Raw genomic sequence first — 114,106 nt, forward strand, 5'->3', positions numbered from 1 at the left:
CGAGACGGTTACCGTCTACAGCCAGACCGCCGCCAGAGGCAGACCCACCCTCGCCCGCAGGGGTCAGGTCCACGGACCAAAGCGTTGCGCCGTTGGTGCCTGTCGCCGTCACGGTCGTCGCGGCATCCATCGTGTAAATCGCATCGCCTGCGACAACAGGATCAGCGGTGATCCGTGCGCGGCGGCTTTCGCCCTCACCGATGTTTGCCGCAAAGGCCAATGTCGGCGTCGCAGAGAGCGCCAGATGCGGCATGGAGTGCGCGGCGTTGCCGCCACGATGGGTCCAGTCGGCGTTAGAAACCTGCTGACCCAGAGAAATCTCACGGGCCTCATTCACTTCGGCCACAGGGGCAGAGGCAAGGCCATCACGGATATCCAAGCGTTCGCCCGGAAGACGGACATCCTTTGATCCACAACCAGCAAGCAATGCCACCAATGCAGCCGTGCCAAGGAAGGTAAATTTTGTCACTGCCCCGTCCTCCGACGTGTTTTCGTTCCTACGTTACTGAGACGCGTCACCACCCAGCGCCACAATCAAGCCTTCGACCCGATTGCGCAAGCCCTGCGTGACCGTCGCATCGCCGCTGATCTCGCGCAGTGTGGCCAGTGCTGCCTCTGCATCGCCTGCTTCCAATTGTGCGACAGCGATCTGTTCTTTGGCCAAAAGCGCGAAAGTCGCACCCGGTGCTGCTAGGTTTTGGAACCCTGCGATCCGTTCGTCCGTGGACAGGTGCTCCGCATTGGCCAAAAGCGCCTTGAACGCACCGAGGTCACGATAAACCTGACGTGCGCCGTCCAAATTCGCGAGCGCATTAAACGCGTCAGCCGCAGCGGCGGTGTCGCCTGCCTCTTGGGCCGCAGCACCTGTCATCAAAAGCGACATCACCGACGGCGGCAATTGCGCGAACGCTGCCTGACGGTCCGCCCATTCATTCTGTTCGAGCGCATCAAAAATCGCGTCACCCGCAGCCTGTTCAGCCGCACGGGTTTGAGCCGCCTGATATTCGGTCCAGGCCGTCGCACCCACTAGCCCCGTGACGGTCAAAGCAGCAATCCAGCCGTATTTACGGATGTAGGTAAAAAGCTGGTCGCGACGGACCTCTTCGTTGACTTCGTCGATGAAGCTTTCGTTATTGCTCATTGCGCGACCGGCCTTCTAGAACTGTTGGTGCCCCGTCTTAACTTGAACCTTCAGGAATTGCCAAGACCTTCGCAGATCACGGTTTTATTCAGTCAGTTTCGCTGCCTTGCAGAAAAAGGCAAAAATTACTAATCTGAACCAAATGGTTTAGCGTATACTGAACAAGATTCTTCCTTGCTCTGAACCTTTTCATGACTATTTCCGCGGTTAGTTGCGAACAGTGACCGTATTTCGAAAGGCCAAACCATGCGCGTAATGCCGCTTATTACAGCTGTCGTTGTAACTGCGTTTCTCTACTTCCTCGTTGCAGAACGCGACAGCCTGCTGGCGTTTGCTCAGGCTGACACCTCTGCTGAAGTCGAGGCCGAGGGGGCTGCAAACCCAGTTGACGAGTCATCGCTGATCAAAGTTGTCGTTCTGCGGAGCACTGAGCGCGATATCGAAAGCGCGGTCATCTTGCGCGGTCGCACCGAAGCGGCGCGTCGGGTGGATGTGCGGGCCGAAACCACGGGTCAGATCATCTCTGAGCCGCTGCGCAAAGGGTCCTATGTGAATACGGGCGATCTGCTCTGCGAGATCGACATAGGCAACCGCGCGGCAACGCTCGCTCAGGTCGAAGCGGCAAAGCGCGAGGCTGAACTGAACCTCACCGCTGCGGAACGTCTGATTGGGGACGGCTACGCCAGTGAAAGCCGCCTGCGCTCTGCCGAAGCTGCGCTCTCTGCTGCTGAGGCTGCGGTCAGCGCCGCACAGCGTGAAATCGAGAACACCAAAATCGTAGCGCCCTTCTCTGGCCTGTTGGAAACCGACACGGCGGAATTGGGCACCTACCTGTCGACGGGCGCTGCCTGTGCGACGATCATCCAGCTCGACCCGATCAAGCTCGTTGGTTTTGTGCCTGAGATCGAAGTGGGCAAGGTTCAGGTTGGTGCGCCCGCTGGTGCCCGCCTCGCTGCTGGTGGTGATGTGATGGGCCGCGTGACGTTCCTGTCCCGCTCTGCCGACGATACCACCCGCACCTTCCGCGTCGAGGTCGAAGTGCCGAACGCCGACATGGCGATCAGTGACGGTCAAACCGCAGAAATCATCATCGGCACCGACGGCCGCAAGGCGCACCTCGTCCCGCAATCGGCGCTGACGCTGAATGACAATGGCGATCTGGGTCTGCGCGTGATTGATGAAACGAACACCGTCCATTTTGCCAAGGTCGAAGTTGTCCGCGACACCATCGACGGCATCTGGGTCACGGGCCTTGAGACTGAGGCCAATATCATCACCGTTGGTCAAGAATACGTTGTCGAAGGCGTCACCGTCGCCCCGACCTTTCAGGAGGCTAAGGGATGACTGGAATGATTGACTGGGCGGCCAGCCGTGCGCGGATGGTCATCGCCTTTATTGTGCTGTCTATCATCGCGGGTGCGGTCGCTTATGTGAGCCTCCCCAAAGAAGGTGAGCCGGATATCGAAATTCCGGCTCTGTTCGTGTCTGTACCCTTCCCCGGCATTTCCGCGACCGACGCGGAACGCCTGCTGGTCGAACCGATGGAAACCGAACTGTCGGACATCGACGGCCTGAAAACCATGACCGCCACCGCTGCCGAAGGTTATGCAGGTGTCGCGCTCGAGTTCGAATTTGGCTGGGACAAGACCCGCACCATGGCCGACGTTCGTGATGCGATGAACGCGGTTGAGGGAAAATTCCCCGATGGCGCGGATCAATATTCGATCAACGAGATCAACTTCTCTGAATTCCCGATCATCATTGTGAACCTGACGGGCGATGTGCCCGAACGCACATTGATTAAGGTTGCCAAAGACTTGCAGGATGAACTCGAAGGGATCGAAGCGATCCTGTCGGCCAACCTTGCAGGTCAGCGCGACGAGATGGTTGAGGTAGTGATCGATCCTCTGCGGCTTGAGGCCTATAACGTCACTGCGGGCGAATTGATCAACGTTGTCACGATGAACAACCTGCTCATTGCTGCGGGTGAAGTGTCGACCGAACAGGGTAGCTTCTCGGTCAAAATTCCGTCCTCGTTCGACAGCCCCCAAGACATCTACAGCCTGCCCGTCAAAACCAACGGCGACCGCGTGATCACCTTGGGCGATCTGGCGACGATCCGTCTGACCTTTGAAGATCGCGAAAGCACCGCCCGTTTCAACGGCGTGAAAACTGTGGCGCTTCAGGTGGTGAAGGCACGTGGCTACAACCTCATCGACACCGCTGCATTAGTGCGTGAAACAGTTGAAAACGCGCGGGCGCAATGGCCTGCCGACCTTCAAGCAGCCGTCCACGTCGGCGCATCAAACGACCAAAGCCGCACGGTTGCGTCAATGGTGTCGCAGCTTGAGGGCTCTGTACTGACCGCGATTGCGCTGGTGATGATCGTGGTTCTGGCCTCGCTCGGCACCCGCTCTGCGCTGCTGGTTGGCTTCTCGATCCCGACGTCGTTCCTGCTCGCGTTCCTACTCTTAGGCATCATGGGCGTGACGATTTCAAACATCGTGATGTTCGGTCTGATCCTCGCCGTGGGGATGCTCGTCGACGGCGCGATTGTGGTTGTGGAATACGCGGACAAACGGATTTCCGAGGGCGCAGGCCCGATGTCCGCCTATACCGAAGCCGCAAAGCGCATGTTCTGGCCCGTGGTGTCATCGACCGCGACAACGCTCTGTGCGTTCTTGCCGATGTTGTTCTGGCCGGGTGTTCCGGGTCAGTTCATGGGGATGCTGCCTGTCACGCTGATCTTTGTTCTCTCGGCCTCGCTGATCGTGGCGCTGATCTACATGCCCGTTATGGGTGGCGTTCTGGGCCGCACCAGCCGTCTGTTTGGCCGCACCTCTGACGCGCTCAAGGCTCGCTTGCCGTGGGTCGTGCGTGCCCTGTTGGTCGTGCCTGCGGGTCTGATGGCATTTGTCGGTGCGATGATGACGCTGAACCCCGCCTATCTGTCGGGTGAAGCCGTTCAGACCTCTGGCCTCATGGCGTCGCTTCCGGGGATGATCCTCTTTATGCTCGGCGCGGTCGGCCTATCGATCACCATCGGCGCGGCCAAGATTGAGCGTAAGCAGACGAAAATCCGTGCGGGTTATCACCGCAGTCCGTTTGGCTGGGTGATTTGGGGCGTGGCGGGTAACCCTGTCATGCCGCTCGTGACCGTGGGCGCGATCCTCGCCATCGTTATGTCGACCTTCACCTATTTCGGGGCGAACAATAACGGCGTTGAGTTCTTTACCGCGACCGAACCAGAACAAGCGATCGTCTACGTTCAAGCCCGCGGCAACCTCAGCCTTTCGGAAAAAGACGTCCTCGTGCGTCAGGCCGAAGAGATCGCGCTGTCGGTACCCGGCATCCAAACCGTCTTTGCCTTTGCGGGCGCAGGTGGCTTGAACGCGAATACCGCAGGCGCAGAGAGCCCGCGTGATGCCATCGGTCAGTTGCAGATCGAATTGATCCCGTGGGATGATCGCCCCGCCTTTGCCCGTGCCAATGACATTCCGCTGGAACAGTTGAACGGCAAAACGGTCATGGCGAACCTTCAGGTGAAACTGGACCAAATCCCGGGTGTGCATACCGAAACGCTCGACCTTGCTATGGGCCCTGCGGCGACGAAACCTGTGCACCTGCGGCTCAAGGGCGACGACTGGGACCAACTGATCGCGACCACCGCAGAGGCACGTGCGTTCTTTGAAACTGTTCCGGGTCTGACCCAGATCGAAGACAGCCGCCCCCTGCCCGGTATCGATTGGGAAATCTCGGTCGATGTTGAAAAAGCAGGCCGTTACGGCGCTGACGTGGCGACCGTGGGTGGCATGGTGCAGCTCGTGACACGGGGGATCTTACTCGACACGATGCGGGTGGATAGCTCTGACGAAGAGATCGAAATCCGCGTCCGCCTCCCCGAAGAAGACCGCGTTCTGTCCACCCTTGATAACCTCAAGGTGCGCACCTCTGCCGGCCTCGTCCCGCTGTCCAACTTCATCACCCGCACCCCAGTTCCGAAACTGGCGCAGATCGACCGTATCGACCAGAAACGCTACTTTGACATTAAAGCAGGCGTGGCCGATGGACTGGTGAAACTGACCGCTGAGGATGGCACGTTCGTCATCGTGGCCGAGGACGCGATGACCGATGCGCAGCGCGACGCGGTTGCTGATGGCAGCCTCAAACGCGAGGTCGTGAACGGCAACGAACGGATCGCCTTTGTCGAAAGCTGGCTCAACGATGGCAATTTGCCTGCAGGGATCAGCTTTGAATGGGCGGGCGATATGGCGGACCAAGAGGAAAGCTCTGCCTTCTTGGGTCAGGCCTTCTCTGCCGCGCTGATGCTGATGTTCATTATCCTGCTGGCACAGTTCAACAGCTTCTATAACTCTGTTCTGGTGCTTCTCGCGGTGATCCTGTCGACCACGGGCGTTCTGATCGGGATGCTTGTGATGGATCAGTCCTTCTCGATCATTATGACAGGGACAGGGATCGTGGCGCTAGCGGGGATCGTGGTGAACAACAACATCGTTCTGATTGATACCTATCAGGAATATAACCAGTATATGCCGCGTCTAGAGGCGATCATTCGCACCGCCGAAGACCGCATCCGTCCGGTTCTTTTGACCACCATCACGACGATGGCGGGCCTTGCGCCGATGATGTTCGGCCTCAGCCTCGACTTCATCAACGGGGGCTATTCGATCGACAGCCCGACGGCGCTTTGGTGGAAACAACTTGCGACGGCGGTTGTCTTTGGCCTCGGCATCGCGACGGTTCTGACGCTGGTCTTTACCCCTGCGATGTTGGCCGCACGAGTTTGGTTCACGACCTACCTGCATTGGCTCGGTCGCCTCTTGGCCCGCCTGTCGATGGGTCGCGGTAGCCGCGCGGCACAAGACTGGGCACTGGCCCGCGAGGCCCGCAAGGTCAAAGCGCCAGAGATCATCTGGGAAGACCCCGAAGAACCCGCTGCCCCGTCCACACTACGGGCTGCAGAATAAACAAAACGGGCGCGATGAGAGATCACCGCGCCCGTTTTCTATTTCACCTCTGGTGGCTGTTAAGCCGCGTCCTCTGAGGCTTGTTTTTGCCAGAGCTGGGCATAGCGACCCGACTGAGCCAGCAGCGCATCATGACGCCCCTGTTCGACGATATGACCGTCCTCTAGCACCACAATGCGGTCCGCATCCGCGATGGTCGACAGACGGTGCGCGATGGTGATCACCGTGCGGCCCTGCCCCATCGCCCGAAGCTGGGTCTGGATGTCCCGCTCTGTTTCCGTATCGAGCGCCGATGTCGCCTCGTCCAGCAACAGGATCGGCGGGTTTTTCAGGATCGTGCGGGCAATCCCCACGCGTTGCTTTTCCCCGCCCGAGAGCTTTAGCCCGCGTTCACCGACCTGCGTGTCATAGCCCTTGGGCAAGGACAGGACAAAGTCGTGGATTTGCGCGGCTTTCGCGGCCTCAACGATCTCTGCCTCTGACGCCTCAGGGCGACCGTAGGCGATGTTATAGCGGATGGTGTCGTTGAACAGCACCGTGTCCTGCGGCACCACGCCAATCGCGGCATGAAGGCTGTCTTGGGTCACGTCCCGCACGTCTTGACCGTCGATGGTCAGCGAGCCGCCCGTCACGTCATAGAAACGGAACAACAGCCGCCCGATGGTCGATTTGCCCGACCCAGATGAGCCGACGATAGCCACGGTTTCGCCCGCGGCCACGTCAATCGACACGCCTTTGAGGATCGGGCGCTCTGCGTCATAGGCGAACTCTACCGCGTTCAGCGATACCGCCCCGCCGTTCACCACCAGCTCTGTCGCATTCGGTTTATCCGTGACCTCGGACGGCTGGTCCAAGAGGTCAAACATATCGCCCATATCAATCAGCGCCTGACGGATTTCGCGATAGACCGACCCGAGGAAGTTCAACGGCATGGTGATCTGGATCATGTAGGCGTTCACCATGACGAAATCGCCAACGGTCAGGACGCCGCTCTGGACCTCCATCGCGGCCATGACCATCACAGCAACAAGACCACTGGTAATCAGAACAGACTGACCAAAGTTCAAAAAAGCCAGCGAATACGAGGTCTTAATCGCCGCTTTTTCATACTGCGCCATGGCGCCATCGTAGCGGTCAGCCTCCCATTTTTCGGCGCCGAAGTATTTCACTGTCTCAAAGTTCAACAGGCTGTCGATGGCCTTTTGGTTCGCATCCGTGTCCTGTTCGTTCATCTTTTTGCGGATTTTCACCCGCCATTCAGTGACGCGGAAGGTGAACGCGATATAGAGCCCGATGGTCAGCACAACGACCGCCACATAGCGGATGTCAAAGAGGAACATCAGAACGCCCGCGATCATCAAAAGCTGGAGCATCAGCGGCCCCATATTGAACACGAGGAACCGCAAGAGGAATTCGACGCCCTTCACGCCGCGCTCCATAATGCGGCTTAGGCCCCCTGTTTTGCGGGTGATATGATATCGCATCGACAGGCGGTGAATGTGAGTAAACGTCTCAATCGCGAGCCGCCGTAGGGCACGTTGGCCGACCTTAGCAAAGATCGCATCGCGGAGCTGGTTGAACCCCACCTCCATCAAGCGGGCCATCCCGTAGGCCAGCGTCAGACCCACAGCACCCAACGCAAGGAAGGTCGCAGGGCTACCGTCAGTCGACAGGGCGTCCACGGCCTGTTTGTAGAAAATCGGGGTCACAACGGCGATCAGCTTTGCCGCCAAAAGCACCGTCAGCGCGATCACCACCCGCCGTTTGACCCAAGCCTGACCGTCAGGCCAAAGATAAGGCACCGCGCGGCGCAGCACCCGCATGCCTTGCACGCGGTCGTTGTTAAGGTTCGCATCTGTTTTGGAAAGGCGGCGCATGGAGGCTCCGTTCTGGCTGTACCAGTGGAACCTATGCGCCGCCGAAGTAGATTGCCAGTAGGGTTACTCGCTAATCTCGGGTAGGACGAAAACCTGTCCGGGGTAGATGAGGTCAGGATCGCGGATCAGATCGCGGTTGGCCTCGTAGACGTAGACATATTTAATGCCGTCCCCATAGGTGTCCGACGCAATCGCCCAAAGGGTATTGCCCGGCTGAACCGTGCGGACCGCAGCGCGGGTTTCCTCGGTCACTTGATCCGCCATAGTCGCTGCCACTTCGGTCGCGACTTCACGTTTGAACGGGGTTTCCATACGGCTGACAACTTCGCCCTGAGGAGACACTTCGTCCAGTCGCAGGGTGTAAACGCCGGGTTCAACGCCGACGAGGTCAATCTGCCAAGACCGGTCCGCTTGGATCGTTGCGGTGCCGACAGACGCGCCATTCAGATAGGCCTGAACAAAGCCCTCGCCTGTGGCACGGCCCGCCAGCTTCACCTCACCATTGTCGTCATAGGTGATCGTGTCGAGCGTCAGCGCCTCAAGTGCGGCCCCATCCGCCAAGACACGCACACCCTCTGCATCCGCGACGAGGAGTTGCGGAGCTTCGGCAGGTGCGGGTTCTGCGACCGGTTCAGCAGCGGGTGCAGCTTCGACAGGTTCAGCTTCGGCAGTGGGTTCGCTTGCGGGTTCTCCGGCTGTTGTCGGCTCTGCCGCGGTTGCAACCTGAACCTCTTCTTGGGCAGCTGGCTCAGCGGCAGTTTCCTCTGTTGCGGCTTCTACAGCTGCAACGACGGGCTCTGCGTCTTGAACAGGTTCTGTGGTATCTGGCGCTTCAGCAACCTCTGTGTTGGCCTCAGCGACCGCGACTTCCGCAGTTTCCTCGGCGGCTACCTCTTCAGCAGCAACCTCTTCAGTCGGCGCTTCTTCAACCACAACCTCAGCCACCTCAGGCTCTGCCATACCGAACGGTGCGATGATCACAGTCTCGGCCGCCTCAATCGCATCCCCATCGGGATCACCGACCAGCGACAGGACGCGCGGTTGATCTGAGGGCGCAATCGTCAGGAACGCGGCAAAGGCACCGTCAGCGCCCGCTTCAATCCGTTCAATTACCTCACCGTCAAGGCGCAGTTCCACCGCGCCACCACCGTCAAATTGCCCTGCGATCACGGCTGTGCCGTCCGCTTCGACCCGAACAGTGTCAAAGATCGGCGCAGCGCGGGTCATTTCGACAACAGGTGATGGCTCTGCTGCGGATGCTGGTTCAGGCGCTGCTTCTGTGGCAACCGCGGGCACCTCGGCCAGATTAGCAGGTGTTGCAGTTTCCGCCCCGTCAGAGCCTTGCCCAATGAAATAAGCCCCAAGCGCAATTGCAGCTACTACAACCACACCCCCGAGGACCATTGTCCCCTGACTAGATTTTGTCGTCACTCGTGTTCCTTCCCCAGCAGCAAATTGCCGCCCCTTTTTGATCAAGGGTTGTTGGACCATATCAACCGCCCTATTCAGGGTCAAAGCTATCTAATGGCTATTTTGGGGGCCACGATGAAATCAGTCTGCGTTTACTGTGGGTCACGGTCGGGCAACCGCCCGTCATATGAGCAATCCGCCGCTGATACGGGCACGATGCTGGCCGCGAACGGCTGGCGTTTGGTCTACGGCGCGGGCGATGTGGGCCTGATGGGCACTGTCGCACGAGCGACCCAGTCAGCGGGCGGTATGACCTTTGGCGTCATCCCCGAACACCTCGTCAAATGGGAAGTCGGCAAACGTGACCTCGACAGTTATGTCGTCACCGAAACCATGCACGAGCGCAAAAAGATCCTCTTTATGAACGCCGATGCGATTGTCGTTCTGCCAGGTGGCGGCGGGTCGCTCGATGAGTTCTTTGAGGTTCTGACATGGCGGCAACTGGGTCTGCACTGCAAACCCATCTACCTCGTCAATGTTGAGGGCTACTGGCAAAAGCTCGTCGACCTGCTCGACCATATCGTTGCCGAAGGTTTCGCAGGCGAAACGCTGCGGTCCTACGTCACCGTGGTCGAGGATACGACAGCGCTGGAAACAGCTCTGCGGGACGCCCTGTCCTGACGGATGGCCGCGACCGAATAAAGGACGAGCGCAACCCAGATCATAGGGAATGCTATGCCGTGCCAAAGGGTGAACGGCTCTAGAAACACGGTTGTCGCCACGACGAACTGCAGCGTCGGGTTCACGTATTGCAAGATACCAACCGTAGAGAGCCGCACCCGCCGCGTGCCGTAAGCGAAAAAGATCAGCGGTGATGCCGTCAGCGGGCCAGACAGCGCGAGCAAGATTTGCGTGCCCCAGTCCTTATCTGGTGTGCCAAAGAGGAACAGATAGGTGAGCGCAAAGGGCGCGAGCGTCAGCACCTCTGCGGTCACGGACAAAACAGGACCAAGGTCGAGCTGTTTCTTCACCAACCCATAGCCGCCAAAGGTGAACGCCAAACCCAGTGCGATCCACGGCGGAACCCCGAGCCCCACGGCCAAGATCAACACCGCAAAGGCCGCGAGAGCCACAGCGCCCCATTGCCAATTAGACAGGCTTTCCCCCAGCACAAAGCGGCCGAGCATCACCACGACGAGCGGGAAGATATAGTAGCCCATAGAGGCCTCAACCGCGTAGCCGAATTTGATCGCAAAGATGAAGCCGAACCAATTGGCCCCGATCAGCGAGGCTGCCAAGAAGATCACTCCGAATTTGCGAGGCGTACCCAATGCACCGCGCAACTGGCCCAAACGCCCCTGAAACGTCAGGATGACGGCAAAGAACAAGAGCGACCAGAGCGACCGATAGCAGAGCACTTCGAGAGGCGGCAAATGGCGAAGCTGTGCGTAATAGAGGGACGACAACCCCCAAACAATCGCCGCAACAACGAGCGCGACGATCCCTTTGACTGCTTCGGTCATGTTGGCTGCCTTTGGTGAACGTTGCCCCGTTTAGGTCACAGCCATTCGCCAAAGACAAGAGCCCGTTCTAGGGGCGCAGTTAGGCTTGGGTAAATTCCCGTGCCAACGCCTGCATTTCGTCGTCCAGACGCCCCGTCGCCGCGCTGACTTCATTGAGCGACCGCGACTGCTGGCGGCTCATCTCTGTGATCGTGTCGATCAGGCCAGCGATCTCTGTCGCGCCATAGGCAATCTCGGCCAAGGTGACGCCACTGGATTCCACGATAGCGGCACCGTTGCGGACCTCGCAGGCGGATTGTTCGATCAGTTCAGAGACATCGCTCGCTGCGCGGGCAGAGCGTGCTGCAAGCTGCTGAACCTCGGTTGCGACCACCGCAAAACCACGACCCACATGACCCGCACGTGCGGCCTCTACCCGTGCGTTCAGCGCGAGGAGGTTCGTTTGGAATGCTATTTCATCAATGATCTTAATGATCGACGTGATTTTGTCCGAGGCCGCACGGATACGTTCCATCGCCGCAATCGCGTTCTGAACGACGGTGTTGCCCTCGTTCGCGCTCAACTGCATCTCATTGGCGAATGTGTTCGCCATCTCAGTTGTCTTGAGCGACGACGACACGGAATTCGCAAGCTCTTCAACGGTTTGCGCCGTGTTTTCAAGGTCGTTTGAAATCCGTTCGGACCGCGCCTTGGACTGCTCTGTGCGGGCGACCAATTCGTCCAAACGTTGTTTTTCTTGCTGCGCGCGAACGGCGTCGGCATCGCGGGTATCGCGGATCGTGTCGCGGAAAATTTCAACCGATTTGATCAGCGTGGAAATGCCGTTGTTGCCGACCTTCGGGAAAGTCACGTCCAGATTGCCATCAATCATCTGCAAAGCATTTCCAACGACCTCACCCAAGACCTCCTGAACGGTGCGTGCCATCATGTAGATCAGGTGGGCCACAAAGGCGATCAGCAGGACCGAGATTGCGGTCACAAGAAATAGGTTCTTTGTCGCTTCTGCTTTGGACTCTACGATAACGACATCCAAAAGATCCCATGTTTCTTGGATATGATGTTCCATCATTGCCAAGCTTGCATCGTAAGCTGCACTCACGTCTGAGACGGAAATCGAAAAATCCCCGTGAACAGCCTGTTTCTCAATTTCGGTAACAGCCTGATACTCTGGCGAGGCCAAAAGCGAGCGACCGTGCTCCGCAAATGCGGGGAACGGCGATAGCGTCAAATGGTTCAGACCGATATCCACCATCGTCCGCAATTCGATCAGGCGACGCAGATCATCCCCGACCATCGCCCGCTTCGAAAAAACCCGCAGCGCCGCTGCCTTTTCATCGTTGGCTGCTTCTTGGGCGCGCAGAAAATTATTCAAAGACTCGAGAATAAGCGATGTCTCACCACTGCTCAACGCGCCAGAGGCGTGATCGGCAATATTGATCAGGTTCTTGTTGATACCCGAGTATTGTTCGATCACGGCTTCCGTCGTGACGTTGCGCTGCTCGACACCATCTCTAAGCTCATGAAATAGTTTGATTTCTTCCGAGAGAGCAAGCAGCATTCGCGACAGTTCAATATCTGACCACATGCTGCCTGCATCAGCAAAGTCCTGAAGGCCAGCATCGACGAGAGCGCGTTGTGCCATCAGCTCCTGTTTGCCGATGGAGCCTTCCCCCTCAAGGTACTGAACGCTTAACCACCGTTCTTTCTGCAGCTCAAGAACCAGATTGCTGGTTTGCTCTACGGTCTCAACAACAACTTCAAGACGATCAACGTCGCGCACCTCATTCAGGCGCTGGATGCCGAGGATACCCGAAAAGACCACGGCCAAAAACAATGGCGCGCCACCGACCAACATGTAGATGCTGATCGTCTGCCAGCTGAGGAACCACTTGCGGAGAGTTTTTTTCATAATGCCGTTCTTTGTCACAGGTCTTTGCGTCACAAACGGCGTAGTCTTCTGTTCTGTTAGCGCACCGCGCGCTTAAAAAAGGAAAAGGCGCGAAAGTATCCTTTCGCGCCCAAACCAATCGTAGTGAGTGCCTGAAATCAGAGGCGCGAAGCCACGTTTTCCCAGTTCACGAGGTTGTCGAGGAAGTTGGTCAGGTAGGCCGGACGCTTGTTGCGGAAGTCGATGTAGTAGGAGTGTTCCCACACGTCGCAACCCAACAGAGCGGTCTGACCAAAGCACAGCGGGTTCACGCCGTTTTCAGTTTTGGTCACTTTGAGGCCGCCATCGGTGTCTTTCACCAGCCAGCACCAGCCAGAGCCGAATTGACCTGCGCCTGCAGCAGAGAACTGCGACTTGAATTCGTCAACCGAACCGAAGGATTCAACGAGAGCTTTTTCCAGCTCGGACGGCATTGCCGACGAACCAGGTCCCATCATTTCCCAGAACTGGTTGTGGTTCCAGAGCTGCGAGATGTTGTTGAAGATACCGTTCTGGGCAACTGCAGTTTTATTGTAGGTGCCTACGATGATCTCTTCGAGGGTTTTACCCTCCCACTCGGTGCCTGCGATCGCTGCGTTACCGTTGGTGACGTATGCGTTGTGGTGCAGGTCGTGGTGATATTCCAGCGTTTCGGCGGACATGCCTTTGGCGGCAAGAGCGTCATGTGCGTAGGGAAGATCGGGAAGTTGAAATGCCATCAGAGAAATCCTCTTGGTCTGGTTACTGTTCGCTGCCCTGTAACAAAGCGCAAGCGCGCCTGAGGTCAAGCCCAATCCGCGCCCTTAGGCCCCCTCTTGCCGACGGACGGCCTGCAAAAAGGCAAAATAGCTGCGGGCAGTATCAGGATCGGGTTCATGGGACGATCCTGCAAGCTGAAGTTGCCAATAGAGATCAACAGTCTCTGCCTCGGTCATCACCTGCGCGAACCGCTCTTGATGCCACGCAACGGCCTTTTGGTGCAGATCGCGTAAGGCGTCGGTTTCAATCTCTGCCCGCATCGCACGGGTGGCGGGCGCGTGGTGGCTGATCGCCCAATCCTCGACCGTGTTCCAATTGCGGGACACCCAGTATTTCAGGCCTAGGTCGAGGTGCATCTTATTGGGCAACCCCCGCCGCGTTTTCAGGACGTATTCCGCAACGGACCGCACCGAATAATGGTTCAACTGAACCAAGGGCTTCGCTGGGACATGACCAAAGCTGTTGATGCGGTTTGGCATCTGCGCAATCGCGTCGGGCAACGCCCCTCCCGCTGCATCGGCCCAGCGCGCGGTGCCATTGGCGAGCGATTTGGGACGATGCACGCCCATCTCACCAAAAACCGAACGGCGATAGATCGTCTTAAAGAAATGTCCTAGGGGCACAGGAATGGTCCGGGTCGCCGCCGTCGTGAACCGTTCGGTCACGGGCGCATCCGTAAAGCTGCTCTGCCCCCCATTGCCGAACAATCGCCACGGCAGGATCATTGCGTCCATGTCCCGATCCAGCAGCGCACTCAGATCAGGCACCGTGGGGTCGAGCGCGATGAATTCGTCCACGTCAAAGAACAGCACCCATTCCGCAGCCGAATAATCGGGATGCCCATAGGCTGTCCGCAGCGCCTGCCATTGGATCGTCTTTTTGCCCTGCTGTCTGTGGCGCACATGGGTCACCCACCCTGCCCGCGCCAGTTGGTCGAGCATCACATCGGTCCCGTCCTCACAATCATTCGAGAACACGAGGAAATGGTCGACGCCCAGCGCACGGTGATGCGACAGCCACTCTAGCAAATAGGGGGCTTCGTTCTTTACGCAGGTGACGGCGAGGATGGACATGCGTTTGACGTCTCCCGCCTAGAAGGTGTCACTAAACGAAGCAGGCAGTTCAAACCAAGAATTAATGAAAAAGCGATTTGGGAAAACCCGCCCTTTCCATTCCTCTTCGTGACGTTCGGTTCCCTGCCGAAATTGTTCGAGACCATCGTAGAAATCGATCAGAGGCTGTTTCTCTCTTTTCCGTAAAAGGGAGACCAGCGTTTCATTGGTCCACCCGTTCCCTCGCGGGGTTCGGGTTTTACCATCTGCGCCAACTTCACGAATGTCTTTACGGGATGACAGGACTTTATCGAACACGCTGAGGTTCGCGAATTTTAAATGAAAGAGAATGAGGTCTTTCTCATTGTAATAAGGTTGCCCCCAGACAAAGTGAGCACCGCGGCCAACCTTACACGGCGAATTCACAATCGCGCACTTTGTATAACGCCAATTCCAATGACCTGATCGGCGCTGGGACAAAACGGGCAGATCGTCTTTAAGTGGGTCATCACTCTCCCGCTCGACGATTTCAACTCCGGTCACAAAAACGACAGGCTTATCTTTGTTCTGCTTAATGACCGTCATGAAGTCTTTGCCGGACCTAGGATCGACGGCAACGAGTTCATCCACATCCCCGACTACGACAGCGTCATAGGATTTAAGCAGCACATTAAGGATGTCATTTATAAACTGCCAACGGAGGACGTCAAAATCCCCTGACTGTTCTCTGACAATTCCAATTACATTGGACTCTCTGCAGATGGTACGGATCTCTTTTTCATCCCCATGAGAGATAACGAACAGGTTCTCCGGACCGCATATTCCGCCATAGTGTTTTAACCACTGGTTTAGAAACCAATGGTCTCTGTAGACCATCGTTAGGGCGGCTACTTTCATAGGATCAGTTCCAACAACATTCGGCAATCGGTCATGCGATGCCCCTCTGTAACGTATCATCGATCCGTTGTTTTACCATCTCACGCATCTGCAGAATGTCGTCGATGTCATCCAATTCCCTTTTCCCTCCGAACTCAAAGTCAAAAGGAACCTCAGCAAGTGTTGGATTTTGGATCATAAGAAAATCAAACACGGCATGTCCGTTCTTTCGGTACTCTTTGGGGAGCTTCATCGCCTCAGCGATCAACTCTCGGCTATTGAACGGCGACATATAGAAATTATGATGCAATGCGGGGAAGGTCACCCCAATGGTTGAGGCGTAATAAATCTCCAAGAACATGAGATCGATTGAATGAGGTTCGTTCACAGCCGGCAAACTCTCATACCATTCTTCGTACTGCGGTAAGAACTTCAGGAATATCTCATCGGTAAACTTCTTGAATGGCACAATCAGAAGCCGTTTTACCTGCCATCGAAAGTTCGTACGTGCTTTGTCCTGTATTCGATCCAGAAAAACCGCCCGCATGATATCCGTCTGGTGCCCACGTAGAATAACATGGTCCTCAGGCAAGCTCTTGGTCAGGCCATATTGCGTTTCCCGAGGGAGAGGCGCCGAAAACCCGGTCGTAATAGCGACGATCTTTCGCTGCTCTTCGACCCATGCCTCATCCAGTTCGATATTCCGTTTATCGTAGGTCACGAACGGGAGCTGAAGCCGTTTACAGATGTTTCCCGCGATCGTCGCATCGATACGGCTGGCGTAATTGAAAATATGGGTGAAGAACTGCTTCACTTTACCAACCGAGGACCCAGCCATCGCGATCATAAGTCGACTATCCATGCCCCCTGATACGGGCACTAAACAGTCGTGTTGATCCACTATCCCTGCAACAGATGCATTGGCTCGTTCATAAATCCCCTCAAGGATCGGCCGAATGTCTCCTTGCGAGCAGGGCTCAATGGGAACCAGAGGCCAAAACCGTGTCTCGGTGAATTTATCAAGGTCGAGATAGCAGTTTGGATTGCATCTTCTGACCCGAACATCGCTCGTCTCAAACAGCGTAATCTTACTCACACCACTCAATACGTCGTCTTTGTTATAGTGGTCATTCCATTGAAGCTCGTCCGTGACACAGACCAGAGGGCTCGAACCGACAATCTGATCCGCCCTGTTATAGACAAGCCCATTCATACCAACTGGATCGGTATAGACGAGGACTTTTCCCTGAATCGTCACGAAAACAGTGTAACGACCCCCAAGTGCTACGACCCACTGTGAAAACGCCTCAACTTGTCCCTGCCCGCTCCCACCTAGAAAATCCAAGGTCACACTGTCAGCGTGCACGTGATCAGAAAAACAAATCCCTGCAACGACACCGACAACTTTGCCCGACTTATCTTTGATATTGACCAAGGGCAGGCCAGAACCAAAGTAGATCTTCCATCCGCCCAACGGGAACGGAGGAGACATGAAACCATCTAGGTTCTGCTTTGAGGCAGCAAACTGGTATCGAAACACATGGTTGAAATCGATCCCGTCTCGTTCACATAAATTCTGCGCCTCGAGCTTCACTGATTTCGTCTCCTGTTTCGTAGTGCGTTGCGAAGAAACCATTGGGTTTTCTATTTGAACAGGCTTGCCGCATTATTGAGGATGACTTCACGGCAGGACATAACGAAATCCTTGTCGACAGAGTGTTCACGGCAAATCTCTGCAACAGATGCATCCCCCTTCAGGGCCTGCAAACCAATCTTAGCGCGCAGTTCTGCATCAGCAGAGACCGTTTCTACGGCCTCCTGTTTCGGCGCGGGAACCTTACGGATGATCGGGGCCTTTTCAGGGTCGATCCCGTGTTTGATCAGCAGCTTACCCAAGAGGCTCTTGGGGTGCGGTGCGCCGCCTTCTTTCTCAACCAAACGCGCCCGCATACGGCGCCCGTAGAGGTGCACCGAAAACGTGTTTTCCGTGATATAGCCCGTGGTATCAAAGTTACGGCGCAGCATCAGACGGCGGTCTTTGAACGTGAACGGATAAAGCCCCTCTTGCGGTAGGGCATATTTCACTTCGCCTGTTTCATGCAGGAAATGCGTGACCGCATGAGGACCCCAAACGCCCCAAGGCTGTTCGCTGGCGTGAACAGGGTTCCCCTCAGCGCGTTTCTGTTCCAATGCGGCAACATACTCCGCGCTGTAATAGGTCGGGATCGCGAATTCGTCAGAGGTGAAATCCAACAGCGCGTTGAGCGTATCGCTGTCATGAGGAAGCCCCAGAACACCGCCGTTCACGTGGGTTTTCGATTCCCACCCGTAGAAGTGGCCGTTCGGGGTTTCGAACTTCTTCATGCAATAGGCGTCAGTATCCGCCCAAATCATATTCCGCTGCGTTTTCAGCATCTTATATCGGAACAGATCGGAATGCAGCGCGGGGCTGCCTGTGCGTTCGTGGGTCAGGAAATTGTCGCGAGACATAATGTCGTTCGCATCCGCCAACTCGATCCCCTCGGGGACGTTTTGCAGCGGGCCGTAGTGGTAGAGCACCACGCGATGTCCCACATCAACAAAGGACTTCAAACAAAGTTGCTCCAGAAAACTCAGGGCGCCTTCCATCCAAAGTGCGCCAATCGTGTAGTTCGTGCTCATTGTTTACCCTCTGCCCCCGATCCTTACTAAACCTAATGATTATGCAGGTTTAGGAAATAAAACATTCTACGTGTAAAAACCATTAAATTTAACAGACTAGTGCTGCGTCTCTCCCGCTTCGACGGTGAAAAAGAACTCTTCCTCGGGATCGCGGAACGCCACCTCGTCCGGCACACAGGTCGGCCCCGTGAGGAAAACGTTCGCGCCAAAATGCCCGTGGAGCCGTGCCAGACGGCGCATACGTTCGCTTTTCAGCTCTTCAAAGAAGTTCGAATAGTTCTCTGTTGCCCGTAGCTCGTCGATCTTTTCGCGGTGCTTGCGGACAGAATACTCATGCGCGGCTTTGATATCGGGATCAGCCAACATGCGCGCCATCTCCGCCTCAACGCGCGGGATCATCCGTTGGATCGACGTCTCTTCGACCGCGTTGTTGTTCATGCGGAACCAATAAGCGAGGCCCTGATCGCGGTCGACGTGGTTCACCCGCCCACGGTCCCGTTTTACAAGGAAACTTTCAGCCGAACGCACAGCGTAGTGGTTCAACTGCACGAGGTCATAGCCATAGGTCGCCGTCGTCGACCGCCAAGCGTTGCGATACATGTTCTCGGGTAGGTTTTTGCCCGACCCGTTCACCCAATTCACGTGATCAACCAATTGGGAATTCAGCCCCTTGGGTCTGTGCACGCCGAGTTTCTTAAAAATACCCGTGTTCTGGAACAGGGTCTTGAACCCCCAGGCTTGGTGCGGTTTCGGCGAAAACTCTGGCGCGCAACGGGTGAAATTCCGAATGATCAGATCGTCGGTGAAATCCGCGACATCGGCATTCCCAAACAGACGCCATGTCATCGAAATCAGGTTCGCATCAGGCACCGCCGCAAAAAGCGCGTCGAGCGTGCCGTCGCCCACCTTAATATCCACGAACTCATCCACGTCGATACAAACGGCCCAAGTCGCCTCTGTGATGATCGGCTCATTGCCCGCAGCGGCAAGCGCCGCGTGCTGCGGCTTTAGCCCGCTTTCCCGAAATGGGTTATCGCGGTGCTGCACATAGCCTTTTTCCTGCAATAGATCGAAAAACGTCTCTGTCCCATCGGAACAGTCGTTCGTGTAAACCAGAAAGCTGTCGAACCCGATCACGCGGTGATAGGCGAGCCATTCCAGAATAAACGGACCTTCATTTTTCATCGTGGTGACGATGGCACGGCGGCCCTTTTGCGGCTCTTGCGATTTATGCGATTTTTCGGGGACGCGGACGGGTTTGTGGTCGAACTCTGTCTCTGCCAGAGCCAACAGGCGGTCGTCCTCAACCAGAGAGCTTTTGGGGATGATCAGGGACACCGCATCGGCACGGTGGCGCAGGTTCATGAAACGGTAAAACGTTGCCGCCTCAGCGTCTTGCATCGCGACGTTGCCAATGCGGTTCATCCGCCAAACGGCATTCGATGCGGCCTTTGCAGGGGCAATGCACCAACGGCGGCGCGGGGCTTCTGCGTCGAACTGAACGCAGATATGATCGGCAAAGCGGATCGGCTCGTCATTGCGCACGCGCCACGGATAGGCCTGCGTGCCAAGCATCGGGATCGCCCCCGTTTCAGACGCGACAGCACGGTCGAAAATCGTGCCCTCGCCCGTGTCGGTGATCAGGTCGAACACATCGATATTTGCCACTGCCCGCGCAGAGCCGAGGAACCGTTCGCGAATGATTTCATAGGCATGCATCGCGCCCAAAGGCGATTTCCACGGGTCGGCGGCTGGGATCTCCATCCGATCCTTACCGGGGGCACCGGGGGCGCAGAACGGGTGGCTCTCATCGGGGAGGTCGAGCTTGCCCAAGGGCGTGGGCGAACGCAGGATCAAGACCTCAACATCGGCCTCCATCGCGGCAAGCCCTGCCTGAAACGCCTCATCAAACTCTAGGCTATCGCCCAGACGATCCCGATCAAGGATCACCGCCGTCTCAACGCCCTGATGTTCGACGTTGAACTCTAGCCAACGCAGCACCGTCGCTGCCGTTTCCCCGTTGCGGGTCGCAGCGAGCGCATTCGTCCCCGCAAAGATCGTCAGTTCTGGATCAGCAGGCGTGATATCAGCCACAGCACCGCCAAAGCCGATGCGCAGTTGGACCCCATCGGGTAGACGCAGTTTGACGATCGGGCAGCCGCCGATGGTGACCTGAGACAGCACTTCGGTGCCGCGCGGCAACCCGATACGATCCATCGGCGCATCCGCGCGGAAATACAACGTGACGAGGTTTTCCGAATTTTCCGACGGCACGCGCACCGCATCGATTAAAGCGATGCCATTTGCAATCATGCCGTGTAGATTACGGTAATGAACCTTGCCTGCCATTTGTTCCGCCTGCCCCGCGCGCCGTTAAATCACAGGCACCTGCGTTCGATGCCTTTTCGTTTTCTATTACGGCAACTCTAGTCAAAGCTGTATCCCCTTTCCAGCGTTTGCCCGAACTGACCCCGATTTTGACGGGCGATGTGACCAAAAATAGCTGAATTGTGGCACAAAATGCCCAGATTTCTTCTGGTTATGGCCTTAAACCAAGCCTAGTGTCCGCCCAAAGGCCCCGTCACCAGCGGGGGATAGTATGTTTGAGACGTTTGAATAAAGGTGGGTCTGTCGTGCACCGCAATAACCAGAAACTGCGTGATCCTCTAACTGGATTGGACTTTGCCGCATGGCGCGCGAAGGTCGAAGAGATCAGCAATGACATTGGCCAGTTTCAGGCAATCGGCGACAAACATTTCAGCACCTTTGTTGAGGCGGGATCGACGCTCTTTGTCACCTTTGAAAGCGCGGAAACCGCGATGGAAGGTTTAACCGACGGGCGTCCTCTGGGCTGGGACTATGTGATTGAAAACGGTTGGTCGCACCTCGGCCTGTTTTCCGTCGGCGACACGTGGTTCCGCCATGACGATGTCTATGCCTTCTTTGACGAACTCCTCGACGACTACTTCTTTGACGACTTCGATCAGGTGATCTTTTTCGGCGCTGGCCCCGGTGGTTATGCCGCCTGCGCCTATTCGGTCTGCGCCCCTGGTTCAAAGGTGCTCGCCCTTAACCCACAAGCAACGCTGTCGCCCGATGTGACCCGCTGGGACGACCGTTTCCCGCAGGCGAAGAAGCTCGATTTCATCGAACGCTACGGCTACGCGCCTTATATGGTTGAGGCGGCTGAGGATGTGACGATCCTCTATGACACCGGTTCGGAACTCGACGCATTGCATGCTGGGATGTTCTCGGGTCCGAACGTCCGACACATAGCGGTTCAAATGATGGGCGTCGAACTTCGGTCAGCCTTAATGTCGGCTGACATTCTGCCGTCTTGGATCAATGGAATCGTTGCGGGCGAAATTGACACCAAAACGATGCAAGAATTCTATCGCCATCGCAAAGACCACGGAGCCTATCAGCGGGCGCTGTTGACCTATCTAGATGTCGAAGGACGGACGGAATTGGCAAAACGCGTGTGCCGCTATGCGATTTCAAAACGCAATGCACCGCGGTTTGCAAACTACCTCGCACGCTTGGAGGCAAAGAACGAGGAAGAGGAATAAACCCCTTCCTCGTTTAATTCTTAGTAAACGCCAACTGGGCCAGCTTTGGCCGAAGTTGCGATCAGGCCGAACACGTATTCAGCAACAGAGCGGAAGCACACGACGCGGAAGCTGCCGTCGTCGAGTTTCCAATAGGCTGCTGCCACCTGCCCCACGCGGGAGCGGCGCACCATACCTGCAACGAACTGCGATGCTTCGAAATCGACGGGCGCGTTTTTGCCCAGAACTTCGGTCGCGAACTCGCCCGACACGCTAAAAATCGCGCGCGCATCAGACACATTCGCCACGAGGTAATGCGATCCCGCCAGCGCGTCGTTCATCGCCGCAACAAAGGCATTCACCTCTGCATAGGGCAGAACAACGAGCAGTTCGTCGGGCGACATCCAGAGGACGGTTTTCACGCCATCGGTCTGGAATTGACGTACGTCGGGGAGTTGCAGACCCGTGAGCTGCGTTACCGCAGCCGCAAAGCCTTCGTCCTCGAAATCGCCGCGCAGGGTGACCATACCGGTCAAGCCCAGCTCTTGGACCGTTACAGGGCCGTTCGCAGTTTTGCCGTTCAAGGCGCTGACAGCATTAGACATTCTGCTTCTCCCCGTCTTTGTCGTAGAACACCGGATCGACAATCTTTGCCTTAACCATGGTGCCATCTTCGCGGTTGAACTCGATCACTTCGCCCATGCGATCTGGACCGTGTTTGACAAGACCCATCGCGATGCCACGCTTGAGCGTTGGCGAGTAGTAGGTCGAGGTGACACGCCCCTGAACGTTGCGCTGACCGTTCGGGTTATACCCCGGTGCGGGCACGTATGAGCCGTCAGGAATGACCGACCCGTCGAGTGTTTCCAGACCAACCAGTTTCCAGCGATCAGGCGACGCCATGAACGACCGCTCTTGTGCGCGTTTGCCCAGATAGTCCTCTTTCTTCTTGGAAATCGCCCACTGAAGGTTGAGGTCTTGCGGGATAATCGTGCCGTCGGTTTCGTCGCCGATCATGATAAAGCCCTTCTCGGCACGAAGGATGTGCATCGCTTCGGTGCCATAAGGCATCACGCCGAGGTCCTTGCCCGCCTCTTGCAGCGCCGCCCAGAGGGCCGCACCTTGGGATGCAGGAACCGAGACTTCGTAGGACAATTCGCCCGAGAACGAGATACGGAAGATCCGCGCATCGAACTCGCCCAACTTGCCCTCGACGTAGGTCATGAACGGGAAGCCCTCTTTGGAGAGGTCCATGTTGCCGCCCAGTTTTTCCAAGAGCTGGCGTGCTTTGGGACCAGCAACCGCGATCTGCGCGAATTGTTCGGTCACGTTCGCGGTGTAGACTTTCCAGTCCCACCATTCGCACTGAAGCCAGTCTTCCATCCAACCGTGGATACGATCTGCACCGCCCGTGGTGGTGTGGCAGAGCCATGTATCTTCGGCCAGACGCACAACAACGCCGTCGTCCGAAAGGAAGCCGTTTTCGTTACACATCAGACCGTAGCGGCATTTGCCAACGCCCAGAGTGCTCATCATGTTGGTGTAGAGCATATCGAGGAATTTGCCCGCATCCGGACCCTTCACGATGATCTTACCGAGGGTCGACGCATCCAGCGTGCCCACGTTTTCACGAACGTTCAGGATCTCGCGGTTGACCGCATCATGCACCGTTTCGCCGTTGCGCACGTAAGCGTAGGTCCGGCGCCAATGGCCCACAGGTTCCCAATCCGCACCATTGGCGTCATGCCAATCGAACATCGGGGTTTTGTGGATGGGCTGGAACAACTCGTCACGTGCCGCACCCGTGATCGCGCCCATCGAGATCGGCGTGTAGGGCGGACGGAAGGTCGTGGTGCCCACATTTGGGATCGACGCGTCGAGCGATTTGGACAAGATAGCCAGGCCGTTGATGTTCGACAGTTTGCCCTGATCGGTCGCCATACCCAGCGTGGTGTAACGCTTTGTATGTTCAACAGATTCATAACCTTCGCGTGCAGCGAGCTGAACGTCAGAGACCTTAACGTCGTTCTGATAGTCGAGCCATGCTTTCATGCGCAGTTTTTGACCAGCGCCCTGCGGCATCAGCCAAACAGGTTCGAGCGGAGCCGCTGCAACCTCGTTTGTTGTGACCTCAAGACCTGCGTCTTTGAGGACATCAGCGGTGCTAAGATAGCCAGAGGCCGACCCAACGGTGCTGACGAATGCCTTACCGTCGGCACCTGTCGGGGCGCGGGACGGATCGGGGCGGAACATCGCGAGGTCTTCGTCCCAGTTCAGTTTGCCACCACAGTGCGACCAGAGGTGCACAACAGGCGACCAGCCGCCCGACATCGCGACGCAATCACATGCGATCTCTTCGATGACCGAACCTTCGCCCGCTTGCAGACAGACCTTCACGCCAGTGACGCGGGTTTTGCCTTTGACCTTGGCGATAGCTTTGCCTTTGAGCACGCGAATGCCGAGCTTTTCAGCTTCAGCCGCGATCGGGCCAGCGCCAGAAGCGCGAGCGTCAATGATCGCAGGAACAGCGAGGCCAGCGTTTTTCAGAACGATTGCAGTGCGGTATGCGTCGTCGTTGTTGGTGACAACAACGGTGCGATCACCTACCGACACGCCCCAGTTCACAACGTAGTCACGCACCGCAGCGGCCAAGAGGACGCCCGGAATATCGTTGCCAGCAAAGGACAGCGGACGTTCAATCGCGCCCGTTGCGGTGATGATGTGACCTGCACGGATGCGCCACAGGCGGTGACGCGGACCCGATTTGTCGGACAGGTGGTCCGTCAGACGCTCATAGCCCAGAACATAGCCGTGGTCGTAAACGCCCGACGCCATGTTGCGGTTACGCACTGTGACGTTCGGCATCGCGTTCAGCGCTGCGAGAGTGTCCTGCACCCAAGCCTCTGCCGACTTGCCGTCGATTTCGACGCCATCGACAACAGCACGACCACCAAAGTCAGCGGTTTGTTCAAGAAGCAGAACCTTCTTGCCGGCTTGACCTTCTTTCAGTGCAGCCGCCAGACCAGCGATACCGCCGCCGACAACCAGCACGTCACAGAAGTAGTAGAAGTGTTCGTAGGTATCCGCGTCTTTTTCCTGCGGCACCTGACCCAGACCAGCCGATTGGCGGATGAAGGGTTCATAGACGTGCTTCCAGAACGGACGCGGGTGGATGAACATTTTGTAGTAGAAGCCAGCAGGCAGCCAACGGGCGAACAACTGGTTCACGGCCCCGATGTCGAACTCAAGGCTCGGCCAGTGGTTCTGCGAACGGATCGTCAGACCGTCAAAGACTTCTTGCGTGGTGGCGCGTTGGTTCGGCTCGAAACGACCGCCCTCGCCCATGTTAAACAGCGCGTTCGGCTCTTCCGCGCCAGAAGCCACAACACCACGCGGACGGTGGTATTTGAACGAACGGCCAACCATCATCTGGTCGTTTGCGAACAAAGCAGACGCGAGCGTGTCGCCCTCGTAGCCTTTGAAGCGCTTACCGTTGAACTTGAATTCGACAGGTTTCGAACGGTCGATCAGACGACCGGAATTTGCCAGACGGGTGCTCATGCGGTTTCCTTCCACGACCAGTCGGGATATTTTGCACGGATGTTTTCAGTCACATCCGCAGGCGGTTCGGTGGTCTGGGCCGGATAGGTCCCGAACACCTCGAGCGTGGCGGTATCCCGCGCTGCAAGGAACCACTTCCCGCAGCCATAGGCATGACGCCAGCGTTCCAGATGAACGCCTTTTTTGTTTTCACGCATAAAGAGGTAGCCTTCAAAGGCCTCGTCGCTGTCACCAACGGTCGCGCGCTTCAGGTGCGCTTCGCCGCCAGCGGCCAGTTCAGTCTCTTCGGCATTCACGCCGCAATAGGGACACTGCAATAAAAGCATCGTCTTCCCTCCTTAGTGCGCCACGCCAGCGGCGACAGATTCATCGATGAATTTGCCTTCGCGGAAGCGGAACATATCAAATTCTTGCGTCAGCGGGCTGTGACCTTTGGCCATCAGTTCCGCCATCGCCCAACCAGAGCCCGGGATCGCCTTAAAGCCGCCGGTGCCCCAACCGCAGTTGACAAAGATGCCATCCACAGGGGTTTTCGACAGGATCGGCGAACGGTCACCAGTCATATCCACGATACCACCCCATTGGCGCAGCATCTTCAGACGGCTGACCATCGGGAAGGTTTCGACGAGCGCGCGAACGGTTTCCTCGATGTGGTGGAACGATCCGCGCTGGGTGTAGTTGTTGAAACTGTCAGTGCCGCCACCGATCACCATCTCGCCCTTGTCCGACTGGGACATGTAGCCGTGAACAGTGTTCGCCATAACGACCACGTCCATGCAGGGTTTGATCGGCTCGGAGACGAGAGCCTGCAGCGCAACCGATTCAATCGGCAGACGGAAGCCAGCCATTTCAGCCAGAACCGAGGTGTGACCCGCAACGACCATGCCCAGCTTATCGCAGTCGATGTCACCTTTGGTGGTCGAAACGCCAACAACCTTGCCGCCTTCGGTGCGGACACCTTTGACTTCGCACTGCTGGATCACGTCCATACCCATGTCGGAACAGGCACGCGCATAGCCCCAAGCCACCGCATCGTGACGGGCTGTGCCGCCGCGTTTCTGGTAGAGGCCACCCATGACAGGGTAGCGCGGGCCATGGATGTTGATGATCGGGACCAGCTTTTTCAGCTGCTCTGGGGTCACCCACTCGGTCGCAACGCCCTGCAGTTGGTTCGCCATAACGGTCCGCTGATAGCCGCGCACCTCGTGGTGGGTCTGCGCGAGCATGATCAGGCCGCGGGGCGAGAACATGACGTTGTAGTTCAGATCTTGGGACAGGTTCTCATACAGCTTGAGTGCCTTGTCGTAGATCGCCGCAGAGGGGTCCTGCAGATAGTTCGAACGGATGATCGTGGTGTTACGACCTGTGTTACCACCGCCGAGCCAGCCTTTTTCGATGATTGCGACATTGGTGATGCCGTAATTCTTACCGAGGTAATAGGCGGTCGCGAGGCCGTGGCCACCCGCACCAACGATAATCACATCGTATTTCTTCTTCGGCTGGGGCGAACGCCAAGCACGCTCCCATCCTGTGTGATAGCGTAGACCCTCGCGGGCGACGGCAAATACTGAATAGCGTCTCATAGGCTGCGAATCCCCCTATTCTGGTCGCGGGCATCCTTTGGTCCTAACTGGACAAAAACTGCGAAGCAAAGACGATTGGACACGCCTGATTTTTGCAGTTTTGCGACATGCGACAAAGAAGCGTTACGAATGAGACCTGATCACAAACGGGTCATCGGGCCGCAGGGGCTTTTCTCAGGGGGTTGGGAAGGTTAGGTAAGGCGAAACGTTTAAACGGGAGGCCCCATGACGTTCTGGATCATTGCGACCGCATTGGCAGTTATTGCCGCAGGTCTTCTTGTGCTGCCGCTTTTGCGCTCCGGAACCGACACGGACGTCGATCCTCGCAACGACATCGCGATCTACAAGGACCAATTGGCCGAAGTGGACCGCGACCTCGCCCGTGGTGTTCTCGATCAGGCAGAGGCCGAACGGACCCGTACCGAAATTGCCCGCCGTTTGCTGGCCGCTGATAAGGCCGAAACCGACGCATCGACCGACGCGCCCAAAACCTTGGGTCGGGTTGTGATGATTGCTGCGGCAGCGGCGACAGTGGTGGGGGCGCTCGCGCTCTATTACCGTGTGGGTGCGCCTGGTTATCCCGACATGCCCCGCGCCGTGCGTCTGGCAGAGGCCAAAGACGCCTACGACAACCGCCCCACTCAGGCCGAAGCCGAAGCCGCCCAGCCGATCCAAGAGCCAGTCACCCTGCCCGACGATCTACAGGCGACAGTGGACCGCGTGCGCCAAACCGCAGAGGCCAACCCTGACAACCTGATCGCGCAACGTGATCTGGTTCGGCTAGAGACGGCTCTGGGCAATGTGGACCGCGCCGCCCATGCGCAGGTAAAGGTCGTGGCGATCCTTGGCGATGATGCAGAACAGGCCGATCTGGAGGTTCTTCTGGAGCTCCTCGTCGCGGCGGCAGGTGGTGATGTCACTCCCGAAGCGGAACGCGTTCTCAAAGCCATCCTCGACAAAGATCCTGAAAGCATTTCAGGGCTTTACTGGGCGGGCGTGATGTTCAACACCTATGGCCGTCCAGACCGTGCCTTCCCCTATTGGCGCAAGCTGCTAGAGGTCGCGCCTGAGGGTGCCGAATGGTTCGATCAGGTCGCCCAAGCCACCATTGAACTGTCGTGGTTCGCTGGCGTCGATGACTACACCCCGCCGATGCAAAACGGTGGTCTGCGTGGCCTGAATGCCGCTGCCATGGCCGCAGCAGGCGACATGAACGAAGAAGACCGCTCTGCCATGATCGAAGGCATGGTTGGCAACCTCATGGATCGCCTCGCGACCGAGGGTGGCACACCGCAGGAATGGGCACAGTTGATCCGCGCGCTTGGCGTGCTGGGCGATACGGACCGCGCCGCAGCGATCTGGGGTGAGGCTCAGCAAACCTTTGCCAGCGATGCAAACGCGATGTCGATCATCCGTGAGGCCGCTGTCAGTGCAGGTGTCGCGGAATGATCTGCAACGACGCCGAAACCTTTGCCGCCGCCCTGCCCCCGTACCGCGCGATTTGCGGGCTGGATTTGGGCACCGTGACGATTGGCGTCGCCGTCTCTGACGGTCTGCGTCAGGTGGCGACCCCGCTCGAGACGATCAAACGCAAGAAATTCACGCTCGACGTGGAACGCCTGCTCGAGATCGTGAAGAAACGCGACATCGCTGGGATCGTTCTGGGCCTGCCCCTGAACATGGACGGATCAGAGGGGCCGCGCGTGCAATCGACCCGTGCTTTTGCCCGCAACCTCGAAAAACTGACCGACCTCCCGATTGCGTTCTGGGACGAACGGCTGTCGACCGTTGCAGCCGAACGGGTGCTGTTAGAGGCGGATACGTCCCGAAAACGTCGCGATGAGGTCATCGATCACGTCGCTGCGGGGTATATCCTGCAAGGCATGCTAGACCGCCTGCGCCACCTCGGAGCCTGATGTGACCGAACAACTGAACACGGATGCCATTTGGCAAAGGGCCGAAATCGAAAGCCCCTGCGTCAAACTCTGCTCGATCCATCCCGAGACGAAAACCTGCATCGGCTGTCACCGCACCCTGCAAGAAATCGGGATGTGGAGCCGCATGACCCCAGAGGATCGCCGCGCCATCATGGCTGATTTGCCGAACCGTTCTGGCGCGCTGAAAACCCGCCGTGGCGGACGGGCGGCGCGGCTCAAGGCCTAATCCCTGAGCCAATCCCGCATGTTGTCAAACTGCGGTCTGAAAAACGCGAGCCTGCGTCCAGCAGCGGGCACCTTATCCTTGCCCTCTGGCGCGGTGCCGTGGATCACCATCCGATCCAAAAGAACCGACTGCCCCACTTTCATCGGTAGTTCCACACGTTCGCAGCACTCGAACACCTCGTTGCGGGCGTCCGTGTAAATCTCGGTCACGTCGATATCCGACCACATGGACGGCGGCATCCCCGCAAAGGCCACGGTAAAGGCCTCGCGCATAATCTCTTCGCTACCGGGCCAAACGACCAAGGGTGCTGCGGTACAATCGTTCAGAGCCACAGCGAGGATGTAGGCATGTGGTTCGCGCAGGAACCGCCGTTTTTGCGGCCCCTCGCCCATCAGCCCATCCAGATGTGCTGCATCCTTGGCCTTGCGATAACGGTGCGCCTTATCCGTCTCATCCGCGTCCTTTTGCGGGTAGCCCGAATAAATCACCGACAGTTGCCCCTGATGCAGCGGCATCTCGGGCACCATTACATCCCACGGACCGCGCAAGGGAACGCCATCAATCGCCCCCGTGTCATCGTTGGGCAAAACATCCACGCCCACAAACCACGTCTTACCATGCCGCAACCATTTCGCCTGCATCGCTGGATCAGACAAAACCGCATCCGCCGCCACATTCGCGGCTTTTGCCCAAGCCGTGACTTCTGGCGTAGCGTCGAACTGGATGAAACCGCCTTCGATCATGACATGATCGCCTTACGCAGCATGTTCAGCGCGATCAGGATCAGGAACATGCCAAAGAACTTCTTTAGCTTTCCTGCGTCCGTCTTATGCGCAATTGCAGCACCAATGGGGGCGGTAAACGTCGTCATCGCAATCACCACGAGGAAGGCCGCAATATTGACCGCACCGATGCTAAACGGCGGGGCGACGCCTTCTGGCAGCGAGGTCATCAGGAACCCAGCCACCGATGGCACCGCGATGATGAACCCAAAGCCCGCCGCCGTCGCCACAGCGCGGTGCACAGGCACGCCAAACATGGTCAACAAAGGCACACCGAACGACCCACCACCGATCCCCATGAGGACCGAGAGGAACCCCACAAAGGGCGAAAACACGCGGCCTTTCAAACCTTTAGGCAGTTCATTCGCGACGCGGAAATCCTTATTGCCAAAGGTCATGTAGAGGCCGATGAACACCAGCAATCCACCAAAGATATACTGCAACACGGTCGTGTTCAGCGCCGAGACTGTCATCTTGCCTGCGATTGCGCCCAGCACGATCCCCGGTGCCCAGATTTTCAGGATACCCCACTCTACCGCACCCTTTTTGTTGTGCGACATGACCGAACGGGCCGAGGTGACGATAATCGTGGCGAGCGAGGTCGCCAGACAGATTTGCATCAGCTGCGGGGTTTCATACCCCAGCGACGAAAACGCGTAGTAAAAACCGGGGACAAGGACGACACCGCCGCCGACTCCCAACAAACCTGCCAAAACACCTGCAAGCGCACCAATCACCAGCAAAATAGCTGCCATTTCAATCAACAGAACGCTATCCATCAGGGCCTCCCAAATGATGTTGCCCTGATCAGTATCAGCCGCCCGTCACGTAGGAAAGCGCCTCTATCACCGTCTTGGGCCCAGCGCCGTCGAGATGCGCGTTTTCCGACAGATACCGCCGCCAACCCCGCGCCCCCGCCTTGCCCGCAAAGAGGCCGAGCATATGGCGGGTGATTTGGTTCAAACGTCCACCCGCAGCGATGTGATTTTCGATATAGGGCAGCATGTCATGGACGACCTGCACAGGGTCAGGCCCCGCCTCTTTGCCGTAAATCCGCTGATCTGCCATTTGCAAAATATCGGTCGGTTGATGATAGGCCGCCCGCCCGATCATCACGCCATCCAACCCAAGATCCAGTTGCGCCACGGCATCGTCCAAGGTCGCGATGCCACCGTTGATCGAAATATGCAGATGCGGATAAGCGGCTTTAATCTCGTGGACCAAAGCATAATCGAGCGGCGGAATATCGCGGTTTTCCTTGGGCGATAGCCCCTGCAGCCACGCCATCCGCGCATGGATGGTAAAGCGGGTCACGCCCGCCGCACTGACCTTTTCGATGAACTCTGGCAGGATGTCGCGGGGCACCTGTTCGTCGACACCAATGCGGCACTTGACCGTGACCTCAACAGGCGATGTCGCGATCATCGCCGCCACGCAGTCCGCCACCAGATCGGGCGATTTCATCAGTACCGCGCCGAAGGCCCCCGACTGCACACGGTCCGACGGACAGCCGCAGTTCAGGTTCACTTCGTCATAGCCGTAATCCCCGCAAATCGCGGTCGCCTCGGCCAGTTGCACAGGATCGGACCCACCGAGCTGCACCGCAACAGGATGTTCGGCCTCATGGTAGCCTAATAGCTTTTCCCGATCCCCGTTGATCACCGCAGGCGCGGTCACCATCTCGGTATAGAGCAAGGTCTCACGGCTCAGCAGACGGTGCAGATAGCGACACTCTCGCGTCGTCCACTCCATCATCGGGGCCACAGACAGGCGGGCCGCTGATTTTGCTGTGTTCTCCACCATGGGGTTCGCCATTGCTTGCTAGATCGGGTCAGTATCGGGGTCGCATAGCGGATGCCGCAGGGAATTTCCACCAATCGCTAGAGGATTTCTGCCCCGCCGATGTCATTCACCGCGAAATCAATCAGCGCACGGATTTTGCGCAAGCCTGGCTGCGATGGCATTCGTCAGCTGTTGTACATAGCTATCATGAAAGGCCATCTCGTATGTATTAGCCGCGGTTTGGATCCTGACTGGCCTAAACTCTCCCCCAAAACGATTGACCGTACTCAAAAACTCTGAGGATCCATCGACCAATTCTACCCTGACAAATGAATTTAGCCACTCATAAGATATGACCCGCATGGTCGCATCGACATTGGTCGCGTCATCAAACATTGGCCCAACAACAAAAACACTGTCTTTGAACTCTCCGCCGCTGCCGTCAGAAAGAAATATTCTCATTTGTGTGCCTATGTAATCGACTTTCATGAACCTCTGCAGGAGCTCGAGTTCAAATCCTCCCTGAGGAAGCTGTCGCGCCTCCCAGTAAAAATAGAGGATGTTGGACAGCTTTTCGAATTTTCCTCGTCGGAAGAAGGCAATTTCGAATCCGCCGCCCCAACCTTGCCCCAACCCGCCTCCGAGAAACGCTTCCATCCCCCAGAACGAATTGCAGAGCATCGCGGCGCGGCCAACTGCCTGTGACAAAGGGTGGGCTTCGTCGCTAAATGCGGCCTCTTCCATCGAGGGAAACTGCCGCACGAATTCTTCGGTCCCACTACCTCCCAGCTGGACATCAACGGTATGCCCAAGCTCGAAATGAGGTAAATTGCGGTTTCTCCTAGAAAACCTCTTTTTATCATGATCATAGAGGTAGGTGAGAACCTCAAGGTCGCTCATGTCCTCAACTGGATATGCATCGAGGATCTCATTGTAGCGCTCCTCATTGATGATCTGACCTTGAGTTTCCTCTCGAAGATACCTCATGAGCGCACGCGCCTGAATGTAGCTGCCAGTCCATGCGACACAGAAACTGTCGCTAATGAGATTTACTTTTTGTCTGAGACCGGCAACCGAGATTTTGTGATTGTCAGCCAATTTCGGATTGATGTCCAGAACGGCTGGAACCTGTATATCTACCGCATGGTTTGCCGATCTTCGCGAAAGCAGTAGGTCGCCAATAACGATTGGGCACCCATGCAAAACAAACGAAGCGATCAATGTCATATGAGAAAAATTCTAGGTTAATATGAAGCCCGACTGTGGTGTATTTCGCCGAGATGAAATAATAAATAGAACGTCTAAAAGATAGTCTATCGCGCAATTAATTATTCAATAACTACCTTTTTTCAGCAAACTTTTCCACTCCATCATCGGGGCCACGGACAGGCGGGCCGCTGATTTTGCTGTGTTCTCCACCATGGGGTTCGCCATTGCTTGCTAGATCGGGTCAGTATCGCGGTCGCATAGCGGATGCCGCAGGGAATTTCCACCAATCGCTAGAGGATTTCTGCCCCGCCGATATCATTCACCGCAAAATCAATCAGCGCACGGATTTTGCGCGGCAGTTGCCGTCCCTCTAGGTAAACCGCGCTCAGTGGCCCCGTTTCGCAATCATACCCCTGCATCACAGGCACCAACCGCCCAGCGGCCAGCGCATCCCGCACGGCAAAGCGCGGCGCATAGGCGATCCCGAGGTTCGATGCGGCAAGTTCAGTCGCGGCACGGGCGGAGTTGACGTGAAACCGCCCTTGGACACTGGCGATAACATCGCGGCCATCCTCAAAGAACCGCCAGCGTTTGGGCTGATGACGGTTGGTGTCGACGATACAGGCGTGGGCATGCAGGTCGGCGGGATGATTGGGTGCTCCATGCTCTGCGATATAGGCGGGACTGGCGACAAGGACCGACCGAAAGTCCCCCAGCTTGCGAGTTTTCAGCGATAGCATCTGCGATTGCCCTAGGCGGAACGCCAGATCGATCCCATCGCTCGCCAGATCGGCAAAGTCGTCCGTCAGCCGCAGATCAAACGTCAGCGCCGGATTGGCCTGCGCGAACCGCCCGAGCATTGCGCCCACATAGACCTCACCAAAGGTGACAGGGGCAGAGATGCGGATCACACCCGTCAGCCCCTTGGACCCATCGGCCACCTGACCCAAGAGGTCATCGAGGTCATCCAAAACCGCAGGCGCGCGGGCCAAGAGGTCCTCGCCCGCGGGCGTCAGTCCCACCCTGCGCGTGGTGCGTTGGAACAGACGGACACCCAGCCGCGCCTCAAGTTCGGCCACGTATTTCGACGTAAGACGGTTCGACACGCCCAGCGCCTCGGCCGCCGCCGTGAATGATCCCGTTTGCGCGGTCGCCACAAAGGCACGGAGTTCGTCGGTAATATCCATCATCGGCTCATTTGGAATAAAACGGTAACAGTCAATCCACAAAGTCGCCATTTCATTGATTATAATCAAGCCCTATCTCACTCCTAGACAGAGGCGGCGCCCGACGCAGGCGCCGCAGATGAAAAGGATGCGCGAATGACGACGATTACATCTCTCCAATCCCTCCGCGATCGGCTCGACCCATCTGACCGTATGCCCGTGGTATTCCTCGGTCATGGAAGCCCAATGAACGCGATTGAGGATACCGAATACAGCCGTTCGTGGACGGAATTAGGCCGCAACCTGCCGCGCCCTCGGGCGATCCTCGTAGTATCCGCGCATTGGATGACCAAAGGCACGACGCTGGTCGATGTCTCGGCTCTGCCCAAAACGATCTACGATTTCTACGGCTTCCCCGATGCGCTCTATGCCGAAAAATACCCTGCGCAGGGTGATCCCGCCCTCGCCCGTGAGGTCGTATCGCTCTTGGCCAGCCACCACGCCGAAGAGGACGACACATGGGGCCTCGACCACGGCGCATGGACCGTGCTGAAATTCCTCTACCCAGAGGCCGATGTGCCCGTGTTCCAAGTCTCAATCGATATGAGCAAAGGGTTGGACTACCAGCTTGAGATCGGCAAAACCCTGTCCGACTTGCGAGATCGCGGTGTGTTGATCCTCGGTTCTGGGAACGTGGTGCATAACCTGCGTGCCCTGCGGTTCGACGGCCATGTGCATGACTTTGCAACGGAATTCGACAGCCTGTTCGAGGCCAAGCTGACCGACCGTGACTTTGGCGGGTTGGCCGATGCCAATAAACTCGGGTCGCTTCTGCGGATGGCGCACCCTTCGGTCGATCATTACCTGCCTGCTCTGACCATCGCGGGCGCCTCTGATGCGGGCGATGATCTGACCTTTATGACAGGTGCCATTGACCTTGGCGCTGTGTCGATGCGTTCGTTTGTGTTCCACCCTCGTTAACGAGTAACGGGGATCGCTGTTACAAAACCTTCACTTTGCGGGAGGGCATATTTCATATATTCATGAAATATGAAAACAGCGATTCCCGACCTATTATCGACCCTTGGCCACCCGCAACGCTTGTCGGTGTTCCAATTACTCATGCGCCGTTACCCCGACCATGTGCCTGCGGGGGAAATCTCGGACGCGCTGGGGATCAAAGGCAGCACGCTGTCGAACTACCTCTCTGCCCTGCAAACCGCTGGTCTGATTGACCAAGAGCGGTCAGGCACCTCCCTGCGCTACTGCATCAATATGACAACCGTTCAACAGATGTTTGACGGTCTGCTGGTCGACTGCTGCCGTGGTCGGCCTGATCTCTGCCTTACCCCGAAGCCCAAGCCACAGAGCCGCCCCTATAACGTGCTCTTTATCTGCACGGGCAACTCTGCTCGTTCGATCTTTGCCGAAACGATCCTGCGGGATTTGGGTGGGGATCGGTTCAATGTCTATTCCGCAGGGACCAAACCCTATTCCGACCTGAACCCCACTGCGATCGCCACGCTGCGGGCCAAAGGGCATGACACCAGCGCCCTTCGGTCCAAACATAAGTCCGAATTCACGGGCCCTAATGCGCCCGCATTTGATTTCGTGTTTACCGTCTGTAATCAGGCCGCGAACGAGGAATGCCCCGCATGGGACGGCCAGCCGATCAGCGGCCACTGGGGGATGCCTGATCCTGTCAAAGCTACAGGTACCGACGCCGAAAAAAGCCTCGCGTTTCAGCAGGCTTACGGGGCACTTCGTAACCGCATCGAACAATTCATCGCGCTCCCGATCACAACGCTTGATCGGATTGCGCTGCAAAAGGCCGTGGACACCATTGGCCGCCAGACCTCTGAGGATCACCTATGACCACATACGCACTCAACGGCCTTGGCCGCATCGGGAAACTCGCTCTGAAACCTCTGCTGGAGAGCGGCGCAAAGATCGCGTGGATCAACGATGCTGTTGGCGACACAGAGATGCATGCGCACCTGCTAGAGTTTGACACCGTGCATGGGCGCTGGAACGCGGCGTTTTCCTACGACGATGACAGCGTCACCATCGACGGCACCCGCCTGCCCTTTATCGGGACCAAGGACCTGAGCGCACTGCCTCTCGACGGTGTAGACGTCGTGATCGACTGCACGGGCGTGTTCAAATCCGAAGCCGCCCTTGCCCCCTATTTCGCCGCTGGCGTGAAAAAGGTCGTCGTCTCGGCCCCCGTGAAAGACGGCCCAACAGCGAACATCGTTTATGGCGTGAACAACGACACCTATGATGCGGCAACCCATCAGATTGTCACGGCGGCGTCCTGTACGACGAACTGTCTAGCGCCTGTGGTGAAGGTGATCCATGAAAACCTCGGCATCAAACACGGGTCGATCACCACGATCCATGATGTCACGAACACACAAACCATCGTGGACCGCCCCGCAAAGGATCTGCGCCGCGCCCGCTCTGCGCTCAATTCGCTAATACCGACGACCACAGGGTCAGCGACTGCGATCACGCTAATCTATCCCGAACTCAAAGGCCGCCTGAACGGTCACGCCGTCCGCGTGCCACTGTTGAACGCCTCGCTCACTGACTGCGTGTTCGAGGTCGAGCGCGAAACCACCGCAGAAGAGGTCAACTCCCTGTTCAAAGCAGCCTCCGAGGGCGCGCTGAACGGCATCCTCGGCTATGAGGAACGCCCGCTTGTGTCCACCGATTACACGAACGACGTTCGATCCTCGATCATTGATGCGCCGTCGACGATGGTGATCAACGGCACGCAGGTCAAAATCTACGCGTGGTATGACAACGAAATGGGCTATGCGCATCGTCTGGTCGACGTGGCCCGTATGGTCGGGGCATCGCTGTGAGCCAGAAACCAGAGGGTTTATCGGCCTATATCTCGGTCACTGCCGCCTATTGGGCCTTTATGCTGACGGACGGTGCCTTGCGGATGTTGGTGCTCTTGCACTTCCACACGCTCGGCTTTTCGCCCGTGCAGTTGGCCTATCTGTTCATCCTCTATGAGGTCGCAGGGATGGTGACGAACCTCTCTGCGGGCTGGATCGCGGCGCGGTTTGGCCTGACGACATCCCTCTACGCAGGGCTGAGCCTTCAGGTCGTAGCCCTCCTCGCGCTGGCCCAATTGGACTCGAGCTGGTCGATCCCCGCCTCTGTCGCCTTTGTCATGTGCGTCCAAGGCGCATCGGGCGTGGCCAAAGACTTGGCCAAGATGTCGTCAAAGTCCGCGGTCAAACTCCTCGCGCCTTCGGGCGATGGTGGGTTGTTCCGCTGGGTCGCGATCCTCACAGGGTCCAAGAACGCGGTCAAAGGTGTCGGCTTCCTCATGGGCGCCGCCCTCCTCGCTGCGTTCGGGTTTGTGGCGTCGATCTGGGCGATGGCGATTGTCCTTGGCGTCATCCTCATCGCAGTTGCGCTGTTTATGCCGTCGGGCCTACCCAAGGGCCGCAAAGGGGCAAAGTTCTCTGAGGTCTTTTCCAAATCGCACAACGTGAACTGGCTCTCTGCGGCACGGGTGACATTGTTCGGCGCACGGGACGTATGGTTCGTCGTAGGCATCCCGATCTATTTCTACGCGGTGCTCTCGGACGGGTCCGAGGCAGGCAACCGCGCGGCGTTCTTTACCATCGGCGTGTTCATGGCCGCGTGGATCATCCTCTACGGCATGGTTCAAGCCGCCACCCCGCGCATCCTCCGCGCGGCCACCCGCCCAGAGGCAGAGATCATCGGCGCGGCCCGCACGTGGGCATGGGCGCTGTTCATCGTGCCTGCTGTGCTCACGGTCGCGGTGGCCCTCTCGCCTGCCCCACAACTGTGGCTGACGATCACCTTGGTCATCGGGCTCTTGGCCTTTGGCGGGATATTCGCGGTGAACTCCTCGCTCCATTCCTACCTGATCCTCGCTTTCACGAAATCAGAGCGGGTCACGATGGACGTGGGGTTTTACTACATGGCCAATTCGCTGGGGCGTCTGATCGGGACGCTCTTGTCTGGACTAACCTATCAGATCGGCGGGTTGCCGATGGTGCTGGGCACCGCTGCGGTGATGGTTGCACTCTCGGCTCTGACCACCGCGAAACTGCGAACGGTCTAAACCCGCCCCACATCTTAACAGATCAGAGCGCAACCGAACGGTCGGTTTGCGCTCTTTTCATATGGCTGCGGCAAACTGTTTGGGACACGGGCCAAAGAATCGCTTGGCTTTTATATTAGCATGTCTATATATGTCGCAAATTAAATGTTTAACCAGAGAGGCCCCTATGCGCGCGCTCCTACTCACGGCCTGCATCGCTGCGACCGGATTCACCGCTGCGGCGGACACGATCACCCTCCGCCCTGAGCCTGTTCAGGAATGGAAGCCCGTCTACGGCACCGTCGAAACCCGCGACCGCGTGCCGGCTCGGGCTCGTATTCCGGGCACCATCACAGAGCTGCTGGTGAGCGAAGGCGATCAGGTCACCTCTGGTCAGGCCATCGCCCGCATCGAAGACGACAAACTTCTGTTGCAGGTCGAGGCGTTAGACGCCCGTCTTGAGGCTCTTGCCTCGCGTCTCGCAACTGCGCAGGCCGACCTCGAACGTGGTCAGCAACTGTCGGAAAACGGCGTTATCACGGGGCAGCGCCTTGAAGGGCTGCAGACGGCGGTGGACGTTCTGAACGGCGAAATCGCTGGGACTGAGGCGGAAAAGCTGGTCGTCAAACGCCAGATCGAAGAAGGCAGCGTACTCGCGCCTGAAACGGGTATCGTCCTTGATGTTCCTGTCTCTCTGGGTTCCGTGATCAACCCAGGTGAACCTGTGGCGGTCATCGGCGGTGGCGGCGTGTTCCTGCGTCTGTCGATCCCCGAACGCCACGCCCTGTCACTGACCCAAGGCGATCCAATTTCCATCGACGGTTCCGACGGTGAAATCGAAGGCCGCCTGGCCAAGATCTACCCGCAAATCTCTGGCGGTCGCGTTGAGGCCGATGTTGAGGTCGACGGCCTCTCTGACACCTTCGTGGGCCTGCGTGTGCCCGTGCGCCTGACCGTTGGCACCCATGATGCGCTGATCGTTCCTGCCACTGCCGTGACCCAAATCGGCGGCATTGATTTCGTTGCGGTCGAACATGACGGCCACACCATCGAAAAAGCCGTCGTTCCGGGTGGCACGATGCTGCGTGACGGCGTCGAGTGGGTTGAAATATTGACTGGCCTGAATGCTGGCGACGTAGTGGTGACTGACCATGAGTAATCCGAACCAAACAGGCAGCCTCGGCATTGCGGGTCACCTGACCCGGATGTTCTTGCTGTCGCCGCTGACACCGCTTCTGCTGATGGCGTCGCTCGCCGTTGGACTGATTGCCCTTGGCGCTCTGCCCCGCGAAGAAGAGCCGCAAATCTCTGTGCCGCTCGTCGACATTTTCGTCGAAGCCCAAGGCCTGCGGGCCGAAGACGCGGTGAAACTCATCACCGAACCGCTTGAGACGATCATCAAAGGCATCGACAACGTCGAACACGTCTACTCTGACACCCGCGACGACCACGTGATGGTCACCGCGCGGTTCGAGGTCGGCATCCCCTCTGACACCGCGATCCTGCGCGTGCGGGATAAAATCATGGCGAACCTCGACCGTATCCCTGTGGGCATCCCGCAGCCGATGGTCGTGGGCCGTGGCATCAATGACGTGCCGATCCTCTCTGTCACCTTTAGCGCCGCTGAGGGCCATGAGGACATCACCGCCGCTGACCTGACCCGCATTGCCCGCGAGGTCGAAGTTGAAGCCGCAACGATTGAAAACGTGGGCCTGACCTATCTGATCGGTGCAACCGATGAGGCGATCCGCGTTGCCCCGAACCCCGAAAAACTGGCGCTCTACGGTGTGACGCTCCAGCAGCTTGCGGGCAAAGTGCAGAGCGCGAACAGCGCGGTTCCTGCGGGCACGCTCCGCGATGGGGGCGAACAGATCGGGCTAGTCGTTGGTCGCACGCTGACCACCCCTGCGGATATCGGCAACCTTGAACTCACCACCCGCGACGGTCGCACGGTCTATGTCCGTGACGTGGCCGATGTGGCGCTGGTTAATGACATCGACGAACGCCATGTCGCGACCCTCACCCGCGATGAAAATGGTGAGGTCACCCGCCGTCCCGCTGTGACCCTCGCTCTGGCGAAACGGGCTGGATCGAACGCTGTGATCGTGGCCGAGGAAATCCTGCATCGCATTGAGGGCATGCACGGCAAACTCATCCCTGAATCCGTCGATATCGAAATCACCCGCGACTACGGTGAAACCGCCGACGAAAAAGCGAACGAACTTTTGTTCCACCTCGCTTTGGCGACCATCTCTATCGTGATCCTCGTCTGGCTCGCCATCGGTTGGCGCGAAGCCATCGTGGTCGCCATCGTGATCCCTGTGACGATCCTCCTGACGCTCTTTGCGGCTTACATCATGGGCTATACGCTCAACCGTGTGTCGCTCTTTGCGCTGATCTTCTCGATCGGGATCTTGGTGGATGACGCGATTGTGGTCATCGAAAACATCGCCCGACACTGGGGGATGAAACGACCAGGGCAGAGCCGCTTTGGCGCGACCATCGCGGCTGTGGCTGAGGTCGGCAACCCGACCATCGTTGCGACCCTGACCGTTGTGGTTGCCCTTCTGCCGATGCTCTTTGTGTCGGGTCTGATGGGCCCCTACATGAGCCCGATCCCAGCAAACGCTTCTGCCGCGATGATCTTTTCGTTCTTTGTGGCGGTGATCCTGACCCCGTGGCTGATGCTGAAAATCGCGGGCCGCGCTGACCTGCACCACGATGATGGGCATGGCTTCCCCGGTGGCAAACTCGGTCGCATGTATGACCGCATCGCGCGTCCGCTGTTGTCGGGTAAGAAATCGTCGCTGATCTTCCTCTTGGTCGTGGTTGTCCTGTCCTTCGGGTCGCTCGGCCTCCTCTATACCAAGGACGTGACGGTTAAGCTTCTACCGTTCGACAACAAATCGGAACTGGCGATCATGATCGACCTACCCGAAGGGTCGAGCGTTGAGGCCACCGATGCCGTTGCCCAAGCCGCTGCACGTATCGCGATGGATATGCCCGAGGTGATTTCGGCCCAGACCCACGCGGGCACTGCGGCACCGTTCAACTTTAACGGCCTCGTGCGTCACTACTACCTCCGTCAAAACCCAGAGATGGGCGAGGTGCAGCTGAACCTTCTGCCGAAAACAGAACGTGACCGCACCAGCCACGAGATCGCACTGGACCTGCGCGCACGCCTTGCCACGCTGAACCTGCCCGAAGGCACGGTCGTCAAAGCGGTCGAACCCCCTCCGGGTCCGCCAGTGATCGCGACCCTCTTGGCAGAGGTCTACGGCCCTGATGCTGACACCCGTCGCGAAGTTGCTGAAAAGGTTCGCGCCGCGTTTGAGGACATCGACTTTGTCGTGGACGTAGACAACAACTACGGCGTCCAGCCGCGTCGTCTGCGGGCAGAACTGATGACCTCTGACCTCGATTTCTACAACGTGCTGGAAAGCGACGTCACACAAACGCTGCAACTCCTGAACGGATCGTCGATTGTGGGCTATTCCCACCGTGGCGAAGGCCGCCGTCCGCTGCCGATCGTGATGACACGTGACCACGGCGACAACACTCTGGACGCGATGGCGCTCTCTACTCCGGTTCCGGCAAATGCCCTGCCCGGTGGTCGTGGCGTGGTCGAACTGGGTGACGTTGTGCAGATCACCGAAGAACGCGCGTCGTTCCCGATCTTCCGCCACAACGGTCGTGACACCATCATGGTCATGGCAGAAATGGCGGGCGATTATGAGGCACCTCTGTATGGTATGCTCGCCGTGCAGGAACGTCTGGACGCGATGGACTGGCCCGAAGGCATGAAGCCCGAGATCAGCCTGAACGGTCAGCCGTCCGAAACTGACACCCCCGTCATCCTTTGGGATGGTGAATGGGAAGTGACATGGGTCACCTTCCGCGACATGGGCGCTGCTTTTGGTGTGGCTCTCTTGGGGATTTATATCCTCGTCGTGGCTCAGTTCGGCAGCTTCCGTCTGCCGCTGGTGATCCTGACCCCAGTGCCGCTGACGTTCCTTGGCATTATGGGTGGTCACTGGCTGTTCGGCGCGCCCTTCTCGGCGACCTCGATGATTGGTTTCATCGCGCTTGCGGGGATTATCGTGCGGAACTCTATCCTACTGGTGGACTTTATCCGCAACGCCAATGACGACGGCGAAGTGACCGTGGACATTCTGATCGAAGCAGGCGCGACCCGTTTCAAACCGATCCTTCTGACCGCGCTTGCGGCGATGATCGGCGCGGCGGTGATCCTCGTTGACCCGATCTTCCAAGGTCTCGCGATCTCGCTCTTGTTCGGGTTGTTGTCCTCAACCGCCCTGACGGTTCTGGTGATCCCAGCGATCTACCGGATCTTCAAAACCTAAACGCAACTTGCGCCCGCCCTCAACAGCGGGCGCAAGACTTTTAGAGGTCAGTCAAACACGACAACCTGACGGATCGCGGCCCCTTCGGCCAAACGATCAAAGCCCTCGTTGATGTCCTCAAGCTTGATCTGGTGGGTCATCAGCTTTTCAATCGGCAACTGCCCCCGCATCATCATAGACGCAAAGCGCGGAATATCCCGCAGCGGCACGCATGATCCCACATAAGACCCCTTGAGCGTTTGTTCGTTTGCGGTCAGCGACACGGCAGGAATTTTCAGCTCGTGCTGCGGGTTCGGCAGGCCAGCGGTGACAGTCGTCCCACCACGGCGCGTCACGTCATAGGCGTATTTCAACGCAGGCACCGCACCCGCCACCTCGACCGCGAGATCGACACCACCGTCTGTCATATCGCGCAGTTTTTGAACTGCGCCTTCCTCGGACGGGTCAATTGCGGCAGTCGCGCCCAGTTCCATTGCAAAGGCGCGTTTGTCGGCGGCTAGGTCAACCGCAATGACTTCACGCGCCCCACCCGCAATCGCGCCCAAGAGCGCGGCAAGGCCAACGCCGCCCAAGCCCACCACCGCGCAGGTCTGCCCTGCCCGCAGGTTGCCAGAGTTCAGCACAGCGCCAACGCCCGTCAACACCGCACAGCCCAAGAGCGCTGCACGATCCAGCGGGATGTCTTTGTCGATTTTCACACAAGACGCCTCGGACACCACGGCGTAGTCTGAAAACGCTGAGACGCCGACATGGTGGTTCACAGTGTGACCTTCGTGGCTGATCCGTTTGTCACCCCCGATCAGGCTGCCCTTGCCCGCCGCTGCCGCCGCAGGAATGCAGAGCGCAGGACGGCCTTCGGCGCAGGGCACGCAGTGACCACAGGAGGGCGCAAAGACCAGAACCACGTGATCGCCCTTGGCAAAGCGGGTGACGTTCGGGCCGACAGCTTCAACCACACCAGAGGCCTCATGCCCCAGCGCCACAGGCATATCGCGCGGACGGTCGCCGTTGATGACGGAAAGGTCAGAGTGGCACAGCCCCGCCGCCGCCATTTTGATCAGGAGTTCCCCACTGCCAGGTTCAGACAGCTCTGCCTCAACGATTTCAATGGGTTTTGTCTCTGCATAGGGGCGTGCATTCCCCATCTGCCGCAGCAAAGCGATCCGCGTTTTCATCAGGTCCTCCGTCTCTGTTTGCACCACTTTCGGGCGAGAGCGGAGTTGAGGCAAGAGAAATTGAAGGGTTGTTCAATTCTTATCGAATGAGGACACCCAGATCGGCGACGTTGGTCCCTGTGCCGCCTGTCATCAACAAATCCCCCGCAAGGCCCAGTGCCGCGTAGCTGTCGTTATTGTCCAAGAGCGCCGCCAGATCACTGCCCGCCGCCGCGATCCGCGCAAGCGTGCCCTCATCGACCAGACCACCCGCAGCGTCAGTCGGACCATCGCGCCCGTCCGATCCACCTTGAAGGCAGGTCCAGTTGGTCCAACCCCGTGCCTGTGCCTCTAGCGCGATGCGCAGGGCAAGCTCTTGGTTACGGCCACCGCGCCCTGTGCCCTTGAGCGTCACGGTCGTTTCCCCGCCCCAAATGGTGATGCCCTCTCCTGCCGCGTCACAGATTTCGCGGGCGGCATCGGCAACGTCCCCTTCGATGGCGGTGGGAATGACATACGCCACGCCAGCCTCTGCGGCCATTGCGGCGACCGATTGGGCGTTTGATCCGATCAGGATGTTCCGCGCCTCTGCAATCGGCTGGTCAGCGTCAGAACGGGTGAGCCAATCGCGCACCGACTGCGCCACACGGTCCCAGATGTTCAGGCGTTCCAATACGGCAATCGCATCGGCGCGTGTGCCCAAAGGCGCAACGGTTGGCCCGCTGGCAATCGTAGAGAGGTCATCACCCACCACATCCGACAGGATCAGCGCCCGCAGGTCGCGCCCCGCACAAAGCCGCGCCAATCCGCCCCCTTTGATCAGGGATAGTTGCTGACGAAGCAGATTCATCGTCCGAATATCCGCCCCCGACGCCAAGAGGAGCCTGCTGACCTCGGCCTTATCGTCGAGCGTGATGTTCCCCGCAGGCGCAGGCAGCAGCGCCGACCCACCGCCAGAGACGAGCACCAGAACGGGACCCGTGGTGGATTGGATTGCCTCGATAAAGGCGCGCGCGCCAGCGGCACCGCCCTCGTCTGGGACGGGGTGGCCTGCGGTGATCACGGTCGCGCCGTCTAGCGGAGACGCGTTTTCAGCGTTGGTCACCACGATGGTTGGCACGCCCGCGAAACGGTCCAACGCCGCCTCTGCCATACGGCGGGCGGCCTTACCGACGGACAGGATCAGCGCGGGGGCTGTGTCGGGCAATGCGCCTTGGACGCCAATAAAGGGATCAGCGGCAGCGACGCCTGCGTTGAAAATTCGGGTAGCCGTTTGGCGCATATCTTGGGTCATGGGCGGATCGTTACCTAGCCGTTTTCCAAGGGCAAGGCATTTTCAGATCTTTGCCCCTCTGCCCATCAGGATATTTGACGGAAGGTGGCGACTCGATGTAGAACAAAAAGAGAACAAAGAGTCTGCCATGTCCCGTCCAACGCCCAAAGATGCCACCCTGTCAGAGGTGTTTAGCCCCCGCGCTATTGATGCAGCAGCGGTGGGTTTTGTGCTGGCCCATCTGGACACGGCCAAACCCGTTCTGTGGATTCAAGATCGCCTGTCGCGCAAGGAAACAGGCCGTCCACATCTGCGCGGATTGCCCCGCCCGATTGAGATCATCCATGTGGACGCCAACCGCCCCGTCGATGTCCTCTGGGCGATGGAGGAAGGGTTGCGTTGCCCTGCCTTTGGCGCCGTGTTGGGCGAGGTCTGGGGTGATCCTGCCGTCCTCGATTTTACGGCCACGAAACGGCTGGCCTTGCGGTCAGAGGCGCATCGTATTCCCGCGTGGCTCATTCGGCGGGCGGCTACTGCGGGGTTGAGTGCGGCGCGCAATCGCTGGCGCGTGGCCTCTCTGCAATCGCTCAAACATCCGTGGGATAGCCGCGCCCCCGGTGCGCCCGTCTGGGAGGCCGATTTATTCCGATCCCGCTGGGGCAAAACGGGGCGCTGGGTGGCGCAGTATGATGGCACCCGACTAACCTTTGACCACGGCGTTGAGGCGGACGCTTATGACGACCAGCGGAGGGAGGCTGAAGGGTGAGCCGCCTGTCATCACGGGACATGGACCTCGCTGCCGCCCTGCAACAGTTGGAAACGGGGCTACAGACCCCTGCGCCAGACTGGGCCAAACCGAAACCATCGGGGCGGCGCATTCTGTCCCTCCACCTGCCCCGCTTTGCGATGGACCGTTGGCAGATCATGGCGGATCGGCGCGGCGATAGCCCGCCTGCGGATATGCCCTGCGCCTTGGCCGTGGATAGCGCACGGGGCGCGATGATCCATGCCACCAACCACGCAGCCGAAGCCGCGGGCGTCTATATCGGTGCCCGCGTTGTCGATATGCGGGCGATCTGCCCTGCGCTGCACCTCGACCATGCGGATGTGGACAGCGATGCCCGTGCGCTGGAACGGCTGATGCTCTGGTCACGACGGTGGGCACCTTGGACCGCGCGGGATGGGGCCGATGGGATCGTCATGGACATCACGGGCTGCGCTCACCTCTTTGGTGGAGAGGACGCGATGCTCTTGCAGATCGAGGACCGTCTGGCGGGCCTCGGTCTCAACTCTGCGAGCGCGATTGCCCCGACCCACGGCGCGGCATGGGGGTTGGCCCGCTTTGGCGCGGTGCGAGCGGTTTGCCCGCCTGATCAGCTAGAGACACAGATCAGCGTCCTGCCCGTGCGGGCCTTGCGGATCACGGATGACACGACGCTGTTGCTCAATCGGCTGGGGCTAAAGACCATCGGTGATCTGATTGCGGTGCCGCGTGTGCCTCTCGCCCGTCGGTTTGCCCGTGCGCCGCTGGCGGAAAACCCTCTGATGCGGCTCGACCAGATGGTGGGAAAATTGGCAGAGCCGCTGGATGCGCCAGATGATCCACCTCGGTTCATCACTCACGCCCGACTGCCCGAACCCGTCCAAGATCCGACGGAATGGATTCCCCAACTGGCCCAAGACCTCTGCGCCGATCTAGAGGCCGCAGGGTTTGGCGCGCGGCGGATCACGCTGACCGTGTATCGCACCGATGGGGATGTGTCCTCTGTCACGGTCGCGACCAGCCAGCCCAGCCGCGATGCCGCCCATCTGGCCAAACTCTTTGACGGAAAGCTGGACCGCATCGACCCTGGCTATGGGTTTGACCTGATCACCCTCGCCGCGCCCTTTGTCGAACAGATGGGCAAACTCCAGCACCGTCTGGATCGCCGCGCTACGGATGGCAGCGAACTCGCGCAGACTATCGACCGTCTCACCGCGCGGTTTGGGCCGCGTGGGGTGCTGCGTCCTGCCCCGTTAGAACGGCATATACCCGAACGTTCGGAACAGTGGCGGCCTGCGATGGCGGGCACCCCTGACCCTGCCGCCACCCATCCACGGCGGCCCATTCGCCTGCTCGAACACCCCGAGGAAATCCGCGTCCTCTATGCTGTGCCCGAAGGTCCGCCCGCCCAGTTTGTCTGGCGGCGGCAGGTGCACCGCGTGGGTCGCTTTGACGGGCCAGAGCGGATTGCCCCCGAATGGTGGGCCGACAAACCCGGCACGCGACTGCGCGATTACTACAAGGTCGAGGATCAGCATGGCCTGCGCCTGTGGATTTACCGCGAGGGTGTGCTGGGCGATCTGCGTGGGGCAGAGCCGCGCTGGTTCCTGCATGGGCTCTTTGCCTGATGCCCGACATTACGCCCCATCACCCGAAACGGAGCCTGCCTGACGACAGCGACTTCACCCCCAATCCACGCAGCGCCTATGTGGAACTGGGCCTCACGAGCTGCTTTTCTTTTTTGCGTGGCGCGTCAGAGGCCTGCGATCTGGTGCAGACCGCGTGGGAGGCCGGCTATGATGCGCTTGGCGTGGCGGATCACAACACGCTTGCAGGGGTCGTGCGGTTCTATGTGGAGGCGGAAAAGGCGCATATCCGCCCACTGATCGGCTGTCGGATTGTGCTGACCGAGGGCGATATGATCCTCGCCTATCCCACGGATCGGGCCAGCTATGGTCGCCTGTCTACGCTCTTGTCCAAGGGCAAACGCCACACGCCCGATGGCACGTGGCAGGATAAAGGGGCCTGTGACATTCCGCTGGCCGACCTGCGCGCTGCGGCAGAGGGACTGCGGCTGATTGTGATCCCGCCCGACGACCTGACCACATGGGAACCACGGCTCAAGCACCTCAAACGCAGCGTGCCGCAGATCACCCATATCGCTGCGGCCTACCTCTATCGCGGGGCAGATCGCGCACGGATCAACCATCTAGACGCGCTGGCCGATCGCAACGGGCTGTCGATCCTTGCGACCAATGACGTGCTCTATCACGCGCCCGACCGTAGGCCCTTGCAGGATGTGATGACCTGCATCCGTGAAAAACGACGGCTGAGCGATGCGGGCTACCTGCTAGAGCCGAACGCTGAACGGCACCTGAAAACACCCGCAGAGATGTGCCGCCTGTTTGCCGAATGGCCCCACGCGATCCGCGCCACCCGCGAGGTGGCCGATAGCATCCGTTTTGACCTGCGCGAACTGTCCTATGAATACCCCAAAGAGGTCGTGCCAGAGGGGCAAAGCCCGCAGGCCTACCTAGAGCAATTGACGTGGAAAGGGGCCGCTGATCGCTATCCCGACGGGATACCCGATGAGACGGTCAAAGTTATACAAAAAGAACTTCGTATGATCGAAAAGCTCGATATTGCGCGGTATTTTTTAACTATTCACGACATCATCCGTTTCGCCCGTGATCAAAGCAGCCCGCCGATCCTGTGTCAGGGGCGCGGATCGGCGGCGAATTCGGCGGTGTGTTATGTGCTCGGTATTACGGCGGTGGACCCCGCGCAGCACCAGCTTTTGTTCGAACGTTTCATCTCTGAGGAACGCAAGGAACCGCCCGATATCGACGTCGATTTCGAACACGAACGGCGCGAGGAAGTGATCCAGCATATCTACGCCAAATACGGGCGGGATCGGGCGGGGTTATGTGGGACGGTGATCCACTATCGCCCCCGCTCTGCCATCCGCGAGGTGGGCAAGGTCATGGGCCTGTCCGAGGATGTCACCAGCGCCATCGCCAAAACCGTTTGGGGATCGTGGGGCACCGACGTCGAGGAAAAGCGCGTCACAGAAGCGGGATTGGACTTGAGCGACCCGCTGTTGCGTCGCACGCTGACCGTCGCCCGTCAGATGATCGGGATGCCACGTCACCTCTCGCAGCATGTGGGTGGGTTTATCCTGACCGAACGGCCCCTGACCGAAACCGTTCCCATCGGCAACGGCGCGATGGCGGATCGCAGTTTCATCGAATGGGATAAGGACGACATTGATGCGCTGGGGATCCTCAAGGTGGATATCCTCGCGCTTGGTATGTTGACCTGCATCCGCAAGTGTTTCGATTTAATCTCAGCGCATTATGGAAAACACCTCACCCTCGCCACCACGCCCAGAGAGGACCCGAGGGTCTACGATATGCTCTGCCGTGGGGACAGCATCGGGGTGTTTCAGGTGGAAAGCCGTGCGCAGATCAACATGCTGCCGCGACTGCGGCCGCGTGAATTTTACGACCTCGTGGTGCAGGTCGCGATTGTGCGGCCGGGGCCTATTCAGGGCGACATGGTGCATCCCTATTTGCGACGGCGGAGCGGTGAGGAACCCGTGATCTATCCGTCCCCCGCGCCGCCCCATCACCCCGAAGAACTGCGCCAAATCCTTGGGCGGACGTTCGGTGTGCCGATCTTTCAGGAACAGGCGATGAAGATCGCGATTGAAGCGGCAGAGTTTTCGCCCGCCGAGGCCAATGAACTGCGCAAGGCGATGGCGACCTTCCGCAGCCGTGGCACCATTGGGCGGCTTGAAGAAAAGATGGTCGGGCGGATGGTGACGCGCGGCTATGACGAGGAATTCGCCCGCCGTTGTTTCGATCAGATCAAGGGCTTTGGCGAGTACGGGTTTCCCGAAAGCCACGCGGCGAGCTTTGCCCAGTTGGTCTATGTGTCGAGTTGGCTGAAATGCCATTACCCCGCAGCCTTTTGCGCGGCCTTGCTGAATGCGCAGCCGATGGGGTTTTATGCCCCTGCGCAGCTGGTGCGTGATGCCCGCGAGCACGGCGTGATCGTGCGCCCGCCCGATGTGAATTACTCGGACTGGGACACCACATTGGAACCCGTCAGCGGGGGCTTTGCGCTGCGGTTGGGGTTCCGTCAGATCAGCGGGTTTCCACAGGCGGCGGCCTTGCGGCTGATAGCAGCGCGTGACAGACCGTTTCGGGATGTGAAATCGCTCCAAGAGGTTGGGATAAGCGCGGCCCACATCCGCAAACTGGCCGAGGCGGACGCGATGCGGTCGCTGTTTATCGACCGCAGGCAGGCCCTCTGGGAGGCAAAATCGCTCCGCGACGCGCCCGATCTGCCACTGTTTGCCGAGACGCGCGATGAAGGCGCCGAACCCGCTGTCGCCCTGCCCCAGATGCCCAATTGCGAACAGGTCGTGGCGGATTATCAGACGCTGCATCTGTCGCTCAAGGCGCATCCGATGGGGTTCTTACGCGCAGGGATGAAGAAAAAGGGCTATGGCGCGACCCGCGATCTGATGCAGTCCCGCCCATGGCAAAAGGTCAAACTGGCGGGGTTAGTGCTGATCCGTCAAAGACCTGGATCGGCCAAGGGCGTGTGCTTTATCACCATTGAGGATGAAACTGGCGTTGCCAATATCGTCGTTTGGCCCAAGATGATGGAGGCCTATCGCAAGGTGGTGATGCAGTCTCGGCTCTTGTCCGTCGAAGGGTATATCCAGCGCGAGGGCGACATCATCCACGTTGTGGCGCAGCACCTAGAGGATCGGTCGGATGCGCTTTTGCGATTGGCGCCCGAGGCGATGGCACCCCCGATGGCCCGCGCGGATGAGGTCACAAAACCCATTCCCGCAGGCGCCGCCCGTCACCCGCGCAACGTCCGCGTCATCCCCAAAAGCCGCGATTTCCACTAGAGCGTGGTGAGCTGCCCCTTGAGCCACGGATAGGCGGTAACCGCAGGACCGACGATCAAATCGTCGATCAACGGGCGCAACCTGTTTGCCACTTGGGTCGGTGTGTCCGACAATGCCCCGCGCCGTGCGGTCAGGGCAATCTGGCGCGACAGTGGCGCGAAGGGCAGCGGGATCAGGTCGAGCTGATCATGCACCCGTTCTGCCCGAAGCCACGCCATCGGCGTCAGGATCGACCATCCCGCCCCGCCCGCAACCATCGCAAGGATCGCGTGGTAACTGTCCAACTCGAACCGATGGGCCAGCGGGAAATTCTCGCGTGCCAAATGCGCGGCAATCACCTGCCCCATGAAATGGCGTGTGGTGTATTGGATCATCGGCAAACGGCGCAGATCAGACAGCGGCGCGGCCAGATCCATGGCCCCTTTGGGCGCTGCGATGACAAAGGGTTCTTGCATGAGCGCGTGACGCTCCAGCCCTTCGGTCATCGTCGGCAAGTCCGCCGCCACGATCATATCGAGCGCCCGCGCGTCCAGTAGGTCATGCAACTGATGCGATGGACCCGTCTCTAGCAGGAACTGGCAGGATTTCAGAACATCGGCAATCTCACCCAAGAGACGCGGCGTCACGTCGGTCTCAAAATCCTCGATCATCCCGAGGCGGAGCCGCGTCAGCCCTGAATTGTCACCAGACAGTTCCAACCGCGCCTGATCGGCCTCGTTCAGAATGGCATTGGCGCGGCGGAGGAATTTCTCGCCCGCAGAAGTCAGCGTGATAGGCCGTTCGTTGCGGTTCAACAGGACCGCGCCAATGCTGGTTTCCAAATTGGTCAACTGCTGGCTCACCGTCGCGGCGGACGATCCCAACCGCCGTGCCGCCGCCGAGATGGAGGCCTCTTGCGCGGTGGCGACAAAGACCTCAACGCCCCAGAGGGTAATTCGACCTGATGATGGTGCCATGAACCGGCCTCCTGTTCGCTGCGGCTACGCTAGGGGGTCAACCGCGATGCCGCAACGGCGAATGATTAGCCTTCGACGGATCGACCAAAGATCGCGATGCCCGCACCCAAAACCGCCAGCGCCCAATAGATCGGTCGCCCACGCTGTGCGGCGATGGCAGCTTGGACGGCGTAATAGGCGGCAAAGGCGCGGCTGGCGTAGGCGATGATGGCAAATACATCCGCGCCCCATGTCAGCGCCAATCCCACGGCGACCAGCAGCGCATAGGATTGCCCCGTACCGAGCCGCCCTTTGGTCAGTTCCGTCACCAATCCGCCCGATCCGCCCGTATCCGCCACAGCCGCGCTGAACTGGGCCGACAGGGCCGCGACGATCAGAAGCGGTGGCAAAACGGGCGCAACGATGGCCATCATGTCGATCACTGCCGTTTCGGACAAAGGCACATGGCCTGCGGGGAAGAGATACACCAGAAGGCATATGTAAATCATATAGATAGCGGCGGAAATCAGCTGCGCCCACCGCATCGATCGCACCCGCATATCGGCGGAATACGTATCACCGAGGTAGCGCGAGGTTTCGAAACCTTGGACCGTAACGATCAGGCCAAAGGCCAAAGTAACAGCGCCCCAGCCTGAGACGGTCACGGGGTTTATGACCAAACCGCCCGCAATCGCTTGGTCCGTGAAATGCACCGCCAAACCTGCGAGCAAGCCTGCGATGATCGCGAGTTTGAGGGTGACGGAGGCTTGCTCCATCCGTTCCATCGCGTGAAATCCATAGACCCAGCCGACTATGAGGATGACCGCATAGGTGACGGTCGTGATGATCCGTGCGGGCATGGCGCCGCTCCACGGGGTCAGGGTCGCGGCGAAGGCGCCAAAGAGGTTCAGGTAGTAGGCGACCGAGATGAAATAGGCACCCGCGAGCAGCCAAGAAGCCACGGTTTCGAGCCGCGCAATGCCACGGCCGCGGTCAGGGTTTGCGTCGATGTCGTGGATGTTCGCGCGGATCGCACCGCCAAAGGCATAGGCCACAGCGCAGAGGCCAAGCATCACAACGGGGGCAAAGGCGCCGAAACTGTCGTCGAGAACAGGACCGAGGACCAGAAACCCGCTACCGATGATAGAAGCCAACGGCGTGACCGTGGCCCGCCACCCGGTTGCGCGTCTGAGCCTTGGGTAAAACAAAACCGCCCCCGCGAGGACCGTCACAATTAAAATCGTGAGATCGGTCAGCACAGAGGCGGCTTTCGTAGATTACTTACCAATTTTGGACAGTTTGTCCTGAAGCTCGGCAAGTTGTTTTTTGATCGTATCGAGGTCGTCGCCGCCTTTGGGCTCTTCTTCTTTTTCGGGGCCAGATGATCCGACCAGACCACCTGTCATCGCCTTAAAGAATGCGGCTTGCTGCGCCTGCATCGCCTCTAGCCCCGGAATAGCGGGCATCGAGGGCTGCGATTTGGTCATCTTTTCCATCATCGACGACTGGCTCTGACGGAGCATTTCGAACGACGCAGCGAGGAACTGTGGCACCACAGAAGTCGCTTGGGTCGTGTAGCTGCGCACCAGATCGGTGAGCACATCCACCGGAAGCACGCTTTCCCCGCGGCTTTCATGTTCTGCAATGATCTGAAGGAGATACTGACGAGTCAGATCATCCCCAGACTTCAGATCTACAATCTGAACTTCACGGCCTTCACGAATGAACAGCGCGATATCCTCAAGCGTCACGTAGTCGCTTGTTTCAGTATTGTAGAGGCGGCGGCTTGCGTACCGTTTGATGAGCAGTGGTTTGTTTGTTTCGGCCACGGGTCCCTCCCCGAACGTTTGCGGCAATGCAGCGAGCCTATGCTGCATCTGATTAAAAAGAAAGAATAAAGAAAGGGCGAGCTGTTTTCACAGCTCGCCCATCAATTCCGACCTAAAGGGAGGAGGATTAAGTCGGTAAGTCGAATTACTTCGCAGCAGCTTTTTTCGCAGCAGCAGTAACTTCGGTGGTTGCTTTTTTAGCAGCAGCGGTCAGGTCTTCCTGAGCGGTTTTGCCAGCAGCCATCATCAGTTCCAGAGTGTCTGTCTGAACTTTTTTCGCGATTTCAGCGAAAGCAGCCATGTGCTCTGCAGCAGCTTCAGCAGCGGTCGAAGCGAAATCGGTAACCGATTTTGCGTAGTCAGCAGGCTCTGCTTTAACGGTCGACAGCTCGGTCAGTTTTGCCAGAGTGTCTTGAGCCCATTTTGCCGACAGTTCGGTCGATTTCTGAGCAGCGTCGATCGCAACAGCCGACATTTTTTCAGCCAGAGTGGTTTGCGATTTGTAAGCGTCTTCCATCGATTTGGTGTCGATCGGGAATGCGCCCATCATGTCTTTGAATACAGCGGTGAAGTCAGGAGTAGCAGTCATCGGTAATACCTTTCATGGTACATGCGGCGCTTGCCGCTGGTCATTTGTCTTACCAATAATATGCATGCTGCACCGCAGCATTTCAAGTTTTTTCTGCACCGCAGCATATGAAATTTCTGCGACACAGCAAAATCAGTAGGTTAGACCCCACCAGAGGGTTATTCCCCCTCTGGTGGTGCTGCCGCTACGTAAGTTCCAGGGGCCGAACAGAGCACTGGATGAGTCGAATCACCCGGCGTTCTGGCGGGAACCATCTCGCCCGACCGTTCAGCGAGCCACGCGCCCCACCGTGGCCACCACGATCCGTCATTGCGCACAGCGGCCGCTTTCCACGCCTCCGCAGGGCCTGACATGTCGGGGTTGGTGTAGTGTCCGTATTTGCCTTTGGAGGGAGGATTCACGATGCCCGCGATGTGACCGCTCTCTGACAGGATAAAGGTCTTATCCGTCGATCCCATCTGCTGCACACCAGCATATGACGCATGCCACGCAGCGATATGATCAGTTTCACACGCAATCGCACAGAGCGGCACATCCACCTCGTCGATTTTCAGCAAGTCGCCAGCGAGTTCAAACCCGCCATCCGCAAATTTGTTCTTTTGATAGAGGCCACGCAGGTATTCGACGGCCATCTTCGCGGGCAAGTTCGTGCCGTCCCCGTTCCAATACAGCAGGTCAAAGGCTGGTGGGGTTTCACCCATCATGTAGCTCTTGATCGCGGGCTGATAGATCAGGTCACGTGAGCGCAGGTAGCTAAAGGTGCGCGCCATATAGAAGGACTCGAGCACGCCCGTGCGGTTCACCTCGGCCTCGATCCCGTCAACAAAGTCGTCGGTGAGGAAGACGCTAAACTCACCCTGATCCGAGAAATCCGTCAGCGTGGTAAAGAAGGTCGCAGAGCTGACCGAGGTATCCCCCTGCTGTTTCATCCGCGACAGCGTCAGCGACAATGTGGTGCCGGCGATGCAGTAACCCACCGCATTGATCGACTCGGTACCGCAGATGGATTTCACCTCACGCATCGCCGTGCGGTAGCCGTCCTCGATATAGTCGTTCAGGCCCGTATCGCGCATGGCAGGACCAGGGTTGACCCAAGAGACGATGAACAGCGTGTAGCCTTGATCCACGATCCATTTCACAAGGCTGTTCTTTTCCTTGAGGTCGAGGATGTAGAATTTGTTGATCCACGGCGGAAACAGAACAATCGGAATATCACGCACCTGATCGGTCGTTGGCGTGTATTGGATCAGTTCGAACATATGGTTGCGGAATACAACCTCGCCTTTGCTGGTCCCAATATTTTCGCCCAGTTTAAAGGCAGACCCATCCGCGAGCGACACAACCAGTTCACCGTCATGCGCTTCGAGGTCACGCACGAGGTTTTCCAGCCCGTCGATCAGGCTCTGCCCTTCGGTTTCGATTGCGCGTTCCAGCGCGTCGGGGTTGGTGGGCAGGAAATTGGTCGGGCACATCATGTCGACGACCTGCGCGCCGAAATACTTCAGACGTTTGCGTTCAAGGTCAGAAATCCCCTCAATCTCTTCGACACCCTTCGCCAGAGCCTCGGAGTTGATCAGGTATTGCTGCTTGATCATGTTGAAATAGGGGTTCGTCTTCCACATCGGGTTGCTGAACCGCCGATCATCGGGCGTGTGATCCTCTGGCGCTTCCAACGTGCCCTTTGCCAAGGCCGCCTGAGCCTCTGCAAAATGGGTCAGCGTTTTGCCCCAATAGGCGATCTGTTGCTCAAACAGCTTTGCTGGATTCGCGGCCGCCTCGTTCCAATAGGCCATCGCCGCTTTCATATAGAGCTCTTGCGACGGACCTTGTAATGCCTCTGGCACATGACGTTTGTGGGCGAAAGCGGCCATAACGCGCTGCGTCAAAGCCTCAATCCGCGCCATGTTTTGTTCGAGTTTCGCGAGCTGCGGATGCCCTGCGGCATCTTCGACCAAATCATTAGTTGTCATATGTGCGTCCTCCCCTTAACCTTCGCACATGCAGCATCGCCCTGTCTGCAGAGTTTGGGGACGTTGCATTGGCTGCATCGTTCCGCGAACAGGAGACGTTACAAGTGAAGTATATGTACACTTACGACCTTATGGAAAGCGTTCGTAACACTAATCAGTGGTTAGGTGCGACAGCGCGTGCATTTGCCGCGTATCCAGCATTGGCCGCGACCTCCAATCCAATGGTCGAATGGCTCGGCGCGTGGGGCGAAGTGACTGAACGGACCTTCTCTCGCATGGTTGCGAAACCCGATTGGGGTATTCCTTCGGTTCAGACGGGCGACGGCAAAGACCACATCGTTCAGGTGCAAAAGGTCATCGAACGTCCCTTTGGCGATCTCGTGCACTTCAAGGTCGCAGGTCGCAAGCCGATGAAACGTCGTGTCCTGCTCGTAGCACCGATGTCCGGCCACTACGCGACCCTCCTGCGCAAAACCGTGATGAGCCTCCTGCCCGACTGCGAGGTTTACACCACCGATTGGCACAACGCCCGCGACATTCCTGTCAGCGAAGGCAAGTTCGACGTTGAGGATTACACCCTCTACCTCGTCGATTTCATGAAACACTTGGGCAGCGACATTAACGTGATCGCCGTTTGCCAACCCGTTCCCTTGACCTTGGCCGCGACCGCCTATCTGGCGGAGTTGGACCCCAAGGCGCAGCCAAAGACCCTCACACTGATCGGTGGCCCAGTTGACCCCAGCGCTGCCCCGACCGAAGTGACCGACTTTGGCCATTCAGTTACCATGGGCCAGTTGGAACAGACAATGATCCAGCGCGTTGGCTTTAAATACGCAGGCGTAGGCCGCAAGGTCTATCCGGGCCTTCTGCAATTGGCTTCGTTCATCTCGATGAACGGTCAAACCCACGCCGAAGCATTCCAGAACCAGATTTTCCGCGTCGCCAAGGGCGAGTCTTCGGACCACGACAAACACAACGTATTCTACGACGAATACCTCGCCGTGATGGATATGACGGCAGAGTTCTATCTGTCGACCGTTGAGCGCGTGTTCAAAAACCGCGACATCGCCCGCAACGCGTTCACAGTGAACGGCCATAAGGTCGACATCTCAAAGATCACGACCGTTGCTGTGAAAACTGTCGAAGGCGAAGAGGACGACATCTCGGCACCCGGTCAGTGCAAGGCGGCGTTGGACCTCCTGACCAACCTGCCGGACGAGAAAAAAGCTTGGCACGTTGAACCGGGTGCAGGTCACTACGGTATCTTTGCTGGCGGCAGCTGGCGCAACAACATCCGCCCGCTCGTGCTCGACTTTATCGACGCGAATGCTGGAACGGCGCCCGCGAAACCCAAGGTCGTCGCGGTTAACGGCTAAACGAACAAAGGGGCCTCAGGGCCCCTTTTTGCTGCCTTTGTGCTGTAAATATCCCGGGTGAATTGGCCGCAGGCCAAGAGGGCAGCGCCCTCCCCCTTACTGCAGAACCAAGGGCTGCTTCATCCACGACCGCAGGGTTTCCCCAAAGGCGGCGGGGGCCTCTAGGCTCGGCAAATGACCAACACCTGGCAGCACAGCAAGTTGCGCGTAGGGGATCAGCTGCGCCATAAATTCGTGGCGTTTGACGGGGAAAACGGTGTCCTCTGCCCCGCAGATCAAAAGCGCAGGCTGTTTGATGCGACGCAGGGTGCTTTGTTGATCGCGGCGGCGCTGCATGGCGCGGCATTGGCGAACATAGGTCTCTGCCCCACCCGCTTTACCCATGGTTTGCAACTTGCCCCAAATGTCCTTGCGATGGGCGGCACCGATGGCGTCCATCGGGACTTCTTTGGCCAAGATATCCTCAAACCGCCCTGCCCGCGCGCCCACGATCCGCAGTTCCCTTTCGGCGGAATCCTGTGGCGTCTCAGGCAAAGGCGAGGTTGAGATCAGCGCGACCCGCGTAACCCGCTCAGGTGCGCGGCGCAAAATCTCCATCGCGACCATGCCGCCAAATCCATGCCCCGCGAGGGCAAACTTCTGAGGCAAACCGGGCAAGAGGTTCGATGCGATTTCGTCAATCCGCTCGCCTTGGCAGGTCGGCGCGACCATCACGGGGCGCTCTCGGCCTAATGCCGTAAGCTGCGGTAAAAACAGTCTGATATCCGACAAAATGCCGGGTAAAAGAACCATTGGTTCGGTCATTGGTGTCCTGCCCCCGCGTCATCCGCGGAATTGCCTGCGTCAGTCTTTCGCGGATGTTTTCACCCGTCTTAACCGCATCATGGCGCAACTCTCCCTGTGAGGGAAGAGGGCAAAGGATCACAATTTAGCCGATACGTTCCAAAATATCACAAACCGACTTTTCGATCAGCGCCAGACAGGTCGGATCAGAGAACCGATGGTCCGCGCCTTTGATGACGGTCAGTTGGATATCGTCGCCCTGCGCATGTGCAAAAAGGCGTTCGGCCACATCCTGCGTGACTACATCATCCGCGCTGCCTTGCAGAATGCGCGCAGGGAACGGGAATGTCAGCGGGCTGCGCAAGATCAGGCGCGTGCGGCCATCCTCGATCAAGCGGCGGGTGATGACATAGGGCTCAACATATTCGTTCGGGATTTCGATGCGGCCTTTGGTCATGATGGTTTCGCGTTCTGCGTCAGAGAACCCCGCCCAATAGCCGTCCTCGGTAAAGTCGGGCGCACCTGCGATTGTGACCAGACCCGCAACCTTATCCGCGCGTTCGCGGGACAAGAGCAGCGACACCCAGCCACCCATAGAGGAGCCGACCAAGACGACCTGACCGTCGATCAAGTCGATCGCGGCGCTGGCGTCTTCGAACCAATCACCAATGCAGCCGTCCTCGAAGTCACCATCGCTGATGCCGTGGCCAGAATAGTCGAACCGCAAGAACCCCTGCCCCGATGCCTTGGCCCATTCCTCAAGAGCGAGCGCCTTGGTTCCTTCCATGTCGGACTTTAGACCACCGCAAAACACGACATAGGGCGCGCGACCTTTGGTAAGGTTATAGGCGATGCGGCGGCCCTCTGGGGTGGTCAGATACTCGGTCATGTCGGTTCTCTCTTTGATTTTTTCGCCACATTTGCCCCGATGACCCAGAATGGCAAGCCTGCGGGCTTGACGTGTCATCAATCGAGGATCAAAACGCGGCTCGAACCATATACCCGCAACCGGGCGTTCCGTGGGCGCCAAACTGACGAGGAGACGGCTATGAGCCAGATTTCCCTTACCTTCCCCGATGGCAATTCGCGTTCTTATGATGCAGGCGTAACTCCTGCTGAAGTCGCGGCATCTATTGCCCCTTCGCTGGCTAAAAAGGCCATCTCTGCCACTGTGAACGGTGCGCATTGGGATCTTCAGTGGCCGATCAACGAGGACGCAACTGTTGCGATCAACACCATGCAGGACGATGAACCTGCACTGGAACTGATCCGTCACGACCTCGCTCACATCATGGCCCGCGCTGTTCAGGCGATCTGGCCAGATGTCAAAGTGACCATCGGCCCCGTTCGCGATTACGGCTGGTTCTATGACTTCGACCGCGAAGAGCCGTTTACCCCCGAAGACCTCGGCGAAATCGAAGCGAAGATGAAAGAGATCATCAACGCACGCGAAGAGGTAAAGACCGAAGTGTGGGACCGCGCCCGCGCGATCAAACATTATGAGGACACCAACGAGCCCTATAAGGTCGAACTGGTGAACCGCATCCCCGAAGGCCAAGACCTGCGGATGTATTGGCACGGCGACTGGCAGGACCTCTGCCGTGGTCCGCACCTGCAAAACACGGGTCAGGTTCCCGCTGATGCGTTCAAACTGACCCACGTGGCAGGTGCATATTGGCTCGGCGATAGCTCGCGTCCGATGTTGCAGCGTATCTACGGTATCGCGTTCAAAAACCGCAACGACCTCAAGGCGCACCTCAACATGCTTGAGGAAGCGGCAAAGCGGGATCACCGCAAGCTCGGCAAAGAAATGGACCTCTACCACATGCAGGAAGAGGCACCGGGTCAGGTGTTCTGGCACCCGAACGGCTGGACCATCTACACCACGCTGCAGGACTACATGCGTCGCCAGCAACGCCGTGACGGTTATGTCGAGGTGAACACCCCGCAGGTCGTGAACCGCAAACTGTGGGAAGCCTCGGGTCACTGGGAAAACTACCAAGAAAACATGTTCATCGTTGAAGTCGACGAAGATCATGCCCGTGAAAAAACCGTCAACGCGCTGAAGCCGATGAACTGCCCTTGCCACGTCCAGGTGTTCAACCACGGTCTGAAATCCTACCGTGACCTGCCGCTGCGTATGGCCGAGTTTGGATCGTGCAACCGTTATGAACCCTCGGGCGCTCTGCACGGGATCATGCGTGTGCGTGGCTTTACCCAAGACGACGCGCACATCTTCTGCACCGACGACCAGATCGAAGCCGAAACGAAGAAATTCATCGACTTCCTCGCTGGGATTTACGCGGACCTTGGCTTCCACAATTGGAAGATCAAACTCTCTACCCGTCCTGAAAAACGTGTTGGTTCGGACGAGAGCTGGGATCGTGTAGAGGCCGCTTTGGGTGATGCGTGTAAGGCTGCAGGCTACAACTACGAAATCCAAGAAGGCGAAGGCGCGTTCTATGGTCCGAAGTTGGAATTCGTTCTGACCGACGCGATTGGTCGTGATTGGCAGTGCGGCACCCTGCAGGTTGACCCCAACCTACCAGAGCGTCTGGATGCGGTTTACGTTGGCACTGACGGCGACAAACATCGCCCCGTCATGCTGCACCGCGCGGTTTTGGGATCGTTCGAACGCTTCATCGGTATTCTGATCGAAGAGCACGCAGGCAAACTGCCGTTCTGGCTGGCGCCGCGTCAGGTTGTTGTGGCGTCGATCGTGTCGGATGCGGACGGTTACGTGGCTGAGGTCGTTGAGGCGCTGCAGGCACGTGGCATCCGCGCTGAGGCCGACACCCGCAACGAAAAGATCAACTACAAGGTCCGTGAACACAGCCTTGGCAAGGTGCCTGTCATCCTCGCCATCGGCGCACGTGAGGTCGAGGAACGCACCGTTTCCGCCCGCCGTCTGGGTGAAAACAAGACCGAGACCATTGCTCTTGACCAGATCATCGCTGATCTCACCGTTGAAGCGACACCGCCAGACCTGCGGTAATCAAAACATTCTAAGAATTTGGAAAGGCGCGCTTAAAAGTGCGCCTTTTCTTCGTCTGGCTTACCCGCTGCAATCGCGAGGATCCCGCCAACACCTGCCATGCCGATTGGGAACATGGTGGCAAAGTTAAAGCCAAAGGCGGCATACATCATCACCGCCGACACCAGCAAAAGCCCCCCACCCCAGAGCGCACGGTATTTCGCCATACCAGCCCCCGTGATCGCGAGGATCGGGCCGAGGAAGCTCGCAGCTTTGATAAAGGCGGGGTTGGTCACGACGCCGAAAATCTCTCCGACTTCGGTGTGGGTTTCGGTCAGGGACACATAGCCAAAGCTGAAAATCCCGATGATCATACCGATCACCCCGCCGAAAATACCCAAGGCTTTGGCTGCGCTCCGCATGGCCTGCTCCTGTTTATTGCTGACCCTACATAGGCACGGCACGACCGCGCCACAACACCCCTACCCGATTACGCTGGCTTTGACGGCGGTAGACCAGCCTTGATACCAGACGCCGTCAGAGACGATCACGGGACGCTTAAGGAGCGTCGGATGTTCGGCAAGCAAATCGGCAGGTTCACGCGCCTTATCCTCGTCCGACAGTCCGCGCCATGTGGTCGAAGCACGGTTCACCGCCTTTTCGCCAAAGGCCGCCAAAATCGCTGCGATATCATCGCCAGACAACCCATCCGCGCGCACGTCTTGCACCTGTGGGTCGAGCCCCGCTGCCGTCATTTCTTTGATCGCCTTGCGACAGGTGTCGCAGGACTTCAGGGAATAGACCTTCATTTCGCCTCCTTTTTCGGCATTTCGCGCAAGATGTCGCCTCAATGCAAGGTTGTCATTTGTCTTTTGAAAAATCGTGTTACGCTTTGAGTCGCAGATCGGTGAGTGTCACAACGTAATGCGCGCTCATCGTGACGGCCACGCCCAAACGGGCAACCGACGACGAAGGAGTTACGACAATGGCTAGCGGTACTGTAAAATGGTTCAACACAACCAAGGGCTATGGCTTTATCGCCCCCGATGGGGGCGGCAAGGATGTGTTTGTCCATGTATCAGCTGTTGAACAAGCCGGCATGACCGGATTGGCAGACAATCAGAAGGTCGAATTCGACCTGATTGAAGGCCGTGATGGACGCCAAATGGCAGGCAACCTCAAAGCGGCAGGCTAACCGGCGTTAGCCCTCGGACCGCTCAGCAATCAGCGGATACCACTGCCCATCCTGACTGAACCCTCGCACCAACCGTTGCGAGGCCTCTCTGGCAGTGCCCACTTTTTCACGTGCCAGCGCCGCATTGACGTTCGAATGAAGCTCTGGATCGTTGAAACTGCGCACGTTTCCAGGTGTTCCCATGCGGAACGTCTTGAACTCGCGTTTGGCGATATCCTCGGTCACGAGAGTGGTGACATCAGAGTGACGTTTATCGGAACGGATATCATCAAAGGTCGACATAACGGAGTCGAGCGGCCCCTCGAGAACCTGCCAGAACTGCCCCTCGTCATAGATCAACATGCCAGTGAGACCTTTGATCTCATTGCGCTTGGAAGCCTTGACCAAAATGTGTTCGATCTGCTCGCTTCCCATATTGGGTGCAGCAACGCTTACGTAGATCAAACGTATCAATTGTTGGCTGTCTTCCGGCACACCTATCTCCAGCAAATTGGTCTTTGACATCGGTAACGACCGATGACTGTTTAGCTTTACGCCAAAACAAAGACTTACCCAACGTCAACTTCTACCAAATATTCTTTTGTGACAGGAATGCAAGTCACCGCCAAAGATCACATGACACTTTAGCGTGTATTATATCAGAAAATCTGACAAAAGTAACATATGGAAAAGCCTACCCCGTGAAACAGGGTAGGCTCTGAATTTAAAGAGCCAAAAGTAGCGTCAGTTTTCTAAAACGGTTTGGAACTCGCGCCACTCACCTGCGCTCATGCCACTGTTTTCCTGAGTCACAGACTCGCCTTTAAGCATACGACGCACACAGTCGAGAGCTTTACCCGAGAGCGTTGCGCCGCCCATGCGGTAATCCTCAAATGCTTGATACGCGGCAGGCACCCAATCCGCGACGACCTTGCAAATTTCATCCGCATAGACGCGAATTTCGTATTGCGCGTGGCTATCGGCCCGCAGACGCAAGAAGTGGAACAGGTTGTGAAGGTCCACTTTCCAATACCACTGGGTATAGATGTTCGCAGGCAGGTTCATCCGCGCCAATTCACGCGCGAGCCCCTGCTGCCCCTCCTGAGAGATCATTTCCTGATAGTGGTCGTAGCAACGTGCCGCATCACCCTTCAGGTATTCGAGAACACGCGCCGCTTCTTCACCCGTCAGAACCTCACCACGGCCTTGGTTGTTGATCACCGACTGGGCGGCGAGAACATCGGGCTCTGGGATGTAGAATTCACGATCCATGATCGAATAGCGGGCGGAGTATTCGTTCACGTTCGCCGTCCGGTGACGGATCCACTGGCGCGCGACAAACACAGGAAGTTTGACGTGGAGTTTGATCTCGCACATCTCGAACGGGGTCGAGTGCCAGTGGCGCATCAAATAGCGGATCAGACCTGCGTCGTTCTGAACAGATTTCGTGCCTTTGCCATAGGACACACGCGCCGCCTGACAGATCGCAGCGTCATCGCCCATGTAGTCCACAACCCGAACAAAGCCGTGATCCAGCACGGGTTTGATGGTGTAGAGGTGGCTTTCCATCCCCTCGGAAACAGCCCGCAATGTTTGACGCGGTGTCGCGCGAAGTTCGGCAACCTCGGCCTGTTGTTCTGGGGTAATGGACATTTTGCTCTCCTCGGGGACTGGTGACTCGCGGGTTACTATATATTGCAGATGTCAGAGGCAAAACCTCCATATTCCGTGCCTCAGGTGCGACAGGCACAGATTTAACCTAGCCGAATGGTTGACAGAGACTAACCTAAAGTCGATTGTCGCCCTCAATATCCAAGAACGATTTTCAGAGTCCGATAATGCAGAAATCCATTTTGACTTTCGCCCTCCTGACCGCCCTCGCGGCCTGCGGTGGAAGTGGGACCAATCCGTTTCAGACAACGGAGGTGGATACTGGCACAGGCACAGGTGCGGACGAAGAGAGCACCACCGATTTTTCGAAGCTGACCGATGACATGCGCGGGGTGGTTTTTGATCCTGATGCGGGCACGTTGTCGGTTGATCTAACTGGCCTTGACCAAACAAATGGGCAGTATCCATTAGCAGCCTACAATCGGACACCTCAACTTGACGTCGAGGGCTACCTCGCCTTTACCTATCAAGACGACCCTCTAGATCGACACTACACGGCATTTGTCGCACAGGATTTTGCCAGAACGGTTCAAGGGGCCGTAGCCTCCGATGGTGGGCAATTTAACATCTACATGTCAGGCTCGACGTTCATCGCACTTGAGGCATTTGTGAACCCGACTCCATCTCTAACTGGTTCAGACAATGGCTTGGTTTCCTATGCTGGCCACTATGCGGGTGTCACGAATATGGGTGCCGTCAACGAGCTACTTTTAGAACCGACAATTGAAGTCTACGATGGGATCCCACCTCGTCAGACGTTAACGGTTCAAGGTCAGATTTTTCTCAACGTCGACTTTGGGGATAATTTAATTAACGGAATAATCTACCATCGAGAATGGGGCAACACTCCGCTGCCGCACTACACACCGACCTATGACGACGAAGGCTATCTCCCCGATATCGTCCTCACCGTGACCTCTATCAACGATGTGGGCGAATTCTACGGCGAGGCACAAAATACGGCCCAAAAAGTCATCGGCAATTACGGTGGTGTCTTTGGTGGCGCAAATGCCGAAGGCGTAGCGGGTGGCATTTTCGTTGAGGACCACGTTGGGGTCGAGAATGCTGATGAATATGGTGTTTTCGTTTTAACGCAGTGCGGATTGACTGGTGACGATCCAATTTGCGTGACGGTCAACCCTGACTATGGCAACTAACATTCGACGCTTTGTCTGTGCCATCACGCTAAGCATGTCGCTTTGCAATATGGCGCTAGCAGAGTCCGCCGAAATATCCATCGCCCAAGGGCACGTCATGGCGCGGCAAGCGCTATTGTCGGGCGATTTTGGGTTCGCGATGGACTTGGCGCTCGCGCTTTTGGATGCGGACCCAGACGACGCAGATGCCTTGGCAATCTTGGCGACGGGATTGATACGGGTGGGCGACTTCTCATTGGCCCGCAGCACCGCCCGCCGCGCCTATCGAGAAGCCGAGGCAGGGTTGCAATCGTATGAGGCCGCCCGCATTGCGGCCCTCGCGGCCAAGCTCGACAATCGGTTCACCCTCTCACAACTCTGGCTGAGGCGCGCCGCGAACCACGCGGAACTGCCGAACCTCGCCGCGCAAACGGCCCAAGATTACAAACAGGTCGCCGCGCAAAATCCGCTGTGGTTTCGTGTGAATGCATCAGTCAGACGATCCGACAACGTGAACGGCGGCAGCGATACGGCGCTGAACGTGATTGACGGTGTGCCTTGGGTTGGGACCCTCAGTGCAGAGGCGCAGGCGCTCTCTGGTACGGTGGCGTCGGGGCAGATATCTGTGCGCTATCGGATTGACCAATCATCAGAGCACCTGACCGCTTTGACGGGACAGTTGCTGACGCAAAACGTGTTCTTGTCTGATGCGGCCCAAGCCAGCGCACCCGATTTAACCAACGCGGACCTCAGTTCCTATTCCCTGACCGCTGGCATTGAACATCGGCAAAAATGGGACAACCTCACGACGACCATCAGTGCAGAAGTTGGGCAAGTTTGGTCGGGGGATGCAAAGTCCTATGACTTGACCCGTTTGGGCGCAGGGCTGAGCTACGGGCTAAATGACAACGCAGCAGTTTCCGCGACGCTCCGCCATGAGATGCGGTTCGATCAGACGGGCGGGCAAAACGACGACACAGTCACAACGTTCGGCGCAGGCATCACTGCAATCGCGCAGACGGGCATCGCCCAAGGGCGTTGGAGCGCGGGCGTCAATCATACTATGACCGAAAGCCCAACCACCAACCGCGCCAACACCGCCTCCAGCCTCTACGCGAGTTTTGCCCCGAACATGCAGGGCAAGCCAGTGCAACTACAGGCGTCGGTTGGCCGTGCGGTCACGCTGTATGACGATTACGCCCTGCCGCCAGTGTTTTCAGGCGAACGGCGGGACGAGACGTCCTTTGCCGTGATCGAGGCTGCCTTTCCGAACATGACCTATGCGGGTTTCATGCCCGTGATCAGCCTTCGGTCCGTTCAGACGGAGAGCAACATCAGCCGCTTTACCCGATCTGAGACGGGGATCGAGATCGGTTATCGCTCTTCTTTCTAACTGGTCTTCGTCGGCTGGAGTGCTAGGGTTTGACCAAAGCAGTTTCGGGAGAAAACCTATGACCCTACGGTATTTGCACACGATGGTCCGCGTGAAGGATCTGGAAAAGAGTATGGCGTTTTATGCGCTCTTGGGTCTGCGTGAAACGCGTCGGATCGATAATGAGGCGGGGCGGTTTAGCCTCGTGTTTATGGCACCTGAGGGCCAAGAGGAGTGCCCGATTGAGCTGACCTATAACTGGGATGGCGATGAGGGCTTGCCGTCGGACGGACGGCATTTCGGGCACCTCGCCTATCAGGTTCCGAATATTTACGAGACTTGCCAGCACCTTATGGACAATGGCGTGACGATCAACCGCCCGCCGCGTGATGGGCACATGGCCTTTGTGCGGTCGCCTGACAACGTGTCGATTGAACTGCTGCAAGCGGGCGAACGGCTCGCTCCTGCGGAACCTTGGTTCAGCATGGACAATGTCGGTCACTGGTAAGGCGTTCTTCGCCGCTGCATTGATTGGGGCGGGCCTCCCTGCCGATGCGGAGTGTCGTCAGGCCTTGGCCCTAGGGCTCGATGTGTCGGGGTCTGTGGACGCGGTGGAATATCGTCTACAGCTCGATGGATTGGCGGCGGCGTTGTTGGCGCCTGAAGTCAGCGCGGCCATATTGTCAGACCCGATGGCCCCGATCAGGCTGTCGGTTTATCAATGGAGCGGGCCAGACACGGCGACCATCCTGTTGCCGTGGACCGAGGTCGCCTCGGCCTCTGACCTTTCTGCCATTGCCGTACGATTAACCACGGTGTCGACAGCGCCCGGTGATCTGACCACGTCGATTGGGTCGGCACTGATGGCGGGCAAAGCGTTGCTCGACCAGCAGCCTGACTGCTGGCGGCACACGCTCGACCTATCAGGGGATGGCGAGAATAACACAGGTCCCCGCCCCCAAGACATCCCAGAGGACGACCGCATGACCGTCAACGGGCTGGTGATACTCGGTGGCGAGGATGATGCAGGGCTGCTTTCCTACTGGAAAACATACGTCATTCGTGGACCAGAGGCCTTTGTCGAACCTGCCGCGGGCTTTGACGATTACGAGGCCGCGATGCGCCGCAAGTTATTGCGGGAATTGCGCAGCCTCGCTCTCGGCTCACTGGATCAATAGATGTAGCGGATTTGATCGGTCCAATACCGTTCGATCCGTTTGAGCGAGCCAGAGATCATATCCATACCGTCGTGATCCACCACCCCCCGTTTTTGCAGCCCTTCGGAGTGGGCCGCGAAAAGACGGGACACGATATCGCGCACGCGGCGGCCTTTTTCGGTCAGACGGACACGGACAGACCTGCGATCCGCATAGCAGCGCTGATGGTGCATAAAACCGCCATCCACCAACTTCTTCAGGTTATAGCTGACATTCGACCCCTGATAATAGCCGCGCGATTTCAGTTCGCCCGCCGTCACCTCATTGTCGCCCACGTTAAACAAAAGGAGCGCCTGAACAGGGTTCAGTTCCAGAACGCCCAAGCGTTCAAATTCGTCTTTGATCACATCCAGAAGCAACCTGTGCAGGCGTTCGACCAGCGACAGGGATTCGAGATAGTTGTTCATAAAGGCAGCATTCTGCGCCGTAATTGCGGAGGTTTCCTTCTGGACCCCGAGTTCGGAAATCAGGCTCATGCCTCTTACTCCTCTTTCGGTCAGTGGGACCATCTAGGGGTAAGAATCAGAAGATTTGGTTAAAGGTGGCGACGAATTTTCGTCACCACCGATATTATTGGCGCGGCGCCGTCAGGCCTTTGGCCGAAACGGAAATGCGGGCAACCAGGTCTTTGAATTGATCCGGTGCCTCGGTTTGGCCGCTGATCCACTGGTAGAGGTCGAGATCGGCCTCCTCCATGAAGATCTCATAATGATCGAGGTCCGCGTCAGACATGGTGGACAGTTCGCGGCTCGCGAAATCCGACAGGATCAGGTCCATCTCTTTGATGCCGCGACGCATCGAGCGCATCGCCAAACGTTTGATCCGAATGTCACGCGGTTCAGTCATCGTTACTCCTTCAGCGCGGCGCGCAATTGCCGTTCCAGCTGGCCCATCTTTTTGACGTTGTCCTGCATTTGCACCCGCAATTCGCGGATTTGGGACAGAATGTCAGCGACACCAGGTGAAATTTCATCCTCAGTCGGTTCTGTGGGGCCTTCGCCCTGCCCCGTCAAGAGCCAGCTCATCGAAACGCCCAGCAAACCTGCCAGCATCTGGAGTTTGTTTGCACGGGGTTCAGTGAGGTCATCCTCCCATCCGCGCAGGGTCGTCAATTTGATGCCGATTTTTCCTGCGAGTTGTTTTTGGGTCAGGCCAGCCGCTTCTCGCGCCCCTGCCACTCGATCACCAAAAGTTGCCTGATCTTCGCTAAACCATTCTGTAGTTTCCACCGTCCGCGCTCCTTGCCGCTTGATTGGGTTACTGGGCCATCTTATGACACATCAGACCCAAATGACCACCGGAGGCGTCATGTCCGTTCTGTCAACGACACTTTCCCGCGTAAAACCTTCGCCTACGATCGCGATGACGACCAAGGCGCAAGAATTAAAGGCCGCGGGGCGCGATGTGATCGGCCTGTCCGCAGGTGAACCAGACTTTGACACGCCGCAGAACATCAAGGACGCCGCGATTGCTGCGATCAACGCGGGCAAGACGAAATACACGGCTGTCGATGGTATCCCTGAGCTAAAGCAAGCGATCTGCGATAAGTTCCGCCGCGAAAACGGCCTGTCCTATGAACCCGCTCAGGTGACGGTGGGCACGGGTGGTAAACAGGTGCTTTATAACGCGTTCATGGCGACCCTGAACGCAGGCGACGAGGTGATCATCCCCGCGCCCTACTGGGTGTCCTATCCTGACATGGTTCTGTTGGGTGGCGGCACGCCTGTGATTGTCGAATGTAGCCTCGAAAACCAGTTCAAACTGACGGCCGAGCAGCTAGAGGCCGCGATCACGCCAAAGACCAAATGGTTCCTTTTTAACTCTCCATCAAACCCGTCGGGCGCTGGCTATTCATGGGACGAGCTAAAGGCGCTGACGGATGTTCTGATGCGTCACCCGCATGTCTGGGTGATGACTGATGACATGTATGAACACCTCGTTTTTGACGATTTCAAATTCTGCACCCCTGCGCAGGTCGAACCAGGCCTTTATGACCGCACGCTGACCGTTAACGGCGTGTCCAAGGCCTATGCGATGACCGGCTGGCGGATTGGTTATGCCGCTGGCCCCGAAGAGCTGATTAAGGGCATGCGCAAGGTTCAGTCGCAATCCACATCGAACCCCTGTTCGATCAGCCAATGGGCGGCGGTTGAGGCGCTCAACGGTCCGCAAGGCTATATCGAGGACAACAAGGCCCTGTTCCAGCGTCGCCGTGACCTCGTCGTGGGGATGCTCAACGATGCGAAGGGCGTGAACTGCCCGACGCCCGAAGGTGCGTTTTATGTCTACCCCGACATCTCTGCCTGCATTGGGAAAACCAGCGCGGCGGGCACGTTGATCGACACGGACGAAGCCTTTGCGACCGCATTGTTGGAAGAGACTGGCGTTGCGGTTGTCTTCGGGTCGGCCTTTGGGCTTTCACCCAATTTCCGCATCAGCTACGCTACCTCGGACGAGGCCTTGGCAAAGGCCTGCACGCGCATTCAACAGTTCTGCGAAGGCCTAAGGTAAGCGAATATGAGTTCTGAATTACCCGAGTATTACTTTCGCGTGCGCGACAATGGCGCGGCCGTGTTCAAAGTGGATACCGAAAACCGTCAGCGCCGAATTGAGATGGACCAGATCGCCGTTGCGAACATCCGCAATGGCGAGATTAAGGCCCAAGGCACACGGGAGCTAAGCCCCGAAGACCTAAAGGTAATTAAGGACTGGATGGAAGCGCGCATCGCCCTTTTGGCGGCGCGTGATATCGACGACATTCACCGAGCGGTGGATTACATGAACCTGACGACCCATTGGGCCCAGACCAAAGCGACCGATGACCAGTTGGAAGACGTGACAGACGCGCTCTTGATGGCGATGCACGACCTGCGTACGGTTCTCATCCGCAAGAAAGCCGACCGTTTGATGAAGGGTCGCGAGGACACCTCGGACGACGATTGATCAGCCGATCCTGACCGACCGCGCCCAGAACCGCCACATCAACGTCAGCGCCGCCATGCCGAGGCCGATACAAAGGCCGAGCCATAGGCCAACCTCGTTCAAGCCCAAGACGAACGCCAGAACGTAGCCTGCGGGCAGACCGATCAGCCAATAGCTGATCGTCGCCAGCCACATCGGCACAGCCGTATCCTGCACCCCGCGCAAGAGCGACAAGGCGATGATCTGCCCCGCGTCGACGAATTGGAACAGAGCGGCAAATATCAGAAGCTTTGCGGCGATGCTGATCAGGGCAACGCGCTGCGGCTCGGACGGGTCGACAAAGAGGCCGACGAGCGTTTCGGGGAAAGAGAGGAACGTGCTGACAACGATCACGCCAAAGCTCAGCCCGACGATGACAGAAGCCCACGCTGTGCGGCGCAGCCCCGCTTGATCCTTGCGACCATAATCCCCGCCTGCACGGATGGTTGACGCTTGGCTCATGCCGACGTGGAACATAAAGGCAAGTGCGGCGAGTTGCAGCGCGATCCCGTGGGCCGCCAGTTCCAATTCCCCGATCCAGCCCATCATCACAGCACTGGCCGAGAACAGACCGCTTTCCGCCAATGACGTCAGGCCAATCGGCACGCCCATACGAAAGATCTGCGATAGGGCTTCGCCATCGGGTTTCCAAATGCGCTGGAACAGCTTGATCTCTGGCAGTTTGAGGTTCGAATAGACCGCGAGAACCAGCAAGGTGATCGTCTGGATCAGGACAGAGGCCATCGCCGCCCCGCGAATGCCCAGCTCTGGCGCGCCAAAGTTGCCAAAGATCAGGATGTAATTCACACCCGCGTTAAAGACGACGCCACCCAAGGTCACCCATAGCAAAATCGCCGTCATATGCTGCGCCGACAGATAGGACCGCAGCACGACAACGAGCAGCCCCGGCGCGATGCCAAAGCCTGCGATACGCAAGTATTTCTGGGCCTCTAGGGCGATGATTTCATGTTGCCCCATCCATAGGAAAATGGCCCCCGACCACCACAAGAGCGGCAACACCACCGCCGCAAAGGCGAGGCTCAACCAGAATGCCATGCGGGTCACACGACGGGCGCGGGTATCATCGCCTTCGGCAGCAGCCGCAGCAACCAAGGGCATCACGGCAAAGCCGAAGCCAGCCCCGAAAATATAAAGGATAAACCACCACGATGACCCCAATGTCACCGCCGCAAGCGCGGTCACGTCATACCAGCCCAACATGATCGTGTCGGTCATATGGATCGCAAAGGCCGCAATGCTGCTGCCGACCAAGGGCATGCCGAGGCGGATCAGGGGCAGGATATCCTGACGAAGGGTGGGACGCGTGTGATTCATAGCATTAGCATTACGGCAAGTTGCAATTTTCGTCCATATGATCAAATTCCGTTTGTCAGTAGACACCCCTCGCCCGACACCGCATGATCCCCGCGAACGACAGTGGTGCTGCTATGACTTTCGAGACATTTATTGAGACCGCCCAACCGTTTTATCGGGCGCTGGCTGCGAACAATTCCAAAGACTGGTGGGACGCAAACCGCGCCACCTATGACAAAGAGATCAAGCCAACCGCGCTTGCGCTGCTGGATGAAATTGCGCCGCGATTGAGCGACCTTTTGGGCGATTCCGTCACCACCAAACTGTTCCGCCCGCATCGGGACACGCGGTTTTCTAAGGACAAGACGCCTTACAAGACCCACCTGCATGTGCTCTGGCAAGTGAACGAGGGGCGCCAGCCTGTGGCATATTTCTTTGGCATCGAACCGGATCAAGTACATATCGGCGGCGGGATGATGGCGATGGAGAAAGACGTTTTAGAGGATTGGCGCAAATTCGTTGACCTGGATGCCCCGCGTGTCGCGCGGATTGTAGATGGGGTGAAAACGGCGGGCTTTGCCTTACGTGATCCCGAACTGGTGCGGGTACCGCGTGGTTTTGCGCCTGATCACCCAAATGCGGACCTCTTGCGCCACAAGTCGGTGATTGCGACCCGACCCTTGGGCGGCTCTGGTCCCCTTTGCGATCGGATCATGGACGGGTTAAAGGAGTTCAAACCCCTCGGGGACCTCCTGCTTTCGGTGGCCTGCGCATGATCGACAAATTGGAAATGTTCATCGCCCTCGCCCGCGAGGAACATTTCGGACATGCATCGGAAAGTCTGGGGATCACCCAGCCGACGCTCTCTGCGGGGATCAAGCAGCTTGAGAACCAGTTGGGGGTTCAACTGGTCTATCGCGGGTCGCGTTACGGCGGCCTGACGCCCGAAGGTGCACGCGTGTTGGATTGGGCGCGGCGGATCGTGGGCGATGTGCGCGTCATGAAACAAGAGATGCGCGCTGCCCGTGAGGGTCTATCTGGCGACATTCGATTGGCCGTGATCCCGACGGCCCTGCCGATGGTGGCCGATCTGACCTCGGCCTTTTCCAAAGAACACACCAACGTGCGGTTCACGATCCTATCGCGGTCGTCGATTGAAATCCTCGACATGCTTGAGGGATTGCAGATCGATGGCGGGATTACCTACCTCGACAACGAACCTCTGGGCCGCGTGGCGACTGTTCCCTTGTATGAGGAAGACTACGCCGTCATCTGCCACAATTGGTCCGACCTCGCGAAACGGTCGAAATTGGAATGGTCCGATCTGGCAGATGCGCCCCTCTGTCTGCTGACACCCGACATGCAGAACAGGCGGATCATCAACCAAAACCTCGCGGCGGCGGGCATCACCCCAGCCCCAACTGTCGAAAGCAACTCGACCTTGGTTTTGGTGAGCCACGTGGAAACGGGGCAATGGGTGACGATCCTGCCCCTGCGGATTGCCGCGTTCCTAACGACAGGCAAAGACCTCACGTCTGTTCCTCTCTCCGCACCAGAGCGGAGCCATAGCATCGGGTTGATTGCAGCAGACCGCGACCCACAGACCCCTGTGATGGCCGCTCTATTGGGCTACGCATCCCGTATCGCGAAGCGCCGCTAGAACCGCGCAGCGGCGGAACGGATGATGCGAATGATCATCTTTCCAAAGATCACAACATACCACCGCATATACCTGTTATGCAAAATAGCCGATCCCGTCAGGACAAGGTCCTCTTGGTCCGCTGACATGGTGACGCAGAGCATCCCCCTGCGGACCTTATCATCCACGATCAAACACAGTTTGTGATCGCTAATGGTTTCAACGGTGAAGCTGCCTATCTTAGCCCCTTTTTTCGGGGGATAATCGATATCCATCTGCGCGGGTTTGAAGGGCTTCGTCCCGAACGGCAACAAAACAAGGTTGCGAACCTTGAGAATGAAATGCGACCACCATGGTAGCGAAGCGTTCGCCTTTGCCCAAACCTCCCACGCGGTCATGGGATGAGGCAGCGGCTGCGCCAGTGACAGAAAGAAATCGAGCTCTTCCAACGGCGCAATGATAGAGGCTGGATTAGGTCGAACCTGTCCATTTGTCTCTAACGTTAATGTTGTGATGCGCGACGCCATTGTCCCCCCTCGTCCTTAAAGTATAACATAAGTTCTAATTTTCAACTCGCCCAAACGACGATCTTTTCGATCATCATGTGGATAAAGCAAAACCAGAGATTGCCCCCCCGCGTCGGTTAGGCCACTATATGCGGCAACAAAGCAAAGAGCAGCGATATGGCCGACGACCTTCTATCCGGCGCAGAGCCGACCGATTACGACGCATCTTCTATTGAAGTCCTCGAAGGGCTCGAACCTGTCCGCAAACGTCCGGGCATGTATATTGGCGGCACGGACGAACGGGCGCTGCACCACATGGTCGCGGAAATCCTCGACAACTCCATGGACGAGGCCGTTGCTGGCCACGCCAATCGGATTGAGGTCGAACTGCACGCGGACTACTCGATTTCGGTGCGCGATAACGGTCGCGGGATGCCCGTCGACCCCCACCCCAAATTCCCAGGCAAATCCGCGCTCGAGGTTATCCTGACCGTTCTGCACGCAGGCGGTAAATTCTCGAACAAGGCTTATTCGACCTCTGGCGGTCTGAACGGCGTGGGCTCCTCCGTTGTGAACGCGTTGTCGGATTCGATGATCGTGCAGGTCGCACGGAACAAAGAACTCTACGAACAGAAATTCTCGCGCGGGGTCCCGCTTGGCCCGATCGAGAAAATCGGCGCTGCCCCGAACCGTCGCGGCACGACTGTGACGTTCCACGCAGACCCCGACATCTTTGGCTCGCAGAAACTGAAACCTGCCCGCCTGTTCAAGATGACACGGTCCAAGGCCTATCTGTTCTCGGGCGTTGAAATCCGCTGGAAATCCGAAATCGATGACGGGGAAACCCCGACCGAGGCCACGTTCCGTTTCCCGAACGGCCTGTCGGACTTCCTCAATGAATCGCTCGAAGGGGTCAGCACCTATTCCGAAAAACCGTTCGCTGGCAAAGTCAGCTTTGAGGATAAATTCGGCGTGCCGGGGTCGGTCGAATGGGCGATCAACTGGACGCCGTCGCGCGATGGCTATCTCCATTCCTACACCAACACCGTTCCCACGCCCGAAGGTGGCACCCACGAAGCGGGGTTCTGGGCTGCGATCCTCAAGGGCATCCGCGCCTACGGTGAACTGGTCAGCAACAAAAAGGCCGCGCAGATCACCCGCGAGGACCTGATCACGGGCGGCTGTGCACTTTTGTCGATCTTTATCCGCGAGCCCTCTTTCGTCGGCCAGACCAAAGACCGCCTCTCGACCGAGGAAGCCGCGAAATGGGTGGAAAACTCTGTCCGCGACCACTTTGACAACTGGCTCGCTGCCGATACCAAATCGGCGGGCGCGATCCTTGATTTCCTTGTGCTGCGCGCCGAAGAGCGTCTGCGCCGCCGTCAGGAAAAAGAGACCCAGCGCAAAACCGCGACCAAGAAACTCCGCCTGCCGGGGAAACTGGTGGACTGTTCTGCCACCAACCGCGAGGGCACCGAGCTGTTCATCGTGGAAGGTGACTCTGCGGGGGGCTCTGCGAAGATGGCGCGGGATCGCAAGACCCAAGCCCTCCTCCCGCTCCGTGGTAAAATCCTGAACGTCCTTGGCGCCGCGTCGAACAAGCTTGGCACGAACCAAGAGATCAGCGACCTGACCCAAGCGCTCGGCGTTGGGCTCGGCACGAAATTCAACGTCGACGATCTGCGCTATGACAAGGTCATCATCATGACCGACGCGGACGTGGACGGGGCGCACATTGCCTCGCTCCTCATGACGTTCTTCTTTACGCAGATGCGCCCGATGATCGACCACGGGCACCTCTACCTCGCCTGCCCGCCGCTGTTCCGCGTCACCCAAGGGGCGAAACGCGTCTACTGTCTGGACGAGGCCGAAAAGAACGCCGTGCTGGAAAAAGGGCTTGGCGGTAAGGGAAAAATGGATGTGTCCCGCTTTAAAGGCTTGGGCGAAATGGACGCCAAAGACCTCAAAGAAACCACGATGGACCCCGCCTCCCGCAAACTCATCCGCGTCACCATCGACGAGGACGAGCCGGGCGAAACCGGCGATCTGGTCGAGCGCCTCATGGGCAAAAAACCCGAGCTAAGGTTCCAGTATATTCAGGAAAACGCGCGGTTTGTTGAAGAGTTGGATGTGTGAGGCGAAAAACAAAACAAAAGATAAATATTTCTGCTATGGACTATCTGGATAGTCTATCAAGGGACGTATCGGAATTATGGATTGCCTTTGAAGTTCACACCACAATTTTGAGGCGTCGACCAGAGCTGCTTAGCCCTTCAGAAACCAACGAAAATTTAATCGCAGTCCTCATATTACACAGCATGCGGACGAGCTATATTTTGTCGATTAATCGGCTGTTAGATGACTCGAAAAGCAGAGATGCATCATCTTTAACGAACTTTCGAAACATCGTCGTAAATAACGGTCTTGAAAAATTTGACCCCGACAGTTTTAAAAATTTACAGCACAGAATATCAGCACTGCGATCAGCGAAAATTCTGACGTCATTAAAAGGTATAAGAAATCACGCTCTTGCCCACAGCATCCCAGATAAAATGTGCGAGCATTCTGAATTTGAAATTAAAGATATTCCTAATTTGGTAAACGACATTGTAAGCATCTGCGAAGACATTTCGTCTTTTCTCGGTAGGCCTCGAACAATATCAAAACTCTACTATCTCGCAGATCTTACGCACTGGGAGAGAGCAATGGACCAGCTATTCGGATCGCATGCCCCTCACTCCTGAATGCTCTCCAGATACCCTGCGAGGGCAAGCAGCTCGGCGGGCACGGGAGTGCGGTCGACCATGATGATTTCGCCCATGTCGCCCGCTCCGAACTCTGGCATCGGGTTGTCGGGGGAGTGGTGGAGGCCGTCGATGGTGCTCATCACCGCGTTCACGTCAAAGATACCGCCGTTGCGGGCTGCGATCTTGGTCAAATCGGGCGGCGTTTTGGCGAGGCCAGCGGCGGCAAAGCCGTTGCCCTTGGCGTCCTCACCGTGACAGGCAGCGCATTCGTCGGCGAAAATCTTGCGGCCATCCGCGACCTCTTCGACGCATGCGGACAGACCAAAAGCGACAAGAAGGATAAAGGCGGGTTTCATGACTGCTCTCCCCAATGTTTGTTAGCCCCATTGTCCCAAAGCGCGGGGCAAAGGTAAACAGGAATTGCGCGTCCCTGTCCGATCGGTCTAACGTCCCGCAGGGGCAGGAGGAATTTTCATGAACAGTTCGTATGTTGTGATGCTACTCGCAGGGATCGGCGTGCCTGTTCTGGCGGCGTTAAACGCGGCCTTGGGGCGCACAATCGGGTCACCTGCCGCGGCAGGGTCGGTGCTGTTCATCGTGGCGTTCTGCGTGGCGCTGGTGGTGGCGCTCTTCACGGGGCCAGAGGGCTATGGAAAGCTGCTGAGCGCGCCAAAGTACTTGTTCCTCGCAGGATTCCTGATCGCGTTTTACCTGCTGTCGATCACATGGATCGCGCCGAAAATCGGCATCGGCAACGCGGTGTTTCTGGTGCTGATCGGACAGTTGATTTCCGCCGCAGCGATTGACCATTTCGGGCTATTTGGCGCGAACCAGACGCCGATTTCCCTGACCCGCGCGGCAGGGATCGCGATCATGGCGGTGGGTGTTTTCGTTACGCAGAAGGTGTAACGGCGCCCGCGTCGAGGTGCACGATACGGTCCATCCGCGCCGCGAGGTCGTGGTTGTGCGTGGCGATAAGCGCCGAGAGGCCCGTGGCACGCACGAGCGTCATCAGCGCTTCAAACACGCGATCAGAGGTATCAGGATCGAGGTTCCCCGTCGGTTCATCCGCCAACAGGAGCGCAGGCCCATTGGCGAGCGCCCGACAAAACGCGACACGTTGCTGTTCGCCCCCCGATAGCGCGGCAGGACGATGCGAAGCGCGTTCCGCAATCCCAACGGTATCCAGTAGTTCCAGCGCCCGCGCCTTGGCCGCGCGTTCGCTGACGCCATTGGCGAGTTGCGGGAGGGTGATGTTTTCGAGAGCGGTAAATTCGGGCAGCAAGTGGTGGAACTGATAGATAAAGCCGACCCCTGCCCGACGGATCGCAGTGCGCCGCCGATCAGAGAGGCCCGTCATATCCTCGCCCCCGATGGACACCATGCCCGTGTCAGGCGTGTCGAGTAGCCCGGCGATATGCAGGAGCGTCGATTTCCCCGCACCAGAGGGCGCGACAAGGGCGACAACCTCGCCCTCGCCCACAGTCAGATCAACGCCGCGCAGGACCTGCACTTCGTTCGGTTTGCCGTGGTTGTAGCCTTTGGTGATGCCTGACAGGGTAAGGGTGTTATTCATAGCGCAGCGCCTCCACCGGGTTCATGCGGGCCGCACGGCGTGCAGGCAAAAGGGTGATCGTCCACGACAGGCCGAGCGATAGCGCGACCGCCGAGACGACATTCGACAGGCGCAGTTCGGCGGGCAGATGATAGATGCCACGGATCGACGGGTCCCAGACGCCGCCGCCAGAAACGTAGTTAATCAGGCTAAAGATCGGGTCGATGTAGACCGCAAAGAGACACCCGAGGATCACGCCCGCAATTGTGCCAACGGTCCCGATGCTCGCCCCGCAGATAAAGAAAACGCGCAGGACGGACCCTTCGGTTAGGCCCATGGTGCGCAAGATGCCAATGTCGCGGCCCTTGTTTTTGACCAGCATAATCAGGCCCGAAATGATGTTCATCGAGGCAATCAGGACAAGGATCGCCATGAGAACGAACATCACGTTATCTTCGACCGTGAGGGCACGCAGGAATGCCCCAGCGCTGTCGCGCCACGTCCAGATCAGGGCCCGATCGCCAGCAGCAATCAGGATCGGAGCCAGCAGATCATCGACGGCTTCTGGGTTCTCGACCATCACCTCGATCTCGTCCGCGACACCGTCTTTGTTAAAGAACAGCTGCGCCTGCGCCATAGGCAGATAGACCCGCGTGCGGTCGATATCCCAACGGCCAGCGGTAAAGATATAGACCACCTCATAGGCGCTCACCCGCGGGCTGGTGCCAAAGGCCGTGCGGGTGCCATTCGGTGAAATCAGCTTGATCGTGTCACCAATGGTCACGCCCAGTTCACGCGCCACGCCAGAGCCAATCGCGATACCTTCGCCAAAGCGGGCAATATCCCCCAAGGCAACCTCGGGTTCGACAATGCGCGGAATGGTCAGGAGGTCGTCGTAGGCGATGCCGTAGACCTCTACCCCTGCGTTTGCGTTGGTAAAGTTTGCCATGACCTGACCGCGCACCAATGGCGCAGCGCGGGTCACGCCCTCCACCCTGCGCAGGGCGGCGGCCATATCGGCGGCGTTGGAAATCGTGCGGCCCACCTGCCCGTTTTGATCGACCTCCATCGTTTGATAGACGGTCACATGGGCATTCGCGCCAAGGATGGTATCCACGAAATCAGAGCGGAACCCAGACCGGATGGCCATTGTCGCAACCAACGCAAAAACAGCGAGCATAATGCCAATGAGGCTGATCCATGTCATCACCGAAACGCCACCCTCTGCACGACGGGCGCGAATGTAGCGCCATGCGATCATCCACTCAAAGCGGGAAAACGGTGCGGTGGATCGTGCCTTAGGCAGTTCGGTCATAACGGCTCCTGTCTGTCGGAACGGACCTTATGGAAAGGGCACAAAGGGTCAAGTCACTCTCCCGTGGCTTGCGCGCCTTTGTGCCCATAATAGTCAAAATAGCGCGGGGACTGCGCCCCCGCCCCAGATTACGCGCCTTTTGGATGCGGATGTTTTGCGTAGATCTCTTTGATCTTCGCGATAGCCTCAGCGGGCGCCATCTCAACGCTTTCGCCTGTGCGGCGCGAGGTCAATTCAACGACGCCATTCGCAAGACCACGCGGGCCGACGGTGATGCGCCACGGCAGACCAATCAGGTCCATCGTCGCGAATTTGCCGCCAGCGCGTTCGTTGCGGTCGTCATAGAGCGGTTCAAACCCAGCAGCGGTCAGTTCCGCATAGAGGCTTTCACAAGCCGCATCTGCCGCATCATCACCCTGCTTCAGGTTCACGATACCAACGTGGAACGGGGTCACGCCTTCAGGCCAGATGATGCCCTTTTCGTCGTGGCTCGCCTCAATGATCGCACCCAACAGACGCGATACGCCGATACCATGCGACCCCATGTGGACAGGAACCTTGTTGCCTTCGTTGTCGACAACGGTCGCGCCCATGGCGTCCGAATATTTGGTGCCAAAGTAGAAAATCTGACCCACTTCGATACCACGAGCCACACGACGGCGTTCTTCTGGCACTTCGTTAAAGACCGCCTCATCGTGGGTCTCATCGGTGCGTGCGTAACGGCTGGTAAACTCTTCCAGAACCGCCTGACACTGTTCGCGGCTATCGTAGTCAATCTCACGATCACCAAAAGTCAGATCAGTGATTTGGCTATCGTAGAACACCTCGGACTCACCCGTTTCCGCGAGGACGAGGAACTCGTGGGTGTCATCGCCGCCAATCGGGCCAGAGTCCGCACGCATCGGGATCGCCTGCAGGCCCATGCGCTCGTAGGTGCGCAGGTAGCTGACGAGGTGACGGTTATAAGCGTGCAGCGCGTCCTCTTTGGTAAGGTCAAAGTTGTAGCCGTCTTTCATATAGAACTCACGGCCACGCATCACGCCGAAACGCGGGCGCACTTCGTCGCGGAATTTCCACTGGATTTGATAGATGGTCAGCGGCAGGTCTTTGTAGCTGTTCACATGGGCGCGGAACACGTCCGTGAACATTTCCTCCGCGGTCGGAGAGAACAGCATGTCACGGTCGTGACGGTCCTTCATCCGCAGCATTTCAGGGCCGTAAGCGTCATAACGACCAGACTCGCGCCATAGGTCCGCTGGCTGAAGCGTCGGCATCTGCATCGGGATGTGACCCGCTTTGATCTGTTCATCATGAACGATGTTCTCGATCTTGCGGAGAACTTTGAACCCGAGGGGCAGCCAAGAATAAATCCCCGCTGCCTGCTGCTTGATCATACCAGCACGCAGCATCAGGCGGTGCGATACAATCTGCGCTTCGGCAGGGTTTTCTTTCAGAACAGGAAGGAAGTAGCGGGAAAGGCGCATATCACGGTCCAGCAATTTAATGACAAGGTTACCCCTTCCGCTATCGGAAACCGCCCCCATGGGCAAGTCAGACCTCGCGATCCCTGCCTTTGTGCCGAAAATATCCCGGGGGAGGCCACCGCAGGTGGACGGGGGCAGCGCCCCAAAACCCGTCCTAACCCCGCGCAGGACTTGATTTATCTGACCAGAAGGCTGACATAGACCTAACGCGACGATAGGGGCATGGCATGGGACTTCCGGTCAAAGAACAGGTGAAATACTGGGGCATCGCCACAGCTATTTTGGTGTTTTTGCTATATTTCCTCGGCAACGTGATCCTGCCCTTCGTTCTGGGTGGAGCGGTCGCCTATATGCTCGACCCCGTTGCAGATCGGTTGGAGCGAGCGGGCTTTAGCCGTGCGGCCTCTGTCGGCGTGATCAGTATCGGCGCAACGATCCTCTTTGTGATCGCGGCTCTCTTGATCATCCCTGTGCTGATCCAGCAAACAGCGTCGCTCTTTAATTTCATCGGCACCTCAGTTGATACCGCGCCCACAGTTCTGCGCGATCTTGATAGATGGCTGACCGATACCTTCCCTGCGCTTGCACAGAATGACATCACGCTCTCGGGAAGCCTCAAAAACGTGGCCTCCACCGTGCAGAGCAAGGGCGGCGACTTCCTGAATGGCGTACTCTCTTCGGCGATGAGCCTGATCAACGTGATCGTCCTATTGGTCGTCGTGCCCGTTGTGGCGGTCTACTTGCTCTATGATTGGGACAATATGGTTGCTGAGATCGACAGCCTCTTGCCGCGCGATCACTTGGTCCAAATCCGCAGCATCGCGACCGAGATCGACAAAACGCTTGCCTCGTTCATCCGTGGGCAAGGCACCGTCTGCCTCATCCTTGGCATTTTCTATGCGGTGGGCCTCATGGTCGTTGGTTTGCAGTTCGGCCTCGTCGCTGGTGCCATTGCGGGACTTTTGACCTTTATCCCTTACGTTGGCGCTCTGGTCGGTGGCCTTTTGTCGATCGGCCTCGCGCTGTTTCAGTTCTGGAATAGCGTTGAGGTGATCGACGGCGCGACCACGACCTTTGCCACGGATTGGCTGCGGATCGGATTTGTCGCTGCGATCTTTGGCGTCGGCCAGTTCCTCGAAGGCAATTTCCTGACACCAAAACTCGTCGGAAGCTCCGTTGGCCTGCACCCTGTTTGGCTGATCTTTGCGCTGTCCGTCTTTGGCACCTTATTCGGTTTTGTTGGGATGCTCGTTGCGGTGCCAGTTGCCGCGATGATCGGCGTTGTGGCCCGTCACGCCATCCGAAGCTACAAGAACGGACGCCTCTATCGGGGCTTTAGCGATACCGAATGACCCCGCGCCAGCTGTCCTTTGATCTACCCCCTAACGTCGCGTTGGGCCCTGACGATTATTTTGTGTCAGAGGCCAATGCCCACGCCTATGTCATGGTCACAAACCCTGACGGCTGGGCCGATGGCAAGCTTGCCCTGATCGGCCCCAAGGGGAGCGGCAAAAGCCATCTGTCGCGCGTGTTTCAGCACCTTACAGGTGCCACCGTTTGGAAAGCTGGGGAGATGGGCACCACGCTCGACCTGCCCTCTTGTCCGATTGTGATTGAGGACATGGAGGGCCTGCAGCCCCAGTCCGAGGAACCTCTGTTCCATCTGCACAATCACCTTCGCGCGCAGCGCTTGCCCCTGCTGCTCACCGCCACAACACCGCCGAGCCGTTGGAGCATCGCCCTCCCCGACCTCGCCAGCCGTATGCAAGCAGCACCCACCGTGCATATTGCGGACCCTGATGATCGGCTACTAAGCGCCGTGTTGATGAAGCATTTTGCCGACCGCCAACTCACGCCGAAACCCGCACTGATCTCCTACCTTGCAGGTCGGATTGAACGGTCGTTTTCAGCTGCTGACGACATCGTGTCAGCGCTGGACAAAGAGGCTCTCGCGACGGGGCAACCGATTGGAATTAAACTAGCTGGTAGGTTGCTGGACAATCCATCAGAATAGGCGCGATAATGGTCACATAATCGTTGCAATTGCGCAGCATAAGGCCGCCATGACACTCGCAAATTTCCTGACCGCAAAGTTCCCCGAAGCCGTTGAGGCCGATTTTGACCTCACCAGCCCATCCCGTTTCTATAACCGAGAGTTAAGCTGGCTTGGCTTCAACTGGCGTGTCTTGGAAGAGGCCGAAAACCTGCGGGTTCCGCTGTTGGAACGCCTGCGGTTCCTGTCCATTTCGGCAACCAACCTCGACGAATTTTATACCGTGCGCGTTGCGGGTCTGCGGGAACTGGCACATGCGGGCAACATGACCCCTGCGCTCGACGGTCTGACACCTGTCGAACAACTCGCGCTGATCAACGCGGACGCCCGCGATCTGATGATGCGCCAACAGTCGACGTTTAACGCGCTCAAGGCTGAACTAGCGCAAGAGAAAATCCATATCCTGTCACGGACCGACCTGATCGAAGGTGACGCAGAGTTTCTGGAAAATGTGTTCCTGAACAACGTGTTCCCCGTTCTTTCTCCACTGGCCGTCGACCCTGCACACCCCTTCCCGTTCATTCCGAACACAGGCTTTGCGCTGGCGCTGCAGTTGGAACGGACCGCTGACAAACGGTCCATGCGAGCGCTCTTGCCCGTGCCGCATCAGATCGACCGCTTTATCGCGCTGCCGACAGTTGACGGGGATCGGTTCCTGCCGCTCGAAGAACTGCTTTTGTTGCACATCCACCGCCTCTTCCCGGGCTATAAGGTTAAAGGCGACTGTGCGTTCCGTGTGCTGCGCGACAGCGACCTTGAGGTCGAAGAAGAAGCCGAAGATCTGGTGCGCGAATTTGAGGTCGCCCTCAAACGTCGTCGTCGCGGCGAGGTCGTCCGCATGAAGATGACCGCAGGTGCGCCCGATGGGCTGCGCGACATGATCATGCACGAACTGCACGTCGACGAATCCGAGGTGGTGATTGTGGACGGTATGCTCGGTATGGCTGACCTCAAACAACTGGTCCTCGACAGCCGTCCTGACCTTTTGTGGTCGCCCTACACGCCGCGTGTTCCCGAACGGGTTCAGGATCACGGCGGCGACATGTTCAAATCGATCAAACAAAAGGACATGCTGCTCCACCACCCCTACGAGACCTTCGACATGGTGGTGCGGTTCCTCAAACAAGCGGCTGCCGACCCGAACGTGGTCGCGATCAAACAGACGCTTTATCGCACGTCCAAGAACTCTCCGATCGTTGAGGCGCTCTGCGAGGCGGCAGAGGACGGCAAATCCGTCACCGCGTTGGTCGAACTTAAGGCCCGCTTTGACGAGGCCGCGAACATCCGTCAGTCGCGCCGTTTGGAACGGGCTGGCGCGCATGTGGTGTATGGCTTTACCACACTGAAAACTCACGCGAAAATCTCGACCGTGGTGCGCCGCGAAGGGGATCAACTGGTCACCTATACCCACTACGGCACAGGCAACTATCACCCGATCACCGCAAAGATTTACACCGACCTGTCGTTCTTTACCTGCGATGCGGCCTTGGGTCGGGACGCGACAAAAGTGTTCAACTACCTGTCGGGCTATGTGCAGCCAGACGGGCTTGAGAACCTGACGATTGCACCCATGGGCCTAAAACAACGCCTCATCGAGATGATCGACCTCGAAATCGAACATGCCCGCGCTGGCCGCCCTGCTGCGATCTGGGCCAAGATGAACAGCCTTATCGAAGAGGACGTGATGAACGCGCTTTACCGCGCGAGCCAAGCGGGGGTGAAGATCAGCCTCGTCGTGCGTGGCATCTGCGGCATTCGTCCGGGGATCAAAGGACTGTCGGAAAATATCCGCGTCAAATCCATCGTCGGTCGGTTCCTCGAACATTCGCGCATCGTCTGCTTCGGCAATGGCGGCGGACTTCCGGGCAAAGAGGCACGAGTATTTTTCTCGTCTGCAGACTGGATGGGGCGCAACCTCAACCGTCGTGTTGAAACCTTGGTTGAAGCCAAAAACCCGACCGTCAAAGCGCAGATCGTCGATCAGATCATGTCAGCCAACATGGCGGACATCGCGCAGAGCTGGATCATGGGGCCGAATGGCAAATTTACGCGGGTTGCCGTGCCCGAAGATAAATTCGCCTTTAGCTGTCATAAGTTCTTTATGGAGAACCCATCGCTGTCTGGTCGCGGATCGGCTGGGGCCACGGGTGTCGTGCAACTAACGCACACCGAAGATTGACACCGCCCCCCTCCCCGTCCAAAGGTCTGGGAGGACCGGAGAATCCATGACGACCACGACCCAGACAGACGACACCGACTGGGGCCCCTTTGGGCGGCCTTTGTTTGACGATCCTCAAGCCAAAGCGCTCGCGCGTGTCGGAGTGTTGGACGTTGGCTCTAACTCTGTTCGTATGGTGGTCTTTGACGGCGCTGCCCGTAGCCCTGCCTATTTCTACAACGAAAAGGTCATGTGTGCTCTCGGGGCCGGACTTCGTGAAACGGGTCGGTTGAACCCGACAGGCCGCGCCCGTGCGCTGGCTGCGATCCGCCGCTTTGCCGCTCTCGCCGAAAGCATGGATGCACCTTTGACCGCTGTTGCAACGGCTGCCGTGCGCGAAGCCGAAGATGGCGATGAATTCAGCCGCGAAGTACTGGAAAAAGCAGGCGTCAAGCTGCACATCATTGATGGTCGCGAAGAGGCCCGCCTTTCGGCGCAAGGCGTTCTGCTGGGCTGGCCTGGTAGCTTTGGGATGGTCTGTGATATTGGCGGCTCGTCAATGGAGTTGGCGGATATCAAAGATGGCAAGGTTGGCCACCGCCTCACCTCGCCCCTCGGTCCACTGCGCCTCAAAGGATTCACGTCGAAACGCGACCTCAAGGCCCATATCAAAGAGATCATGCAGGGCATGCATGCCGAGATGGACTTTGAAACGGGGATGCGGCTGTTTCTGGTCGGCGGCTCATGGCGTGCGATTGCGCGCATCGATATGGAGCGGCGCGGCTATCCCCTGACCGTTCAACACGAATACCGAATGACCGCCCGCAACGTCTCCACGACGGCGGATTACATCGGCTCTGCAAACCTCGACGATCTGCGCAGCCGTTGTGGTATTTCGTCCGAGCGTATGGCGCTGGTGCCCATCGCAATCCACGTACTCAAGGAACTGGTGAAAACCTTCCGCCCCAAAGATATCGCAGTGTCGTCCTACGGTATCCGTGAGGGTCTTTTATACGAACAAATGCCTCAAGAGCTGCGTGACCGCGATCCGCTGATTGAAGCCAGTCGTTATGCGGAATCAAAAGACGCGCGTTTGCCCGGATTTGGCAAAGTTCTCTATGATTTCGTAACGCCGCTGTTCCCCAATGCAAATTGGCAGAAACTGCGCATCATCAAAGCCGCCTGCCTCTTGCACGATGTGACATGGCGCGCCCACCCCGATTACCGCGATGAGGTGGCATTCGATAACGCGACCCGTGCAAACTTGGGCGGGTTGAAACACGAAGAACGAGTGTTGCTCGGTCTCTCGCTGTTCCATCGCTATTCCAGCAAGCGTCAGGGGTCTCGTCTGGAACCTCTGTTTGCCCTGCTCGATGAACAGCAAATCCGTGAGGCAGAGATCCTAGGTCGGGCGATGCGCTTGGGCGCGATGCTGTGGCTCAAGGCCGAGGGAAATCCGGGGCAGTTTATTTGGAAGCCCAAGAAGCGCGAGTTGGAACTGGTGCTGAACGCAGAGACAGAGCCGCTATGGGGTGAAGTGTCTGAGGCGCGGTATAACTCGCTGGCCAAGGCGATGGACGCAGTTTCCGCAACCGTCCGCATCCTGCCAAAACAATCATAAATTAAGGTCGATCGTCACAGGAAAATGGTCCGACGCGGTCAATAAGGCCTCGCGCAGTTCGGGCGTGCCGTAGCAGACGGGGTTGTCGAACGGATGCCAAATCCGCCAGCGCGGATCATGGTCCAATAGCTCTGGCGACACCATGACATAATCGAGCAACGCACAGAGGTAGTTGTCATCCCTACCGATCCGAAACCGCGATGTGGTCGGCATAGCGCCTAGTTTTTGCGTGAGTGCCGCCCGAGCGTGGGGATCAAAAAGACGCGGTTGGTTGCCCTCGCCCATCACAATCTCAATACTGGACCGACCAAAGAGCTTTTCATATTCGTCGAGCCCAGGGCCGTCGTTGAAATCGCCCAAAACGATCAGGTTATCGCCCTGCGCCAAATGGTAATCAATCCGACGGCGCAGCCAAAGGCACTGTGCCAATTGCTTGCGCCTGTTCTCAATCGCGATCCGCATTTGTTCATGGATATTGCGAGCCCCGTGCGGCGCCTTTGATTTCGCGTGAACGCCAATCAGCCGCAAATCATGCCCTGCCTTGGTCCGCAATGCGACCTCATTCGGGGGTTTGGACCATTGCACGAGATCGAGATCAGCATCGACGTCGAGATCAATCTCGAACGCCGCATCGAACCGCGGAGCGTCGGGGTGAGACAAAGGATCATGTCGCGCCTCAAATACATCGGGATCATAAAGCAGCGTGATCTCTTGCTGCGTATCATTCGAAAACCCAATCAGCGCCTTTCGCGCCCGCAACCCATATTCGGCGGCAAAGTTCTGGAGGGCGATGACCCCGCTCCGCCGACGATTGTCGTCTGGGGCCTCAATCACCATCACGGCATCGGCGTCGAGTGCAGTGAACACAATCCCCAAGGCATCGAGCTGTTCGCCCCGTTTTACATTCAATCGTCCCGACCAGCGATGATCGTGCAGAAGCCGCCCATTATCGTCAAATAAGTTGGTAAACCATTCGACGTTGTAGGTGGCTATCCTCATGCGGCTTTGCCGTTAATCTGATCCCACGCGGTATTCACGGCGATGAGACGCGCTTCGGCGAGTTTGATCGCCTCCTCGGGAAGGCCACGCGCCATCAGACGGTCAGGATGGCTTTCGCGCACGGCATCGCGCCAGACCTTGCGAATGTCATCAATCGGCATATCGGGCGAAACGCCCAGCACGTCATAAGGATCACGCTCTGCATCGGGGACGAACTGCGCGCGGATAGTGCGGAACCGACGGTCATCGAACCCAAGGATCTCTGCCACCCGCTGCAAAAACGCGTCCTCTGCTTCGTGATATTCACCGTCGGCCATCGCGATATGGAACAAACCTTCCATAAGGTCGCAGAGCGGCGCGCGGTCATCACCGAACATCTTTGCGACGCGAGCCGCGTAATCCTCAAACCCTGCAACATCTTGTCGCGCAAGGTTAAATAGCTTTGCCGCCTGCGCTTCGTCCTCCGGCGCGATGGTGAACACTTCGCGGAATGCGGCCACTTCATCGCGGGTCACGAGGCCGTCGGCCTTGGCCATTTTGGCGCCTAAGGCAATCACCGCGATGGTAAAGGCTACCGATCGTTCGGGCGGCGTGCGGAATTGTTCGAACACAGCCGCCAACCCCTCGCCCTTGCGAAGAGCGGCCAGAGCATCAGCGATACGTGTCCAAATCGACATCGACGGGCTTCCCGTTGTGCTAGAATCGACAAAGTCACCTGCAATTATGCACAGACAAACCGTGTTCAACTGGTTGATGCAAGCGCCTGAGTGCTTAATTGACCTTAAATTAACTATAATTGTCGGGAATTACCATGTCTCTTGCCTCTGCCCTCGATCGCTTTTTCCGCCACGAAGCGGCGGGAGGGATCGTTCTCATGCTGTCCGCAGCCTTGGCGCTCATCGTCGCTAACTCTGGACTGACGGATCTCTACCACGGTGTTCTCAACACATATTTCGCCATCACCTTTGACGGCGAAGGGCTGCAAAAACCGCTGATCCTCTGGATCAACGACGGTTTGATGGCGGTGTTCTTCTTCCTGATCGGGCTAGAGCTAAAGCGCGAGATGTTAGAGGGTAAGCTGAAAAACCCGCGCGACGTGATCCTGCCAGGTATGGCAGCGGTCGGCGGCATGGTCGTGCCTGCGGCGATCTATGCGGCGATTAACTGGGGCAATCCCGAAACCATCCGTGGCTGGGCTATTCCTGCTGCGACCGACATCGCCTTTGCGGTGGGTGTGCTGGCGCTGCTCGGCACGCGGGTGCCGTCCGCGCTCAAGGTGTTCTTGCTGACGCTCGCGATCCTCGACGACCTCGGCGCAATCATCATCATCGCGCTGTTCTACACGGCGGACCTGAAAATCGATTACCTCTGGCTGGCGCTGATCCCTCTCGCAGGTCTGTGGTTCCGCAATTACATGGGCTTCCACCGCGTGGCGCCCTCGGTTCTGCTGGGCATCATCCTGTGGTTCTTCGTTCTGAAATCCGGCGTGCATGCGACGCTGGCTGGTGTGATCACCGCGTTCTTTATCCCGCTCAAGGATAAATACGGAAAATCGCCGCTGCATTCGGTCGAACATGGCCTGTCGGACTATGTGTTTTTCCTGATCGTGCCGATCTTTGCCTTTGCGAACGCGGGTGTTGTCCTCAAAGGGATCACGATTGACCAGATGTTCGCGCCGCTTCCCATCGGTATCGCGCTCGGCCTGTATCTGGGAAAGAAAATCGGCGTGTTCGGCCTGACGTGGCTTATGGTGAAAGCAGGTCTGGCAAAACTGCCCTACGGCGTCAACTGGCGGCACATCTACGGTGTCAGCTGTCTGGCGGGCATCGGCTTTACCATGTCGCTCTTTATCGGCGGCCTGAGCTTTGGCGAAGGCGGTGTGCTGATGAACGAGGTGCGGATCGGCGTTCTGCTTGGTTCGATCCTCTCAGCGATCACGGGTTATCTGGTGCTGCGCAATGCAGGCAATCCAGAGGTCGAAAAGGCCTAACGCAAAAGGGGGCCTCGCGGCCCCCTTTCTTAACTCTGTTCGCTGATCTTAACCGCGCACGTCGCGGATGATCTGCAGGATATCTTCGGCAGCTTTGGGGATGTTTGTTCCAGGACCAAAGATCGCCTTAACGCCAGCTTTGTAGAGGTAATCGTAGTCCTGCTGCGGGATAACACCGCCGCAGATTACGATGATATCTTCGGCACCAGCGGCCTTGAGTTCTTCAATCAACTGCGGTGCAAGGGTTTTGTGACCTGCAGCCTGCGACGAAATACCGATCACGTGAACGTCGTTGTCGATCGCGTCCTGTGCAGCCTCAGCAGGGGTTTGGAACAGCGGGCCAACGTCCACGTCGAAACCAATGTCCGCAAAGGCGGTCGCGATGACCTTGGCGCCACGGTCGTGACCGTCCTGACCCATTTTTACCACGAGCATACGCGGGCGGCGGCCTTCTTCTTCGGCGAATTGTTCAACCGATTTCTGAATGGCGGCAAAGCCTTCGTCGCCTTCGTACGCTGCGCCATACACACCAGCGAGCGTTTTCACTTCGGCGCGGTGACGACCGAACTCTTTTTCCATAGCCATGCTGATCTCCCCTACGGATGCACGGGCGCGTGCGGCTTCGACCGCAGCAGCGAGAAGGTTTCCACCCTCTTTTGCGCGGCGGGTCAGTTCGGTCAGAGCAGCCTGACAGGCGGCCTCGTCACGGGTGCCACGGATTTTTTCAAGACGGGCAACCTGCGATGCACGCACCGCGTTGTTGTCGATGTCCAGAATGTCGATCGGGTCTTCTTTGGCGAGGCGGTATTTGTTCACGCCTACGATCACTTCGTCGCCACGGTCAATCATCGCCTGACGTTTCGCAGCCGATTCTTCGATGCGGAGTTTGGGCATACCCGAGGCCACAGCCTTGGTCATGCCGCCCATTTCTTCGACCTCTTCGATCAGCTTCCATGCCTCTTCGGCGAGCTGAGCGGTGAGGCTTTCTACGTAATACGAACCAGCCAGCGGATCGACGACCTTGGTCACGCCTGTTTCCTCTTGGAGGATCAACTGGGTGTTCCGTGCGATACGCGCCGAGAATTCGGTCGGCAGCGCAATCGCTTCGTCGAGCGCGTTGGTGTGGAGCGACTGCGTGCCGCCCAGTGCCGCCGCCATTGCCTCGTAAGCGGTGCGAACAACGTTGTTGTACGGGTCTTGCTCTTGCAGCGACACACCAGAGGTCTGGCAGTGCGTGCGGAGCATCAGCGACCCCGGTTTCTGCGGGTTGAACTCTTTCATGATGCGGGTCCAAAGCAGACGCGCGGCCCGAAGTTTCGCGGCCTCCATGAAGAAGTTCATGCCAATCGCGAAGAAGAACGACAGACGCGGAGCGAATTGGTCAACATCCATGCCCGCTGCAATCGCAGTGCGCACGTATTCGCGACCATCGGCCAGCGTGTAAGCGAGTTCCTGAACGAGGTTCGCGCCCGCCTCTTGCATGTGGTAGCCAGAGATCGAGATCGAGTTGAATTTCGGCATCTCGGTCGAGGTATATTCGATGATGTCCGAAATGATCCGCATCGATGGCTCTGGCGGGTAAATGTAGGTGTTTCGCACCATGAACTCTTTCAGAATGTCATTCTGAATGGTGCCCGACAGGACCGATTTGTCGTGGCCCTGCTCTTCGCCCGTGACGATAAAGTTCGCCAGAACGGGGATAACCGCTCCGTTCATGGTCATCGACACAGAGACTTTATCCAGCGGGATGCCGTCAAAGAGGATCTTCATGTCCTCAACGCTGTCAATCGCAACGCCTGCCTTGCCCACGTCACCGACAACGCGCGGGTGATCCGAGTCATAGCCACGGTGCGTCGCGAGGTCGAAGGCCACCGACACACCCTGCTGACCCGCAGCGAGAGCCTTGCGGTAGAACGCGTTCGATTCCTCAGCGGTCGAAAAGCCCGCGTATTGGCGGATGGTCCACGGACGGCCTGCATACATGGTTGCGCGCGGGCCACGGGTGAAGGGTTCGATCCCGGGCAGTGAGCCGAGGTGCGGCAGGTCTGCGGTGTCCTCTTCGGTGTAAAGGGGTTTGACCGTGATGCCTTCGAGCGTGGTCCAGTTCAGGTCATCTAATGGGCGATCACGCAGTTCTTTCTGCGCGAGCTTAGACCAGGTATCTTTGTCTGCCATGATCGGGTCCTCCGATTGCCGAACGCCAATGGGCGTTGGTCACTTCTGTCTGTCTAATATGGGTCGTGTCCAACCCGTGCTGGGTTGGTATTTCGATAAGCCGCGCCCGAGAGATTGCGCCCTCGCGCAACTCTGTCAGGTCGTCAGCATATGTGCGTTGCATCGCCGCGCGTTGATCGGCGTCAAACGGCATCCAAGCGCCGCTGCCCTGCCCCAGACGGATCGCCCCGTCGAGGTCGCCACGGTTCACCAATTCCTCGCGCAGTTTGCGCAGGCGGGGCGACGGGTTGCGCCAATCATCCGCCTCGGACAGCGAAACGCGCTGGCCGATTAGATGCGACAGTTCCGCGTCGGGATGGCTGACCATCGCCTCGAACGGGAAGACAACGATGTCGGTCTGCGGGAACACCCGTGCGATGTCGCGGATCACATCACCCCATCTGCGCGACTGCGATGCCAGACGGTCGATCAGATCAGACTGTGGCATCGTGTGGCCGTTCATCACCGCATAGGCGAGGACAGAGGCCCAATAGCTGTCGTAGTTGCGGATGCTGATCGCGATACGGGCAACGGGCGCGGCCAGTGCCGCACGGAACCGCAACAACCGTTCGAGAACATCGGAATAAAGCGCCCCATCGCGCAGGTTATTGCGGGCCGACCCAAGAAGGTTCTCTTCGGTGATCATCAGGCAGTCATAGCCAGCCTCGGTCAGCCGTCCGACCTCGCGGCGAATGGCAACGCGGGACCGTTCAGAGCGGCGTGCGATTTCAGCCGTTACGCGGTCAGGACGATGAACCAAGCCATCAAACAGCCCTGCCCGCGTTTGTTTCGGCGTCCAAACGGCCGTGCCGCCATGGGACAGCGCCCCGCGATGACGTTGGACATGACATTGGAACGATGTTGTGCCCGTACGATGGGCCCCCAGATGAAGACAAATTTCCACGGCGCGATCACCTTTTCGGCGTTGGGCCGCGCGTTGGTGCGCGGGATGGACGATAGCGATCATGCTGCGTCCTCCAATCTCACCAGAGGCTTAATGCTAAAATTGTTCGCACCGAGGGTGTCTGCCCCCTTAGAAACCGTAAATTCCAACCCTATATTGATAGGCATGAAACCAATTCTTCGCGCCAGTTTTACGTTCTTATTCATGGCTTTGGCAGGCATTCCTGCCGCTGCACAATCCGTCACGCCTGACGACTGGATTGCAGCGCCTGACCAATTTGTCGACGCATCCGAGATAAATTTGAACGATTTTCTCTGGCGTGCGCGGGCCATCGTTGTGTTTGCCGACACGCCCTTTGATCCGCGATACATCGAACAGATGGACAATCTCGGCGCGGACATCCCTGCGCTCGTCGAACGCGATGTCATCGTGATCACCGACACCGACCCGACCGCAGAGACCGCGTTACGTGAACGGCTGCGACCACATGGGTTCATGCTGGTGTTGATCGACAAGGACGGCACGGTTGCGTTCCGCAAACCTGCCCCTTGGGACATGCGCGAAATCGGGAGGTCGATTGATAAATCCCCTCTCCGCCAGCAAGAGATCAACGCGCGGCGCATCACGCAATAATCCCCTCAACAAGGGCATAGAGCCCAACTGCCAAAGCAGGTGCCACGAGGGCGATCACAGGGGCGACATCGCCGCCCCCATGCAGCACAACCGCCCACCAGCCCGCATAGGCGACCACAAAGGCCGCCATCTGCGTAAGAACTGTGTGAGCGTCGCGCATCATTATTCGAACTCGATGATGACTTCGTCGACGGCCATGCTGTCGCCAGCCGCTGCTTTCACCGATTTGACGATGCCCTTACGTTCAGCGCGGAGGATGTTTTCCATCTTCATCGCCTCAACCGTGCAGAGCGCCTGACCCTCTTGGACTTCGTCGCCTTCGGCCACGTTGACCTTAACGATCAGACCCGGCATCGGGCAGAGCAGCAGTTTCGAGGTATCTGGCGGCAGTTTCTCTGGCATCAGTTTCGCAAGTTCGGCCTGACGCGGGGTGCGCACGTGAACTTTGATGTCTGCGCCGCGGAAACGAATGCGGAAGCCGTGGGTGATCTTATCGACCTTCAGAACCAGCGGTTCGCCGCCAACGCTCAGACGTGCAAGGCTATCGCCCGGTGTCCAATCGCTCTCTACCCGCAGAACTGCGCCGTCGATGGTGACGTTCGAGCCGTCACGATCTGCCGCGATTGTGGTCGCAAAGTCTTCGCCCTGAAGCGACACAACCCAATCAGTGCCAACGCGACGTTCGTGGTTACCCAGACGGCCCGATACTTGGGTCCGACGGATTTCAGCAACGCGGTTCATCGCAGAGGCAGCCGCAGCGACCTTCACCAGAGCATCCTTCGGCAGGGTCACACCCTCAAAGCCTTCGGGGTATTCTTCGGCGATAAACGCAGTGGTCATGTTGCCCGAGGTGAAACGCTCGTGGTCCATAACAGCCGCAACGAATGGCAGGTTGTGACCGATGCCTTCGACCTCAAACGTGTCGAGAGCAACGCGCATCTCTTCGATCGCAGCCGCACGGGTTTCACCCCATGTGCAGAGCTTTGCGATCATCGGGTCGTAATACATGCTGATCTCGCCGCCTTCATAGACGCCAGTATCATTACGCACGATGCCACCGGTGTTGGTCTGGCCCTCAACAGGCGGACGGTAGCGGGTTAAGCGACCGATCGACGGCAGGAAGTTGCGATATGGGTCTTCTGCATAAAGACGGTTTTCAATCGCCCAACCGTTGATTTTGAGGTCTTTCTGTTCGAACGGCAGTTTTTCACCAGCAGCGACGCGGATCATCTGTTCAACAAGGTCGATGCCAGTGATCAGCTCAGTTACAGGGTGTTCCACCTGCAGACGGGTGTTCATCTCGAGGAAGTAGAAGTTCCGTTCGCCATCGACGATGAATTCCACGGTGCCAGCAGATGCGTAGCCCACAGCCTTGGCCAGAGCGACCGACTGTTCGCCCATTGCCTTGCGGGTTTCCTCGTCGAGGAACGGCGACGGAGCCTCTTCGACCACTTTCTGGTTACGACGCTGGATCGAACACTCACGCTCGTGCAGGTAAACGGCGTTGCCGTGGCTGTCAGCGAGAACCTGAATTTCGATGTGGCGCGGCTGGGTGACGAATTTCTCGATAAAGATACGGTCGTCGCCGAAAGAGTTCGCTGCTTCGTTCTTGGAGGACTCGAACCCTTCGCGGGCTTCGGTGTCGTTCCATGCGATGCGCATACCCTTACCACCGCCACCAGCGGAGGCTTTGATCATGACCGGATAACCGATCTGGTTCGAAATTTTGACGGCCTCTTCGGCGTCCTCGATCAGACCCATGTAACCAGGAACGGTGTTCACCTGAGCATCCTGAGCGATCTTTTTCGACGTGATCTTGTCGCCCATCGCTTCGATTGCGCCAACCGGCGGTCCAATAAACGCAACGCCAGCAGCCGACAGGGCCTCAGCGAATTTCGAGTTCTCAGAGAGGAAGCCATAGCCGGGGTGCACTGCTTCGGCGCCGGTTGCTTTGATCGCTTCCATGATCTTGTCGATCACGATGTAGGACTGGTTCGCGGGCGGCGGGCCGATGTGGTAGGCTTCGTCCGCCATCTGCACATGCAGGGCGTGACGGTCAGCGTCCGAATAGACAGCAACCGTTTTGATGCCCATCTTGCGGGCGGTCTTAATGACACGGCATGCGATCTCGCCACGGTTGGCGATCAGGATCTTCTTGAACATGTGCTGGGGTCCTTTGAATGCAAAACCGCCGTGGGGGCGCAATGCACCCCACGGCGGTTCAGGTGGTTTAGACGCCCCGAAGGGCAGAATGGGTTAGCGGCAGACGGTTGCGTAGTTGTCGCACGTTGCGCCAACGAGCGCGCCGCCAGTAGCGCCGATGATCGGATCGACACCGAGCGCATCTGCCGTGACCGCGCCAGCGGCAGCGCCGGCAAGCCCACGTTCGAGGTCGGTATCAAGGCAGGCCGAGAGACCTGCGAAAGCGACAAATGCGACGATCCAAATTTTGTTGACCATAAGTGACTGCCCTTTTCGTTTTTATTCTGCGCCAAAAGACCACGAGCAATTCGTGGCGCGGCCAAAGTAACAAATAGGTCGAGACGGCCCTCTCCCGAAGTCGATCCGGTCTGGGGAAAGCCGGACCGACAAGGGGAAGGGTAACAGTCTTGACTGCGTGTCTTGGACGACCTGCTGGTTACGTCCTCAACACAGGCAGCGTGGCACGAAGTTTCGCCAGAGCCAAAGGCGAAATCCGTCAGTGCAGCCGCATGGGCTGTTTCCTGCCAAATCGCTGCCTTCATGGGCAAAATCGTGCCGATCCGTGTCATCTAACCCAGCACCCTCACTCAAAGAAATCGCTGTCAGGGTCAAAGACCGCCGGGAAACTGATCATCGCCTTATCGACGTCGATACGCAGAACGGCGTCATAGCTCTCTGGATCAAAGTCTTCGGGATATGCAGCGACAACCTCGCGGCCAAAGAGCCAGCTCAGACGGCCAGCATCCAGATTGCCGCGCTCAAACGGTTGGTCACCAAAGTGGTGCCAAAGGGCAGCCATAAACGCCTCGTCCACACGTTTATCCATGGCCTTGCGGTCACGGAAACGTTCACGGCGGGTCAGAGGGGTGACGCCACGCGGGTTTGCACGGCGAATAACAAATTGGAATTCAGAACCAGGGAAACGACCTGGGAAACCACGATGTTTCAGCATCACACGCGCCCTCCAACGACGGGCGCGAGGGTCAGGACAGCCCCGTGGGACTGTCCCATTTGCGCATTAGTTACCGTATTTACCGGTGAAAACAGGCTCTGTTGAGAGCGGTGCTGGCTCAACATAGACGGTTTCAGTGGGGTGTTGGCGGGCAGAACAGGCTGCGACGACAACGAGTAATCCAAGCGCACAGAGCGCTTTGATGGAATGAGACATGATATGCTCCAGACACTGCCTATGGGGTTTGTCCGGTATTTGTTCCAGCTTTCCCCTAACTTGTTACGGGCTACCTTTTGGTAACCTGCTGTCAGGATAGCAGAAATGCCGTTTCCAGCATATCGGGAGCTATGCAGATTTGCGCCCTGTGTCGGGCCTGCATCAATTCGGGTCATGATGAGTTCGAGCCTCGCAATATATTGTGGAGTCATCAGAATGGCTCCCACATGCAGCGACCGTCTTCAATCACGAAAGGGTCAAAGAACTGGGTTATTTCGGGTGCGGTCTCTCCAAACGGGATAATTTCCGCCGAAAGTGAGATCACAACCTGCTCTACACCCTCATCAAGTGAGGGAATCGCGACCGTCTCGCAGAGCGTCGCAATGTCCGCAGAAACGTCAGCGTAATCGAGGTCGGCAATCGCAGGCGCGATAAAGCGGAACCGCGTCAGGCCCTCTTCGGCAATCACCTCATGCAGGGTCACGGACAGGCCAGACGGCATAGCGAAGTCTTCCGCTACCGCTGGAACTGCGAGGTTCCCTGCTAAAATGAGTGCACCAAAGATCACCGGTTTCCCTCCCATGGTCGGATCACACCTCCGACTGAGTGATTTGCGACCGCGCCACCCAGCGCGCTCTTTTCGTCGTATCGGTCAAGAGATCAGCGATGACCGATTGAGTGGAAGTGGCGGGAAACGGTCCCGCCACCGAACCTCCGGCCCGCACAACAAGTCCTCCCTCTTGTGTGCGGACCTCGACAACCGGGGAAAAGCCGCGAAGCCCTTTTAGCGCGCGCCACAAATCCTGACGGATTTGAGTGGCAAGCCGGCCGCGTCTCAGCAACGGGAACGTCGTCTCTGCCGATACATCGAAATGTGCAGGCAGGCGGCGGGCGTGAGTAACCACACCCTCGTTGCGGATCGTATGCCAGCGGCTTTGCGCCATATCCCCTACTTCCGCCCTGAAATCAGAGCGGAATGTTGTCGTGTTTCTTCCACGGGTTCGTCAGCTTCTTATTGCGAAGCGAAGCGAACGCGCGGGTCACGCGGCGGCGTGTCGAACGCGGCTGAATGACCTCGTCGATAAAGCCCTTTTCTGCAGCCACGAATGGGTTCGCGAAACGGTCCTCGTAATCTTTGGTCCGTGCCGCGATTTTGTCAGGATCGCCCAGTTCGTTGCGATACAGGATCTCAACCGCGCCCTTCGCCCCCATCACCGCGATTTCCGCGGTCGGCCAAGCGTAGTTGAAATCGCCGCGCAGGTGTTTGGACGCCATAACGTCGTATGCGCCGCCGTAAGCTTTACGAGTGATAACAGTCACTTTCGGGACGGTCGCTTCGCCGTATGCGAAGAGCAATTTCGCGCCGTGTTTGATAACGCCGTTGTATTCTTGGCTGGTGCCCGGCAGGAAGCCCGGAACATCGACCAGCGTCAGGATCGGAATCTCGAACGCATCACAGAAGCGTACGAAACGGGCCGCTTTGCGGGACGAGTCAATGTCGAGGCAGCCCGCCAGAACCATCGGTTGGTTCGCAACAACGCCCACGGTCTGACCTTCCATGCGGATAAAGCCCGTCAGGATGTTTTTCGCGTAGTCAGCCTGAATTTCAAAGAAATCGCCTTCGTCCGCGATTTTGCCGATCAGCTCTTTCATGTCGTAAGGCGTGTTCGGGTTATCCGGGATCAGAGTATCCAGCGATTCCTCTACACGGTCCACTTCGTCAAAGAACGGACGAACGGGCGGCTTTTCGCGGTTGTTGAGCGGCAGAAAGTCCACGAGACGACGCACTTCAGCCAGTGCCTCAACGTCGTTCTCAAACGCGCCATCCGCGACCGACGATTTTTTGGTGTGAGTCGATGCACCACCGAGCTCTTCTGCGGTCACAACTTCGTTCGTCACGGTCTTAACCACGTCAGGGCCAGTTACGAACATGTAAGAGCTGTCACGCACCATAAAGATGAAGTCAGTCATTGCAGGCGAATACACCGCACCACCTGCACACGGCCCCATAATCACAGAGATCTGCGGAACAACGCCCGACGCCATGATATTACGCTGGAACACGTCCGCATAACCAGCGAGCGAGGCAACGCCCTCTTGGATACGAGCACCGCCAGAGTCGTTTAGACCGATGACAGGCGCGCCGTTCTGCATCGCCATATCCATGATTTTGCAGATTTTTTCAGCGTGGGTTTCAGAGAGCGAGCCGCCAAATACGGTGAAGTCCTGAGAGAAAACATAGACCATACGGCCATTGATGGTGCCCCAGCCTGTGACAACGCCGTCACCCGGCATCTGCTGTTCCTGCATACCGAAGTCGGTGCAGCGGTGCGCTTTGAACATGTCAAATTCTTCAAAGCTACCTTCGTCTAGCAGCAACTCGATACGCTCGCGCGCGGTCAGCTTGCCTTTAGAATGTTGTGCATCAATCCGCTTTTGACCACCACCAAGCCGCGCAACTTCGCGACGGCCTTCGAGTTCTTGCAGGATATCTTTCATCTGGGGTCCCCTCCGACAGGTCGTTAGCGGGACCGTATGTGAAAGATTATTGCGCGACAAATGAAATCGGGCAAATTTGCAAATAGTTGGATTAGCAAGACTTTGCATTTGCAAATCAGCTAACTTTACTCAACCGATCTGCTCGTCCCTTTTGCACAGATCATCCGTCAACTTTGCAGATAGACAGGGGCGGGTTTTGGGCGTAGCCAAACCATCATGAGCATTGATCAATCGGTCAAGATTTTGGACCGCACCACCCCGCCCCATACGCTGACGCTGGTTTTATTGGCTGGCATGTCTGCGCTCACCATGTCGATCTTTCTGCCATCCCTGAACGGTATGACAGTGTATTTTGGCACAGATTACAGCGTGATGCAGTTCGCCGTTTCTGGCTACTTTATCATGACGGCGCTTTTGCAGCTGATTATCGGGCCGATGTCGGATCGTTACGGGCGGCGGCCTGTTCTGCTCATCTCTCTCGGCCTGTTCGTCATCGCGACCTTCGGCGGCATTCTCGCGTCGAACGTCTGGGTGTTCTTGGGCTTCCGTATGCTCCAAGCCTCTGTCGCATCCTGCATGGCGCTTAGCCGCGCGGTCGTGCGTGACATTTACCCTGCGGATCAAGCGGCATCGAAACTCGGTTATGTGACGATGGGCATGGCGCTGGTGCCAATGCTCGGCCCTGTGATCGGTGGCGTCTTGGATCAAGCCTTTGGCTGGCAATCGGCCTTTGCCTTCCTTCTGGCCGCTGGCATCGGCGTTTTTGCCCTTACCTATTTCGACCTCGGCGAAACCGCCAAGGGCACAGGGATGAAGCTCAGCGATCAGATCAAAACCTACCCCGAACTGTTCCGCTCTGTGCGGTTTTGGGGCTATGTCGCTTGCACGGCGTTTTGCGCGGGTGCGTTTTATGCGCTCCTCGGCGGGGCGTCGTTTGTCGCGGGCACGGTGTTTGAACTGTCACCCTCCATGACAGGTGTCGCCCTCGGTGCGCCGTCGATCGGGTATCTCTTTGGGAACTTCCTGTCGGGTCGCTACTCGGTCAAACTGGGGATCAACAAGCTCGCACTCTTTGGCTGCTCGATCACCGTTTCAGGCCTCATTGCGGCACTGATCGTCACAACGACAATTGCCTCACATCCTTTCGTGTTCTTTGGCTTTACGACCGTGATGGGCCTCGGCAATGGTTTGACGATGCCGAACGCCACGTCGGGATCGCTCTCGGTTCGTCCGCACCTCGCAGGGACGGCCTCGGGCCTTGGCGCTGCGATCATGATGGCAGGCGGCGCGGGACTCTCGGCGCTTGCGGGTTCACTCCTTGACCCCGCACAACGCGAAGTGCCCTTGCTGATCATCATGCTTATCAGCGCCTCGCTTTCGCTGCTGTCGATCATCCTCGTCATTTATCGCGACCGCCGCATCGGTTCGGACTTGCTGGATTGAGTTTGCAAACGTAACTTTGCAGGAACTCTATTCTGCAAAGGTGCCCTATGGCTGTCCAGAAACTCTATGCTGGTGTGAAACTGCGTGAACTGCGCGGACGACTGGGGCTGACGCAAAAGACCTTTGCCGAAAAGCTGGGCGTGTCTCTGCCCTATCTGAACCAGATGGAAAACAACAACCGCCCTGTGTCGACAGCAGTGGTTTTGTCACTGGCCCAAGAGTTCGGTTTTGACGTGACCGAACTGCAATCGGGCGATGAGGCGCGCCTGATCTCTGACATGCGCGAGGCTTTGGCCGACCCTGTGTTCACGGGTTCTGCCCCGACAGTTGCGGACCTGCGGCTGGTGGCCTCTAACGCGCCGACAATGGCGCGGGCACTGCTGGATCTACACGCAGCCTATCGCCAGACCCACGAACGGCTTGCCTCATTGGACGAAGCCTTGGGCCGCGAAGATGCCCGCCTGCAGCCCTCCCCGTGGGAAGAAGTGCGAGACTTCTTTCACTACTGCGACAACTACATCGACGCCGTGGACCGCGCAGCAGAGAATTTTGCGCTCAACGCGAGCGACATGCCCGTGCGTGACGCTGCGATCAAAACGCTTGATGGGCGCGGCGTCACCGTGCGGTTCGATGATACCGAAGTTATTCGTCACTACGATGCTGCCACCCGCACCCTGACCCTGTCCCGCCGTGCCGCCGAAGGCACGCAGACCTTCCAACTGCTCCTGCAACTCGCGCTTCTGACCAAAGATCAACTGATCGAGGCCACGCTCGACCTCGCACGGTTCCAATCGCCCGAGGCACGCTCCATCGCCAAGGTTGGCCTTGCAAACTATTTCGCGGGTGCTGCGCTCATGCCCTACGGACGGTTCCTTGAGGCGGCCCAAGAAACGCGGCACGACCTCGAGCGGTTGGCGGATTGGTTTGGGGCCTCGCTGGAACAGGTGGCGCACCGTCTATCGACCCTGCAAAGACCAGGGGCCAAGGGCATCCCGTTCTTCTTTGTCCGTGTGGACCCCGCAGGCACGATCACCAAACGCCACTCCGCCACCACACTGCAATTCGCGCGCTATGGCGGGGCTTGCCCGTTGTGGAACGTGCACCGCGCATTTGAGAACCCGAACCGCTGGCTGCGCCAGTTGGCCGAAACGCCCGACGGTGTTCGGTATTTCTGCCTCGCCCGCGACACGACGAAATCAGGGGGATCGTTCCACGCGCCCACCCGCCGCTTTGCGATCGGCCTTGGCTGCGAGGTGAAACATGCGCGTGCGCTCGTCTATGCCGATCACATGGATATCGACACGGCCGCCGCGTTTGAGCCTATCGGGATTTCTTGCCGGATTTGTGACCGTCGCGATTGTCACCAGCGATCCGTGCCACCGCTTGAACGTCGTCTGACGGTCGATCCAGACCACCGCGCCGTTCTGCCTTATCAGGTCGAATAAAAAGGGCGGCACCCTCGCGCCGCCCCATCAGATTAGGCCGTTGCTGCGGCTTTGAGAGCCGCTGCGATCTCGTCCTTGAGCTTCATCCGTTCTTTGCGCATCTCGATGATGAACATATCATCGGCAGGCTCAACGTTGGTCTCTGCGAGGTGGATTTTGTCATTCACCTCTTCATACCGATCAACGGTTTTCGCAAAATGCGCGTCAGACTGTTTCAGCGCATGGAGCGCATCGATCTGGGCTGGAAATTCTTCGTTCAGGCGGTGCGGAGTGTTCGACATATTGGTCCCTTTCCTCAGGTTTCAATTAAACCTAGGCCCCGCGCAGCCCCATCACTTTGACTAAAATCAATAAACGGGGGCGAGTTTAACTTTCCGCTGCATTTTGCAATCTCAGGCTGCTTTTTGAGAATTTTCTCAACCTTTTTGACTGAAATCACTACAATATAACGAATTCTCGCGTAGAGTTGTCCCAAGGATGGAAATGACCCTCAAAAGGTCCAACGAACGGAGAAGACCTGTGCAACACCTTGGAACGCTTATCAGCGCCGCAATTTTCACGGCCGTGTCGACTGCTGCTTCGGCATGTCCTGACTACAACCAATACGGCGCCGAATATCGGTATTCCGGTTCGGATCTGTATTCCGCGCGTCAGTTCAGCGTCGTCGCAGGTGGTGACAACAATCTGCAATCCTGCGGTTTCAAGAACAACTCTGGCTACGTGATGACCGCGCCAGACTTTAGCTTCGACCTCTATAAGATGGGCGGCTTCGATGTTGAAATCAGCGTTCTAAGCAATTGTGATTCCATGCTTTTGGTCAACGATGCCAATGCGAATTGGTATTATGACGACGACAGCAACGGTCAGGCTGATCCCAAAATCCGGATCAGCGGCAGCGATGGCTACCTCGATGTTTGGGTCGGCACCTATAATGGGGAATATTGCGACGCGACGCTCTACCTCGAAACGTTCTAAGACAAAGGGCCGCGTGATGCGGCCCTTTCCTTTTAGCGCTGCGATGTTTCCCAATTCGGGTTGATCCACGGCTCTGCATTCTCAGCAGGCAGCGGTGTCCGACCAAGGATATGATCCGCCGCCTTTTCGCCCGTCATGATCGACGGTGAATTCAGGTTGCCGTTGGTGATCCGTGGGAAGATCGAGCTATCCGCCACGCGCAGGCCATCGACGCCGATGACACGGCATTCGTGATCTACAACCGCCATCGGATCGTTCCGGTCACCCATCTTACAGGTGCCGCACGGATGGTAGGCGGATTCAACGTGTTCGCGGGTAAACCCGTCCAGCTCGTCATCGGTCTGGCAATCCTTGCCTGGTTGGATTTCCTTACCCGCGTAGTGTTTGAACGCATCCTGAGCAAAAATCTCGCGTGTGAGGCGGATCGCGGTGCGGAAATCAGCCCAATCCTTTTCGTGCGACATGTAGTTAAACAGGATCTTCGGCTTATCTTTCGGGTCCGCCGACCGCAGCGTGACCGACCCGCGTGACGGCGACCGCATGGGGCCAACGTGTGCTTGGAAACCGTGCCCTTCGGCAGCGGCCTTACCATCGTAGCGCACGGCGATGGGCAGGAAGTGATATTGGATATCGGGGTAATCCACGCCCGCCGCCGACCGCACAAAGGCCGCGCTTTCAAACTGGTTCGACGCGCCAAGGCCCTTTTTCGTCAGCAGCCACTGTGCACCAATGATCCCCTTCCAGAACAGGTTCCAGTATTTGTAGAGGCTCACGGGTTGGGTCGCGGCCACCTGAATGTACATCTCAAGGTGGTCCTGAAGGTTCTGACCAACGCCCGCACGATCCGCAACCACGTCAATGCCATGTTCGGCGAGGTGCGCGGCAGGTCCAATGCCCGACAACATCAACAGCTTTGGCGAGTTGATCGAGGATGCCGCGATTATCACTTCGTTCGTGGCAGAGATCACTTCGGAGCCGTTGCCTTTGTTGATCTGAACGCCAGTCGCCCGACCGTTTTCGATCACGACCTTTTCGGCCAGACCTTTGACGACCGTCACGCGCCCCGTCGCCATCGCGGGTTTGAGGTAAGCGTTCGCAGCCGACCAACGGCGGCCTTGCCATATGGTGCTGTCGAACGGGCCAAAGCCCTCTTGCTGTTCGCCGTTATAATCGCCCGTCACAGGATAACCCGCCTGACGACCGGCCTCGACAAAGGCGCGGGTCAGTGGGTTCGTACGCGGACCACGGGTCACATGCAGCGGGCCAGAGTTCCCACGCCATGACGCATCACCTCCGTGACCGCCGTCATGCCAGTTCTCCATCCGCTTAAAATAGGGAAGCACATCGGCATAGGACCACCCATGCGCACCGCTTTCAGCCCAGTGATCGTAGTCTTTCGCGTGACCGCGCACGTAGATCATCCCGTTGATCGAGGATGATCCACCGATGACCTTACCGCGCGGCGTTGCCATGACGCGACCGCCCAGATGCGGTTCAGGCTCTGTCTGAAAGCCCCAGTCATAAAGCCCCATGTTCATCGGGTAGGACAGCGCCGCGGGCATCTGAATGAACGGACCCGCATCGGTGCCGCCGAATTCCACAACGATGACTGACTTGCCTGCCTCGGCCAAACGGTAGGCCATGGCACAGCCAGCGCTGCCTGCGCCAACGATTACATAATCAGCCTGCATTAGAACGGAGCCTCGCATTTGTTCATGGACACGTAGACGGTCTTCACTTCGGAATAGTGATTGATCGCCACTTTCGAGTTCTCGCGCCCAACGCCAGACAGTTTAGAACCGCCGAACGGAGCCTCCACTGGTGCGAGATTGTAGGTATTGATGTAGCAGGTGCCTGCCTCGAACCCTGCGACGACACGGTGCGCACGGGTCAGATCAGACGTAAAGACGCCAGCCGCCAGACCAAATTCGGTGTCGTTGGCACGGGCCATGACTTCTTCCTCGGTGTCGAAATCAAGTACCGACAGCACAGGGCCAAAGATTTCCTCGCGGGCGATGGTCATATCGTCAGTCACATCGGCAAAGAGTGCGGGTTCGATGTAATAGCCTTCGTTGCCAATGCGTTTGCCGCCTTTGACCAAACGGGCGCCCTCTTCGATGCCTTTCTGGATATAGCCCTCAACGATCCCCAACTGACGTTCATTGGACATCGGCCCAATTGTGGTTTCGATTTGCAGTGGATCGCCGATCACAGCGTCATCCATGCGTTCAGCCAGACGTTTCAGGAACGCCTCTTTGATGCCTTTTTGAACGAAAACGCGGGTGCCGTTCGAACAGACCTGACCTGTCGAATAAAAGTTCGCATTGATCGCGCCAGAGATCGCGCTTTCCAGATCGGCATCGTCAAAGATGATAAGGGGCGATTTGCCGCCCAGTTCCATCGTGACGTGCTTCATGCCAGCGGCAGCGGCGGCATATACCTTTTGCCCCGTCGGCACCGACCCCGTGAGCGACACTTTCGCCACGCGTGGATCAGTGACAAGCTGCGCACCGACGGCGCCCAGACCTTGGATCACGTTGTAGACGCCCGCGGGTGCACCAGCCTCGTGCAGGATTTCCGCAACTTTGAGCGCGCAGAGCGGTGTGGTTTCCGACGGTTTGAACACCATCGTATTGCCGCAGGCCAGCGCGGGTGCGCCTTTCCAACACGCGATCTGGGTTGGGTAGTTCCATGCACCGATGCCGACACAAACGCCCAGAGCCTCGCGGCGGGTATAGACGAAATCACCGCCACCCAGCGGAATGTGTTCGCCCGTCAGCGCCCCAGCCAGACCACCGAAATATTCGAGAGCATCCGCGCCAGAGGTCGCATCGGCAATCGTCGTCTCGGACAGGGGTTTGCCTGTGTCATAGGTTTCCAGAACCGACAGATCGTAGTTCCGATCCCGCATGATATCCGCCGCGCGACGCAGGATGCGGCCGCGCTCTGTGCCTGTCATTTCGGCCCATTCCGCCTGCGCCCGTTTTGCCGAGGCAATCGCACGTTCGACAATCGCGGGCGTGGCCGCATGGACGCGGGCAATTACCTTGCCAGTGGCGGGATAGATGACTTCGATCAGTTCGCCTGCGCTGTCTTCGACATAATGGCCATCGATGAAATGGCTTGCGGTGGGTTGGGTATCATAGGGCATTATTTGGCCTCCGTTGGGAGTATTTCGGTAGCAAAGAAAAAGCGGTTATTCCCCACGGGGGAAGCGCTTGTTCTCTTCAAGAACGTTCAGGTCCATGTGGTTGCGCATGTATTGTTCAGACGCGAGCCGCAGCGGTTGGTAATCCCACGGGAAGTAGGCCCCATTGCGCAGCGCCTCATAGACGACCCAACGGCGGGCTTGGCTTTCGCGCACAGCGGCGTCAAAGCGATCAAGGTCCCAACGCGCCAGCGATTTCGCCTTTAGGTCCGAAAGGGCATTCGCATGGGCCGGATCATCGGCGAGGTTGGTCAGCTCGTTCGGATCGGTCGCGAGGTTGAACAGCTGATCGGGGTCCAGCGCGCAGCGGGTGTATTTGTAGTCGCCTTCACGGATGGACACGAGGGGCGCATAAGACCCTTCGGCGGCATATTCCATCAGGACAGGCTCAGTGCGCTGACCGCCCTGCCCCAAGGAAACAAGGCTCTGCCCGTCGGTCCACGGCATCACCTCGTCCATGCTGACACCTGCGAGGTCACACATCGTCGGGCATACGTCGATGGTGGAAACGGGCGTTTCGACCAGGCCTGGCTCCATTGTCGGTGCAGCAATCATCAGTGGCACGCGGGCGGAGCCTTCGAAGAAGGACATCTTGAACCACATCCCGCGTTCGCCCAGCATATCGCCATGATCCGAGACAAAGAACACGGTGGTGTTGTCGTCCATGCGGGTGCGTTTGAGCACGTCTAGGATTTCACCGATCTTATCGTCGAGATAGGAGATGTTCGCGAAATACGCGCGGCGCGACCGACGGATGTTGTCGTCGGTGATATCAAAGTTACGCCAATCGTTCGCGTCCATCAGGCGTTTGTTGTGCGGGTCGAGGTCCTCGTAGGGGATCGTCGGAACCGTCGGTTCCAGATGCTCGCAATCCTCGTAGAGGTCCCAGTATTTCTTGCGTGCCACATAGGGGTCATGCGGGTGGGTGAACGACACGGTCATCATCCACGGACGATCATCGAGTCCCCGCGACAGATCATAGAGTTTCTTGGTCGCGTTAAAGGCTACCTCGTCGTCGTATTCCATTTGGTTGGAAATCTCGGCAACGCCAGCGCCCGTGACGGAGCCCATGTTGTGATACCACCAGTCGATCCGCTCACCTGGTTTGCGGTAGTCAGGGGTCCAGCCAAAATCGGCCGGATAAATGTCCGTGGTCAGGCGTTCTTCGAACCCGTGCATCTGGTCGGGACCGACAAAGTGCATCTTGCCCGAGAGGGTCGTTTGATAGCCCGCGCGACGTAGGTGGTGCGCATAGGTCGGGATGTCGGACGCGTATTCAGCAGCGTTGTCATAAACACGGGTGCGGCTCGGCAATTGACCCGCCATGAATGACGCCCGCGCGGGTGCGCAGAGCGGAGAACCTGTGTAGGTGTTTTTGAAACGCGTGGACCGTGCAGCGAGCGCTTTGAGGTTCGGCGCATGGAGCCACTCTGCGGGGCCGTCGGGGAACAAGGTACCGTTTAACTGGTCGACCATGATGATCAAAATATTCGGCTTGGTCATTTCGTTTTCCCTAGTTCGAGATCAAGTGCAGCAAGCACATGTTTGGTCGCGGCTTTGCTGCTGGTTTTCGTTATGGTGAGGGCTTCGCGCAGATAGATACCGTCGATCAATCCGCCGATCCGATAGGCTGCGTCCTGCGCGTCAGCGCCCAAAAGCGGGCGCAGGTTAAACATGAGATTCGCGTGCAAACGGCGCTGGTAGATCGTCAGCAGCCTTTTCGCTTCGTTCGAAGTTTGGGCAAGAACGTAAAAATTAAGCCAAGCCGCAATCACCTCGCGGCGGAAGTTTGACGTTCCGAATCCAGCCCGAATGATCGCCTCCAACCGTTCGCGCGGCGTGTCAGCCATTATCAGCGCACCGCGAACTTCCGCGGCGTAAACGGATAAAGTGTGTCGCATTGCAGCCAGAAATATCTGTTCTTTTCCACCGAAGTAGTGGTGTGCAAGTGCAGATGACATACCCGCACGTTTCGCGATCTGGCTAACCGTTACATCCAACGACCCGTTTGCCCCGATTTCATCAATCGTGGCTTTAACCAAAGCGGCGCGGCGTATAGGTTCCATCCCGAGCTTGGGCATCTTTTCATCCAAAATAGCCTGCCAAGTGAAACTAGGTGGTTGTTTATTGACTCGTCAATCAACAAAAAACCATCACCAACGGGAGACCATACATGAAACTCAAATCTGCTCTGTCCGTGCTTGCCATTTGTGCAGCTGCACCTGTGCTTGCTGATTGCGGCACCGTAAACATGTCCGATGTGGGCTGGACCGACATCACCACCACCACTTCTGCGTCCAAGCACGTGCTCGAAGCACTGGGCTATGACGTAGACGTAAAAATTCTCTCGGTTCCAGTGACCTACGCGTCGCTGTCGTCGGGTGATCTGGACATCTTCCTCGGCGCTTGGATCCCTGCTCAGTCGGGCGTTCTGGACCCATATCTGGCTGACAAAACCATCGACGTTCTCGCAACGAACCTCGAAGGCACCGTCTACACACTGGCAGTTCCGACCTACACCTTCGAAAAAGGTCTGCAGTCGTTCGCTGACATCAACAAATTCGCTGAGTCGCTCGACGGCAAAATCTACGGCATCGAGCCGGGCAACGAAGGTAACACCTACCTCGTCTCGCTGACCGAAAAGGCTGGTTCTGGCCTCGAAGGCATGGAAGTCGTCGAATCCTCCGAACAGGGCATGCTGGCTCAGGTTGCTCGCGCTTATGACAAGCAAGAAGACGTTGTCTTCCTCGGCTGGGCACCGCACCCGATGAACGCAAACTTTGAACTGTCCTACCTACCGGGTGGTGAAGAGTTCTTTGGCGGTATCGGTACCGTTCAGACCCTCGCACGCGCTGGCTACGCCGAAGAATGCCCGAACACTGGCAAGCTCTTCAGCCAGATCTCGTTCACCCTCGACATGGAAAACGGCATCATGGGCCAGATCCTCGACGAAGGCGCTGATCCTGATGAGGCAACCATGGCTTGGCTGCAGGCAAACAAAGATGCCGTTATGGCATGGGTTGACGGTGTGACCACCGCTGACGGCGGCGACGCTGCTGCAGCTGTTTCGGCTGCTTTCGGCTACTAATCCCGACCAAACGAAAGGCCCCGTTGATCGGGGCCTTTCTGTTTCCCTCAAACAGGCAAAGACCTGTCGCTGCATTTAAAAGGAGGTTTGGGTGATTAGTTTAGGTGAGTTTTGGCAATCGATGGCGGACGGAGAACTGGGCAGCAAAATCCCTGTAGGGAAAGCTGCGAAGACCGTTTTCGATTGGATGCAAGACAATTTCGAATTCGTATTTGACTGGATTTCTGCGGTGATGGAATGGCTGATCGACGCTATCCTTGCCGTTCTGGAATATCCGCACCCCATTGTGATTATCGGGGCCTTTATGGCGCTGACATGGGTGCTCCAACGCAATTGGAAGACCTGCGTGCTGATCGCTGTCGGGTTCCTCTTTATTCTGAACCAAGAATACTGGGACGAAACCCTTGAGAGCCTCACACTGGTCTTGTCGTCTTGCCTCGTCTGTATGGCGATTGGTGTGCCGCTAGGTATTTTTGCCGCTCACAACCCCAAAGCCTACCGTTTCATGACGCCAGTGCTCGACCTGATGCAGACACTTCCTGCGTTCGTCTATCTGATCCCTGCGATCGTGTTCTTTGGCATCGGCACCGTTCCTGGCCTGTTGGCGACCGTGATCTTTGTTCTGCCTGCACCGATCCGTCTGACCCACCTTGGTATTTCGTCGACTCCGCAAGCGCTCCTCGAAGCGGCGCGTGCCTTTGGCGCGACCAACCGTCAGGTTCTGTGGAAAGTCGAGCTTCCCTCTGCCCTGCCGCAGATCATGGCAGGTCTGAACCAAACCATCATGCTGTCGCTGTCGATGGTTGTTGTTGCAGCACTCGTTGGCGCAAATGGTCTGGGCGTTCCAGTGCTGCGTGCGCTGGGTCAGGTGCGCACCGACCTCGGCTTTGAATCTGGGTTCGTGATCGTGGTCGTGGCCATCATCCTAGACCGCATGCTGCGGATGGAGCGTAAATAATGGCTAAAACCGCAGTAGAATTCGACAACGTATCCATCGTTTTCGGGGATCAACCCGACCGCGCCCTGCCCCTCATGGACGAAGGTCAGACCCGTGGTGACATTCAAGCGAGCACAGGTCAGGTCCTCGGCGTGCATAACTGCTCGCTCACCGTGGCTGAGGGGGAAATCCTAGTCCTGATGGGCCTCTCTGGTTCGGGTAAATCCACGCTTTTGCGCGCTGTGAACGGGTTGAACCCCGTGGTGCGTGGCTGCGTTCGGGTGTCGGACGGCAATGGCCTCGTTGATGTGACCCACGCCAAACCCGCAGACCTGCGCCATATCCGCCAGACCCGCGTTGCGATGGTGTTCCAGCAATTCGGCCTTCTGCCGTGGCGCACGGTCCGTGAAAACGTCGGCCTCGGGCTCGAACTCGCGGGGCAAACACCCGCACAGCGTAAGGCTGCTGTCGATGCTCAGCTAGAGCTTGTCGGTCTGGCTGACTGGGCTGAACGCAAGGTGGGTGAACTATCGGGCGGTATGCAGCAGCGCGTCGGCCTCGCCCGAGCCTTTGCGACCGAAGCGCCGATCCTGTTGATGGACGAACCCTTCTCGGCACTCGATCCGCTGATCCGTGCGAAGTTGCAAGACGAACTCCTCGACCTGCAGGCCAAGCTGAAACGGACGATCATCTTTGTGTCGCACGACCTTGATGAAGCGTTCAAAATTGGCAACCGCATAGCCCTTATGGAAGGCGGCCGCATCGTGCAGATCGGCACCGCCCGCGAGATCATCGCGAACCCTGTCGATGATTACGTGCAGGACTTTGTCGCGCATATGAACCCGCTCGGCGTTCTGACGGCACGTGATGTGATGACCACTGGGTCGGGCGACGGCGTTAAGATCGACGCGGAACTGCCAATCCGTCAGATCATCGCGCAGCTTCAAACGGACAAGGTGCTAACGGTCGTTGAGAATGGCACCCCCATTGGGCAAGTGACTGAAGCTTCAGTTCTGACGCGCCTGAGCCGCTAAGAGCCTCTGCAAAACAGCAAAACGCCGGTCCCTTGGGCCGGCGTTTTTCGTTTAGACTTTGGTTTGGTTCACAACCGGTGTCACCTTGCGACGCAACTGCGCCTCGCGCCATGTCATATAGCTGATCGCCCCGATGATGAGTGCACCACCCGCCAGAACAAAGGGATCAACCGCCTCACCAAAGAGAACCGCGCCAAAGATGCTCGCCCAGACAAGCTGGAGGAAGGTCACAGGCTGCGTGACCGTCATGGGGGCAGAGGCGAATGCCTTGGTCATGCAATAATGCGCGGCGGAGGCAAACACCGCCACGCCGCCCAGCCACATGACCTGATGCAGCTCTACGGGTTCCCAGACAACAAACGCAATCGGAGCCAAACAGATCGTCACCACGCCCGACAGCATCGCCACAACAACACCTGCAGGAGCGATCCCGCTAAGCTGTTTGGCCACGAGGTAAGACAAGCCAAATGACAGCGCCGCGCCCAACTGAGACAGGTGGCCGATTTGGATTTCACGCATACCAGGGCGGATCACAATCAACGCGCCGATCAGCGCCACGCCAATCGCCAGCATCCGACGCCGCGCAAACCCTTCGCCCAAGAGGAGCGCCGCACCAACCGTCACTACAATCGGGTTGAGGTAACCAATCGCTGTAACCTCGGCCATCGGGATGCGGGCCATCGCAAAGAACCACAGGATAATCGCGACCGTATGGAGCGCCCCGCGCAGACCAAAGAGCTGCCAAGCCCGCGCACCAATCCCGCCCCTGAGGTAGGGTCCGAGCGTTGGAACGAGGAACACAAAGCTCCACGCGAAACGGATGAATGCGCTTTGCGCGGCGGGGAGGTCCTCGCCCAGATAGCGCACGATCACGTTCACCACGACAAAGCAAAAGCCAGTGGCGAGCATCCACAACACGCCCTGAACGGGCCGATCCTGAGAGGGCGATGAAACAGTCATTGCACCTTCATGAACCTGAGCGCTTGCCGCCGCAAGTGGATTTGATCACATTTCAGCGAAGACCAGAGTTGCAGCCACAGACCACATCAAAAGCCCCACGCAGGTATCAAGTATACGCCACGCGATGGGCCGTTCGAACACAGGTGCAAGTAGCCGTGCGCCATAGCCAAGTGTGGTGAAAAAGATCACAGATCCCGACATCGCGCCCGCACCAAAGACCCATTCGCGGCCTTCGAACTGCGCCGATAGGCTGCCGATTAGGACGACCGTGTCGAGGTAGACATGCGGGTTCAACCATGTGAACGCGAGGCAGGTCAGCATGACTTTAACCAGCGGAACACGGTCGCCTTCGCCTGCGGTCATCACCGCCCCGCCACGCCATGCGGACAGGAACGACCGTGCGCCATACCATCCAAGAAACGAGACGCCGCCCCAGCGCAACAGTGGCATGAGCCACGGCAGGGCATCTACCGCCGCGCCGATCCCCGCAACACCCGCCGCGATCAACACAGCGTCCGACAAGGCGCAGGTCGCAACCACCGCCAAGACATGTTCCCGCCGCAGTCCTTGCCGCAGCACAAAGGCATTCTGCGCCCCAATTACGAGGATGAGCGCGATACCTGTTCGAAGTCCGATCCAATATTCCATGGGGTTGACCTAGCGCGGCACAACAGGATTAATCAAATTAAATAAACTGAGTTAGAATTAGAGTTTCTAATGTATGATCCCGCCCAACTTTCCGCGCTTTCTGCCGTGATCCGACTTGGGGCCTTTGACGCGGCAGCCCATGCGTTGGGTGTCACGCCATCCGCGATTTCGCAACGGATCAAGGCACTTGAGGACCGTATTGGAACCACGCTGATCCAACGCGGCACACCCTGCACCGCAACACCGACGGGCGCACGATTGGCGCGGCACTATGATGACCTCACGCTACTTGAGACGGCATTGGCGGCGGACATCGGGCAAACGGCGGCCCCTGCGCGTCTACGAGTTGCGGTCAATGCGGATAGCCTCGCCACGTGGTTCTTGCCCGCCATTGCTGACCATCCCTTGCTGTTCGACCTATTGATCGACGATCAAGACCACTCTGCCGATTGGCTGCGCAAAGGCGAAGTCTCTGCTGCCATCACAGGCGAGGCTGGCCCGGTTCAAGGCTGCGATAGCTTTGCCCTCGGTACGTTGACCTACCGCGCGACCGCCAGCCCATCCTTTGTCCATCAGCATTTCCCGAACGGCATTACGGCAGAGGCGCTGGCGACCGCCCCTGCCCTGACGTTCAACGCAAAGGACGCGCTGCAAAACCGCTGGGTCGAGATGATAGTCGGGAAACGGGTGCCGCTGAACACTCACCTCGTCCCATCGTCGAGCGCCTTTGTTGAGGCGAGCCTCTTGGGCATGGGGTGGGGCATGAACCCTGCGGCTCTGGTTGACGGGTTGATCGCT

General features: G+C 57.8%; 106 protein-coding genes (2 of these 106 only partly in view). 44 read left to right on the forward strand and 62 right to left on the reverse strand.

What is annotated here, in order from left to right; all coding sequences use genetic code 11:
* A protein-coding gene (locus AC07ED_RS05175; RefSeq protein ID WP_105234819.1) for a PQQ-like beta-propeller repeat protein crosses the window boundary here: on the reverse strand, positions 1-469 show its beginning. It extends 839 nt beyond the left edge of the window; only the first 469 of its 1,308 coding nucleotides appear in the window; the start codon lies at positions 467-469; its stop codon lies beyond the left edge, outside the window.
* Between the two features lie 33 nt (positions 470-502).
* On the reverse strand, positions 503-1,141 hold the full coding sequence (locus AC07ED_RS05180) for a hypothetical protein (protein WP_105234818.1): 639 nt from the start codon (positions 1,139-1,141) through the stop codon (positions 503-505).
* 255 nt (positions 1,142-1,396) lie between these two features.
* On the opposite strand from AC07ED_RS05180, the gene AC07ED_RS05185 reads away from it, so the two are divergent.
* Both AC07ED_RS05185 and AC07ED_RS05190 read left to right on the forward strand, forming a co-directional pair.
* Positions 1,397-2,485 (forward strand): efflux RND transporter periplasmic adaptor subunit, encoded by a 1,089-nt coding sequence (locus tag AC07ED_RS05185; RefSeq protein ID WP_478241917.1) that lies wholly within the window; start codon positions 1,397-1,399, stop codon positions 2,483-2,485.
* Complete coding sequence (locus tag AC07ED_RS05190; protein ID WP_105234816.1) at positions 2,482-6,129, forward strand: efflux RND transporter permease subunit; 3,648 nt, start codon at positions 2,482-2,484, stop codon at positions 6,127-6,129. The genes AC07ED_RS05185 and AC07ED_RS05190 overlap by 4 nt, the downstream gene beginning before the upstream one ends.
* Positions 6,130-6,188: 59 nt before the next feature.
* On the opposite strand, the gene AC07ED_RS05195 is transcribed toward AC07ED_RS05190, so the two are convergent.
* Both AC07ED_RS05195 and AC07ED_RS05200 read right to left on the reverse strand, forming a co-directional pair.
* Positions 6,189-8,006, reverse strand: a complete 1,818-nt coding sequence (locus AC07ED_RS05195) for an ABCB family ABC transporter ATP-binding protein/permease (protein ID WP_105234815.1) — start codon at positions 8,004-8,006, stop codon at positions 6,189-6,191.
* A gap of 63 nt (positions 8,007-8,069) precedes the next feature.
* The gene (locus AC07ED_RS05200) at positions 8,070-9,437 is read right to left on the reverse strand and encodes a LysM peptidoglycan-binding domain-containing protein (RefSeq protein WP_245918135.1); all 1,368 of its coding nucleotides are present in this window, start codon (positions 9,435-9,437) and stop codon (positions 8,070-8,072) included.
* A 114-nt stretch (positions 9,438-9,551) separates the two neighbouring features.
* On the opposite strand from AC07ED_RS05200, the gene AC07ED_RS05205 reads away from it, so the two are divergent.
* Positions 9,552-10,097: a TIGR00730 family Rossman fold protein gene (locus tag AC07ED_RS05205; protein ID WP_245918134.1), complete on the forward strand. Its 546-nt coding sequence runs from the start codon at positions 9,552-9,554 to the stop codon at positions 10,095-10,097.
* On the opposite strand, the gene rarD is transcribed toward AC07ED_RS05205, so the two are convergent.
* The 8 genes from rarD to AC07ED_RS05245 form a co-directional block, all read right to left on the reverse strand.
* The gene (rarD, locus tag AC07ED_RS05210) at positions 10,034-10,939 is read right to left on the reverse strand and encodes an EamA family transporter RarD (RefSeq protein ID WP_105234813.1); all 906 of its coding nucleotides are present in this window, start codon (positions 10,937-10,939) and stop codon (positions 10,034-10,036) included. The genes AC07ED_RS05205 and rarD overlap by 64 nt on opposite strands.
* A gap of 79 nt (positions 10,940-11,018) precedes the next feature.
* Positions 11,019-12,848, reverse strand: coding sequence for a methyl-accepting chemotaxis protein (locus AC07ED_RS05215; protein ID WP_105234812.1), 1,830 nt, complete (start codon positions 12,846-12,848; stop codon positions 11,019-11,021).
* A gap of 137 nt (positions 12,849-12,985) precedes the next feature.
* The gene (locus tag AC07ED_RS05220; protein ID WP_067545794.1) at positions 12,986-13,585 is read right to left on the reverse strand and encodes a superoxide dismutase; all 600 of its coding nucleotides are present in this window, start codon (positions 13,583-13,585) and stop codon (positions 12,986-12,988) included.
* An 84-nt stretch (positions 13,586-13,669) separates the two neighbouring features.
* The gene (locus tag AC07ED_RS05225; protein WP_105234811.1) at positions 13,670-14,698 is read right to left on the reverse strand and encodes a glycosyltransferase family 2 protein; all 1,029 of its coding nucleotides are present in this window, start codon (positions 14,696-14,698) and stop codon (positions 13,670-13,672) included.
* An 18-nt stretch (positions 14,699-14,716) separates the two neighbouring features.
* Positions 14,717-15,574: a glycosyltransferase family 2 protein gene (locus AC07ED_RS05230; RefSeq protein WP_105234810.1), complete on the reverse strand. Its 858-nt coding sequence runs from the start codon at positions 15,572-15,574 to the stop codon at positions 14,717-14,719.
* A gap of 31 nt (positions 15,575-15,605) precedes the next feature.
* A complete protein-coding gene (locus tag AC07ED_RS05235; RefSeq protein ID WP_105234809.1) occupies positions 15,606-17,147 on the reverse strand; it encodes a hypothetical protein in 1,542 nt (513 codons plus the stop codon).
* A 50-nt stretch (positions 17,148-17,197) separates the two neighbouring features.
* The gene (locus AC07ED_RS05240) at positions 17,198-18,214 is read right to left on the reverse strand and encodes a hypothetical protein (protein ID WP_211096432.1); all 1,017 of its coding nucleotides are present in this window, start codon (positions 18,212-18,214) and stop codon (positions 17,198-17,200) included.
* Between the two features lie 96 nt (positions 18,215-18,310).
* Positions 18,311-20,563, reverse strand: coding sequence for a glycosyltransferase family 2 protein (locus AC07ED_RS05245; protein WP_105234808.1), 2,253 nt, complete (start codon positions 20,561-20,563; stop codon positions 18,311-18,313).
* A 284-nt stretch (positions 20,564-20,847) separates the two neighbouring features.
* Between AC07ED_RS05245 and AC07ED_RS05250 the strand changes: the two genes are divergently transcribed.
* Complete coding sequence (locus AC07ED_RS05250; protein ID WP_105234807.1) at positions 20,848-21,783, forward strand: phosphoadenosine phosphosulfate reductase; 936 nt, start codon at positions 20,848-20,850, stop codon at positions 21,781-21,783.
* Positions 21,784-21,803: 20 nt separating this feature from the next.
* Here AC07ED_RS05250 and AC07ED_RS05255 read toward each other — a convergent pair whose 3' ends face one another.
* Genes AC07ED_RS05255 through AC07ED_RS05270 form a run of 4 tightly spaced genes read right to left on the reverse strand, consistent with a single transcriptional unit; the run spans position 21,804 to position 26,906 of the window.
* Positions 21,804-22,367, reverse strand: coding sequence for a sarcosine oxidase subunit gamma (locus AC07ED_RS05255; RefSeq protein WP_105234806.1), 564 nt, complete (start codon positions 22,365-22,367; stop codon positions 21,804-21,806).
* A complete protein-coding gene (locus AC07ED_RS05260) occupies positions 22,360-25,323 on the reverse strand; it encodes a sarcosine oxidase subunit alpha family protein (protein ID WP_105234805.1) in 2,964 nt (987 codons plus the stop codon). Before AC07ED_RS05260 ends, AC07ED_RS05255 begins: the two co-directional genes overlap by 8 nt.
* Positions 25,320-25,649 (reverse strand): sarcosine oxidase subunit delta, encoded by a 330-nt coding sequence (locus AC07ED_RS05265; protein WP_067545822.1) that lies wholly within the window; start codon positions 25,647-25,649, stop codon positions 25,320-25,322. The genes AC07ED_RS05260 and AC07ED_RS05265 overlap by 4 nt, the downstream gene beginning before the upstream one ends.
* 12 nt (positions 25,650-25,661) lie before the next feature.
* Complete coding sequence (locus AC07ED_RS05270; protein WP_105234804.1) at positions 25,662-26,906, reverse strand: sarcosine oxidase subunit beta family protein; 1,245 nt, start codon at positions 26,904-26,906, stop codon at positions 25,662-25,664.
* Between the two features lie 225 nt (positions 26,907-27,131).
* Between AC07ED_RS05270 and ccmI the strand changes: the two genes are divergently transcribed.
* Genes ccmI through AC07ED_RS05285 form a run of 3 tightly spaced genes read left to right on the forward strand, consistent with a single transcriptional unit; the run spans position 27,132 to position 29,069 of the window.
* Complete coding sequence (ccmI, locus tag AC07ED_RS05275; protein ID WP_105234803.1) at positions 27,132-28,355, forward strand: c-type cytochrome biogenesis protein CcmI; 1,224 nt, start codon at positions 27,132-27,134, stop codon at positions 28,353-28,355.
* Positions 28,352-28,822, forward strand: a complete 471-nt coding sequence (ruvX, locus tag AC07ED_RS05280) for a Holliday junction resolvase RuvX (RefSeq protein ID WP_105234802.1) — start codon at positions 28,352-28,354, stop codon at positions 28,820-28,822. Before ccmI ends, ruvX begins: the two co-directional genes overlap by 4 nt.
* Position 28,823: 1 nt before the next feature.
* The gene (locus tag AC07ED_RS05285) at positions 28,824-29,069 is read left to right on the forward strand and encodes a DUF1289 domain-containing protein (protein WP_082959358.1); all 246 of its coding nucleotides are present in this window, start codon (positions 28,824-28,826) and stop codon (positions 29,067-29,069) included.
* On the opposite strand, the gene AC07ED_RS05290 is transcribed toward AC07ED_RS05285, so the two are convergent.
* The 5 genes from AC07ED_RS05290 to AC07ED_RS05310 form a co-directional block, all read right to left on the reverse strand.
* On the reverse strand, positions 29,066-29,812 hold the full coding sequence (locus AC07ED_RS05290) for a hypothetical protein (protein ID WP_105234801.1): 747 nt from the start codon (positions 29,810-29,812) through the stop codon (positions 29,066-29,068). The genes AC07ED_RS05285 and AC07ED_RS05290 overlap by 4 nt on opposite strands.
* Positions 29,809-30,633 (reverse strand): sulfite exporter TauE/SafE family protein, encoded by an 825-nt coding sequence (locus AC07ED_RS05295; protein WP_245918158.1) that lies wholly within the window; start codon positions 30,631-30,633, stop codon positions 29,809-29,811. Before AC07ED_RS05295 ends, AC07ED_RS05290 begins: the two co-directional genes overlap by 4 nt.
* 31 nt (positions 30,634-30,664) lie before the next feature.
* Positions 30,665-31,654, reverse strand: coding sequence for a tRNA dihydrouridine(20/20a) synthase DusA (dusA, locus tag AC07ED_RS05300; protein ID WP_105236329.1), 990 nt, complete (start codon positions 31,652-31,654; stop codon positions 30,665-30,667).
* 117 nt (positions 31,655-31,771) lie between these two features.
* A complete protein-coding gene (locus AC07ED_RS05305) occupies positions 31,772-32,860 on the reverse strand; it encodes a hypothetical protein (protein WP_105234799.1) in 1,089 nt (362 codons plus the stop codon).
* A 272-nt stretch (positions 32,861-33,132) separates the two neighbouring features.
* A complete protein-coding gene (locus tag AC07ED_RS05310) occupies positions 33,133-34,029 on the reverse strand; it encodes a LysR family transcriptional regulator (protein WP_105234798.1) in 897 nt (298 codons plus the stop codon).
* A 135-nt stretch (positions 34,030-34,164) separates the two neighbouring features.
* Between AC07ED_RS05310 and ygiD the strand changes: the two genes are divergently transcribed.
* From ygiD to AC07ED_RS05340, 6 genes are all read left to right on the forward strand, one after another.
* Positions 34,165-34,989 carry a 4,5-DOPA-extradiol-dioxygenase gene (ygiD, locus tag AC07ED_RS05315; protein ID WP_167668773.1) on the forward strand — a complete coding sequence of 275 codons (825 nt, stop codon included), beginning with the start codon at positions 34,165-34,167 and terminating at the stop codon, positions 34,987-34,989.
* A 69-nt stretch (positions 34,990-35,058) separates the two neighbouring features.
* On the forward strand, positions 35,059-35,883 hold the full coding sequence (locus AC07ED_RS05320; RefSeq protein WP_105234797.1) for an arsenate reductase/protein-tyrosine-phosphatase family protein: 825 nt from the start codon (positions 35,059-35,061) through the stop codon (positions 35,881-35,883).
* Complete coding sequence (locus AC07ED_RS05325; protein ID WP_105234796.1) at positions 35,880-36,878, forward strand: ArsJ-associated glyceraldehyde-3-phosphate dehydrogenase; 999 nt, start codon at positions 35,880-35,882, stop codon at positions 36,876-36,878. Before AC07ED_RS05320 ends, AC07ED_RS05325 begins: the two co-directional genes overlap by 4 nt.
* The gene (gene arsJ, locus AC07ED_RS05330; protein ID WP_105234795.1) at positions 36,875-38,122 is read left to right on the forward strand and encodes an organoarsenical effux MFS transporter ArsJ; all 1,248 of its coding nucleotides are present in this window, start codon (positions 36,875-36,877) and stop codon (positions 38,120-38,122) included. Before AC07ED_RS05325 ends, arsJ begins: the two co-directional genes overlap by 4 nt.
* 166 nt (positions 38,123-38,288) lie before the next feature.
* Positions 38,289-39,260 (forward strand): efflux RND transporter periplasmic adaptor subunit, encoded by a 972-nt coding sequence (locus tag AC07ED_RS05335; protein ID WP_105234794.1) that lies wholly within the window; start codon positions 38,289-38,291, stop codon positions 39,258-39,260.
* Positions 39,253-42,465 carry an efflux RND transporter permease subunit gene (locus AC07ED_RS05340; RefSeq protein WP_105234793.1) on the forward strand — a complete coding sequence of 1,071 codons (3,213 nt, stop codon included), beginning with the start codon at positions 39,253-39,255 and terminating at the stop codon, positions 42,463-42,465. The genes AC07ED_RS05335 and AC07ED_RS05340 overlap by 8 nt, the downstream gene beginning before the upstream one ends.
* Positions 42,466-42,512: 47 nt before the next feature.
* On the opposite strand, the gene AC07ED_RS05345 is transcribed toward AC07ED_RS05340, so the two are convergent.
* Positions 42,513-43,640 carry a zinc-dependent alcohol dehydrogenase family protein gene (locus AC07ED_RS05345; protein ID WP_105234792.1) on the reverse strand — a complete coding sequence of 376 codons (1,128 nt, stop codon included), beginning with the start codon at positions 43,638-43,640 and terminating at the stop codon, positions 42,513-42,515.
* A gap of 79 nt (positions 43,641-43,719) precedes the next feature.
* On the reverse strand, positions 43,720-44,913 hold the full coding sequence (locus AC07ED_RS05350) for a glycerate kinase type-2 family protein (protein WP_105234791.1): 1,194 nt from the start codon (positions 44,911-44,913) through the stop codon (positions 43,720-43,722).
* Between the two features lie 127 nt (positions 44,914-45,040).
* On the opposite strand from AC07ED_RS05350, the gene AC07ED_RS05355 reads away from it, so the two are divergent.
* Genes AC07ED_RS05355 through AC07ED_RS05365 form a run of 3 tightly spaced genes read left to right on the forward strand, consistent with a single transcriptional unit; the run spans position 45,041 to position 50,582 of the window.
* The gene (locus AC07ED_RS05355) at positions 45,041-45,658 is read left to right on the forward strand and encodes an ImuA family protein (protein WP_105234790.1); all 618 of its coding nucleotides are present in this window, start codon (positions 45,041-45,043) and stop codon (positions 45,656-45,658) included.
* On the forward strand, positions 45,655-47,283 hold the full coding sequence (locus AC07ED_RS05360) for a Y-family DNA polymerase (RefSeq protein ID WP_478241925.1): 1,629 nt from the start codon (positions 45,655-45,657) through the stop codon (positions 47,281-47,283). Before AC07ED_RS05355 ends, AC07ED_RS05360 begins: the two co-directional genes overlap by 4 nt.
* A complete protein-coding gene (locus AC07ED_RS05365; RefSeq protein ID WP_105234789.1) occupies positions 47,283-50,582 on the forward strand; it encodes an error-prone DNA polymerase in 3,300 nt (1,099 codons plus the stop codon). Before AC07ED_RS05360 ends, AC07ED_RS05365 begins: the two co-directional genes overlap by 1 nt.
* Here the strand turns inward: AC07ED_RS05365 and AC07ED_RS05370 are convergent.
* The 5 genes from AC07ED_RS05370 to AC07ED_RS05390 all read right to left on the reverse strand — a co-directional run bounded on the left by AC07ED_RS05370 (position 50,579) and on the right by AC07ED_RS05390 (position 55,905).
* Positions 50,579-51,538 carry a LysR family transcriptional regulator gene (locus tag AC07ED_RS05370; RefSeq protein WP_105234788.1) on the reverse strand — a complete coding sequence of 320 codons (960 nt, stop codon included), beginning with the start codon at positions 51,536-51,538 and terminating at the stop codon, positions 50,579-50,581. The two genes, AC07ED_RS05365 and AC07ED_RS05370, sit on opposite strands and share 4 nt — an antisense overlap.
* A gap of 65 nt (positions 51,539-51,603) precedes the next feature.
* The gene (locus tag AC07ED_RS05375; RefSeq protein WP_245918133.1) at positions 51,604-52,671 is read right to left on the reverse strand and encodes a hypothetical protein; all 1,068 of its coding nucleotides are present in this window, start codon (positions 52,669-52,671) and stop codon (positions 51,604-51,606) included.
* A 123-nt stretch (positions 52,672-52,794) separates the two neighbouring features.
* The gene (gene phaR, locus AC07ED_RS05380) at positions 52,795-53,346 is read right to left on the reverse strand and encodes a polyhydroxyalkanoate synthesis repressor PhaR (protein ID WP_105234787.1); all 552 of its coding nucleotides are present in this window, start codon (positions 53,344-53,346) and stop codon (positions 52,795-52,797) included.
* A 145-nt stretch (positions 53,347-53,491) separates the two neighbouring features.
* Positions 53,492-53,935: a phasin family protein gene (locus tag AC07ED_RS05385; protein ID WP_067545877.1), complete on the reverse strand. Its 444-nt coding sequence runs from the start codon at positions 53,933-53,935 to the stop codon at positions 53,492-53,494.
* Between the two features lie 158 nt (positions 53,936-54,093).
* Positions 54,094-55,905 (reverse strand): PHA/PHB synthase family protein, encoded by a 1,812-nt coding sequence (locus AC07ED_RS05390; RefSeq protein WP_105234786.1) that lies wholly within the window; start codon positions 55,903-55,905, stop codon positions 54,094-54,096.
* Between the two features lie 104 nt (positions 55,906-56,009).
* On the opposite strand from AC07ED_RS05390, the gene phaZ reads away from it, so the two are divergent.
* Positions 56,010-57,281 carry a polyhydroxyalkanoate depolymerase gene (gene phaZ / locus AC07ED_RS05395; RefSeq protein ID WP_105234785.1) on the forward strand — a complete coding sequence of 424 codons (1,272 nt, stop codon included), beginning with the start codon at positions 56,010-56,012 and terminating at the stop codon, positions 57,279-57,281.
* 96 nt (positions 57,282-57,377) lie between these two features.
* Here phaZ and AC07ED_RS05400 read toward each other — a convergent pair whose 3' ends face one another.
* Both AC07ED_RS05400 and AC07ED_RS05405 read right to left on the reverse strand, forming a co-directional pair.
* Positions 57,378-58,085 carry an alpha/beta fold hydrolase gene (locus AC07ED_RS05400; protein WP_105234784.1) on the reverse strand — a complete coding sequence of 236 codons (708 nt, stop codon included), beginning with the start codon at positions 58,083-58,085 and terminating at the stop codon, positions 57,378-57,380.
* A gap of 124 nt (positions 58,086-58,209) precedes the next feature.
* The gene (locus tag AC07ED_RS05405) at positions 58,210-58,953 is read right to left on the reverse strand and encodes an alpha/beta hydrolase (protein WP_105236325.1); all 744 of its coding nucleotides are present in this window, start codon (positions 58,951-58,953) and stop codon (positions 58,210-58,212) included.
* A gap of 159 nt (positions 58,954-59,112) precedes the next feature.
* On the opposite strand from AC07ED_RS05405, the gene thrS reads away from it, so the two are divergent.
* Complete coding sequence (thrS, locus tag AC07ED_RS05410) at positions 59,113-61,059, forward strand: threonine--tRNA ligase (protein ID WP_105234783.1); 1,947 nt, start codon at positions 59,113-59,115, stop codon at positions 61,057-61,059.
* Positions 61,060-61,091: 32 nt separating this feature from the next.
* Here thrS and AC07ED_RS05415 read toward each other — a convergent pair whose 3' ends face one another.
* Positions 61,092-61,460 carry a hypothetical protein gene (locus AC07ED_RS05415; protein ID WP_105234782.1) on the reverse strand — a complete coding sequence of 123 codons (369 nt, stop codon included), beginning with the start codon at positions 61,458-61,460 and terminating at the stop codon, positions 61,092-61,094.
* 60 nt (positions 61,461-61,520) lie between these two features.
* Complete coding sequence (locus AC07ED_RS05420) at positions 61,521-61,847, reverse strand: arsenate reductase family protein (RefSeq protein ID WP_105234781.1); 327 nt, start codon at positions 61,845-61,847, stop codon at positions 61,521-61,523.
* 176 nt (positions 61,848-62,023) lie between these two features.
* On the opposite strand from AC07ED_RS05420, the gene AC07ED_RS05425 reads away from it, so the two are divergent.
* Positions 62,024-62,233 carry a cold-shock protein gene (locus tag AC07ED_RS05425; RefSeq protein WP_067545895.1) on the forward strand — a complete coding sequence of 70 codons (210 nt, stop codon included), beginning with the start codon at positions 62,024-62,026 and terminating at the stop codon, positions 62,231-62,233.
* A gap of 6 nt (positions 62,234-62,239) precedes the next feature.
* Here the strand turns inward: AC07ED_RS05425 and AC07ED_RS05430 are convergent, their stop codons facing one another.
* Positions 62,240-62,737, reverse strand: a complete 498-nt coding sequence (locus tag AC07ED_RS05430) for a BLUF domain-containing protein (protein ID WP_105234780.1) — start codon at positions 62,735-62,737, stop codon at positions 62,240-62,242.
* Between the two features lie 219 nt (positions 62,738-62,956).
* Positions 62,957-63,865, reverse strand: a complete 909-nt coding sequence (thyX, locus tag AC07ED_RS05435; protein ID WP_105234779.1) for an FAD-dependent thymidylate synthase — start codon at positions 63,863-63,865, stop codon at positions 62,957-62,959.
* A gap of 185 nt (positions 63,866-64,050) precedes the next feature.
* Here thyX and AC07ED_RS05440 point away from each other — a divergent pair, with 185 nt between their 5' ends.
* The 4 genes from AC07ED_RS05440 to AC07ED_RS05455 are packed head-to-tail and all read left to right on the forward strand — an operon-like array spanning position 64,051 to position 67,569.
* Entirely contained in the window at positions 64,051-65,040 is a 990-nt protein-coding gene (locus AC07ED_RS05440) for a hypothetical protein (RefSeq protein WP_105234778.1), read from the forward strand.
* Positions 65,030-66,412: a surface lipoprotein assembly modifier gene (locus AC07ED_RS05445; RefSeq protein WP_158664497.1), complete on the forward strand. Its 1,383-nt coding sequence runs from the start codon at positions 65,030-65,032 to the stop codon at positions 66,410-66,412. The genes AC07ED_RS05440 and AC07ED_RS05445 overlap by 11 nt, the downstream gene beginning before the upstream one ends.
* Before the next feature lie 58 nt (positions 66,413-66,470).
* A complete protein-coding gene (locus tag AC07ED_RS05450; RefSeq protein WP_105234776.1) occupies positions 66,471-66,899 on the forward strand; it encodes a VOC family protein in 429 nt (142 codons plus the stop codon).
* On the forward strand, positions 66,883-67,569 hold the full coding sequence (locus AC07ED_RS05455; protein ID WP_105234775.1) for a DUF1194 domain-containing protein: 687 nt from the start codon (positions 66,883-66,885) through the stop codon (positions 67,567-67,569). Before AC07ED_RS05450 ends, AC07ED_RS05455 begins: the two co-directional genes overlap by 17 nt.
* Here the strand turns inward: AC07ED_RS05455 and AC07ED_RS05460 are convergent.
* From AC07ED_RS05460 to AC07ED_RS05470, 3 genes are all read right to left on the reverse strand, one after another.
* Positions 67,563-68,015, reverse strand: a complete 453-nt coding sequence (locus AC07ED_RS05460; protein WP_074039062.1) for a MarR family winged helix-turn-helix transcriptional regulator — start codon at positions 68,013-68,015, stop codon at positions 67,563-67,565. The genes AC07ED_RS05455 and AC07ED_RS05460 overlap by 7 nt on opposite strands.
* 163 nt (positions 68,016-68,178) lie before the next feature.
* Positions 68,179-68,454 (reverse strand): succinate dehydrogenase assembly factor 2, encoded by a 276-nt coding sequence (locus tag AC07ED_RS05465; RefSeq protein ID WP_105234774.1) that lies wholly within the window; start codon positions 68,452-68,454, stop codon positions 68,179-68,181.
* A 2-nt stretch (positions 68,455-68,456) separates the two neighbouring features.
* Positions 68,457-68,837, reverse strand: a complete 381-nt coding sequence (locus AC07ED_RS05470) for a helix-turn-helix domain-containing protein (RefSeq protein WP_105234773.1) — start codon at positions 68,835-68,837, stop codon at positions 68,457-68,459.
* Positions 68,838-68,916: 79 nt separating this feature from the next.
* On the opposite strand from AC07ED_RS05470, the gene AC07ED_RS05475 reads away from it, so the two are divergent.
* On the forward strand, positions 68,917-70,119 hold the full coding sequence (locus AC07ED_RS05475; RefSeq protein ID WP_105234772.1) for a pyridoxal phosphate-dependent aminotransferase: 1,203 nt from the start codon (positions 68,917-68,919) through the stop codon (positions 70,117-70,119).
* 6 nt (positions 70,120-70,125) lie between these two features.
* Entirely contained in the window at positions 70,126-70,551 is a 426-nt protein-coding gene (locus tag AC07ED_RS05480; RefSeq protein ID WP_105234771.1) for a hypothetical protein, read from the forward strand.
* On the opposite strand, the gene AC07ED_RS05485 is transcribed toward AC07ED_RS05480, so the two are convergent.
* The gene (locus tag AC07ED_RS05485; protein WP_105234770.1) at positions 70,552-71,904 is read right to left on the reverse strand and encodes an MATE family efflux transporter; all 1,353 of its coding nucleotides are present in this window, start codon (positions 71,902-71,904) and stop codon (positions 70,552-70,554) included.
* Positions 71,905-71,987: 83 nt separating this feature from the next.
* On the opposite strand from AC07ED_RS05485, the gene AC07ED_RS05490 reads away from it, so the two are divergent.
* Together AC07ED_RS05490 and AC07ED_RS05495 are read left to right on the forward strand one after the other, a co-directional pair.
* A complete protein-coding gene (locus AC07ED_RS05490) occupies positions 71,988-72,659 on the forward strand; it encodes a DUF2461 domain-containing protein (protein ID WP_105234769.1) in 672 nt (223 codons plus the stop codon).
* On the forward strand, positions 72,656-73,543 hold the full coding sequence (locus AC07ED_RS05495; protein WP_105234768.1) for a LysR family transcriptional regulator: 888 nt from the start codon (positions 72,656-72,658) through the stop codon (positions 73,541-73,543). Before AC07ED_RS05490 ends, AC07ED_RS05495 begins: the two co-directional genes overlap by 4 nt.
* On the opposite strand, the gene AC07ED_RS05500 is transcribed toward AC07ED_RS05495, so the two are convergent.
* Complete coding sequence (locus AC07ED_RS05500; RefSeq protein WP_105234767.1) at positions 73,540-74,049, reverse strand: DUF2867 domain-containing protein; 510 nt, start codon at positions 74,047-74,049, stop codon at positions 73,540-73,542. The two genes, AC07ED_RS05495 and AC07ED_RS05500, sit on opposite strands and share 4 nt — an antisense overlap.
* Before the next feature lie 156 nt (positions 74,050-74,205).
* Between AC07ED_RS05500 and parE the strand changes: the two genes are divergently transcribed.
* Positions 74,206-76,164, forward strand: coding sequence for a DNA topoisomerase IV subunit B (gene parE / locus AC07ED_RS05505; RefSeq protein ID WP_105234766.1), 1,959 nt, complete (start codon positions 74,206-74,208; stop codon positions 76,162-76,164).
* Positions 76,165-76,199: 35 nt separating this feature from the next.
* Positions 76,200-76,772 (forward strand): AbiU2 domain-containing protein, encoded by a 573-nt coding sequence (locus AC07ED_RS05510; protein WP_158664496.1) that lies wholly within the window; start codon positions 76,200-76,202, stop codon positions 76,770-76,772.
* Here the strand turns inward: AC07ED_RS05510 and AC07ED_RS05515 are convergent.
* The gene (locus AC07ED_RS05515) at positions 76,763-77,131 is read right to left on the reverse strand and encodes a c-type cytochrome (RefSeq protein ID WP_105234765.1); all 369 of its coding nucleotides are present in this window, start codon (positions 77,129-77,131) and stop codon (positions 76,763-76,765) included. The genes AC07ED_RS05510 and AC07ED_RS05515 overlap by 10 nt on opposite strands.
* A 118-nt stretch (positions 77,132-77,249) precedes the next feature.
* Between AC07ED_RS05515 and AC07ED_RS05520 the strand changes: the two genes are divergently transcribed.
* Positions 77,250-77,684: a DMT family transporter gene (locus AC07ED_RS05520; RefSeq protein ID WP_245918132.1), complete on the forward strand. Its 435-nt coding sequence runs from the start codon at positions 77,250-77,252 to the stop codon at positions 77,682-77,684.
* On the opposite strand, the gene AC07ED_RS05525 is transcribed toward AC07ED_RS05520, so the two are convergent.
* The 3 genes from AC07ED_RS05525 to proS all read right to left on the reverse strand — a co-directional run bounded on the left by AC07ED_RS05525 (position 77,668) and on the right by proS (position 81,129).
* Positions 77,668-78,351: an ABC transporter ATP-binding protein gene (locus tag AC07ED_RS05525; protein ID WP_105234764.1), complete on the reverse strand. Its 684-nt coding sequence runs from the start codon at positions 78,349-78,351 to the stop codon at positions 77,668-77,670. The two genes, AC07ED_RS05520 and AC07ED_RS05525, sit on opposite strands and share 17 nt — an antisense overlap.
* Positions 78,344-79,645, reverse strand: a complete 1,302-nt coding sequence (locus tag AC07ED_RS05530; RefSeq protein ID WP_105234763.1) for an ABC transporter permease — start codon at positions 79,643-79,645, stop codon at positions 78,344-78,346. Before AC07ED_RS05530 ends, AC07ED_RS05525 begins: the two co-directional genes overlap by 8 nt.
* A 128-nt stretch (positions 79,646-79,773) precedes the next feature.
* The gene (gene proS / locus AC07ED_RS05535) at positions 79,774-81,129 is read right to left on the reverse strand and encodes a proline--tRNA ligase (RefSeq protein ID WP_105236323.1); all 1,356 of its coding nucleotides are present in this window, start codon (positions 81,127-81,129) and stop codon (positions 79,774-79,776) included.
* A gap of 227 nt (positions 81,130-81,356) precedes the next feature.
* Between proS and AC07ED_RS05540 the strand changes: the two genes are divergently transcribed.
* From AC07ED_RS05540 to AC07ED_RS05555, 4 genes are read left to right on the forward strand one after another with little or no spacing between them, the layout of a single operon-like run.
* On the forward strand, positions 81,357-82,481 hold the full coding sequence (locus AC07ED_RS05540) for an AI-2E family transporter (protein WP_105234762.1): 1,125 nt from the start codon (positions 81,357-81,359) through the stop codon (positions 82,479-82,481).
* Positions 82,478-83,143 (forward strand): P-loop NTPase family protein, encoded by a 666-nt coding sequence (locus AC07ED_RS05545; protein WP_105234761.1) that lies wholly within the window; start codon positions 82,478-82,480, stop codon positions 83,141-83,143. Before AC07ED_RS05540 ends, AC07ED_RS05545 begins: the two co-directional genes overlap by 4 nt.
* 49 nt (positions 83,144-83,192) lie before the next feature.
* Positions 83,193-85,361 (forward strand): RNA degradosome polyphosphate kinase, encoded by a 2,169-nt coding sequence (locus tag AC07ED_RS05550; RefSeq protein WP_105234760.1) that lies wholly within the window; start codon positions 83,193-83,195, stop codon positions 85,359-85,361.
* Between the two features lie 46 nt (positions 85,362-85,407).
* Positions 85,408-86,961, forward strand: coding sequence for a Ppx/GppA family phosphatase (locus AC07ED_RS05555; RefSeq protein WP_105234759.1), 1,554 nt, complete (start codon positions 85,408-85,410; stop codon positions 86,959-86,961).
* On the opposite strand, the gene AC07ED_RS05560 is transcribed toward AC07ED_RS05555, so the two are convergent.
* Together AC07ED_RS05560 and AC07ED_RS05565 are read right to left on the reverse strand one after the other, a co-directional pair.
* A complete protein-coding gene (locus tag AC07ED_RS05560) occupies positions 86,956-87,960 on the reverse strand; it encodes an endonuclease/exonuclease/phosphatase family protein (RefSeq protein ID WP_105234758.1) in 1,005 nt (334 codons plus the stop codon). The two genes, AC07ED_RS05555 and AC07ED_RS05560, sit on opposite strands and share 6 nt — an antisense overlap.
* The gene (locus AC07ED_RS05565) at positions 87,957-88,637 is read right to left on the reverse strand and encodes a molecular chaperone DjiA (protein ID WP_105234757.1); all 681 of its coding nucleotides are present in this window, start codon (positions 88,635-88,637) and stop codon (positions 87,957-87,959) included. The genes AC07ED_RS05560 and AC07ED_RS05565 overlap by 4 nt, the downstream gene beginning before the upstream one ends.
* A 134-nt stretch (positions 88,638-88,771) precedes the next feature.
* Between AC07ED_RS05565 and nhaA the strand changes: the two genes are divergently transcribed.
* Positions 88,772-89,950, forward strand: coding sequence for a Na+/H+ antiporter NhaA (gene nhaA / locus AC07ED_RS05570; RefSeq protein ID WP_105234756.1), 1,179 nt, complete (start codon positions 88,772-88,774; stop codon positions 89,948-89,950).
* 48 nt (positions 89,951-89,998) lie between these two features.
* Here nhaA and scpA read toward each other — a convergent pair whose 3' ends face one another.
* Together scpA and AC07ED_RS05580 are read right to left on the reverse strand one after the other, a co-directional pair.
* Positions 89,999-92,125, reverse strand: a complete 2,127-nt coding sequence (scpA, locus tag AC07ED_RS05575) for a methylmalonyl-CoA mutase (protein WP_105234755.1) — start codon at positions 92,123-92,125, stop codon at positions 89,999-90,001.
* A complete protein-coding gene (locus AC07ED_RS05580) occupies positions 92,100-93,131 on the reverse strand; it encodes a hypothetical protein (protein WP_105234754.1) in 1,032 nt (343 codons plus the stop codon). Before AC07ED_RS05580 ends, scpA begins: the two co-directional genes overlap by 26 nt.
* A 102-nt stretch (positions 93,132-93,233) precedes the next feature.
* On the opposite strand from AC07ED_RS05580, the gene AC07ED_RS05585 reads away from it, so the two are divergent.
* Positions 93,234-93,701 (forward strand): DUF4174 domain-containing protein, encoded by a 468-nt coding sequence (locus tag AC07ED_RS05585; protein ID WP_105234753.1) that lies wholly within the window; start codon positions 93,234-93,236, stop codon positions 93,699-93,701.
* Here the strand turns inward: AC07ED_RS05585 and AC07ED_RS05590 are convergent.
* From AC07ED_RS05590 to AC07ED_RS05600, 3 genes are all read right to left on the reverse strand, one after another.
* Positions 93,691-93,861 (reverse strand): hypothetical protein, encoded by a 171-nt coding sequence (locus tag AC07ED_RS05590; RefSeq protein WP_478241938.1) that lies wholly within the window; start codon positions 93,859-93,861, stop codon positions 93,691-93,693. The two genes, AC07ED_RS05585 and AC07ED_RS05590, sit on opposite strands and share 11 nt — an antisense overlap.
* Before the next feature lie 2 nt (positions 93,862-93,863).
* Positions 93,864-95,864, reverse strand: coding sequence for an acetyl-CoA carboxylase biotin carboxylase subunit (locus tag AC07ED_RS05595; RefSeq protein ID WP_105234752.1), 2,001 nt, complete (start codon positions 95,862-95,864; stop codon positions 93,864-93,866).
* A 93-nt stretch (positions 95,865-95,957) separates the two neighbouring features.
* A complete protein-coding gene (locus AC07ED_RS05600) occupies positions 95,958-96,161 on the reverse strand; it encodes a hypothetical protein (RefSeq protein ID WP_105234751.1) in 204 nt (67 codons plus the stop codon).
* A 162-nt stretch (positions 96,162-96,323) separates the two neighbouring features.
* Here AC07ED_RS05600 and AC07ED_RS05605 point away from each other — a divergent pair, with 162 nt between their 5' ends.
* Positions 96,324-96,476 (forward strand): hypothetical protein, encoded by a 153-nt coding sequence (locus tag AC07ED_RS05605; RefSeq protein ID WP_158664494.1) that lies wholly within the window; start codon positions 96,324-96,326, stop codon positions 96,474-96,476.
* A 10-nt stretch (positions 96,477-96,486) separates the two neighbouring features.
* Here AC07ED_RS05605 and AC07ED_RS05610 read toward each other — a convergent pair whose 3' ends face one another.
* The 5 genes from AC07ED_RS05610 to AC07ED_RS05630 all read right to left on the reverse strand — a co-directional run bounded on the left by AC07ED_RS05610 (position 96,487) and on the right by AC07ED_RS05630 (position 99,570).
* Positions 96,487-96,855: a hypothetical protein gene (locus tag AC07ED_RS05610; RefSeq protein WP_105234750.1), complete on the reverse strand. Its 369-nt coding sequence runs from the start codon at positions 96,853-96,855 to the stop codon at positions 96,487-96,489.
* A 66-nt stretch (positions 96,856-96,921) separates the two neighbouring features.
* A complete protein-coding gene (locus tag AC07ED_RS05615) occupies positions 96,922-97,071 on the reverse strand; it encodes a hypothetical protein (protein WP_167668772.1) in 150 nt (49 codons plus the stop codon).
* Positions 97,072-97,282: 211 nt separating this feature from the next.
* On the reverse strand, positions 97,283-97,654 hold the full coding sequence (locus AC07ED_RS05620; RefSeq protein WP_105234749.1) for a DUF6497 family protein: 372 nt from the start codon (positions 97,652-97,654) through the stop codon (positions 97,283-97,285).
* Between the two features lie 7 nt (positions 97,655-97,661).
* Positions 97,662-98,015: a hypothetical protein gene (locus AC07ED_RS05625; protein ID WP_105234748.1), complete on the reverse strand. Its 354-nt coding sequence runs from the start codon at positions 98,013-98,015 to the stop codon at positions 97,662-97,664.
* Between the two features lie 22 nt (positions 98,016-98,037).
* On the reverse strand, positions 98,038-99,570 hold the full coding sequence (locus AC07ED_RS05630; RefSeq protein WP_067546004.1) for an acyl-CoA carboxylase subunit beta: 1,533 nt from the start codon (positions 99,568-99,570) through the stop codon (positions 98,038-98,040).
* 216 nt (positions 99,571-99,786) lie between these two features.
* Between AC07ED_RS05630 and AC07ED_RS05635 the strand changes: the two genes are divergently transcribed.
* Both AC07ED_RS05635 and AC07ED_RS05640 read left to right on the forward strand, forming a co-directional pair.
* On the forward strand, positions 99,787-101,013 hold the full coding sequence (locus AC07ED_RS05635) for a multidrug effflux MFS transporter (protein WP_105234747.1): 1,227 nt from the start codon (positions 99,787-99,789) through the stop codon (positions 101,011-101,013).
* A 47-nt stretch (positions 101,014-101,060) separates the two neighbouring features.
* On the forward strand, positions 101,061-102,458 hold the full coding sequence (locus AC07ED_RS05640; protein WP_105234746.1) for a helix-turn-helix domain-containing protein: 1,398 nt from the start codon (positions 101,061-101,063) through the stop codon (positions 102,456-102,458).
* A gap of 32 nt (positions 102,459-102,490) precedes the next feature.
* On the opposite strand, the gene AC07ED_RS05645 is transcribed toward AC07ED_RS05640, so the two are convergent.
* A complete protein-coding gene (locus tag AC07ED_RS05645) occupies positions 102,491-102,739 on the reverse strand; it encodes an HP1242/YdcH family protein (protein WP_067546012.1) in 249 nt (82 codons plus the stop codon).
* A 238-nt stretch (positions 102,740-102,977) separates the two neighbouring features.
* Here AC07ED_RS05645 and AC07ED_RS05650 point away from each other — a divergent pair, with 238 nt between their 5' ends.
* Positions 102,978-103,433 (forward strand): hypothetical protein, encoded by a 456-nt coding sequence (locus AC07ED_RS05650; RefSeq protein WP_105234745.1) that lies wholly within the window; start codon positions 102,978-102,980, stop codon positions 103,431-103,433.
* Between the two features lie 32 nt (positions 103,434-103,465).
* Here AC07ED_RS05650 and betA read toward each other — a convergent pair whose 3' ends face one another.
* Genes betA through betI form a run of 4 tightly spaced genes read right to left on the reverse strand, consistent with a single transcriptional unit; the run spans position 103,466 to position 108,722 of the window.
* Positions 103,466-105,124, reverse strand: coding sequence for a choline dehydrogenase (gene betA / locus AC07ED_RS05655; protein ID WP_105234744.1), 1,659 nt, complete (start codon positions 105,122-105,124; stop codon positions 103,466-103,468).
* The gene (betB, locus tag AC07ED_RS05660) at positions 105,124-106,584 is read right to left on the reverse strand and encodes a betaine-aldehyde dehydrogenase (protein WP_105234743.1); all 1,461 of its coding nucleotides are present in this window, start codon (positions 106,582-106,584) and stop codon (positions 105,124-105,126) included. Before betB ends, betA begins: the two co-directional genes overlap by 1 nt.
* A gap of 45 nt (positions 106,585-106,629) precedes the next feature.
* A complete protein-coding gene (gene betC, locus AC07ED_RS05665) occupies positions 106,630-108,144 on the reverse strand; it encodes a choline-sulfatase (RefSeq protein WP_105234742.1) in 1,515 nt (504 codons plus the stop codon).
* Entirely contained in the window at positions 108,141-108,722 is a 582-nt protein-coding gene (gene betI, locus AC07ED_RS05670; protein ID WP_105234741.1) for a choline-binding transcriptional repressor BetI, read from the reverse strand. Before betI ends, betC begins: the two co-directional genes overlap by 4 nt.
* Before the next feature lie 92 nt (positions 108,723-108,814).
* Here betI and choX point away from each other — a divergent pair, with 92 nt between their 5' ends.
* The 3 genes from choX (at position 108,815) to choV (ending at position 111,700) form a co-directional block, all read left to right on the forward strand.
* On the forward strand, positions 108,815-109,729 hold the full coding sequence (gene choX, locus AC07ED_RS05675; protein WP_105234740.1) for a choline ABC transporter substrate-binding protein: 915 nt from the start codon (positions 108,815-108,817) through the stop codon (positions 109,727-109,729).
* 121 nt (positions 109,730-109,850) lie between these two features.
* Positions 109,851-110,687: a choline ABC transporter permease subunit gene (gene choW, locus AC07ED_RS05680; protein ID WP_105236322.1), complete on the forward strand. Its 837-nt coding sequence runs from the start codon at positions 109,851-109,853 to the stop codon at positions 110,685-110,687.
* Positions 110,687-111,700 (forward strand): choline ABC transporter ATP-binding protein, encoded by a 1,014-nt coding sequence (gene choV / locus AC07ED_RS05685; protein WP_105234739.1) that lies wholly within the window; start codon positions 110,687-110,689, stop codon positions 111,698-111,700. Before choW ends, choV begins: the two co-directional genes overlap by 1 nt.
* 51 nt (positions 111,701-111,751) lie before the next feature.
* Here the strand turns inward: choV and AC07ED_RS05690 are convergent, their stop codons facing one another.
* Positions 111,752-112,660, reverse strand: coding sequence for a DMT family transporter (locus tag AC07ED_RS05690; protein WP_245918130.1), 909 nt, complete (start codon positions 112,658-112,660; stop codon positions 111,752-111,754).
* Positions 112,661-112,705: 45 nt separating this feature from the next.
* On the reverse strand, positions 112,706-113,308 hold the full coding sequence (locus AC07ED_RS05695; RefSeq protein WP_105234738.1) for a LysE/ArgO family amino acid transporter: 603 nt from the start codon (positions 113,306-113,308) through the stop codon (positions 112,706-112,708).
* A gap of 69 nt (positions 113,309-113,377) precedes the next feature.
* On the opposite strand from AC07ED_RS05695, the gene AC07ED_RS05700 reads away from it, so the two are divergent.
* A protein-coding gene (locus AC07ED_RS05700; protein ID WP_105234737.1) for a LysR family transcriptional regulator ArgP crosses the window boundary here: on the forward strand, positions 113,378-114,106 show its 5' portion. The gene runs 135 nt beyond the window's last position; 729 of the gene's 864 nt are visible here — the first part of the coding sequence; the start codon lies at positions 113,378-113,380; the stop codon falls past the right edge of the window.

This window comes from Aestuarium zhoushanense (genome assembly GCF_056431045.1).

What these genes read in the sequence shown, in the direction of transcription:
- AC07ED_RS05180 (WP_105234818.1), bottom strand. Translation starts at nt 1,141, where the DNA reads ATGAGCAATAACGAAAGCTTCATCGACGAAGTCAACGAAGAGGTCCGT.
- AC07ED_RS05185 (WP_478241917.1), top strand. Translation starts at nt 1,397, where the DNA reads ATGCCGCTTATTACAGCTGTCGTTGTAACTGCGTTTCTCTACTTCCTC.
- AC07ED_RS05190 (WP_105234816.1), top strand. Translation starts at nt 2,482, where the DNA reads ATGACTGGAATGATTGACTGGGCGGCCAGCCGTGCGCGGATGGTCATC.
- AC07ED_RS05195 (WP_105234815.1), bottom strand. Translation starts at nt 8,006, where the DNA reads ATGCGCCGCCTTTCCAAAACAGATGCGAACCTTAACAACGACCGCGTG.
- AC07ED_RS05205 (WP_245918134.1), top strand. Translation starts at nt 9,552, where the DNA reads ATGAAATCAGTCTGCGTTTACTGTGGGTCACGGTCGGGCAACCGCCCG.
- rarD (WP_105234813.1), bottom strand. Translation starts at nt 10,939, where the DNA reads ATGACCGAAGCAGTCAAAGGGATCGTCGCGCTCGTTGTTGCGGCGATT.
- AC07ED_RS05215 (WP_105234812.1), bottom strand. Translation starts at nt 12,848, where the DNA reads ATGAAAAAAACTCTCCGCAAGTGGTTCCTCAGCTGGCAGACGATCAGC.
- AC07ED_RS05220 (WP_067545794.1), bottom strand. Translation starts at nt 13,585, where the DNA reads ATGGCATTTCAACTTCCCGATCTTCCCTACGCACATGACGCTCTTGCC.
- AC07ED_RS05225 (WP_105234811.1), bottom strand. Translation starts at nt 14,698, where the DNA reads ATGTCCATCCTCGCCGTCACCTGCGTAAAGAACGAAGCCCCCTATTTG.
- AC07ED_RS05230 (WP_105234810.1), bottom strand. Translation starts at nt 15,574, where the DNA reads ATGAAAGTAGCCGCCCTAACGATGGTCTACAGAGACCATTGGTTTCTA.
- AC07ED_RS05240 (WP_211096432.1), bottom strand. Translation starts at nt 18,214, where the DNA reads ATGAGCACGAACTACACGATTGGCGCACTTTGGATGGAAGGCGCCCTG.
- AC07ED_RS05245 (WP_105234808.1), bottom strand. Translation starts at nt 20,563, where the DNA reads ATGGCAGGCAAGGTTCATTACCGTAATCTACACGGCATGATTGCAAAT.
- AC07ED_RS05255 (WP_105234806.1), bottom strand. Translation starts at nt 22,367, where the DNA reads ATGTCTAATGCTGTCAGCGCCTTGAACGGCAAAACTGCGAACGGCCCT.
- AC07ED_RS05260 (WP_105234805.1), bottom strand. Translation starts at nt 25,323, where the DNA reads ATGAGCACCCGTCTGGCAAATTCCGGTCGTCTGATCGACCGTTCGAAA.
- AC07ED_RS05265 (WP_067545822.1), bottom strand. Translation starts at nt 25,649, where the DNA reads ATGCTTTTATTGCAGTGTCCCTATTGCGGCGTGAATGCCGAAGAGACT.
- AC07ED_RS05270 (WP_105234804.1), bottom strand. Translation starts at nt 26,906, where the DNA reads ATGAGACGCTATTCAGTATTTGCCGTCGCCCGCGAGGGTCTACGCTAT.
- ccmI (WP_105234803.1), top strand. Translation starts at nt 27,132, where the DNA reads ATGACGTTCTGGATCATTGCGACCGCATTGGCAGTTATTGCCGCAGGT.
- ruvX (WP_105234802.1), top strand. Translation starts at nt 28,352, where the DNA reads ATGATCTGCAACGACGCCGAAACCTTTGCCGCCGCCCTGCCCCCGTAC.
- AC07ED_RS05290 (WP_105234801.1), bottom strand. Translation starts at nt 29,812, where the DNA reads ATGATCGAAGGCGGTTTCATCCAGTTCGACGCTACGCCAGAAGTCACG.
- dusA (WP_105236329.1), bottom strand. Translation starts at nt 31,654, where the DNA reads ATGGTGGAGAACACAGCAAAATCAGCGGCCCGCCTGTCTGTGGCCCCG.
- AC07ED_RS05305 (WP_105234799.1), bottom strand. Translation starts at nt 32,860, where the DNA reads ATGACATTGATCGCTTCGTTTGTTTTGCATGGGTGCCCAATCGTTATT.
- AC07ED_RS05310 (WP_105234798.1), bottom strand. Translation starts at nt 34,029, where the DNA reads ATGGATATTACCGACGAACTCCGTGCCTTTGTGGCGACCGCGCAAACG.
- ygiD (WP_167668773.1), top strand. Translation starts at nt 34,165, where the DNA reads ATGACGACGATTACATCTCTCCAATCCCTCCGCGATCGGCTCGACCCA.
- AC07ED_RS05320 (WP_105234797.1), top strand. Translation starts at nt 35,059, where the DNA reads ATGAAAACAGCGATTCCCGACCTATTATCGACCCTTGGCCACCCGCAA.
- AC07ED_RS05325 (WP_105234796.1), top strand. Translation starts at nt 35,880, where the DNA reads ATGACCACATACGCACTCAACGGCCTTGGCCGCATCGGGAAACTCGCT.
- AC07ED_RS05335 (WP_105234794.1), top strand. Translation starts at nt 38,289, where the DNA reads ATGCGCGCGCTCCTACTCACGGCCTGCATCGCTGCGACCGGATTCACC.
- AC07ED_RS05340 (WP_105234793.1), top strand. Translation starts at nt 39,253, where the DNA reads ATGAGTAATCCGAACCAAACAGGCAGCCTCGGCATTGCGGGTCACCTG.
- AC07ED_RS05345 (WP_105234792.1), bottom strand. Translation starts at nt 43,640, where the DNA reads ATGAAAACGCGGATCGCTTTGCTGCGGCAGATGGGGAATGCACGCCCC.
- AC07ED_RS05350 (WP_105234791.1), bottom strand. Translation starts at nt 44,913, where the DNA reads ATGACCCAAGATATGCGCCAAACGGCTACCCGAATTTTCAACGCAGGC.
- AC07ED_RS05355 (WP_105234790.1), top strand. Translation starts at nt 45,041, where the DNA reads ATGTCCCGTCCAACGCCCAAAGATGCCACCCTGTCAGAGGTGTTTAGC.
- AC07ED_RS05365 (WP_105234789.1), top strand. Translation starts at nt 47,283, where the DNA reads ATGCCCGACATTACGCCCCATCACCCGAAACGGAGCCTGCCTGACGAC.
- AC07ED_RS05370 (WP_105234788.1), bottom strand. Translation starts at nt 51,538, where the DNA reads ATGGCACCATCATCAGGTCGAATTACCCTCTGGGGCGTTGAGGTCTTT.
- AC07ED_RS05385 (WP_067545877.1), bottom strand. Translation starts at nt 53,935, where the DNA reads ATGACTGCTACTCCTGACTTCACCGCTGTATTCAAAGACATGATGGGC.
- AC07ED_RS05390 (WP_105234786.1), bottom strand. Translation starts at nt 55,905, where the DNA reads ATGACAACTAATGATTTGGTCGAAGATGCCGCAGGGCATCCGCAGCTC.
- AC07ED_RS05400 (WP_105234784.1), bottom strand. Translation starts at nt 58,085, where the DNA reads ATGACCGAACCAATGGTTCTTTTACCCGGCATTTTGTCGGATATCAGA.
- AC07ED_RS05405 (WP_105236325.1), bottom strand. Translation starts at nt 58,953, where the DNA reads ATGACCGAGTATCTGACCACCCCAGAGGGCCGCCGCATCGCCTATAAC.
- thrS (WP_105234783.1), top strand. Translation starts at nt 59,113, where the DNA reads ATGAGCCAGATTTCCCTTACCTTCCCCGATGGCAATTCGCGTTCTTAT.
- AC07ED_RS05415 (WP_105234782.1), bottom strand. Translation starts at nt 61,460, where the DNA reads ATGCGGAGCGCAGCCAAAGCCTTGGGTATTTTCGGCGGGGTGATCGGT.
- AC07ED_RS05420 (WP_105234781.1), bottom strand. Translation starts at nt 61,847, where the DNA reads ATGAAGGTCTATTCCCTGAAGTCCTGCGACACCTGTCGCAAGGCGATC.
- AC07ED_RS05425 (WP_067545895.1), top strand. Translation starts at nt 62,024, where the DNA reads ATGGCTAGCGGTACTGTAAAATGGTTCAACACAACCAAGGGCTATGGC.
- AC07ED_RS05430 (WP_105234780.1), bottom strand. Translation starts at nt 62,737, where the DNA reads ATGTCAAAGACCAATTTGCTGGAGATAGGTGTGCCGGAAGACAGCCAA.
- thyX (WP_105234779.1), bottom strand. Translation starts at nt 63,865, where the DNA reads ATGTCCATTACCCCAGAACAACAGGCCGAGGTTGCCGAACTTCGCGCG.
- AC07ED_RS05440 (WP_105234778.1), top strand. Translation starts at nt 64,051, where the DNA reads ATGCAGAAATCCATTTTGACTTTCGCCCTCCTGACCGCCCTCGCGGCC.
- AC07ED_RS05445 (WP_158664497.1), top strand. Translation starts at nt 65,030, where the DNA reads ATGGCAACTAACATTCGACGCTTTGTCTGTGCCATCACGCTAAGCATG.
- AC07ED_RS05450 (WP_105234776.1), top strand. Translation starts at nt 66,471, where the DNA reads ATGACCCTACGGTATTTGCACACGATGGTCCGCGTGAAGGATCTGGAA.
- AC07ED_RS05455 (WP_105234775.1), top strand. Translation starts at nt 66,883, where the DNA reads ATGTCGGTCACTGGTAAGGCGTTCTTCGCCGCTGCATTGATTGGGGCG.
- AC07ED_RS05460 (WP_074039062.1), bottom strand. Translation starts at nt 68,015, where the DNA reads ATGAACAACTATCTCGAATCCCTGTCGCTGGTCGAACGCCTGCACAGG.
- AC07ED_RS05465 (WP_105234774.1), bottom strand. Translation starts at nt 68,454, where the DNA reads ATGACTGAACCGCGTGACATTCGGATCAAACGTTTGGCGATGCGCTCG.
- AC07ED_RS05475 (WP_105234772.1), top strand. Translation starts at nt 68,917, where the DNA reads ATGTCCGTTCTGTCAACGACACTTTCCCGCGTAAAACCTTCGCCTACG.
- AC07ED_RS05480 (WP_105234771.1), top strand. Translation starts at nt 70,126, where the DNA reads ATGAGTTCTGAATTACCCGAGTATTACTTTCGCGTGCGCGACAATGGC.
- AC07ED_RS05485 (WP_105234770.1), bottom strand. Translation starts at nt 71,904, where the DNA reads ATGAATCACACGCGTCCCACCCTTCGTCAGGATATCCTGCCCCTGATC.
- AC07ED_RS05490 (WP_105234769.1), top strand. Translation starts at nt 71,988, where the DNA reads ATGATCCCCGCGAACGACAGTGGTGCTGCTATGACTTTCGAGACATTT.
- AC07ED_RS05495 (WP_105234768.1), top strand. Translation starts at nt 72,656, where the DNA reads ATGATCGACAAATTGGAAATGTTCATCGCCCTCGCCCGCGAGGAACAT.
- AC07ED_RS05500 (WP_105234767.1), bottom strand. Translation starts at nt 74,049, where the DNA reads ATGGCGTCGCGCATCACAACATTAACGTTAGAGACAAATGGACAGGTT.
- parE (WP_105234766.1), top strand. Translation starts at nt 74,206, where the DNA reads ATGGCCGACGACCTTCTATCCGGCGCAGAGCCGACCGATTACGACGCA.
- AC07ED_RS05510 (WP_158664496.1), top strand. Translation starts at nt 76,200, where the DNA reads ATGGACTATCTGGATAGTCTATCAAGGGACGTATCGGAATTATGGATT.
- AC07ED_RS05515 (WP_105234765.1), bottom strand. Translation starts at nt 77,131, where the DNA reads ATGAAACCCGCCTTTATCCTTCTTGTCGCTTTTGGTCTGTCCGCATGC.
- AC07ED_RS05520 (WP_245918132.1), top strand. Translation starts at nt 77,250, where the DNA reads ATGAACAGTTCGTATGTTGTGATGCTACTCGCAGGGATCGGCGTGCCT.
- AC07ED_RS05525 (WP_105234764.1), bottom strand. Translation starts at nt 78,351, where the DNA reads ATGAATAACACCCTTACCCTGTCAGGCATCACCAAAGGCTACAACCAC.
- AC07ED_RS05530 (WP_105234763.1), bottom strand. Translation starts at nt 79,645, where the DNA reads ATGACCGAACTGCCTAAGGCACGATCCACCGCACCGTTTTCCCGCTTT.
- proS (WP_105236323.1), bottom strand. Translation starts at nt 81,129, where the DNA reads ATGCGCCTTTCCCGCTACTTCCTTCCTGTTCTGAAAGAAAACCCTGCC.
- AC07ED_RS05540 (WP_105234762.1), top strand. Translation starts at nt 81,357, where the DNA reads ATGGGACTTCCGGTCAAAGAACAGGTGAAATACTGGGGCATCGCCACA.
- AC07ED_RS05545 (WP_105234761.1), top strand. Translation starts at nt 82,478, where the DNA reads ATGACCCCGCGCCAGCTGTCCTTTGATCTACCCCCTAACGTCGCGTTG.
- AC07ED_RS05550 (WP_105234760.1), top strand. Translation starts at nt 83,193, where the DNA reads ATGACACTCGCAAATTTCCTGACCGCAAAGTTCCCCGAAGCCGTTGAG.
- AC07ED_RS05555 (WP_105234759.1), top strand. Translation starts at nt 85,408, where the DNA reads ATGACGACCACGACCCAGACAGACGACACCGACTGGGGCCCCTTTGGG.
- AC07ED_RS05560 (WP_105234758.1), bottom strand. Translation starts at nt 87,960, where the DNA reads ATGAGGATAGCCACCTACAACGTCGAATGGTTTACCAACTTATTTGAC.
- AC07ED_RS05565 (WP_105234757.1), bottom strand. Translation starts at nt 88,637, where the DNA reads ATGTCGATTTGGACACGTATCGCTGATGCTCTGGCCGCTCTTCGCAAG.
- nhaA (WP_105234756.1), top strand. Translation starts at nt 88,772, where the DNA reads ATGTCTCTTGCCTCTGCCCTCGATCGCTTTTTCCGCCACGAAGCGGCG.
- scpA (WP_105234755.1), bottom strand. Translation starts at nt 92,125, where the DNA reads ATGGCAGACAAAGATACCTGGTCTAAGCTCGCGCAGAAAGAACTGCGT.
- AC07ED_RS05580 (WP_105234754.1), bottom strand. Translation starts at nt 93,131, where the DNA reads ATGATCGCTATCGTCCATCCCGCGCACCAACGCGCGGCCCAACGCCGA.
- AC07ED_RS05585 (WP_105234753.1), top strand. Translation starts at nt 93,234, where the DNA reads ATGAAACCAATTCTTCGCGCCAGTTTTACGTTCTTATTCATGGCTTTG.
- AC07ED_RS05590 (WP_478241938.1), bottom strand. Translation starts at nt 93,861, where the DNA reads ATGCGCGACGCTCACACAGTTCTTACGCAGATGGCGGCCTTTGTGGTC.
- AC07ED_RS05595 (WP_105234752.1), bottom strand. Translation starts at nt 95,864, where the DNA reads ATGTTCAAGAAGATCCTGATCGCCAACCGTGGCGAGATCGCATGCCGT.
- AC07ED_RS05600 (WP_105234751.1), bottom strand. Translation starts at nt 96,161, where the DNA reads ATGGTCAACAAAATTTGGATCGTCGCATTTGTCGCTTTCGCAGGTCTC.
- AC07ED_RS05610 (WP_105234750.1), bottom strand. Translation starts at nt 96,855, where the DNA reads ATGCTGAAACATCGTGGTTTCCCAGGTCGTTTCCCTGGTTCTGAATTC.
- AC07ED_RS05615 (WP_167668772.1), bottom strand. Translation starts at nt 97,071, where the DNA reads ATGTCTCATTCCATCAAAGCGCTCTGTGCGCTTGGATTACTCGTTGTC.
- AC07ED_RS05620 (WP_105234749.1), bottom strand. Translation starts at nt 97,654, where the DNA reads ATGGGAGGGAAACCGGTGATCTTTGGTGCACTCATTTTAGCAGGGAAC.
- AC07ED_RS05625 (WP_105234748.1), bottom strand. Translation starts at nt 98,015, where the DNA reads ATGGCGCAAAGCCGCTGGCATACGATCCGCAACGAGGGTGTGGTTACT.
- AC07ED_RS05630 (WP_067546004.1), bottom strand. Translation starts at nt 99,570, where the DNA reads ATGAAAGATATCCTGCAAGAACTCGAAGGCCGTCGCGAAGTTGCGCGG.
- AC07ED_RS05635 (WP_105234747.1), top strand. Translation starts at nt 99,787, where the DNA reads ATGAGCATTGATCAATCGGTCAAGATTTTGGACCGCACCACCCCGCCC.
- AC07ED_RS05640 (WP_105234746.1), top strand. Translation starts at nt 101,061, where the DNA reads ATGGCTGTCCAGAAACTCTATGCTGGTGTGAAACTGCGTGAACTGCGC.
- AC07ED_RS05645 (WP_067546012.1), bottom strand. Translation starts at nt 102,739, where the DNA reads ATGTCGAACACTCCGCACCGCCTGAACGAAGAATTTCCAGCCCAGATC.
- betA (WP_105234744.1), bottom strand. Translation starts at nt 105,124, where the DNA reads ATGCAGGCTGATTATGTAATCGTTGGCGCAGGCAGCGCTGGCTGTGCC.
- betB (WP_105234743.1), bottom strand. Translation starts at nt 106,584, where the DNA reads ATGCCCTATGATACCCAACCCACCGCAAGCCATTTCATCGATGGCCAT.
- betC (WP_105234742.1), bottom strand. Translation starts at nt 108,144, where the DNA reads ATGACCAAGCCGAATATTTTGATCATCATGGTCGACCAGTTAAACGGT.
- betI (WP_105234741.1), bottom strand. Translation starts at nt 108,722, where the DNA reads ATGCCCAAGCTCGGGATGGAACCTATACGCCGCGCCGCTTTGGTTAAA.
- choX (WP_105234740.1), top strand. Translation starts at nt 108,815, where the DNA reads ATGAAACTCAAATCTGCTCTGTCCGTGCTTGCCATTTGTGCAGCTGCA.
- choW (WP_105236322.1), top strand. Translation starts at nt 109,851, where the DNA reads ATGGCGGACGGAGAACTGGGCAGCAAAATCCCTGTAGGGAAAGCTGCG.
- choV (WP_105234739.1), top strand. Translation starts at nt 110,687, where the DNA reads ATGGCTAAAACCGCAGTAGAATTCGACAACGTATCCATCGTTTTCGGG.
- AC07ED_RS05690 (WP_245918130.1), bottom strand. Translation starts at nt 112,660, where the DNA reads ATGACTGTTTCATCGCCCTCTCAGGATCGGCCCGTTCAGGGCGTGTTG.
- AC07ED_RS05695 (WP_105234738.1), bottom strand. Translation starts at nt 113,308, where the DNA reads ATGGAATATTGGATCGGACTTCGAACAGGTATCGCGCTCATCCTCGTA.